The 113466-nt window shown below is 60.7% G+C and carries 101 protein-coding genes, 1 tRNA gene, 1 other RNA gene, 2 pseudogenes and 1 riboswitch (2 of these 106 cut by a window edge); of the genes and pseudogenes, 48 read left to right on the top strand and 57 right to left on the bottom strand.

Annotated elements, in window-relative coordinates; translation table 11 throughout:
* Window positions 1-3457: the 5' portion of a glutamate synthase large subunit gene (gene gltB, locus EDY99_RS18370; protein ID WP_089195220.1), read on the bottom strand. Its footprint begins 1004 nt before the window's first position; the window shows 3457 of its 4461 coding nt (coding positions 1-3457); it begins with the start codon at window positions 3455-3457; the stop codon falls past the left edge of the window.
* Between the two features lie 691 nt (window positions 3458-4148).
* Here gltB and EDY99_RS18365 point away from each other — a divergent pair.
* From EDY99_RS18365 to mtgA, 4 genes are all read left to right on the top strand, one after another.
* On the top strand, window positions 4149-5087 hold the full coding sequence (locus EDY99_RS18365; RefSeq protein ID WP_123061987.1) for a TIGR01212 family radical SAM protein: 939 nt from the start codon (window positions 4149-4151) through the stop codon (window positions 5085-5087).
* 92 nt (window positions 5088-5179) lie between these two features.
* Complete coding sequence (arcB, locus tag EDY99_RS18360; RefSeq protein WP_033644509.1) at window positions 5180-7519, top strand: aerobic respiration two-component sensor histidine kinase ArcB; 2340 nt, start codon at window positions 5180-5182, stop codon at window positions 7517-7519.
* A gap of 237 nt (window positions 7520-7756) precedes the next feature.
* Complete coding sequence (elbB, locus tag EDY99_RS18355) at window positions 7757-8410, top strand: isoprenoid biosynthesis glyoxalase ElbB (protein WP_089197491.1); 654 nt, start codon at window positions 7757-7759, stop codon at window positions 8408-8410.
* On the top strand, window positions 8407-9138 hold the full coding sequence (gene mtgA / locus EDY99_RS18350) for a monofunctional biosynthetic peptidoglycan transglycosylase (RefSeq protein ID WP_123061986.1): 732 nt from the start codon (window positions 8407-8409) through the stop codon (window positions 9136-9138). Before elbB ends, mtgA begins: the two co-directional genes overlap by 4 nt.
* Before the next feature lie 57 nt (window positions 9139-9195).
* Here the strand turns inward: mtgA and EDY99_RS18345 are convergent, their stop codons facing one another.
* The 5 genes from EDY99_RS18345 to EDY99_RS18325 all read right to left on the bottom strand — a co-directional run bounded on the left by EDY99_RS18345 (window position 9196) and on the right by EDY99_RS18325 (window position 14491).
* Window positions 9196-10758: a S10 family peptidase gene (locus tag EDY99_RS18345; RefSeq protein WP_123061985.1), complete on the bottom strand. Its 1563-nt coding sequence runs from the start codon at window positions 10756-10758 to the stop codon at window positions 9196-9198.
* 116 nt (window positions 10759-10874) lie between these two features.
* Complete coding sequence (gene dolP / locus EDY99_RS18340; RefSeq protein ID WP_021505102.1) at window positions 10875-11450, bottom strand: division/outer membrane stress-associated lipid-binding lipoprotein; 576 nt, start codon at window positions 11448-11450, stop codon at window positions 10875-10877.
* Window positions 11451-11459: 9 nt separating this feature from the next.
* The gene (gene diaA / locus EDY99_RS18335; protein WP_004937103.1) at window positions 11460-12050 is read right to left on the bottom strand and encodes a DnaA initiator-associating protein DiaA; all 591 of its coding nucleotides are present in this window, start codon (window positions 12048-12050) and stop codon (window positions 11460-11462) included.
* Window positions 12051-12101: 51 nt separating this feature from the next.
* Complete coding sequence (locus tag EDY99_RS18330) at window positions 12102-12455, bottom strand: YraN family protein (RefSeq protein WP_089192279.1); 354 nt, start codon at window positions 12453-12455, stop codon at window positions 12102-12104.
* Window positions 12452-14491 carry a penicillin-binding protein activator gene (locus tag EDY99_RS18325; RefSeq protein ID WP_123061984.1) on the bottom strand — a complete coding sequence of 680 codons (2040 nt, stop codon included), beginning with the start codon at window positions 14489-14491 and terminating at the stop codon, window positions 12452-12454. The genes EDY99_RS18330 and EDY99_RS18325 overlap by 4 nt, the downstream gene beginning before the upstream one ends.
* A gap of 62 nt (window positions 14492-14553) precedes the next feature.
* Between EDY99_RS18325 and rsmI the strand changes: the two genes are divergently transcribed.
* Together rsmI and rnpB are read left to right on the top strand one after the other, a co-directional pair.
* Window positions 14554-15417 (top strand): 16S rRNA (cytidine(1402)-2'-O)-methyltransferase, encoded by an 864-nt coding sequence (gene rsmI / locus EDY99_RS18320; protein ID WP_004937108.1) that lies wholly within the window; start codon window positions 14554-14556, stop codon window positions 15415-15417.
* Between the two features lie 41 nt (window positions 15418-15458).
* Window positions 15459-15836: RNase P RNA component class A (gene rnpB / locus EDY99_RS18315), an RNA gene on the top strand.
* 57 nt (window positions 15837-15893) lie between these two features.
* Here the strand turns inward: rnpB and EDY99_RS18310 are convergent.
* Window positions 15894-16595: a pirin family protein gene (locus EDY99_RS18310; protein WP_033651261.1), complete on the bottom strand. Its 702-nt coding sequence runs from the start codon at window positions 16593-16595 to the stop codon at window positions 15894-15896.
* A 107-nt stretch (window positions 16596-16702) separates the two neighbouring features.
* Between EDY99_RS18310 and EDY99_RS18305 the strand changes: the two genes are divergently transcribed.
* A complete protein-coding gene (locus EDY99_RS18305) occupies window positions 16703-17599 on the top strand; it encodes a LysR family transcriptional regulator (RefSeq protein ID WP_025304355.1) in 897 nt (298 codons plus the stop codon).
* A 51-nt stretch (window positions 17600-17650) separates the two neighbouring features.
* Here the strand turns inward: EDY99_RS18305 and EDY99_RS18300 are convergent, their stop codons facing one another.
* The 11 genes from EDY99_RS18300 to EDY99_RS18250 form a co-directional block, all read right to left on the bottom strand.
* Window positions 17651-18637 (bottom strand): glutathione S-transferase family protein, encoded by a 987-nt coding sequence (locus EDY99_RS18300; RefSeq protein ID WP_122004379.1) that lies wholly within the window; start codon window positions 18635-18637, stop codon window positions 17651-17653.
* 71 nt (window positions 18638-18708) lie between these two features.
* On the bottom strand, window positions 18709-19104 hold the full coding sequence (locus EDY99_RS18295) for a DoxX family protein (RefSeq protein ID WP_033644519.1): 396 nt from the start codon (window positions 19102-19104) through the stop codon (window positions 18709-18711).
* 295 nt (window positions 19105-19399) lie between these two features.
* Entirely contained in the window at window positions 19400-19687 is a 288-nt protein-coding gene (locus EDY99_RS18290) for a YqjK-like family protein (protein WP_004937121.1), read from the bottom strand.
* Window positions 19684-20085: a phage holin family protein gene (locus tag EDY99_RS18285; protein WP_015379160.1), complete on the bottom strand. Its 402-nt coding sequence runs from the start codon at window positions 20083-20085 to the stop codon at window positions 19684-19686. Before EDY99_RS18285 ends, EDY99_RS18290 begins: the two co-directional genes overlap by 4 nt.
* 2 nt (window positions 20086-20087) lie before the next feature.
* Window positions 20088-20393, bottom strand: coding sequence for a YqjD family protein (locus EDY99_RS18280; RefSeq protein WP_004937125.1), 306 nt, complete (start codon window positions 20391-20393; stop codon window positions 20088-20090).
* 164 nt (window positions 20394-20557) lie between these two features.
* Window positions 20558-20929 (bottom strand): DUF1090 domain-containing protein, encoded by a 372-nt coding sequence (locus EDY99_RS18275; protein ID WP_033644521.1) that lies wholly within the window; start codon window positions 20927-20929, stop codon window positions 20558-20560.
* 240 nt (window positions 20930-21169) lie between these two features.
* Window positions 21170-21544, bottom strand: coding sequence for an EnvZ/OmpR regulon moderator MzrA (mzrA, locus tag EDY99_RS18270; RefSeq protein WP_071845111.1), 375 nt, complete (start codon window positions 21542-21544; stop codon window positions 21170-21172).
* Complete coding sequence (locus EDY99_RS18265) at window positions 21541-22221, bottom strand: DedA family protein (protein ID WP_033644523.1); 681 nt, start codon at window positions 22219-22221, stop codon at window positions 21541-21543. The genes mzrA and EDY99_RS18265 overlap by 4 nt, the downstream gene beginning before the upstream one ends.
* 136 nt (window positions 22222-22357) lie before the next feature.
* Complete coding sequence (locus EDY99_RS18260) at window positions 22358-22804, bottom strand: hypothetical protein (RefSeq protein WP_033644524.1); 447 nt, start codon at window positions 22802-22804, stop codon at window positions 22358-22360.
* 186 nt (window positions 22805-22990) lie between these two features.
* On the bottom strand, window positions 22991-23767 hold the full coding sequence (gene exuR, locus EDY99_RS18255; RefSeq protein ID WP_033636102.1) for a transcriptional regulator ExuR: 777 nt from the start codon (window positions 23765-23767) through the stop codon (window positions 22991-22993).
* Window positions 23768-23885: 118 nt separating this feature from the next.
* Entirely contained in the window at window positions 23886-25184 is a 1299-nt protein-coding gene (locus EDY99_RS18250) for an MFS transporter (RefSeq protein WP_033651266.1), read from the bottom strand.
* A 284-nt stretch (window positions 25185-25468) separates the two neighbouring features.
* On the opposite strand from EDY99_RS18250, the gene uxaC reads away from it, so the two are divergent.
* Both uxaC and EDY99_RS18240 read left to right on the top strand, forming a co-directional pair.
* Complete coding sequence (gene uxaC, locus EDY99_RS18245; RefSeq protein ID WP_033644528.1) at window positions 25469-26881, top strand: glucuronate isomerase; 1413 nt, start codon at window positions 25469-25471, stop codon at window positions 26879-26881.
* Window positions 26882-26901: 20 nt separating this feature from the next.
* Window positions 26902-28389 carry a UxaA family hydrolase gene (locus tag EDY99_RS18240; protein WP_060660214.1) on the top strand — a complete coding sequence of 496 codons (1488 nt, stop codon included), beginning with the start codon at window positions 26902-26904 and terminating at the stop codon, window positions 28387-28389.
* 52 nt (window positions 28390-28441) lie between these two features.
* On the opposite strand, the gene sstT is transcribed toward EDY99_RS18240, so the two are convergent.
* From sstT to EDY99_RS18205, 7 genes are all read right to left on the bottom strand, one after another.
* Window positions 28442-29677, bottom strand: a complete 1236-nt coding sequence (gene sstT / locus EDY99_RS18235) for a serine/threonine transporter SstT (RefSeq protein ID WP_028128305.1) — start codon at window positions 29675-29677, stop codon at window positions 28442-28444.
* A 263-nt stretch (window positions 29678-29940) separates the two neighbouring features.
* Window positions 29941-30909, bottom strand: a complete 969-nt coding sequence (locus tag EDY99_RS18230) for a TerC family protein (RefSeq protein WP_025304345.1) — start codon at window positions 30907-30909, stop codon at window positions 29941-29943.
* Between the two features lie 252 nt (window positions 30910-31161).
* A complete protein-coding gene (locus EDY99_RS18225) occupies window positions 31162-31893 on the bottom strand; it encodes a glutamine amidotransferase (RefSeq protein ID WP_096242615.1) in 732 nt (243 codons plus the stop codon).
* A 1-nt stretch (window position 31894) separates the two neighbouring features.
* Window positions 31895-32875, bottom strand: coding sequence for a Gfo/Idh/MocA family protein (locus EDY99_RS18220; protein ID WP_046897262.1), 981 nt, complete (start codon window positions 32873-32875; stop codon window positions 31895-31897).
* A gap of 50 nt (window positions 32876-32925) precedes the next feature.
* The gene (locus EDY99_RS18215; protein ID WP_042785417.1) at window positions 32926-33438 is read right to left on the bottom strand and encodes a M48 family metallopeptidase; all 513 of its coding nucleotides are present in this window, start codon (window positions 33436-33438) and stop codon (window positions 32926-32928) included.
* Window positions 33431-33754 carry a HigA family addiction module antitoxin gene (locus tag EDY99_RS18210; RefSeq protein ID WP_015379150.1) on the bottom strand — a complete coding sequence of 108 codons (324 nt, stop codon included), beginning with the start codon at window positions 33752-33754 and terminating at the stop codon, window positions 33431-33433. The genes EDY99_RS18215 and EDY99_RS18210 overlap by 8 nt, the downstream gene beginning before the upstream one ends.
* Window positions 33755-33768: 14 nt before the next feature.
* Window positions 33769-34059 (bottom strand): type II toxin-antitoxin system RelE/ParE family toxin, encoded by a 291-nt coding sequence (locus tag EDY99_RS18205; RefSeq protein ID WP_042785415.1) that lies wholly within the window; start codon window positions 34057-34059, stop codon window positions 33769-33771.
* A 231-nt stretch (window positions 34060-34290) separates the two neighbouring features.
* Here EDY99_RS18205 and rlmG point away from each other — a divergent pair, with 231 nt between their 5' ends.
* Complete coding sequence (rlmG, locus tag EDY99_RS18200; RefSeq protein WP_122016771.1) at window positions 34291-35430, top strand: 23S rRNA (guanine(1835)-N(2))-methyltransferase RlmG; 1140 nt, start codon at window positions 34291-34293, stop codon at window positions 35428-35430.
* 34 nt (window positions 35431-35464) lie between these two features.
* On the opposite strand, the gene EDY99_RS18195 is transcribed toward rlmG, so the two are convergent.
* Window positions 35465-37486, bottom strand: coding sequence for an NADPH-dependent 2,4-dienoyl-CoA reductase (locus tag EDY99_RS18195; RefSeq protein WP_122016772.1), 2022 nt, complete (start codon window positions 37484-37486; stop codon window positions 35465-35467).
* Between the two features lie 307 nt (window positions 37487-37793).
* Here EDY99_RS18195 and EDY99_RS18190 point away from each other — a divergent pair, with 307 nt between their 5' ends.
* A complete protein-coding gene (locus EDY99_RS18190; protein WP_123061983.1) occupies window positions 37794-39413 on the top strand; it encodes an ABC-F family ATP-binding cassette domain-containing protein in 1620 nt (539 codons plus the stop codon).
* A gap of 22 nt (window positions 39414-39435) precedes the next feature.
* On the opposite strand, the gene EDY99_RS18185 is transcribed toward EDY99_RS18190, so the two are convergent.
* The gene (locus EDY99_RS18185; protein ID WP_033644537.1) at window positions 39436-40908 is read right to left on the bottom strand and encodes a PLP-dependent aminotransferase family protein; all 1473 of its coding nucleotides are present in this window, start codon (window positions 40906-40908) and stop codon (window positions 39436-39438) included.
* A gap of 121 nt (window positions 40909-41029) precedes the next feature.
* Between EDY99_RS18185 and EDY99_RS18180 the strand changes: the two genes are divergently transcribed.
* Genes EDY99_RS18180 through EDY99_RS18170 form a run of 3 tightly spaced genes read left to right on the top strand, consistent with a single transcriptional unit; the run spans window position 41030 to window position 45062 of the window.
* Window positions 41030-42295: a 4-aminobutyrate--2-oxoglutarate transaminase gene (locus EDY99_RS18180; RefSeq protein ID WP_047026542.1), complete on the top strand. Its 1266-nt coding sequence runs from the start codon at window positions 41030-41032 to the stop codon at window positions 42293-42295.
* Between the two features lie 12 nt (window positions 42296-42307).
* Window positions 42308-43762, top strand: a complete 1455-nt coding sequence (locus EDY99_RS18175; protein ID WP_123061982.1) for an NAD-dependent succinate-semialdehyde dehydrogenase — start codon at window positions 42308-42310, stop codon at window positions 43760-43762.
* 58 nt (window positions 43763-43820) lie between these two features.
* On the top strand, window positions 43821-45062 hold the full coding sequence (locus tag EDY99_RS18170; protein ID WP_103101387.1) for an amino acid permease: 1242 nt from the start codon (window positions 43821-43823) through the stop codon (window positions 45060-45062).
* A gap of 73 nt (window positions 45063-45135) precedes the next feature.
* Here EDY99_RS18170 and yfcF read toward each other — a convergent pair whose 3' ends face one another.
* Window positions 45136-45771, bottom strand: coding sequence for a glutathione transferase (gene yfcF / locus EDY99_RS18165; RefSeq protein ID WP_004937171.1), 636 nt, complete (start codon window positions 45769-45771; stop codon window positions 45136-45138).
* A 162-nt stretch (window positions 45772-45933) separates the two neighbouring features.
* Here yfcF and EDY99_RS18160 point away from each other — a divergent pair, with 162 nt between their 5' ends.
* Window positions 45934-46650, top strand: coding sequence for an HPP family protein (locus EDY99_RS18160; RefSeq protein ID WP_123061981.1), 717 nt, complete (start codon window positions 45934-45936; stop codon window positions 46648-46650).
* On the opposite strand, the gene aac(6') is transcribed toward EDY99_RS18160, so the two are convergent.
* Together aac(6') and EDY99_RS18150 are read right to left on the bottom strand one after the other, a co-directional pair.
* Window positions 46651-47091 carry an aminoglycoside 6'-N-acetyltransferase gene (gene aac(6'), locus EDY99_RS18155; RefSeq protein ID WP_123061980.1) on the bottom strand — a complete coding sequence of 147 codons (441 nt, stop codon included), beginning with the start codon at window positions 47089-47091 and terminating at the stop codon, window positions 46651-46653. It lies immediately after the preceding gene.
* A gap of 211 nt (window positions 47092-47302) precedes the next feature.
* Window positions 47303-47683, bottom strand: coding sequence for a GNAT family N-acetyltransferase (locus EDY99_RS18150; protein WP_232094650.1), 381 nt, complete (start codon window positions 47681-47683; stop codon window positions 47303-47305).
* Between the two features lie 61 nt (window positions 47684-47744).
* Between EDY99_RS18150 and EDY99_RS24855 the strand changes: the two are divergent.
* Window positions 47745-48103: pseudogene (locus EDY99_RS24855) on the top strand (phage virion morphogenesis protein).
* 64 nt (window positions 48104-48167) lie between these two features.
* Here EDY99_RS24855 and EDY99_RS24680 read toward each other — a convergent pair.
* Window positions 48168-49031, bottom strand: coding sequence for a hypothetical protein (locus tag EDY99_RS24680; protein WP_164489283.1), 864 nt, complete (start codon window positions 49029-49031; stop codon window positions 48168-48170).
* Between the two features lie 190 nt (window positions 49032-49221).
* Window positions 49222-50340 (bottom strand): annotated as a pseudogene (locus EDY99_RS18140) (IS3 family transposase).
* A gap of 243 nt (window positions 50341-50583) precedes the next feature.
* On the opposite strand from EDY99_RS18140, the gene EDY99_RS18135 reads away from it, so the two are divergent.
* The gene (locus EDY99_RS18135) at window positions 50584-50802 is read left to right on the top strand and encodes a DNA-binding transcriptional regulator (protein WP_123062188.1); all 219 of its coding nucleotides are present in this window, start codon (window positions 50584-50586) and stop codon (window positions 50800-50802) included.
* Between the two features lie 22 nt (window positions 50803-50824).
* On the opposite strand, the gene EDY99_RS24675 is transcribed toward EDY99_RS18135, so the two are convergent.
* A complete protein-coding gene (locus tag EDY99_RS24675; RefSeq protein WP_164489282.1) occupies window positions 50825-51472 on the bottom strand; it encodes a hypothetical protein in 648 nt (215 codons plus the stop codon).
* A 79-nt stretch (window positions 51473-51551) separates the two neighbouring features.
* A tRNA-Ile gene (locus EDY99_RS18130) sits at window positions 51552-51627 on the bottom strand.
* A 146-nt stretch (window positions 51628-51773) separates the two neighbouring features.
* On the opposite strand from EDY99_RS18130, the gene mug reads away from it, so the two are divergent.
* Together mug and EDY99_RS18120 are read left to right on the top strand one after the other, a co-directional pair.
* Window positions 51774-52262 (top strand): G/U mismatch-specific DNA glycosylase, encoded by a 489-nt coding sequence (gene mug, locus EDY99_RS18125; protein ID WP_033644588.1) that lies wholly within the window; start codon window positions 51774-51776, stop codon window positions 52260-52262.
* 16 nt (window positions 52263-52278) lie between these two features.
* Complete coding sequence (locus tag EDY99_RS18120) at window positions 52279-52731, top strand: ester cyclase (RefSeq protein WP_033651285.1); 453 nt, start codon at window positions 52279-52281, stop codon at window positions 52729-52731.
* Window positions 52732-52786: 55 nt separating this feature from the next.
* Here EDY99_RS18120 and rpoD read toward each other — a convergent pair whose 3' ends face one another.
* The 3 genes from rpoD to rpsU all read right to left on the bottom strand — a co-directional run bounded on the left by rpoD (window position 52787) and on the right by rpsU (window position 56886).
* Complete coding sequence (gene rpoD, locus EDY99_RS18115) at window positions 52787-54628, bottom strand: RNA polymerase sigma factor RpoD (protein WP_025304326.1); 1842 nt, start codon at window positions 54626-54628, stop codon at window positions 52787-52789.
* A gap of 157 nt (window positions 54629-54785) precedes the next feature.
* On the bottom strand, window positions 54786-56534 hold the full coding sequence (gene dnaG, locus EDY99_RS18110; RefSeq protein WP_033651286.1) for a DNA primase: 1749 nt from the start codon (window positions 56532-56534) through the stop codon (window positions 54786-54788).
* A 136-nt stretch (window positions 56535-56670) separates the two neighbouring features.
* A complete protein-coding gene (gene rpsU / locus EDY99_RS18105; RefSeq protein WP_001144069.1) occupies window positions 56671-56886 on the bottom strand; it encodes a 30S ribosomal protein S21 in 216 nt (71 codons plus the stop codon).
* A 325-nt stretch (window positions 56887-57211) separates the two neighbouring features.
* On the opposite strand from rpsU, the gene tsaD reads away from it, so the two are divergent.
* Complete coding sequence (tsaD, locus tag EDY99_RS18100) at window positions 57212-58225, top strand: tRNA (adenosine(37)-N6)-threonylcarbamoyltransferase complex transferase subunit TsaD (protein ID WP_004937199.1); 1014 nt, start codon at window positions 57212-57214, stop codon at window positions 58223-58225.
* Between the two features lie 30 nt (window positions 58226-58255).
* Here the strand turns inward: tsaD and plsY are convergent, their stop codons facing one another.
* Window positions 58256-58900 carry a glycerol-3-phosphate 1-O-acyltransferase PlsY gene (plsY, locus tag EDY99_RS18095; protein WP_033644590.1) on the bottom strand — a complete coding sequence of 215 codons (645 nt, stop codon included), beginning with the start codon at window positions 58898-58900 and terminating at the stop codon, window positions 58256-58258.
* Between the two features lie 107 nt (window positions 58901-59007).
* Here plsY and folB point away from each other — a divergent pair, with 107 nt between their 5' ends.
* On the top strand, window positions 59008-59367 hold the full coding sequence (folB, locus tag EDY99_RS18090) for a bifunctional dihydroneopterin aldolase/7,8-dihydroneopterin epimerase (protein WP_015379095.1): 360 nt from the start codon (window positions 59008-59010) through the stop codon (window positions 59365-59367).
* A gap of 132 nt (window positions 59368-59499) precedes the next feature.
* Window positions 59500-60324, top strand: a complete 825-nt coding sequence (gene bacA, locus EDY99_RS18085) for an undecaprenyl-diphosphate phosphatase (RefSeq protein ID WP_033644592.1) — start codon at window positions 59500-59502, stop codon at window positions 60322-60324.
* Between the two features lie 40 nt (window positions 60325-60364).
* On the opposite strand, the gene EDY99_RS18080 is transcribed toward bacA, so the two are convergent.
* Window positions 60365-61609, bottom strand: a complete 1245-nt coding sequence (locus EDY99_RS18080) for a multifunctional CCA addition/repair protein (RefSeq protein WP_123061979.1) — start codon at window positions 61607-61609, stop codon at window positions 60365-60367.
* Window positions 61610-61731: 122 nt separating this feature from the next.
* Window positions 61732-62352: a TIGR04211 family SH3 domain-containing protein gene (locus EDY99_RS18075; protein WP_033644594.1), complete on the bottom strand. Its 621-nt coding sequence runs from the start codon at window positions 62350-62352 to the stop codon at window positions 61732-61734.
* A 277-nt stretch (window positions 62353-62629) separates the two neighbouring features.
* On the opposite strand from EDY99_RS18075, the gene EDY99_RS18070 reads away from it, so the two are divergent.
* The 3 genes from EDY99_RS18070 to hldE all read left to right on the top strand — a co-directional run bounded on the left by EDY99_RS18070 (window position 62630) and on the right by hldE (window position 68328).
* A complete protein-coding gene (locus EDY99_RS18070; RefSeq protein WP_033644595.1) occupies window positions 62630-63937 on the top strand; it encodes an inorganic triphosphatase in 1308 nt (435 codons plus the stop codon).
* 45 nt (window positions 63938-63982) lie between these two features.
* On the top strand, window positions 63983-66820 hold the full coding sequence (glnE, locus tag EDY99_RS18065) for a bifunctional [glutamate--ammonia ligase]-adenylyl-L-tyrosine phosphorylase/[glutamate--ammonia-ligase] adenylyltransferase (protein ID WP_123061978.1): 2838 nt from the start codon (window positions 63983-63985) through the stop codon (window positions 66818-66820).
* 77 nt (window positions 66821-66897) lie between these two features.
* Window positions 66898-68328 (top strand): bifunctional D-glycero-beta-D-manno-heptose-7-phosphate kinase/D-glycero-beta-D-manno-heptose 1-phosphate adenylyltransferase HldE, encoded by a 1431-nt coding sequence (hldE, locus tag EDY99_RS18060; RefSeq protein ID WP_033644597.1) that lies wholly within the window; start codon window positions 66898-66900, stop codon window positions 68326-68328.
* A 51-nt stretch (window positions 68329-68379) separates the two neighbouring features.
* Here the strand turns inward: hldE and EDY99_RS18055 are convergent, their stop codons facing one another.
* Window positions 68380-68655, bottom strand: coding sequence for an accessory factor UbiK family protein (locus EDY99_RS18055; RefSeq protein ID WP_004937216.1), 276 nt, complete (start codon window positions 68653-68655; stop codon window positions 68380-68382).
* Between the two features lie 147 nt (window positions 68656-68802).
* Window positions 68803-68963, top strand: a riboswitch (FMN riboswitch).
* A 109-nt stretch (window positions 68964-69072) separates the two neighbouring features.
* On the opposite strand from EDY99_RS18055, the gene ribB reads away from it, so the two are divergent.
* Window positions 69073-69726: a 3,4-dihydroxy-2-butanone-4-phosphate synthase gene (gene ribB / locus EDY99_RS18050; RefSeq protein WP_033636071.1), complete on the top strand. Its 654-nt coding sequence runs from the start codon at window positions 69073-69075 to the stop codon at window positions 69724-69726.
* A 52-nt stretch (window positions 69727-69778) separates the two neighbouring features.
* Here the strand turns inward: ribB and EDY99_RS18045 are convergent, their stop codons facing one another.
* Window positions 69779-71311, bottom strand: coding sequence for an alkaline phosphatase (locus EDY99_RS18045; protein WP_123061977.1), 1533 nt, complete (start codon window positions 71309-71311; stop codon window positions 69779-69781).
* 325 nt (window positions 71312-71636) lie between these two features.
* Between EDY99_RS18045 and ygiD the strand changes: the two genes are divergently transcribed.
* Window positions 71637-72419 carry a 4,5-DOPA dioxygenase extradiol gene (ygiD, locus tag EDY99_RS18040; protein ID WP_123061976.1) on the top strand — a complete coding sequence of 261 codons (783 nt, stop codon included), beginning with the start codon at window positions 71637-71639 and terminating at the stop codon, window positions 72417-72419.
* Between the two features lie 47 nt (window positions 72420-72466).
* On the opposite strand, the gene EDY99_RS18035 is transcribed toward ygiD, so the two are convergent.
* Together EDY99_RS18035 and EDY99_RS18030 are read right to left on the bottom strand one after the other, a co-directional pair.
* Window positions 72467-73627, bottom strand: coding sequence for a glutathionylspermidine synthase family protein (locus tag EDY99_RS18035; RefSeq protein WP_116286654.1), 1161 nt, complete (start codon window positions 73625-73627; stop codon window positions 72467-72469).
* 3 nt (window positions 73628-73630) lie between these two features.
* A complete protein-coding gene (locus EDY99_RS18030) occupies window positions 73631-74299 on the bottom strand; it encodes a DUF1190 family protein (RefSeq protein ID WP_033644601.1) in 669 nt (222 codons plus the stop codon).
* Between the two features lie 353 nt (window positions 74300-74652).
* Between EDY99_RS18030 and EDY99_RS18025 the strand changes: the two genes are divergently transcribed.
* Genes EDY99_RS18025 through dhaM form a run of 4 tightly spaced genes read left to right on the top strand, consistent with a single transcriptional unit; the run spans window position 74653 to window position 78958 of the window.
* Window positions 74653-75753, top strand: coding sequence for a glycerol dehydrogenase (locus tag EDY99_RS18025; RefSeq protein WP_046687824.1), 1101 nt, complete (start codon window positions 74653-74655; stop codon window positions 75751-75753).
* 50 nt (window positions 75754-75803) lie between these two features.
* Window positions 75804-76874, top strand: a complete 1071-nt coding sequence (dhaK, locus tag EDY99_RS18020) for a dihydroxyacetone kinase subunit DhaK (RefSeq protein WP_033644603.1) — start codon at window positions 75804-75806, stop codon at window positions 76872-76874.
* Between the two features lie 9 nt (window positions 76875-76883).
* Window positions 76884-77516, top strand: a complete 633-nt coding sequence (dhaL, locus tag EDY99_RS18015) for a dihydroxyacetone kinase subunit DhaL (protein WP_033644604.1) — start codon at window positions 76884-76886, stop codon at window positions 77514-77516.
* An 11-nt stretch (window positions 77517-77527) separates the two neighbouring features.
* Window positions 77528-78958 carry a dihydroxyacetone kinase phosphoryl donor subunit DhaM gene (gene dhaM / locus EDY99_RS18010; protein WP_033644605.1) on the top strand — a complete coding sequence of 477 codons (1431 nt, stop codon included), beginning with the start codon at window positions 77528-77530 and terminating at the stop codon, window positions 78956-78958.
* Here dhaM and dhaR read toward each other — a convergent pair.
* Together dhaR and hasF are read right to left on the bottom strand one after the other, a co-directional pair.
* Complete coding sequence (gene dhaR, locus EDY99_RS18005; RefSeq protein WP_123061975.1) at window positions 78955-80904, bottom strand: dihydroxyacetone kinase operon transcriptional regulator DhaR; 1950 nt, start codon at window positions 80902-80904, stop codon at window positions 78955-78957. The two genes, dhaM and dhaR, sit on opposite strands and share 4 nt — an antisense overlap.
* Before the next feature lie 149 nt (window positions 80905-81053).
* A complete protein-coding gene (hasF, locus tag EDY99_RS18000; protein ID WP_033644608.1) occupies window positions 81054-82571 on the bottom strand; it encodes a multidrug efflux transporter outer membrane subunit HasF in 1518 nt (505 codons plus the stop codon).
* A gap of 347 nt (window positions 82572-82918) precedes the next feature.
* On the opposite strand from hasF, the gene nudF reads away from it, so the two are divergent.
* From nudF to EDY99_RS17970, 6 genes are all read left to right on the top strand, one after another.
* Window positions 82919-83551 (top strand): ADP-ribose diphosphatase, encoded by a 633-nt coding sequence (gene nudF / locus EDY99_RS17995; RefSeq protein ID WP_004937242.1) that lies wholly within the window; start codon window positions 82919-82921, stop codon window positions 83549-83551.
* Complete coding sequence (locus EDY99_RS17990; RefSeq protein WP_033651295.1) at window positions 83551-83976, top strand: DUF1249 family protein; 426 nt, start codon at window positions 83551-83553, stop codon at window positions 83974-83976. Before nudF ends, EDY99_RS17990 begins: the two co-directional genes overlap by 1 nt.
* A 27-nt stretch (window positions 83977-84003) precedes the next feature.
* Window positions 84004-84831 carry a 3',5'-cyclic-AMP phosphodiesterase gene (cpdA, locus tag EDY99_RS17985; protein WP_004937250.1) on the top strand — a complete coding sequence of 276 codons (828 nt, stop codon included), beginning with the start codon at window positions 84004-84006 and terminating at the stop codon, window positions 84829-84831.
* Complete coding sequence (gene yqiA / locus EDY99_RS17980; RefSeq protein WP_004937252.1) at window positions 84831-85415, top strand: esterase YqiA; 585 nt, start codon at window positions 84831-84833, stop codon at window positions 85413-85415. Before cpdA ends, yqiA begins: the two co-directional genes overlap by 1 nt.
* A 46-nt stretch (window positions 85416-85461) precedes the next feature.
* Window positions 85462-87357: a DNA topoisomerase IV subunit B gene (parE, locus tag EDY99_RS17975; RefSeq protein WP_025304305.1), complete on the top strand. Its 1896-nt coding sequence runs from the start codon at window positions 85462-85464 to the stop codon at window positions 87355-87357.
* 82 nt (window positions 87358-87439) lie between these two features.
* Window positions 87440-88336, top strand: a complete 897-nt coding sequence (locus EDY99_RS17970; protein WP_123061974.1) for a LysR substrate-binding domain-containing protein — start codon at window positions 87440-87442, stop codon at window positions 88334-88336.
* 8 nt (window positions 88337-88344) lie between these two features.
* Here the strand turns inward: EDY99_RS17970 and EDY99_RS17965 are convergent, their stop codons facing one another.
* Both EDY99_RS17965 and EDY99_RS17960 read right to left on the bottom strand, forming a co-directional pair.
* Window positions 88345-88653 carry a putative quinol monooxygenase gene (locus EDY99_RS17965; RefSeq protein ID WP_033644613.1) on the bottom strand — a complete coding sequence of 103 codons (309 nt, stop codon included), beginning with the start codon at window positions 88651-88653 and terminating at the stop codon, window positions 88345-88347.
* Between the two features lie 33 nt (window positions 88654-88686).
* Complete coding sequence (locus EDY99_RS17960) at window positions 88687-89268, bottom strand: NAD(P)H-dependent oxidoreductase (RefSeq protein ID WP_123061973.1); 582 nt, start codon at window positions 89266-89268, stop codon at window positions 88687-88689.
* A 325-nt stretch (window positions 89269-89593) separates the two neighbouring features.
* Here EDY99_RS17960 and parC point away from each other — a divergent pair, with 325 nt between their 5' ends.
* From parC to ftsP, 3 genes are all read left to right on the top strand, one after another.
* Complete coding sequence (gene parC / locus EDY99_RS17955; RefSeq protein ID WP_004937261.1) at window positions 89594-91867, top strand: DNA topoisomerase IV subunit A; 2274 nt, start codon at window positions 89594-89596, stop codon at window positions 91865-91867.
* Window positions 91868-92113: 246 nt separating this feature from the next.
* Window positions 92114-92848, top strand: a complete 735-nt coding sequence (locus EDY99_RS17950; RefSeq protein WP_004937266.1) for a 1-acylglycerol-3-phosphate O-acyltransferase — start codon at window positions 92114-92116, stop codon at window positions 92846-92848.
* A 132-nt stretch (window positions 92849-92980) separates the two neighbouring features.
* Window positions 92981-94396, top strand: coding sequence for a cell division protein FtsP (gene ftsP / locus EDY99_RS17945; protein ID WP_033644615.1), 1416 nt, complete (start codon window positions 92981-92983; stop codon window positions 94394-94396).
* A gap of 17 nt (window positions 94397-94413) precedes the next feature.
* Here the strand turns inward: ftsP and EDY99_RS17940 are convergent, their stop codons facing one another.
* Window positions 94414-95325 (bottom strand): LysR family transcriptional regulator, encoded by a 912-nt coding sequence (locus EDY99_RS17940; protein WP_122016829.1) that lies wholly within the window; start codon window positions 95323-95325, stop codon window positions 94414-94416.
* 136 nt (window positions 95326-95461) lie between these two features.
* Here EDY99_RS17940 and xapA point away from each other — a divergent pair, with 136 nt between their 5' ends.
* Together xapA and EDY99_RS17930 are read left to right on the top strand one after the other, a co-directional pair.
* Window positions 95462-96283: a xanthosine phosphorylase gene (gene xapA, locus EDY99_RS17935; protein ID WP_042785389.1), complete on the top strand. Its 822-nt coding sequence runs from the start codon at window positions 95462-95464 to the stop codon at window positions 96281-96283.
* Window positions 96284-96364: 81 nt separating this feature from the next.
* A complete protein-coding gene (locus EDY99_RS17930) occupies window positions 96365-97615 on the top strand; it encodes a nucleoside permease (protein ID WP_089192639.1) in 1251 nt (416 codons plus the stop codon).
* 34 nt (window positions 97616-97649) lie between these two features.
* Here the strand turns inward: EDY99_RS17930 and EDY99_RS17925 are convergent, their stop codons facing one another.
* A complete protein-coding gene (locus EDY99_RS17925; protein WP_033644619.1) occupies window positions 97650-98582 on the bottom strand; it encodes a PfkB family carbohydrate kinase in 933 nt (310 codons plus the stop codon).
* On the bottom strand, window positions 98579-99976 hold the full coding sequence (locus EDY99_RS17920; protein WP_060660237.1) for a cytosine permease: 1398 nt from the start codon (window positions 99974-99976) through the stop codon (window positions 98579-98581). The genes EDY99_RS17925 and EDY99_RS17920 overlap by 4 nt, the downstream gene beginning before the upstream one ends.
* 659 nt (window positions 99977-100635) lie before the next feature.
* Here EDY99_RS17920 and EDY99_RS17915 point away from each other — a divergent pair.
* Window positions 100636-101370: a GntR family transcriptional regulator gene (locus tag EDY99_RS17915; RefSeq protein WP_033644622.1), complete on the top strand. Its 735-nt coding sequence runs from the start codon at window positions 100636-100638 to the stop codon at window positions 101368-101370.
* An 80-nt stretch (window positions 101371-101450) separates the two neighbouring features.
* The gene (locus EDY99_RS17910) at window positions 101451-103619 is read left to right on the top strand and encodes a YgiQ family radical SAM protein (RefSeq protein WP_033651302.1); all 2169 of its coding nucleotides are present in this window, start codon (window positions 101451-101453) and stop codon (window positions 103617-103619) included.
* 62 nt (window positions 103620-103681) lie between these two features.
* Here EDY99_RS17910 and EDY99_RS17905 read toward each other — a convergent pair whose 3' ends face one another.
* The 3 genes from EDY99_RS17905 to yqhD form a co-directional block, all read right to left on the bottom strand.
* Window positions 103682-104287, bottom strand: a complete 606-nt coding sequence (locus tag EDY99_RS17905; protein WP_033644624.1) for a transglycosylase SLT domain-containing protein — start codon at window positions 104285-104287, stop codon at window positions 103682-103684.
* Window positions 104288-104428: 141 nt separating this feature from the next.
* Window positions 104429-105253 carry a 2,5-didehydrogluconate reductase DkgA gene (gene dkgA / locus EDY99_RS17900; protein WP_046687817.1) on the bottom strand — a complete coding sequence of 275 codons (825 nt, stop codon included), beginning with the start codon at window positions 105251-105253 and terminating at the stop codon, window positions 104429-104431.
* Window positions 105254-105540: 287 nt separating this feature from the next.
* Window positions 105541-106704 carry an alcohol dehydrogenase gene (gene yqhD / locus EDY99_RS17895; protein WP_099784121.1) on the bottom strand — a complete coding sequence of 388 codons (1164 nt, stop codon included), beginning with the start codon at window positions 106702-106704 and terminating at the stop codon, window positions 105541-105543.
* A gap of 226 nt (window positions 106705-106930) precedes the next feature.
* Between yqhD and EDY99_RS17890 the strand changes: the two genes are divergently transcribed.
* A complete protein-coding gene (locus tag EDY99_RS17890) occupies window positions 106931-107818 on the top strand; it encodes an AraC family transcriptional regulator (RefSeq protein ID WP_202396379.1) in 888 nt (295 codons plus the stop codon).
* A gap of 19 nt (window positions 107819-107837) precedes the next feature.
* Here the strand turns inward: EDY99_RS17890 and EDY99_RS17885 are convergent, their stop codons facing one another.
* On the bottom strand, window positions 107838-108866 hold the full coding sequence (locus tag EDY99_RS17885) for an NAD(P)-dependent alcohol dehydrogenase (protein ID WP_122016826.1): 1029 nt from the start codon (window positions 108864-108866) through the stop codon (window positions 107838-107840).
* 107 nt (window positions 108867-108973) lie between these two features.
* On the opposite strand from EDY99_RS17885, the gene EDY99_RS17880 reads away from it, so the two are divergent.
* Window positions 108974-109894 carry a LysR family transcriptional regulator gene (locus EDY99_RS17880; protein WP_101453682.1) on the top strand — a complete coding sequence of 307 codons (921 nt, stop codon included), beginning with the start codon at window positions 108974-108976 and terminating at the stop codon, window positions 109892-109894.
* Between the two features lie 10 nt (window positions 109895-109904).
* Here the strand turns inward: EDY99_RS17880 and EDY99_RS17875 are convergent, their stop codons facing one another.
* A complete protein-coding gene (locus tag EDY99_RS17875) occupies window positions 109905-110567 on the bottom strand; it encodes a DedA family protein (RefSeq protein ID WP_033644630.1) in 663 nt (220 codons plus the stop codon).
* A 145-nt stretch (window positions 110568-110712) separates the two neighbouring features.
* Window positions 110713-111909: a cystathionine beta-lyase gene (metC, locus tag EDY99_RS17870; RefSeq protein ID WP_123061972.1), complete on the bottom strand. Its 1197-nt coding sequence runs from the start codon at window positions 111907-111909 to the stop codon at window positions 110713-110715.
* Window positions 111910-112339: 430 nt separating this feature from the next.
* Between metC and exbB the strand changes: the two genes are divergently transcribed.
* Entirely contained in the window at window positions 112340-113317 is a 978-nt protein-coding gene (gene exbB / locus EDY99_RS17865; protein WP_080273417.1) for a tol-pal system-associated acyl-CoA thioesterase, read from the top strand.
* 3 nt (window positions 113318-113320) lie between these two features.
* Window positions 113321-113466, top strand: the start of a protein-coding gene (gene exbD, locus EDY99_RS17860) for a TonB system transport protein ExbD (RefSeq protein ID WP_004937307.1). The gene runs 277 nt beyond the window's last position; only the first 146 of its 423 coding nucleotides appear in the window; the start codon lies at window positions 113321-113323; the stop codon falls past the right edge of the window.

The raw sequence follows: 113466 nt of genomic DNA, 5'->3' as shown, positions 1-113466 counted from the left end.
GTTGCGCCATGATCTCGCGGGTTTCACGCGCGATAAACTGGAAGTAATTCGTCACGCGTTCCGGCAGGCCGTGGTAGTGATCGCGGCGCAGCTTGTCGTCCTGAGTCGCGACGCCGGTCGCGCAGTTGTTGAGGTGGCAGATGCGCAGGTATTTGCAGCCCAGCGCCACCATCGGCCCGGTGCCGAAGCCGAAGCTTTCCGCGCCCAGGATCGCCGCTTTGACGATGTCCACGCCGGTTTTCAGGCCGCCGTCCACCTGCAGGCGGATCTTGTGGCGCAGACCGTTGGCCACCAGCGCCTGCTGGGTTTCCACCAGGCCCAGTTCCCATGGGCAGCCGGCATATTTCACCGAGGACAGCGGGCTGGCGCCGGTGCCGCCGTCGTAACCGGCGATGGTGATCAGATCGGCATAGGCTTTCGCCACGCCGGTGGCGATGGTGCCGACGCCCGGCTCGGACACCAGTTTCACCGAGATCACCGCCTTCGGGTTGACCTGCTTCAGATCGAAGATCAGCTGCGCCAGATCTTCGATCGAGTAGATGTCGTGGTGTGGCGGCGGGGAGATCAGCGTCACGCCCGGCACCGAGTAACGCAGTCTGGCGATGTACGGGGTGACTTTGTCGCCCGGCAGCTGGCCGCCTTCGCCCGGCTTGGCGCCTTGCGCCACCTTAATCTGGATCACGTCGGCGTTCACCAGGTAGGCCGGTGTTACGCCGAAGCGGCCGGAGGCCACCTGTTTGATGCGCGACACCTTGTTGGTGCGGTAGCGCGCCGGATCTTCGCCGCCTTCGCCGGAGTTGGAGAAGCCGCCGAGGCCGTTCATGGCGATCGCCAGTGATTCGTGCGCTTCCGGGCTCAGCGCGCCGATCGACATCGCCGCCGTGTCGAAGCGTTTGAACAGCGATTCCGCCGGTTCGACCTGATCGACCGGGATCGGTTCGCCTTTCGGCGTGATGGCCAGCAGATCGCGTAGCATGGCGACCGGCCGCTCGTTCACCAGCTTGGCGTAAGCCTGATAGTCGCTGTACTCGCCGCTGTGTACCGCTTTTTGCAGCGAGTTCACCACGTCCGGGTTGTAGGCGTGGTATTCGCCGCCGTGCACGAATTTCAGCAGGCCGCCTTGCTCCAGCGGTTTGCGTTTCAGCCAGGCGCGCTTGGAAAGGTTCTGCAGATCCTGCTGGAAATCGCTGAAGCTGGCGCCGCCAATGCGGCTGACCACGCCCTGGAAGCACAGATCCGCCAGATCGCGGTGCAGGCCGACCGCTTCGAACAGCTTGGAGCAGCGGTAAGAGGCGATGGTCGAAATGCCCATCTTGGACATGATCTTGTACAGGCCTTTGTTGATGCCGTTGCGGTAGTTCAGCATCACGTCGCGGTATTTCTTGTCGATCGCCTGGCTGTCCACCAGCTTGGCCAGGGTTTCATAGGCCAGATACGGATAGATGGCGGTCGCGCCGAAGCCGAGCAGTACGGCGAAGTGGTGCGGATCGCGGGCGCTGGCGGTTTCAACGATCAGGTTGGCGTCGCAGCGCAGGCTTTTTTCCACCAGGCGGGTTTGCACGGCGCCGACTGCCATCGGAGCAGGCACCGGCAGGCGGCCGGGCGCGATGGCGCGGTCGGACAGCACCAACAGCACCGCACCTTCACGCACCTTGCGTTCCGCTTCGTCGCACAGGGCGCGAATGGTCTGCTCCAGATCCTGCTGCTGCGGATCGAAGGTCAGATCGAGCGTCTCGGCGCGATAGTATTCGCCTTCCAGCGTGGTGAGCTGTTTGAAATCGGAGTACAGCAGGATCGGCGATTTGAAGCTCAGGCGGTGCGCCTGGCCTTCGGCTTCGCAGAACACGTTCATTTCGCGGCCGATGCTGGTGGCCAGCGACATGACGTGCGCTTCACGCAGCGGATCGATCGGCGGATTGGTGACCTGCGCGAACTGCTGGCGGAAATAGTCGTAAACGATGCGCGGCCGGCTGGAGAGCACGGCGAACGGGGTATCGTCGCCCATCGAACCGGTGGCCTCCTGGCCAATTTCGCCCAGCACGCGGATCACCTGATCCAGCTCTTCACTGCTGTAGCCGAACTGTTTCTGATAGGTTTCGAGCTGCGCGTCGTCGAGCTCGCGGCTGCCGACCTGATCGTCCGGCAGATCTTCGAACGGCACCAGGCGTTTGACGTTTTTCTCCATCCACTCTTTATACGGGTGGCGGCTTTTCAGATCGTTATCGGTTTCCGCCGAGTGCAGGATGCGGCCGCTGCGGGTGTCGATCACCATCAGCTCGCCGGGGCCGACGCGGCCTTTTTCCACCACTTCATCCGGCTGGTAATCCCAGATGCCGACTTCGGAGGCGCAGGTAATCAGCTTGTCTTTGGTGATCACGTAGCGCGCCGGGCGCAGGCCGTTGCGATCGAGGTTACAGGCGGCGTAGCGGCCGTCGGACATCACGATGCCGGCCGGGCCGTCCCACGGCTCCATGTGCATCGAGTTGAAGTCGAAGAAGGCGCGCAGATCGCCGTCCATGTCCGGGTTGTTCTGCCAGGCCGGCGGCACCAGCAGGCGCATGGCGCGGATGAGATCCATCCCGCCCGCCAGCAGCAGCTCCAGCATGTTGTCCAGCGAACTGGAGTCGGAGCCGGTTTCGTTGACGAACGGCGCGGCGGCCTGCAGATCCGGGATCAGCGGTGTTTGGAATTTATAGGTACGGGCGCGCGCCCACTGGCGGTTGCCGGTGATGGTGTTGATTTCGCCGTTGTGCGCCAGGTAGCGGAACGGCTGCGCCAGCGGCCAGCGCGGCACGGTGTTGGTGGAGAAGCGCTGGTGGAACAGGCAAATGGCCGACTCCAGGCGCAGGTCCGCCAGATCGAGATAGAAGCGCGGCAGATCCGCAGGCATGCACAGGCCTTTATAGATCGTCACCAGGTTAGAGAAGCTGCAGACGTAAAAACTGTCGTCCTCCACGCGTTTCTCGATGCGGCGACGCGCCACGAACAGGCGGCGCTCCATATCACGCGGGCGCCAGCCGGCCGGGGCGTTAACGAAGATTTGCTCGATGCGCGGCAGGGAGGAGAGGGCGATTTCACCCAGCACGTCCGGGTTGGTCGGCACTTCGCGCCAGCCGACGATCGACAGCGTTTCGTTTTGCAGCTCTTCTTCCACGATGCGGCGGCTGATGCGCGCTTCCTCTTCATTCTGGCTGAGGAACATCATGCCGACGGCGTAGTTCTTGGCCAAACGCCAGCCGCGCTCTTCCGCCACCATGCGGAAGAAACGATCGGGTTTTTGCAGCAACAGGCCGCAGCCGTCGCCGGTCTTGCCGTCGGCGAGGATCGCGCCGCGGTGCTGCATGCGGGCCAGCGCGTGAATGGCGGTGCGCACCACCTTGTGGCTAGGTTCGCCTTCTATATGGGCGATCAGGCCGAAACCACAGTTGTCCCTCTCTTGGGATTTATCGTACAACATATCGTGAACCTCCCCAGGCTCTGCGTGACTCTCACAACCTACTGCGAGGGGGCTTCCCAATTTCAGGCAGAAGTCCAATCAGCAAGTTAACCCCGCCAATCTGCTTTTCCGCCCTCCATCAATGGCCTCTCGTGACGGTCTCACAAGTGGTATAGGACTTGTTTTAAGAGGGAGTCTTCAATTACTGCATAAATATGACGAGACGTTTGCCCGTCCAGAAAGCTTCCAGCGGACTTCCAACTTAGCGAGAAAGAATTCGCAGGTCAAATGTGGGCTTAAGATAGATTCTTATCGAATTAATGATGTTTATTTATTTGATAAATAAGTAATTTAATGCATTTTTGCACTATCGTGGGGCAACGCCGATCCTTGCAGAAGTGTGAGCTGTCTCACTATAGTGCAACCCCTTAATCTCTGCACCATGCTAGTGCGGGGGGTAATGCCAGAATTTTATTCTATAAGATATTGCTTGGCTGATGTTTATGACTATTTTTCACCGTGTTGTCATATTGCCGTTAACGGTTGCGTGACGATTAGAATAATTCATCAGAATTAGAGTGAATTGATTTGCGTTTATGATGAATAGTTATGCCTGATGACGCCTTGCGGGGAAAGCGTTGATCTCTGTCATCGCGGGAAAAACCGTTTCTTATTAGCATCGCGGCTTTGAACACAGAGAACCACCAAGATTATGCAGTTGCCGCAATTAGTCAATATGTTTGGCGCGGATCTCCAGCGCCGCTATGGCGAAAAGATCCATAAACTCACGCTGCACGGCGGATTCAGCTGCCCTAACCGCGACGGCACGTTGGGGCGCGGCGGCTGTACGTTCTGCAATGTCGCCTCGTTCGCCGATGAAGCGATGCAACGCCAGAGCATTGCCGAACAGCTGGCGCAGCAGGCCGCGCGGGCCGATCGGGCGCGGCGCTATCTGGCCTATTTCCAGGCCTATACCAGCACCTATGCGGAGGTCGAGCGGCTGGCGTCGATGTATCGGCAGGCGTTGGCGCAGAGCGCCATGGTCGGCCTGTGCGTCGGCACCCGGCCGGACTGCGTGCCGCCCGCCGCGCTGGATCTGCTGACGGGATACCGCGAGCAAGGCTATGAAGTGTGGCTGGAGCTGGGGCTGCAGACGGCGCACGAGAAAACGCTGAAGCGCATCAACCGCGGCCATGATTTTCGCTGTTATCAGCAGACTGCGCGACTGGCCCGGCAGCGCGGGCTGAAGGTGTGCTGCCATCTGATCGTCGGGCTGCCGGGAGAAACTCAGCGCGATCATCTGCTCACGCTGCAGCGGGTGACGGAGACCGGCGTGGATGGCATCAAACTGCATCCGCTGCACGTCGTCACCGGCAGTACCCTGGCGCGGGCGTGGCATGCCGGGCGGTTGCCCGAACTGGCGCTGGAAGCTTACGCCGCCAGCGCCGGGGAGATGATCCGCCATACGCCGGGCGAGGTGGTGTACCACCGTCTTTCCGCCAGCGCCCGTCGGCCGACGCTGCTGGCGCCGCTGTGGTGCGAAAACCGCTGGAGCGGCATGCAGGCGGTCGGTGCTTATCTGCAGCAATACGGCGGGCAGGGCAGCGCGCTGGATGAAAAGCGGCGCTACCGCCCCGGAATGCCGCTCTGAAGTGCAATCTTTGCCACACTTCGGCGTTTGCCGCCTTATCTCATTGCGGTTTTACGGTATGATTCAAAAGATTGTGTCTGATGGGAGCCGCTATGAAGCAAATCCGGGTGTTGGCCCAGTACTACGTTGATTTAATGGTGAAACTGGGGTTGGTGCGCTTCTCGCTGCTGCTGGCCTCGGCGCTGGTGGTGCTGGCGATGGTGGTGCAGATGGCGGTGACCATGCTGCTGCGCGGCGAAGTGGAAAGCATCGACGTGGTGCGTTCAATCTTCTTCGGTCTGTTGATCACCCCGTGGGCGGTCTACTTTCTCTCGGTGGTGGTGGAACAGCTGGAAGAGTCGCGCCAACGGCTGGCGCGGCTGGTGGACAAGCTGGAAGAGATGCGCCACCGCGATCTGGAGCTTAATCAGCAGCTCAAAGACAATATCAGCCAGCTGAATCAGGAGATCGCCGACCGTATCAAAGCGGAAGAAGAGCGCCTGCAGGTGATGGAAAAGCTGACGGAAGAGATGGAGCAGCGCGAGCAGGCGCAGATTGAGCTGGGCCAGCAATCGGCGCTGCTGCGTTCCTTCCTCGATGCCTCGCCGGATTTGGTCTACTACCGCAACGAAGATAAAGAGTTTTCCGGCTGTAACCGCGCGATGGAACTGCTGACCGGCAAAAGCGAGAAACAGCTGATCGGCCTGACGCCGTTCGACGTCTACGGCCAGGAGATCGCCGAAAAGGTCATTGAGACCGACGAGAAGGTGTTCCGCCACAACGTTTCGCTGACCTACGAACAGTGGCTGGTGTATCCCGACGGCCGCAAGGCCTGTTTCGAGCTGCGCAAGGTCCCGTTTTACGACCGGGTGGGCAAACGCCACGGGCTGATGGGCTTCGGCCGCGATATTACCGAGCGTAAGCGCTACCAGGACGCGCTGGAGAACGCCAGCAGGGAGAAGACCACCTTTATCTCCACGATCAGCCACGAGCTGCGTACGCCGCTTAACGGCATCGTCGGCCTGAGCCGCATTTTGCTTGATACCGAGCTGAACGACGAGCAGCTGAAATACCTGAAGACCATTCACGTCAGCGCCATCACCCTCGGCAATATCTTCAACGACATTATCGAAATGGACAAGCTCGAGCGGCGCAAGGTGCAGCTCGACAACCAGCCGGTGGACTTCACCGGATTCCTGGCGGATCTGGAGAATCTCTCGGGCCTGCTGGCGCAGCCGAAAGGGCTGCAGTTCATCATGGAGCCGCAGACGCCGCTGCCGCAGCAGATCGTGACCGACGGCACGCGCCTGCGGCAGATCTTGTGGAACCTGATCGGCAACGCGGTGAAATTTACCCAGCAGGGGCAAATTGTGGTGCGCGTGCGGCGCGAGGCGCAGGAGAAGCTGGTGTTCGAAGTGGAAGACTCGGGCATGGGCATCCCGCAGGACGAGCAGGACAAGATCTTCGCCATGTATTATCAGGTGAAAGATCAGCGCGGCGGCCGTCCGGCCACCGGCACCGGCATCGGGCTGGCGGTCTCCAAACGGCTGGCGCAGAGCATGGGCGGCGACATTACCGTGCGCAGCGAACAAGGGCACGGTTCTTGCTTCACTTTGACCATCAAGGCGCCGGCGGTGCAGGAAGCCGTCAGCGCGGCGCCGGAGGAAGAGGAGCTGCCGTTGCCGGCGCTGCACATCCTGCTGGTGGAAGATATCGAACTGAACGTGATCGTGGCGCGCTCGGTGCTGGAGAAGCTGGGCAACAGCGTCGAGGTGGCGATGAACGGCCACGACGCGCTGGCGATGTTCGATCCGGACGAGTTCGATCTGGTGCTGCTGGACATCCAACTGCCGGACATGACCGGGCTGGATATCGCCCGGGCGCTGCGCGAGCGTTACGCCGGGCAGGCGCTGCCGCCGTTGGTGGCCCTGACCGCCAACGTGCTGAAAGACAAAAAAGAGTATCTCGAGGCGGGCATGGACGATGTGCTGAGCAAGCCGCTGTCGGTGCCGGCGCTGACCAAGGTCATCAAACACTATTGGGATCATCAACCTTCTCACACTTCTAAGAAAACGGAGCACAAGGCGATGCAGATTAATGAGTCGTTACTCGATACCGCGATGCTGGAGCAGTACATGGACCTGGTTGGTCCGCAGTTGATCCATCAAAGTCTGGAGATGTTCGAACAGATGATGCCGGGTTATCTGGCGGTGCTGGATTCCAACATGACGGCGCGCGATCAGAAAGGCATCACCGAGGAAGGGCACAAGATCAAGGGCGCCGCCGGTTCGGTCGGCCTGCGTCACCTGCAGCAGTTGGCGCAACAGATTCAAACGCCGACGCTGCCGGCCTGGTGGGATAACGTGCAGGACTGGGTAGATGAGCTGAAGCAAGAGTGGCGTAACGACGTGCAGGTACTGCGGGCTTGGGTAGAGAACGCTGAAAAAAAATGACCCCGACGTGAGCCGGGGTGCGCGAATATTGCGCCAACACCAGGGAAATTGTGAACCTGCGTATTGGTTTCAGTGTTCTGGTCGAGCAGGTTGTAGCGAATTCCTAAACATCATACAGCCAACAACATAGCAAATGTAAGCGCTCTTGTTAGAAGATTCATTAAAATGTGTGATGTAGATTAGTGTTTGTCAACTCCGAGCACGAACCAGTTGACAGCAGCGACAGGAGGAAGAGTGATGAAAAAGGTGGGTGTAGTCCTCAGCGGCAGCGGCGTTTATGACGGTACGGAGATCCACGAAGCGGTGCTGACGCTGCTGGCGCTGGACCGTGCCGGCGCGCAGGCGGTGTGTTTTGCGCCTGATAAACCGCAACGCCATGTTATTAATCACTTATCTGGTGAGGAGATGGCGGAATCGCGCAACGTCCTGATTGAATCGGCGCGCATTGCCCGCGGCGCAGTGCAGCCGTTGGCGCTGGCCGAGGCCGCGCAGCTGGATGCGCTGATTGTGCCCGGCGGCTTTGGCGCCGCCAAGAATCTCAGCAATTTCGCCGAGGCCGGCGCGGAATGTTGGGTCGATGAAACGTTGGCGCGTCTGACGCGCGAGATGCATAAGGCCAACAAACCAATTGGCCTGATGTGCATCGCACCGGCGCTGTTGCCGAAGCTGCTCGATCAACAAGCGCGGCTGACCATTGGCAACGATCCCGACCTGGGAGAAGTGATTGACGCCATGGGCGGCGAGCCGGTGATTTGCCCGGTGGACGACATCGTGGTGGACAGCGAGCACAAGATCGTGACCACGCCAGCCTATATGCTGGCGCCGTCGATCGCGCAGGCGGCCGTCGGCATCGATAAACTGGTGGCGCGGGTGCTGGAACTGGCTGAATGAGCAAATCGGTCGGCGGATGGCGGCGGCTGCGTCCGTGGTATTGGCTGAAACGCGGCGTCATCGCGATTATCGGCCTGTGGGTGTTGGGCATTGTGGTCTTCGCCTTCCTGCCGGTGCCGTTTTCCGCCGTGATGGTGGAGCGGCAGATCAGCGCCTGGCTGAGCGGCGACTTCGGCTACGTCGCTCATTCGGACTGGGTGTCGATGGACGACATTTCGCCGCAGATGGCGCTGGCGGTGATGGCGGCGGAAGATCAGAAGTTTCCAGACCATTGGGGCTTCGATGTGGCGGCCATTGAAAAGGCGCTCAGCCACAACGAGAAGCGCCCGACGCGCATCCGCGGCGCGTCCACGCTGTCGCAGCAGACCGCCAAGAACCTGTTTCTGTGGGATGGCCGCAGCTGGCTGCGCAAAGGGTTGGAGGCTGGGCTGACGTCGGGCATCGAGCTGGTGTGGACCAAGCGACGCATTCTGACGGTGTATCTGAACATCGTGGAGTTCGGCGACGGGGTGTTCGGCGTGGAAGAGGCTTCACAGCGCTTTTTCCATAAGCCGGCCAAGCGCCTGACCGCGGCCGAAGCGGCGCTGCTGGCGGCGGTATTGCCGAATCCGCACCGCTTCAGGGCCGATGCGCCGTCCGGTTATGTGGCGCAGCGACAGCAGTGGATTATGCGCCAGATGCGCCAGTTGGGTGGGGAAGGTTTCCTGAAAGAGAACAAGCTGGATTAACCAAGCGATACCCTGCTTTCGGGCAAGGTATCCCTCTCTTCGGTGGCTAATGCCGCATCAGGGCTTTTCGCTGATAAATGCAGTTAAATCCGCGTGCATCTTTTTAAGCGATAGTTCATCCACGTACGGCATATGCCCGGTGTCATACCAATAGAAACGGATATTGTCGCGTAATTTGGGCGACACGGGCAGATGGCTCATCTCATATTTGGCGACGAAGTAAGGGGTGGCCAGGTCGTAAACCCCGCCAATCACCATCACTCTCATTGTCGGAGTCATTTTCATCACTCGCGACAGGTTCGGCAACACGTTAAATGATCTGTCCCGGCTGTTGCTGGACATGTTCCAGTCATAGACCTCATTGGAAAATGCGCGATAGTTTTGGTCGGCGCTAAAATGCAGCGTTTTGCCAAGATAATCGTGGAATTGCGCGACGTAGGCGGAAGTAATTGCACTGACGTTGGGATCGTAGTTGGACGTTTCAGCGATATTATCCAGCGACGGCCCACGATAGCGGGTATCGATTCTGCCAATGGTCTCGTCTTGGCTGCGCAACAGTTGCTTGGCGAAGACCGGTCCACTCAGGCGCAAATTGGCATTGAGCCAATAATCGGCCGGAATGCCGGTAAATTGGTAAAGCTGCTCGGCGAGCGTTTGGCGATCTTTTTCAGGCAGATTGGCACCTTGCAGCAAGGCTGGGGCATAAGTCTCCAGCGCAAACTGCTCGGCCTGGTCTAACAGGGTTTTCAGGCTCTGGTGTTTGCCCGGCAGCCGCTGGTGGTACCATGCGCTGGCTGCGTAGGTTGGGAGCGCCAGATAGTAAGGTTGATCGACGCCGGGGTTTTGATTGGGATCGTCGACGTTATTGTCGTAGTTCAGAAACTGCGACATCAGGATAATACCGTTAAGATCGATATTCTGATTTTTTAGCGTCTCGGCCAATACCACCGAGCGGGTAGTGCCGTAGCTTTCACCCAATAAATATTTAGGTGAGTTCCAGCGTTGGTAATGCGTTAAAAACTGAACGATAAATTGAGAAAAAGCCTGAGCATCACCGTTGACGCCATAGACGTTGCTGGCACTCTGTGCTTTTTGCTGCGCTCTCTCCGGCTGGCTGGCGGCACTGCTGGAAAAGCGGCTGTAACCCGTTCCGGGGGCATCGATAAACACCAGATCGCTGACGTTGAGCAGACTGTATTGGTTATCGGTGAGTTGGTAAGGCGCCAGCTGTGTTTTCTCTGGCTGAGTAGCGATAACCCGTTTAGGCCCCAGCGCCCCCATATGCAGCCACAGCGAGGCGGAGCCCGGCCCGCCGTTGTAGATAAAGGTAATCGGCCTGCTTTCGTTCTTATTCTCATTCTTTTTGAAATACGCAACATAGAACATGCCGGTCACGGGATCTTCCGGATCCTCTTTACTCAATTCCAGCACCCCGGTTTGCGCCTGATAATTGATTTTTACCTGGTCGACCGTGATCGCGCCTTGAGTAGCAACGGTTTGACCGGTCATCGGGGGCGGGGCATGTTCGGCGCGGGGCGTATCCTGAGTGGGATTGGCGGCGGAAACTCCGGCGGTGAATAAAGAAACGGCAGTGAGAAAACCGATTAAAATTCTGTCCATTTGAATTTTATCCGTAATGAAGTGAGAGATTACTTTAAACGCGGCTCATTAAACCAGGGTAAAACAGCGGGAAGCGTACAGAAAATCGGCAAGGGGAAGCCCCCTTGCCTGAAGGATCATTTCACATAGGTAAAGGCGGTGGTGACGTGCTTCACGCCGCTGACCTGGCTGGCGATCTGCGCCGCCGACTGTCCTTCCTGCTGAGTGACCAGGCCCAGCAAGAACACTTCGCCGTTTTCGGTGGTGACTTTCACGTTGGACGATTTCACCGTATCGCTGGTCAACAGCTGCGAACGCACTTTGGTGGTGATCCAGGTGTCGGAGGACGCGGTGCTCAGGCTGACAGGCGTGCCCTGGCGAATTTCGTTATACACTTCGGTCGTGCCTTCCACGCCCATGGCGATCTGCTTGGCGCGCGCGGTGAGATCGGCGTTAGGCGACTGGCCGGTCAACAGCACCTTGCCCTGATAGGCGGTGGCGACCACCCGGGCCTCTTTCTTCAACTGCTGGTCTTTGCTCAGGGCGCTTTCTACCCTGGCTTCCAGCGTGCCGTCATCCACCTGGGTCCCTACGCTGCGCGGGTCGGTGGCGGTTTTGGTGGCGACGGCCGCACTGCCGACGACGACGCCGGCGATACAGCCTTGCAACAGCAGGGCGCTGGACAGCACTGCAAATGTGGCTTTTAGCTTCATCTCAGTTCCTTAATCGTCCTGGTGGGGGAATAACGTATTGTCTATCAGGTCGCACAGGCAGTTTACGGTCAGCATATGCATTTCCTGAATGCGCGAGCTGCGGTGCGACGGGATGCGGATCTCGACATCCTGCTGGCCGAGCAATCCGGCCAGCTCGCCGCCGTCGTAGCCGGTGAGCGCGACGATGGTCATATCGCGCGTGACGGCCGCCTCGACCGCTTTCACAATATCACGGCTGTTGCCGCGGGTGGAAATCGCCAGCAGCACGTCGCCGGTGTGCCCGAGCGCGCGCACCTGCTTGGCGTACACTTCGTCGTGCAGGCGATCGTTGCTGATCGCGGTCAGCACCACGTTGTCGGCGTTGAGCGCGATGGCAGGCAGGCTGGGGCGCTCGGTTTCAAAACGGTTGATCATGCTGGCGGCGAAGTGCTGTGCGTTGGCGGCCGAAGTGCCGTTGCCGCAGCACAGGATTTTGTTGCCGTTGAGTAAGGATTGAACCAGCGTCATCGCAGCGCGGGAAATGGCGTCAGGTAACGCTTCCGCCGCCGCGATCTGGGTTTGGATGCTTTCGGTAAAACAGACTTTAATTCTATCCAGCACGTTGTATTAATCCACTAAGTCAAAGGGCCGGTCTGCGCCGCAAAACCCCAATTAATCCGCATTGAAGGCGTTGGGTATCCATTCTAACTGGCTACCGGTAATGGCCAAAACATCAAAACGGCAAGATGATGTGTCAAAACTGGCGCCGCGCCCCGCCAGCCAGACGGCGGCGGCGTGCAGCAACCGCTGTTGTTTGCGAGAGGTAACGCTGGCGGCCGCGCCGCCGAAGGCGTCGTTGCGGCGGTAGCGCACTTCGACGAACACCCAGGTGGCGCCGTCGCGCATGATGAGGTCGAGCTCGCCGCCGCGCACCGCAACGTTGGCGGCGCAGAAGGTGAGCCCGGCGCGTTCCAGATGACGGCGGGCCAGTAACTCATAGCCCGCCCCGGCGGCGCGTGGGTTCAAGAGACCGGCACGACCGTACCCTGACGATATTGCAGCCAAGGCAGCTTGCGGTTGATCACGCAGTTCGGCGACGCGCTCAGCGTGCCGGTGGTGCCGGAAACCTGGAAGCCCGGCAGCTGGCGCATTTCAGCAAAGTGGTTGGCCAATGTCCAGGCATCCATCCCCATCGCATAAAGGCGCACCAGCGAGTAATCGTTGCGGAAACGTGCGCTGGCCTGCTGCAACAGCTGAGGGTTTGAGCCCGCCAGCAGAGGAATATCGCTGAACTGCAGACCTTCCATTTCCAGACGGAAGTCCGGGCCGGCGCCGGCCTGGTAGCTGCGCGAGCTGGCGTACATCGCCGGTTTGCCGCGCGAGCTGGTGGCCATGTCGATCATCGGTTTGATCAGCGTCAGTTGGGACTGGGTAGCGACGATATACACCGCGTCGACGCTGCCGCCGGTAGCGGCGGGCACGTCGCTCGGCGGCGCCGGAATGGTCAGCCCGGCGATGGTCACGCTCTGCGGCGCCGGGGCGCTCGACATCGGCGTGCCGGTCATGCGGATGCCGCCGCTGTTCACCATCTGGCGCAGTTCACCGGCGGAGCCGATGTCCTGACGCAGCACGGTTTGTCCACCTTGCTTCTGCCATTCCTGGTTAAAGGCCTTGGCGACGCGATCGCCGAAGGCGCCGCGCGGCACCAGCAGCAGCGGTTGACGCTTCTGTTGTTCCCAGATGTGGCGGGCGGCGTCGCGCGCTTCATCTTCCGGCGACAGGGCGAAGTAACAGATGTTCAGATTGTCCTTCGGCGTTTCGGGCTGGTTGAGCGCCAGCACGTTCAGCGTGGTGGTGCTGGCGGACAGCTGATCGACGTTCTCTTTCAGCAGCGGCCCGACCACCAGAGTGGCGCCATCCTGCTGCGCCTGGCTCAGCAAGGCGGCCAGCGGCTGGCTGGTGGTGTCGTACACTTTGACCTGCGCATTAGCGGCCTGCAGCGGCGTTATCGGCGCGCTGGACGGCGTAGCGGGTTGCGCGGCGGTCACGGCCGGCTGGCTCTCTTGCGCCGAAGGGCTGACCGCGCCGTTGGCGTTGATGTCACCGGCAGCGGCCTGATCGGCCGGCGCCATTTGGGCCGGCGCGCCGACCGGTTGCGCGGCTTGAGGCTGCGGCGCCGGCAGGGAACCGCCGTTTTTCGCCGCTTCGAACCCTTGCTGGATGGCGTCGGCGAACACTTTCGCCTGGCCGTTCAACGGCAGCAGCAGGGCGATTTTCGAGGTGGAGGCCTGGGTGAAGTTCAGCACCTGATTCAGGCGAGCCGGCAGCGTTTTGGCCGCCGGGTTCTTCGGATAACGGTTCTGCCAGTCTTTGATGCCGGCCTTCAGCAGATCGGGATCCTGCTTGTTGTCCTGATAGACGCGCAGCAGATCCAGCCAGCCTTGCAGCACGTTCTCGTCGGCGTTGATCACCAGGCTGTTCATCTCCTGCGGCGTCAGCTGCAGCAGGGCCTGCCAGGTTTGATCCAGATTGTCCTGGTGCGCCTTGCCGGTCAGCAACGGCTCCTGAGCGATATAGGCGCGGATCAGCGGCAGCGATGCTTTGCCCTGGTTGGCGGCGATCTGCGCCTGGTAGTAACGCACCTTCTGATTCGGCGACAGCGTACCGCTGTCCAGGTGGCCCAGCGTACTGCGGGCGCTGACGTAGCTCTTGTTGGCGATCTGCAGTTCGGCGGTCAGCAACTGGCGTTCGGTCTGCTGTGCGCCGCTGAGGTTTTTCGGCAGCTGATTCAACTGGTCGCCGGCCTGCGGCAGTTTTCCTTCACGCAGCAAGGCGCGAATAGCAAGTAATTGCCAGTCAGCCTTGTTATCATCGCTGCTTTGCTGCAACTGCTGCAGGTAGTAATCGGAGCTGGCGCTCGCTTCGTCCTGTATATTGGCGGGCGGCGTTTGCGGGGCCCGACTCGGACAGCCTGCCAGGAAAAGGGCGGCCGCGATGACTGCGGTAAGTCGGACAGGCTTGGAACGCCCTGCTTTGGTACGAACGAATGTTGAGGAAAGCATACTGTATCCAGTGATGTTTTTTTCAAGATGCTCAATATTAAATCGGCAACCCGGATGAAACAATGAATCAACACCAACAATCAGTCATTTCTGCATCAACGCTGTATGTGGTGCCCACCCCAATCGGCAATCTGGGCGATATTACCCACCGCGCGTTAGAGGTACTGAAAAGCGTTGATCTGATCGCGGCGGAAGACACGCGCCATACCGGATTGCTGCTGCAACACTTCGCGATCAACGCGCGTCTGTTCGCGCTGCACGATCACAACGAACAGCAAAAGGCCGATCAGCTGCTGGCGAAACTGCAGGAAGGCCAGAGCATCGCGCTGGTTTCCGACGCCGGCACGCCGCTGATCAACGATCCCGGCTATCACCTGGTGCGCCGCTGCCGCGAGGCCGGCATTCGCGTGGTGCCGCTGCCGGGCGCCTGCGCCGCCACTACCGCGCTGTGCGCCGCGGGCGTCGCTTCCGACCGTTTCTGCTACGAAGGTTTTCTGCCGGCGAAAACCAAGGGGCGCAAGGATACGCTGATGGCGCTGGCGGAGGAACCGCGCACGCTGATTTTCTACGAATCCACTCACCGCCTGTTGGAAAGTCTGCAGGACATGGTCACCGTTTGGGGCCCGCAGCGTTATGTCGTGCTGGCGCGTGAGCTGACCAAAACCTGGGAATCCATCCACGGCGCGCCGGTGGGTGAGCTGCTGGCGTGGGTGCAGGAAGATGAAGTGCGCCGCCGCGGCGAAATGGTGCTGATCGTCGAAGGCCACAAGGCGCAGGAGGATGCGCTGCCGCTTGAGGCGCTGCGCACGCTGGCGCTGCTGCAAAAAGAGTTGCCGTTGAAAAAGGCGGCGGCGCTGGCGGCGGAAATCCACGGCGTGAAGAAAAATGCGCTGTATAAGCACGCGCTGGAGCAACAACAGCCGTAAAGCGGTTGACCTGCCGCCGCCGCGACGCTACTATCCGCGCCGGAGTTGACCAGACAGTCGCCGCTTCATTGCCGTCCTCTTCGGGGAGACAGATGGAGGGGAGGAAAGTCCGGGCTCCATAGGGCAGGGTGCCAGGTAACGCCTGGGAGGCGCAAGCCTACGACTAGTGCAACAGAGAGCAAACCGCCGATGGCCCGCGCAAGCGGGATCAGGTAAGGGTGAAAGGGTGCGGTAAGAGCGCACCGCGCGGCTGGCAACAGTTCGTGGCACGGTAAACTCCACCCGGAGCAAGGCCAAATAGGGGTTCACATGGTACGGCCCGTACTGAACCCGGGTAGGCTGCTTGAGCCAGTGAGCGATTGCTGGCCTAGAGGAATGACTGTCCACGACAGAACCCGGCTTACCGGTCAACTCCCTCGACAAAAGAAAACCCCGCGCAACGTCAGTTGCGCGGGGTTTTTCGTTTTCCGGCCGGCTTACACCGGCAGATCAATCAGCAGCGCGCGCAGCGGCGTCTCGGCGCGGATCGTCAGGCGATTCTCCTCGCGCACGAAGGCGCCGTCGCCGCAGGTCAGGCGTTGTTCCTCGTGGCGCTCGCCGGTGGCGGCGATGGTGCCGTGTATCGACTGCAGATAAGCGCGCGGCCCGTTAATCGTCAGCGTTTGTTCTTCGCCCGGCTGCAGATCGAGATGATGGATCCAGACCTGTTGACGCAGCTGCAGGCTGCCCTGCGCGCCGTCCGGCGAAGCCAACAGCAGGCTGCCCGCCGCCGGCAGCGCCAGGCGCTGCACCCGTTCGTTGCTGCGTTCCGGGCAGGCGTCCAGCCACAGCTGCAGGCGGGTGAGCGGCGTATCACTGCTGACGTTCTGCTCGCTGTAGCTCAGGCCCGGGTGGGTGGCCAACAGCAACGCTTCGCCGGCTTTAACCCGCGTGGTGTTGCCGTCGCTGTCGCGGTATTCCGCCTCGCCCTGCAGGATCAGGTTCAGGATATCCACGTTGGGATAGGTGCGCGGCTGGAACGACGCGCCCGGCGCCAGCACCTCCTGATTCAGCACCCGCAGCGACGCGTAGCCCATCAGTTTGGGATCGAAGTAGTGACCAAAGGAAAAGGTGTAGCGAGCCTGCAGCCAACCAAAGTCAGCTTGCCCGCATTGTTGTGCTGTTCTGCATGTAATCATGGCAATCGGCTCTCTAAATTCATTATCCAAATGGTAAGCATCTGGACGTCGGATTGTTAGCCAGTTAATCTGGTCGGCATATTCAAATTTCCTGACAGAGGGATGCGATGGCCAGAGATCGGGCGCTCACGCTTGAGGCACTAAGGGTGATGGATGCAATCGACCGGCGCGGCAGCTTCGCCGCGGCCGCCGACGAATTGGGCCGGGTGCCGTCGGCACTCAGCTACACCATGCAAAAATTGGAAGAAGAATTGGACGTGGTGCTGTTCGACCGTTCGGGCCACCGCACCAAGTTCACCAACGTGGGGCGCATGTTGCTGGAACGTGGTCGGGTGCTGCTGGAGGCGGCCGATAAGCTGACTACCGACGCCGAAGCGTTGGCGCGCGGTTGGGAAACTCACCTGACTATCGTCAGTGAAGCGCTGTCGCCACCGAGCCTGCTGTTTCCGCTGGTCGACAAGCTGGCGCTGAAAGCCAACACCCAGGTGTCCATTTTCACCGAGGTGCTGGCGGGCGCCTGGGAGCGGCTGGAGCAGGGGCGAGCCGACATCGTGATCGCGCCGGACATGCATTTCCGCGCGTCGTCGGAGATCAACACCCGCAAACTGTATAAGGTGATGAGCGTTTATGTCGCCGCGCCGGATCACCCGATCCACCTGGAGCCGGAGCCGCTTTCCGAAGTGACCCGCGTGAAGTACCGCGGCATTGCGGTGGCCGACACCGCCCGTGAACGCCCGGTATTGACCGTACAGCTGCTGGACAAGCAACAGCGCCTGACGGTGAGCACCATTGAAGACAAACGCCTGGCACTGCTGGCCGGGTTGGGGGTGGCGACCATGCCGTACCCGATGGTGGAGAAAGATATCGAAGCCGGGCGGCTGCGCGTGGTCGGGCCGGAATACAGCCGCGAAGCCGACATCATCATGGCCTGGCGGCGCGACAGCATGGGGGAGGCGAAAGCCTGGTTCCTGCGTGAGATTCCGCGCCTGTTCGCGCAGCGTTAACGTCGGTTGGATGAGATCCCCTTGCCGGGCGGCAAGGGGATTTTTTTCGCCTTAACCGAAGCGCTGGTCGCGGCCGTGTGGCTCGTCCAGATCCTGCGCCGGCCCGATGGAAATGATGCCGTGCGGGTTGATGGTGGCGTGGCTGCGGTAGTAGTGGTTGCGAATGTGCGGCAGGCTGACCGTCTCGGCGATGCCCGGCATCTGGTAGATGTCGCGCAGGAAGCCGTACAGATTGAGGTAGTCGCTGATGCGGTGTTTGTCGCACTTGAAGTGGGTGACGTACACCGGATCGAAACGCACCAGCGTGGTCCACAGACGCAGGTCGGCTTCGGTCAGCCGATCGCCGGTCAGGTAACGATGCTGCCCCAGGATCTGCTCCAGGCGTTCCAGCGCGTTGAATACCCCGTTGACCGCTTCGTCATAGGCTTCCTGGCTGGTGGCAAAACCGGCCTTGTACACGCCGTTGTTCACTTGATCGTAAATCCAACCGTTAAGCTCATCGATCTTGCCGCGCAGCGCGGTCGGGTAGTAGTCGCCTGCCCGAGCGCCGACGCCGTCAAACGCGCTGTTGAACATGCGGATGATGTCGGCGGACTCGTTGCTGACGATGGTTTGCCGCTGTTTATCCCACAGCACCGGTACGGTCACGCGCCCGCTGTAGTGCGGATCGGCCCGCAGGTAGATCTGGTACAGGAAGTCGGCGTGATACAGCGGATCGCCGGTGGTTTCAGGAAAATCCTGGCCGAAGGTCCAGCCGTTTTCCAGCATCAGCGGGTGCACCACCGAGACCGGAATGATCTGCTCCAGCCCTTTCAGTTTGCGCATCAGCAGCGTGCGATGCGCCCAGGGGCAGGCGAGAGAAACATAAAGGTGATAACGGCCCGCTTCGGCCTGGAAGCCGCCCATGCCGTGTTCGCCCGGCTGACCGTCGGCGGTCACCCAATTGCGAAACTGAGCGGTTGAACGTTTGAAACGGCCGCCGGTAGATTTGGTGTCATACCAGATGTCTTGCCAAACGCCATCGACGAGTTGTCCCATGGGAATCTCCTTGGTGTCCGAGTTAAAAAACGACAGGGCCCGGCATGCCGGGCCCTGAATGACAGTTTAGATTACCATTTCTTGTTCAGAAGACGGTCGATGCTGAAGCCGCCCGGGCCTGCGACCGCCAACACGATGAAGCCGCCGGCGATGGTCAGGTTTTTCATGAACATCAGCTGGTTTACTTCGTTCGCAAAATCAGTGTGGAACAGCAGCGCGGTCAGGATGGTGAAACCGGCGGTGAACAGCGCCACGGTGCGGGTCAGGAAACCGAACAGGATCGCCAGACCGCCGCCAAATTCCAGCAGGATGGTCAGCGGCAGCAAGAAGCCAGGCACGCCCATCGATTGCATGTACTGTTGGGTACCGGCGTAGGCGTCACCCATTTTGCCGTAGCCTGCCACGATAAACAGGATTGGCATCAGAATACGAGCAACCAACAAACCTGTATCTTCTAATTTTTTCATCATCTACTCCAAAGTGTTTTTGTATGCCTGTTCGGCGGAAGCCATGTCAACGAGCGGTATATCAGGACATTCGCCCTGTCCGGCTCGTATCGTATTGATGGAGTGAATGTTAAGCGGGAAGTGCTCAGGTTGTTAGCAAGTAAAACTGTCGTAATTTTTCAAAAAATCTGAATCTTTAGCGTGCTAATAAAATGCCGCCGATCAGCAGGTTGCCCGGCCCCGGGGTTGGACGCGTTGTATCATGGGAAAAAATGCGGGCAGAGCAACAGGAGGTTTGAAGGAAAGGCTAAGTGGCTTACTTGGCGGAAAACGTCTTTTTAAACAGTCGAATAGCGCTCCAGGCGCCGAAAGCACGACGCGACCAGCGGATCATCTTGCTGGGGTGGCGGATGCCGTACAGCGCCATGACGCTGGAACCGAGCACCAGATAGCGGCGCAGGCCAAACACCGTTTGCCAGCCGCGGTCGATGCGTTCGGTCTTTTCCAGCCACAGAGACTTGTGTTCGGCCAGATCCAGACGCTGTTGCTGGATCTGCCGAATCAGCCTCTCTTTTTTCCATTCCAGATAGCGGCGGCGGCTCATGGCTCTCGCTCCAGTTCGGCGCGATCGAGCTCCAGTTGCTTGCGCGTGGCGCCCAGCAGCGTGGTGCGACGGGCCTTGACCAGCGTCCAGATGGTGCCGACTACGGCGAGGAACAGCAGCACGCCGGTTGTCGCGCCCAGCGCCACCAGCCGATAGACCGGATCGATGGCCCAGAAGATCAGGATCAGCAGGCTCATCAAACCGAAGGCGGTGAACAGCAGCGTCATGCCGGCCATGATCAGCAGCTGAATGAGGTTGGCTTTCTCCTCTTCCAGCTCGACTACCGCCAGCCGGACACGGGTTTCCACCATGCCGACCAGGATCGTGATGATGCGCTGACCGATATCCAGGACCCCTTTAGCGGGGCCCTGCGCGCGCACTTGCGGTTGTTCAGCCATGATTAACGACGCGCGAGCAGCACGCCCAACACCACGCCGACCGCCGCGCCGATACCGATACCGGTCCACGGGTTGTCGCGCACATAGTCGTCGGCCTGGCCGGCGATCTGTTTGGTTTGCGAAGCCAGCTTGTCACCGGCGTCGCTCAGGCGAGCGCGAGTCTCTTTCAGCGCGCCTTCCGCCTTCGATCGCAGCTTCTCCAGCTCGGCTTTCGGCTTGTCGGTGGAGGAGTTCAGCACTTCCTCCAGCGTATCGGCTAAGGACTTCAGTTCAGCGCGTAAGTTTTCTGCATTTGAATCATGTGCCATGTGATTATTCCTTAACGTTTATTTCGACAGACTTTTAACATAGCGGATTTTTTCGCCGGAGCAAAGGGGTGATGACCAGCAGATAACACCAGACATCAATTCCATATGCTTAAGAAATCCCGTGTGATGGGGCTCTCATCGATAAATCCGCTGGTGTAAAAAAATTATTCCGCCTGGGCGCGTTTCAATTCAGCCTGCGCTTCGGCCAGCTTTTGCTGCTTCTTGGCGACCTTGTCCAGCTTGCCGGTTTGTTGCGCTTCTTTCAGCTCTTCCCGGCGCTCGTCCACCTTGCGCTGTTTCTCTGCGATATTTTTCTGGCGTTCGGCCTGCAGGCCGGCTTCGGTGCAGTGGGTCTGCACTTCGCTCAGCGCTTTTTTCAGCCCATCCACGCGGTGGGTGTTGCCGTGCTGAGTCGCGTAGTCGATTTGCTGCTGGATATTTTGCGCTTTGGCGGCGCAGCCGCCCTCAGCGGCCGAGGACAGCGTCGGCAGCGCGCAGAGTGGCAGCAGCAGTAACAGTGAGTGGCGAAATTTCATTTCTCAGTTCCTTTTCATGGGATGCCTGAACAGGCATCCGCTTTCCTGACTGCCGGAGGCGGCAGCGCGAGAGGAGGGCGTTCATCGCCGGCTGAAGTTATCCTTCAGCATAGCCATGAAACCGGCGCGCCCCCAAAGAATCAGCCGAAATTCGGCGCGACTGATTGTTTTTTGAGCTAAATGATGCGAATGAAAATGAAGATAACGGCAATGAAAGGAATCCCCTTCATGTGAAGGGGATTATCCCAGATTGAGGGGGGAGCGCGCAAATTCGCGCACCCAGTGCGTTGGCACGGGAGATTCGCTCAGCGCGATGTGGTAACCGGGAGGCAGGATGGTTTGCAGCGCTTCGCGCGCCAGCAACTGCTGCTCCGGCGAATCCAGACGGATAACCAAGCCATCGCCTTCCGGCGTGATGCTTTTGATGCGGATACCGCGCTCATCCAGGCGCTGGTAGACATAAAAACCGTCGGGCAGCGACAGCCCTTGCTGGCTGGCGCGAATGCGCAGCTCGCTCTCGGTGCGCACCATGCAGGGCACCAACAGCGTCGCCAGCGCCAGCAGGGCGAGCGCGATCATCAGGACGTATTGCCAGCGCGGGCGCTTTGCTGTCACGCCCCTTTCCCCGGGTTCTGGCCGCTGGCGCGTTTCTTGCGCCACAGCACGATCAGCGAGCCGACCAAGCCGACCACCAGTAACACCAGCGGCAACATCATCAGGCAGAACATCAGCTGATCTTCATACTTGCGGAACACTGGGGTTTTTCCGAGGGCGAAGCCCAGCGTCGTCAGGATCAAGACCCACAGCAGGCCGCTCATCCAGTTGAAGAACTGGAAGCGTGCGTTGCTCAGGCCGGACAGGCCGGCGATGGTTGGCAGCAGGGTGCGCACGAAGGCCAGGAAGCGGCCGACCAACAGGGCGGAAAGGCCGTGGCGGTGGAACAGGTTATGCGCACGCTGATGGTAGTGGGCCGGCAGATGCGAAAGCCAGCCTTGCACCGTTCGCGTATTGCCGAGCCATCGGCCCTGTATGTAACTGACCCAGCACCCCAGGCTGGCGGCGACGGTCAGGATAACGATGGTCAATGGGAAGCCCATGGTGCCTTTGGCGATCAGCACGCCGACCAAGATCAGCAGGCTGTCGCCCGGCAGAAAAGCGGCCGGCAGCAGGCCGTTTTCCAAAAACAGGATCATGAACAGCAGGATGTAGAGGGTCCACACCAACGAAGGGTTCGCCAGCGTCTCAAAATCCTGCTGCCATAAGGCATGTATCAGTTCTTTAATGATGTCCATCCGGTGTTCCTAAAACGTCATTGTTTATTTTTATCTCAGCGGCGGAGCGGGCGTGGGCTGAAAGCGCGCGGCGATCCTGAATGCTGATAACGATGAAACGGCGTTGCTTTAAGGTTTCTAAGCGGTGCGACACCGGTCATAGGTGGTAAGTCAGCGTGCCACGGTACTGCATGTTGCTTTCTTTCCAGCCGGCCTGCCGACTTTGTTGCCTGGAGGCGTCCAGCATCCAGTCGACCTGGGCAAGCCGGTTGGGGGCCGGGGTGTCCTGGCGGGGGAAACGAATTCGGTAGCCCGGCTCTGCGGCCAGGGTATAGACCGGCGCCGGCAGGGAGGACGCGAGCAGCGAACCGGGGAAAGAGTACGCTCTGGGCAGCAGCAGCGGCAACTTGCCGGGCGCTTTGCGGCGCGCTTCGGCCGGTGCCCGATACACATGATCATAGGGGGAAAGCGCCGGCTCCGCCAGCAGCGGCAGGCTGCTCAGCGCGCTGGGGGTGGGCTTGGATGACGCCACGCATAGCTGTTGGCCGGAGACCGAACCGGTCCAGCAGAAAAGAGCAATCAGCATGGCAAACAACCAGCGCATTTATTCGCGTCCCGCCCCCGCAGCAATGGGTAAAAAAGTGGGCTAACTCTACCAAAATAGCACGATTGGCAACAGGGAAATCTACGTTGCCGACGGTGAAATAGTACACGGCAAACGGCGGTTCCGGCATCGATTCAGCGGATTTTACATTACCTGACATAAGCCGACGGTTTTTGACCGCCGTGGCTATTTCGGCTCGTGGCTCACGCCGTCCAGATGCACCACCGGGTTCTCGGCGAACAGATAGCGGTCGGCGTTGTATTCGAAGTCGTCGCTGGTGGCGTTGAACAGCATCTGCTTGGTGTTCTCCAGGTGCTGCCACATGGCCAGTTTGGCGGCGTAAGGATCTTTGCGCATCAGCGCCTTGAGGATCTGATCGTGATCGTCGCACCAGCTGGCGATCGAGCGTTCGTCGATATGCTCGTGCAGTTTCTTCCAGTAAGGGTTGTTGACCCGCTGCACCCACATTTTTTCCACGATGGTGGCCATGGCGGTGTTCTGGGTGGCCAGCGCCACCTGCACGTGGAACTTCAGATCCCACTGCGAGTCGCGGAAACGGTCTTCTTTGCGGGCGTGCTCCTGGATCTCCATCAGTTGCACGATATCCTGCTTGGTCACCTGGGTGGCGGCGAATTCGGCGATGTTGCTTTCTATCAGCTGGCGCGCCTGCAGCAGCTCAAACGGGCCGGCGGTGGCGAACTCGATGCTGTCGCCCGGCACCACCAGGTGCTTTTGCTGGTTGGACACCACGTGGATCCCGGATCCCTTGCGCACGTCCACATAGCCTTCCACTTCCAGCATGATGATCGCCTCGCGCACCACGGTGCGGCTGACATTCATCTCTTCGGCGATGTATCGCTCGGCCGGCAGCTTGTCGCCTACCGGGTAACGGCCGCTTTCGATGCGTTGCTTCAGCTCGGCGGCCAGTTGCTGATACAGGCGTCTGGTTTCAGTGAATTCCATAGTGAATGCTCTATACGGTGCGGTGGGAAGGGGCGCGTGGCCATCGGATTTGTTATACCACTTATTCGGCACCGCTGCCAGAGGAGCAAGGGGCCCGGCGCAGCGGCCGGGCGGGGGATCAGCTGCGCGCCGGGGCAGGCTGCAGCGCGGCCGGCTGCGGTTCGGCGGCCGGGCGGTTTTGCAGCACCGTCCAGATGACGATGGCGCCGAGAATGTCGAAGACCGACAGCGCGGCGAACAGCGGGCTGAAGCCGAGGGTGTCTGCCAGGGCGCCGACCACCAGGGCGAACAGCGTGCTGGCGGTCCAGGCCGCCATGCCGGTCAGCCCGTTGGCGGTCGCCACCTCATTGCGGCCGAACACGTCGGAAGAGAGGGTGATCAACGCGCCGGACAGCGCCTGATGGGCGAAGCCGCCGACGCACAGCAGCGCGATAGCCGCGTAAGGGCTGGTGAACAGGCCGATCATGCCGGGGCCGATCATCAACACCGCTCCCATCGTCACCACCAGCTTGCGCGAGACGATCAGGTTGACCTTGAAATACTTCTGGAACAGCGGCGGCAGATAACCGCCGACGATGCAGCCGAGATCGGCGAACAGCATCGGCATCCAGGCGAACATGGCGATCTCTTTCAGGTTAAAACCGTAGGCCTTGAACATGAACAGCGGGATCCAGGCGTTGAAGGTGCCCCACGCCGGCTCCGCCAGAAAGCGCGGCAGCGCGATGCCCCAGAACTGGCGGTTGCGCACGATCTGCCAGGCGGACATCTTTTTGGCGTTAGAGGTCTGGTGCTGCGCTTCCTGGCCTTCGAGGATGTAACGGCGTTCTTCCTGGCTCAGTTTCTTCTGATCTTTCGGGTGTTTGTAGAACAGCAGCCAGCAGATGGCCCAGATCAGGCTCAGCACGCCGGTGATGATGAACGCCATCTCCCAGCTGTGCGCGACGATGGCCCATACCACCAGCGGCGGGGCGATCATGCCGCCGATCGACGAGCCCACGTTGAAATAGCCGACGGCGATCGAACGCTCTTTGGCCGGAAACCATTCGCTGCTGGCCTTCAGCCCGGCGGGGATCATCGCCGCTTCCGCCATGCCGACCGCGCCGCGCGCCAACGCCAGCCCGCCCCAACTGTTGGCCAACGCGGTGCCCATGCAGAACAGTGCCCACAGAATGGCGAACATGGCGTAGCCGACCTTGGTGCCCAGCACGTCCAGCACGTAGCCCGCCACCGGTTGCATCACGGTGTAGCACGCGGAGTAGGCGGCGACGATATAGGAATACTGTTGGGTGGTGATGTGCAGCGTATCTTCCAGCGTCGGCGCCGCCACGGCGATGGCGTTGCGGGTCAGGTAACCCAGCACGGTGCCGATGGTCACCAGTCCGATCATGTACCAGCGTAACCCTTTAATTTTACGCATCCGAAGTGTCTCCCCGTTTGAAGGTGTGGCCGTCGATGCGGCTGGCGAGACAATAACCTGTCATACAGGTTTAAAAGTTGAGTGATATCACAAAAGGAATTATTCGCCTGAGCAATACTGTGGCCGGTGAAATAGGGCATTTTTGCCGGTAAATTGAGCGAAAAAGGGCGTAGAGAGAGGATGAACGGCAGACCTCGGGAAAAATTTGCTGGACGCTAGCAAAAATTGGTGTGATAACTTTTGTGATTCGAACCCCGTGCCTCACGGCAAGTAAGGAGCCCGAGATGGCGACGTTTTTAAGCGAAGATTTCCTGCTGGACAGTGAATTTGCCCGGCGCTTGTATCACGACTACGCGGCGCAGCAGCCGATTTTCGATTACCACTGCCATTTGCCGCCGCAGCAGATCGCGGAGAATACCCGCTTCAGCAACCTGTACGATATCTGGCTGCGGGGCGATCACTACAAATGGCGGGCGATGCGCACCAACGGCGTGGCGGAGCGGTTATGCACCGGCGATGCGGGCGATCGCGAGAAATTCGACGCCTGGGCCGCCACGGTGCCGCACACCATCGGCAACCCGCTCTATCACTGGACGCATCTGGAGCTGCGCCGCCCGTTCGGCATCACGGATATGCTGTTGTCGCCGGCCACGGCGGATGAAATCTGGCAGCGCGGCAATGCGCTGTTGGCGCAGGATGCGTTTCGCGCGCGCGGCATCATGCAGCAAATGAACGTGAAAATGGTCGGCACCACCGACGATCCGATCGACGATCTGCGTCATCATCGGGCGATCGCCGACGATCGCAGTTTCGCTATCAAAGTGCTGCCGAGCTGGCGGCCGGACAAGGCTTTCACCATCGATGCGCCCGGCTTCAACGACTATCTGCGGCAGTTGGAGGCGGCGGCGGACACCGCTATCGGCCGCTTTAGCGCGCTGTGCGACGCCCTGTACAAGCGCATGGATCACTTTGCCGCCCACGGCTGCAAGGTGGCCGATCATGCGCTGGACGTGGTGGTGTTCGGCGAGGCCGATGAAGCGGCGCTGGATGCGATCCTGCTGCGCCGCCTGAACGGCGAGCTGCCGACGCCGGAACAGAGCGCCCAGTTCAAAAGCGCGGTGCTGCTGTTTTTGGCCGGCGAATACCGGCGTCGCGGCTGGGTGCAGCAGTATCACATCGGCGCGCTGCGCAATAACAACAGCCGCATGTTGGCCGCCGTCGGGCCGGATATCGGCTTCGACTCGATCAACGACCGGCCGCTGGCGGAACCGCTGTCGCGGCTGCTGGATGCTCAGGCGCGGCAGGGCGGTCTGCCGAAAACCATTCTCTATTGCCTCAATCCGCGCGATAACGAAGTGATCGGCACCATGATCGGCAATTTTCAGGGGGAAGGCACGCCGGGCAAGATGCAGTTCGGCTCCGGCTGGTGGTTCAACGATCAGAAGGACGGCATGCAGCGCCAAATGACGCAGCTGGCCCAGCTCGGGCTGCTGAGCCGCTTCGTCGGCATGCTGACCGACAGCCGCAGCTTCTTGTCTTATACGCGCCATGAATACTTCCGCCGCATCCTTTGCCAGATGATCGGCCGCTGGGTGGCGGACGGCGAAGCGCCGGCGGATATCGCGCTGCTGGGCGAGATGGTGAAAAACATCTGTTTCGACAACGCCAAAAACTATTTCGCCATTGAACTGGCGTAGCCGTTATCCGGGACCGGTTTATGCAAAGTACGATAAAGATTCACGAGCAGGATAACGTGGCGGTGGCGCTGCGCGATCTGGCTGCCGGAGAGCGCGTTGAGCTGGAAGGCGCGGTCGTCAAACTGGCGCAGCCGGTGGCGCGCGGGCACAAGTTTGCGCTCGGCCCGATCGCCGAGGGTGAAGACATCATCAAATATGGCCAGCCGATCGGCCATGCGCTCGCGGCCATTGCGCCTGGGGAGCATATTCATTCGCAAAACGTCAAAACCAACCTGAGCGATCTGGACAGCTACCGTTACCAGCCGCAGTTCCCGACGCTGCCGCCGCAGGCGGCGGATCGCGAGGTGCGGCTGTACCGACGGGCCAACGGCGAAGTGGGGATCCGCAACGAGCTGTGGATCGTGCCGACCGTCGGCTGCGTCAACGGTATCGCTCGCCAGATCCAGCAGCGCTTTTTGCAGCAAACACAGGCGGACGGGATCGACGGCGTGCATCTGTTCAGCCACCCGTTCGGCTGCTCGCAGCTGGGGCAGGATCATGCCAACACCCGCATCATGCTGCAAAACCTGGCGCGCCATCCCAACGCCGGCGCAGTGCTGGTGATCGGGCTGGGTTGCGAGAACAATCAGGTGGATGCTTTTCGCGCCACGCTGGGGATAGGGGACGAGCGGCGGTTGCGCTTTATGGTGTGCCAACAGCAGGACGATGAAGTGGAGGCCGGGCTGGCGCTGTTGCACGAGCTGTATCGGGAGATGCGCCACGATCGCCGCGAGCCGGGCCGCCTGAGCGAGCTGAAGTTCGGCCTGGAATGCGGCGGTTCGGACGGGCTGTCGGGCATTACCGCCAACCCGCTGCTGGGGCGCTTTTCCGACTATGCGATCGCCAACGGCGGCACCACGGTGCTGACCGAAGTGCCGGAGATGTTCGGCGCCGAGTGCATTCTGATGAGCCGCTGCCGCGATGGAGAAACCTTCGACAAAACCGTCGACATGATCAACGATTTCAAACGCTATTTCATCGCCCATCAGCAGCCGATTTATGAGAATCCGTCGCCGGGCAACAAGGCCGGCGGCATCACCACGCTGGAGGAGAAGTCGCTTGGCTGCACCCAAAAGGCGGGGCTAAGCCAGGTGGTGGACGTGCTGAAATACGGCGAGCGGCTGCGCGTGCCGGGGCTGAATCTGCTCAGCGCGCCGGGCAACGACGCGGTGGCGACCAGCGCGCTGGCCGGCGCCGGCTGTCATATGGTGCTGTTCAGCACCGGGCGCGGTACGCCGTACGGCGGCTTTGTGCCGACGGTGAAGCTGGCGACCAACAGCGAGCTGGCGGCGAAGAAACCGCACTGGATCGATTTTGACGCCGGCAGCCTGGTTCACGGCGTGGCGATGGAGACGCTGCTCAGCCGCTTCATCGATCTGATTGTCGAGATTGCCAACGGGCGTCCGGCGCGTAATGAAACCAACGACTTTCGCGAGCTGGCGATCTTTAAAAGCGGGGTGACGCTGTAAAGCTGACAAAAAAGGCGCTCGAGGGAGCGCCTTTTTATGAAGCAACGCGCGATTAACGCACCTTCAGCGGGTCTTCGTTCGCCAGCCGCTGGTCTTCCGCCTGGCAGGCGGCGGCGGTGAACAGCACGTCGGTGGAGGAGTTGAGGGCGGTTTCCGCCGAATCCTGCAGTACGCCGATGATAAAGCCGACCGCCACCACCTGCATCGCCACGTCATTCGGAATGCCGAACATGTTGCACGCCAGCGGGATCAGCAGCAGCGAGCCGCCGGCCACGCCGGAGGCGCCGCAGGCGCACAGGGCGGCCACCACGCTCAGCAGCAGGGCGGTCGGGACGTCCACCGCGATGCCCAGCGTGTTTACCGCCGCCAGCGTCAGCACGGTGATGGTGATCGCCGCGCCGGCCATGTTGATGGTGGCGCCCAGCGGGATGGAAACCGAGTAGGTGTCCTCATTCAGGTTCAGCTTTTTGCACAGCTCCATGTTCACCGGGATGTTGGCGGCGGAGCTGCGGGTGAAGAAGGCGGTCACGCCGCTCTCGCGCAGGCAGGCGAACACCAGCGGATACGGGTTGCGGCGGATCTTCCAGTACACGATCAGCGGGTTGAGCACCAGCGCTACCAGCAGCATGCAGCCGATTAACACCATCAGCAGTTGCGCATAGCCCCACAGCGCGCCGAAGCCGGTTTCCGCCAGCGTGGAGGCCACCAGGCCGAAGATGCCGAGCGGCGCACAGCGGATCACCGCGCGCACCACCAGCGTGACCGCATGGGACATGTCGTTGATCAGCCCCTTGGTGGTTTCGGAAGCGTGGCGCAGCGCCAGCCCCAGCCCGACGGCCCACGCCAGAATGCCGATGTAGTTGGCGTTAATCAGCGCATGGAACGGGTTGGCCACCACGCTCATCAACAGGCCCTTCATCACGTCCACGATGCCGCCTGGCGGGGTGATGTCGGTTGCGCCGGTGGTCAGCGCCAGCGTGGAAGGGAAGATAAAGCTGACGACGACCGCCACCAGCGCCGCAGCGAAGGTGCCCAGCAGGTAGAGGAACAGGATGGGGCGAATGTTGGTTTTCTGCCCCTGTTTATGGTTGGCGATCGAGGCCATCACCAGTATCAGCACCAGCAGTGGCGCTACCGCCTTCAGCGCGCCGACGAACAGGGTGCCGAGCAGGCCGACGGCCGCCGCGGCCGCCGGCGAAACCAGCGCCACCAGAATGCCGGCCACCAGGCCGACCATGATTTGTTTAACCAGGCTGCCCTGAGTCATCCTTTGTAGTAGTTTTTGCATAGTGCTTCTCTTCCTGATGTTATCTGGCCGCCGCGGCGGGAACGACGCCGGGCAGCTTTATATGATTCTGTAACTAAGTGTGTTTGCCGAATCAGTATTCAGTAATCGAATGATGTTGGAAAGAGGCGAGGGTGAAATTCTGAGCGCGGATCAACACTTGATAACATACTGGTTACATTTGTGTGATCGTAATAACGTTTGGCGTTTTGGGGGAATTGCCAAACAATCGCGGGGCGACTAGCGCCCCGGATAACAGATTATGGTTATTTCTTCGCCAGGCGATCGTTGCGGCGATTGACCCAGGCGTTGATCAGCAAGGTGAGCGTCAGGATGCCCGCCACCACGCCGAGCGAGATACCGATCGGGATGTGGAAGAAGTCGATTATCAGCATCTTGATACCGATAAACACCAGGATCACCGACAGGCCGTATTTCAGCATCGAGAAACGTTCCGCCACGTTGGCCAGCAGGAAGTACATGGCGCGCAGGCCCATGATGGCGAACAGGTTAGAGGTCAGCACGATGAACGGGTCGGTGGTCACGGCGAAAATCGCCGGGATGCTGTCCACCGCGAAAATCACGTCGCTCAGTTCCACCAGGATCAGCACCAGCACCAGCGGGGTGGCGAACAGGATGCCGTTGCGGCGCACGAAGAAACGCTCGCCTTCCAGGCTGTCGGTCATGCGCAGGCGGCTGCGCAGCCATTTCACCAGCGGCTTGTCGCCGATTGCCGAGTCGTCTTCCTTCGCCAGCGCCATCTTGATACCGGTGAACAGCAGGAAAGCGCCGAACAGATACAGCAGCCACTGGAACTGGCTGACCAGCCAACTGCCGGCGAAGATCATGATGGTACGCAGCACGATCGCCCCCAACACGCCGTAGATCAGCACCCGCCGCTGCAGGTTGGCCGGCACGGCGAAGTAGCTGAACAGCATCAGCCAGACGAACACGTTATCCACCGCCAGCGCTTTTTCGATCAGGTAGCCGGTCAGGAAGGCCAGCGCCTGGGTATCGGCGACGGCGCGCCCGGCGGTTTCATTCAGGTAGTACCAGAAACCGAAATTGAACAGCAGAGAGAGGCTGACCCACACCAGCGACCAACTGGCGGCCTGCTTCAGGGTCATGGTGTGCGCGCCTTTACGGCCCTGCAACAGGAGGTCGATTGCGAGCATCACGACTATGACGGCGGCGAAGCTGCCCCATAACCACGGTGTGCCAACGGAATTCATCATCAGAGGTATCCTTCAAAAACAAAAACGGCCAACGTCGGAAGACGCCAGCCGCTCTGTGAACGCTGCAAGCAAACCTCGCCTTCCGGCAAGGTCTCACTTACAACGTTGATGAAGGTGGTTATACCTTTGACATCAGGTTGCCCGGTAACCGGATGCTTGCGCATCGTAATGACGATTGACCGGCAATGAAGTTACTCCCCTTTGCAGAGCAGAAAGTAATGCAAAATGTGTCGGCGGTCAACGTGAATCGCGTTAGCCGGCCAACGCTTTTTGCGCGCCCAGGCTGACGACGAATCCCTGCAGCAGCAGGCGGCTGAACGGCGTGTCGCTAACCTGTTGTTGTTGCTGCTGATAGCGGGCCTGCTGCTCGGGATGCAGCTCGCCGAGCCACTGCAGATACTGGCCCATCACCGCGCCGTTGAATTCCGGGTGGAACTGGGTGGTCAGGGCATGATCGCCATAGCGCAGGATCTGGTGCGCGTCCTGCTGCGAACGCGCCAGCGTCTGCGCGCCGGCGGGCGGCGTCAGCACGCTCTGCGAGTGGATCAGGTTGGCTTTGAAGCGCGGCGGCAGCAGGGTGAGCCGCCGGTCTTCGGCCGCGGCGGGCAGCAGTTCGATCTCCAGCGTGCCCACCTCCATGCCCTGCGGGTGGTAGCCCACTTCGCCGCCGAGCGCGTAGGCCAACAGCTGGTGGCCGTAGCAGACGCCGAACAGCGGCAGTTTGATCGCCATAGCCTGGCGCAGCCACTCGGCCGCAGCCTCGCTCCACGGCAGCTGTTCGGTCACCATCGCCGGCGAGCCGGTGATGACCACGCCGCAATAGGCGGCCGGCGGCAACGGCTGCTCGCCGGCGGGCAAGTGTACGATGTGCGCGCGTTCGGCGTCGATATTGCCCTGTTGCAGGAACATGCCATCAAAGTTGGCCAATTCCTGACGAATGGCCTGCGGCGCGTCGCCGGTTTGCATCACGAGCAGCGGTTTCATCTCATTCTCCGTCGGCGGGGAAGACGACGCCGGTCTGGCGGCGGATATCGGTCAGCAGGCGGGCGACGATCAGCGAATTCTCCAGCCCCGGATGTTCCACTCGGTGATTTTCCACCAGCTCGGCGAAGGCCAGCGCTTCATACAGCATGGTGTTGATGTGCTGCGGCTGGCTCAGATCCTGGCGGTTGCCGCCGCGCGGCGTCAGCGCCACGCCCTGACACTCGGAAATCTTGTCGATAATCAGCGTGCCTTCCTCTCCCTGGATCTCGCTGGGGATCGCCGAGTCGCTGACCTTGGAATGGGAAAGCGTGACGTCGAAATCGCCGTAGTTCAGGCAGACGGTGCCGTGGGCGTCCACGCCGGTCTCCAACAGCGTGGCGCTGGCGAGCACCGACTGCGGCGCGCCGAACAGCGCCACCGCGCTGGCCAGGCAGTAGTAGCCGATATCCATGATGGAGCCGTTGGAGAACTGCGGGTTAAACGTGTTGGGGTTCTCGCCGGCCAGGTAGCGCGGGTAGCGCGAAGAGTATTGGCAGTAGTTGATGAAGGCTTTGCGCAGCCGGCCGACTTTCGGCAATGCCTGCTGCAGCGCCAGAAAATTCGGCAGATAGGCGCTTTTGAACGCTTCGAACAGCACCACCTGATTTTCCCGCGCGCAGGCCGCCAGCTGTTCCGCTTCGCGCTGGTTGGAGGCCAGCGGTTTTTCGCAGATCACGTGCTTTTTATGGCGCAGGAACAGCAGCGATTGCGGGCAGTGCAGGGAGTTGGGGCTGGCGATATACACCGCGTCTATGGCATCGGACTGGGCCATTGCCTCGAGCGAGTCGAAAAACTGCGTGACCTGATAGTTGGCGCCAAACGCCTGCGCCTGTTCCAGGGAGCGTGAATACACGGCGCTCAGCTTGAGTTTGCCGCTTTCATGGGCGGCATCGATAAAACGTTCCGTAATCCAGTTGGTGCCGACGACGGCAAAGCGAATCATGGCGAACTCCGGTCCAGGCTTAAAACCGCAGATTATCACGCCCTCATTCGCTATGCATACAGCTCGCCGAACAGCGAAAGGTGCGTCAGATACAGCCGGGTATCGAACTCCAACTGGTGGTAATCAGGTTCCATATGGCAACACAGGCTGTAGAACGCCTTGTTGTGATCTTTCTCTTTCAGGTGCGCCAGCTCATGCACCACGATCATGCGCAGGAACGGTTCGGGCGCGACCTTGAACACCGTCGCCACGCGAATTTCCGCCTTGGCTTTCAGCTTGCCGCCCTGCACGCGGGAGATGGCGGTGTGCAGGCCCAGCGCGTGCTTCATGACGTGGATCTTGCTGTCGTAGGCCACCTTGCTCAGCGGCTGGGCGTTGCGCAGATACTGGTTTTTCAGATCGACGGTAAACTGATACAGCGATTTGTCGGTGGTGCAGTCGTGCACCTGCGGATAGCGCTGCAGCAGCACGTCTCCCAGCCGGTTCTGGTGGATCAATTGCTGCACCTGACTTTGCAGATGCGCCGGGTAGCCTTGCAGGTAGGCGAGTTCGATGTCATGCATGAGTGATATTGCGTCCCAGTATTTCTTTAATTGGCCGCAGCCGCACACGCTGCGCATCGGCCTGTCTGGCTTCCCAGCGATCGTGTGCCGCCTGCAGGTTTAGCCAAAAGTCGGCGGTCGTTTCGAACAGATCGGCAAACAGATTGGCCTCGGCAACGCTCATGCGTCGATGCCCGTTGCACAGGCGATTGACGGTGGCGCGGGTGACGCCCAATACCTTTGCCAGTTCTTCTTGGCCGATGCCTAACGGCGTTAAATATTCTTCCTGCAGCACTTCTCCCACCGTGGTGGGTTCGCGAGTCGTGGTTTCCAACATAGGTTCCCCCTCGTTCAGGTATCTTGGTGAGGATCGAGGTAAATTTTTTCGGCGGCATCATGCCGCCACTGGAACATCAGCCGCCAGTGCATATTGACGCGCAGACTCGACCATCCCTGAAATGGCCCGGATAGCCGCTTGTAATAGTTACCCTTGGGGTGATGCAAATCACGCTCTTGCTGCGCGGCGGCTAACATATCGAGCTTTCTGGCCAACTGCCGCTCGAGCGCGCCGGGGATAAGACGGCTGCGCCTGCCTTCCAGATAGAACTGCTCCAGATAGCGATCGCGGAAAGATTTAATCATGCTTTCCCCCTTCCATAGGGACTGGCAGTGTAACATTTAAAGTTACACCCCGTCAGGTTAAAAAAAACATCGGCATGGGTGCTCGGGAGGGAAAGGTTAATGTTGTTGAAGGAGAAAAGGGGCGCAGGTTTTCAGATACGCGGCGCAATACGCAATTTATCCGAAAAAACATTTTACTGACGGGCGTTTTTAGGGGATAAACAGCCCAAATTTTATCAGTCAGGAGGGGCAATGAGCCAACTCGATCTGGGAACACAGCAACTTGAGCTGGAGCGTTATCCCCAACAGGAAGAATCCACCCAGCTGCAGGCGTGGGAAGCGGCGGACGAATACCTGCTGCAACAGCTTGAAAACGTAGATATCGGCGGCCACCCGGTGCTGATTTTCAACGATAACTTCGGCACCCTGGCCTGTGCGCTGCACGCGCATCGCCCTTACAGCGTCAGCGACTCGTACATGAGCCAGCTGGCGACGCGTCACAACCTGAAGCTCAACGGATTGGATCCTGAACAGGTCACCCTGTTGGACAGCCTGGCCGAGCTGCCGGCGGCGCCGGCGGTGGTGCTGATTCGCGTGCCGAAGGCGCTGGCGCTGCTGGAGCAGCAGCTGCGCGCGCTGCGCCACGTTGTGACCGAAGACACGCTGATCGTCGCCGGCGCCAAGGCGCGCGACGTGCATACCTCGACGATGCAGCTGTTTGAAAAGGTGCTGGGCCCGACGCGCACCAGCCTGGCGTGGAAGAAGGCGCGCCTGATTTTCTGCCAGGCGGCGGACATCGTCCCGCCGGCGGCGGCGGAAACCACCAACTGGACGCTGGACGGCAACGATTGGCTGATCCACAACCACGCCAACGTCTTCTCGCGCGGCAGCCTGGATATCGGCGCGCGCCTGTTCCTGGATCATCTGCCGCGCGGCCTGAACGGCCATATCGTCGATCTGGGCTGCGGCAACGGCGTGATTGGCCTGACGGCGCTGGCGCAGAATCCGGACGCGCAGGTGACTTTCGTCGATGAATCCTACATGGCGGTGGCCTCCAGCGAGCTGAACGTGGAGCACAACCTGCCGCAAGAGCTGGACCGCTGCCAGTTTGAGGTGAACAACGCGCTGGCGGGCATCGAGCGCGAAAGCGTGCAGGCGGTGCTGTGCAACCCGCCGTTCCACCAGCAACACGCCATTACCGATCACACCGCCTGGCAGATGTTCTGCGACGCCAAGCGCTGCCTGCAAGTGGGCGGCGAACTGCGCATCGTCGGCAACCGTCACCTCGACTACCATCAGAAACTCAAGCGTCTGTTCGGCAACTGCACGCTGGTGGCCTCGAACAAGAAGTTCGTGATCCTTCGAGCGGTGAAATCCGGCGCGCGTCGCTGAGAATCAATAACAAGGGGCGCGGTGCGCCCCTTTTTTACAGCGCCATCGCCAGCCGCGTGCCCTGATCGATCGCGCGGCGGGCGTCCAGCTCGGCGGCCACGTCGGCGCCGCCGATCAGATGCACGGTTTTCCCCATCGCCAGCAGCGGCTGCTGCAGTTCGCGGCGCGGTTCCTGCCCGGCGCAAATGACCACCGTGTCCACCGGCAGGCAGCTGTCTTGCTCGGCGCGGGTGATGTGCAGCCCTTCGTCGTCGATCAGCCGATAGCTGACGCTATTGAGCATCTTCACGCCGCGCATCGCCAGGCTGGCGCGGTGGATCCAACCGGTGGTTTTCCCCAGGCCTTCGCCCACCTTGCTGGTTTTGCGCTGCAACAGGTAGATCTGCCGGGCGGCGCGTGGTGCCTGCGGGCCTTGCGCCGCCAGCCCGCCGCGCTGTTCAAGGCGGCCGTCGATGCCCCATTCGCGGTTGAATTCCGCCTGATCCAGGCTGCTGGAGACGCCGTGCTGGCTAAGGTACTCGGCGGTGTCGAAGCCGATGCCGCCGGCGCCGATGATCGCCACCCGCTGGCCGACCGGTTTTTTATCGCGCAGCACATCCAGATAGCTCAGCACCTTGGCGTGCCCGATGCCGGGAATATCCGGGGTGCGCGGCACGATGCCGCAGGCGAGGATCACCTCATCGAATTCGCTTAAATCCGCCGCCTCGACTTTGGTGCCCAGTTTGACCGTCACTTCACGCAGCGCCAGCTGGCGGCGGAAGTAACGCAGGGTTTCATGGAACTCTTCCTTGCCGGGGATCTGCTTGGCGATGTTGAACTGGCCGCCGATCTGCTCGGCGGCGTCGAACAGCGTTACCTGATGACCACGGCTGGCGGCGGTGGTGGCAAACGCCAGCCCGGCGGGGCCGGCGCCGACCACCGCCAGTTTTTTCGGCTTTTCCGCCATCGTCAGCGGCATTTCGGTTTCACGGCAGGCGCGCGGGTTGACCAGACAGGAAGTCAGCTTGCCTTCAAAGATCTGGTCGAGGCAGGCCTGGTTGCAACCGATGCAGGTATTGATCTCGTCGGCGCGCCCCTCGGCGGCTTTTTGCACAAAGGCGGCGTCGGCGAGGAACGGACGCGCCATCGACACCATGTCGGCGCAGCCGTCCGCCAGCACCTGCTCGGCCACCGCCGGATCGTTGATACGGTTGGTGGTGATCAGCGGGATGCTGACCTTGCCCATCAGCTTGCGGGTCACCCAGCTGAATCCGGCGCGCGGTACCATGGTGGCGATGGTCGGGATGCGCGCTTCGTGCCAGCCGATGCCGGTATTGATGATCGTGGCGCCTGCCTGTTCGACCGCCAGCGCCAGCTGCTCGATCTCCTGCCAGCTGGAGCCGTCTTCCACCAGATCGAGCATCGACAGCCGGTAGATAAGAATGAATTCCGGGCCCACCGCCTGGCGTACCGCCCTGACGGTTTCGACGGCGAAGCGCATGCGGTTGGTGAAGCTGCCGCCCCATTGGTCGTCGCGCTGATTGGTGCGCGTCGTCAAGAATTGGTTGATCAGATAACCCTCGGATCCCATCACCTCAACGCCGTCATAGCCGGCCTGCTGCGCCAGCGCCGCGCAGCGGGCGAAGTCGGCGATAGTCTGCTCGATCTCCGCTGCGCTGAGCGCGCTCGGCGTAAACGGGTTGATCGGCGCCTGCAGCGCGGAAGGGGCCACCAGCTTGGGTTGATAGCTGTAGCGGCCGGTGTGCAGGATCTGCAGCGCAATTTTGCCGCCCGCCCGGTGGACGGCTTCAGTCACCGGGCGGTGGTGAGGCAATTGCTCCTCGCTGTTGAGGATCGAACCGCCGCGAAACACCACGCCCTGTTCGTTCGGGGCAATGCCGCCGGTGACGATCAGCGCCACGCCGGCGGCGGCGCGCTCGGCATAGAACGCGGCCAGGCGCTGCGGGCCGTCGGGCAGCTCTTCCAGGCCGGTATGCATCGATCCCATCAGCACCCGGTTTTTCAGGGTGGTGAAGCCGAGATCCAGCGGCGCCAGCAGGTGAGGGTAATTGCTCATTGCACTCTCCATCGGGTGAAATCGGGGCCCGTTGTTATAATTATGTGAACACAAGTGGTCGGATGAGATAAATCTAGCCGTTGTCGCGCCGCTTGGGAATCTGCGTTGCGCCGAATGTGATAGATGTCATGAATCTCAGACTCTGTTTGCATAACGAACAAAAGATCGGTTAGCCTTTACGCGTTGTAAATTCCTTCTCTCTGCGGAGCCATTACCGAAAATGAACACCCACACCTGTTGATATCGTGTCCCACGCTGTGCGCTCTCGCGCCCTGTGGGGATGTTTTGATCTCATTCAGGAGTGCTTATGGCTCATTCAGCGCAGTCCCCTTATTTCGTTTTACATCAACTGACCTGCCAATTTGCTGACGGCGAAACGCTGTTCGGCCCGCTGGATCTTGCTTTCGACCGGCAGCGCTGCGGCCTGGTAGGGCGCAATGGCGTCGGCAAAACCCAGCTGCTGCGCCTGATCGCCGGGCTGGATCAACCGGGCAACGGGCACGTCGAATCTCATGCCGCAGTAGCTTACGTTGCACAGCAACCGGAGATCGCCGCGGACACCACGCTGGCCCAGCTGTTGGGCTATGGCGAGGCGTTCGCCGCGCTGGCGCGTCTCGAGCAGGGGCGGCCGCTGGCGGACGATATCGATCGTCTGGAAGGGCGATGGGATCTCCACGATCGCCTGCAAAACGCCTTCGCCGCCGCCGGGCTGCCGGCCTTCGATCCGTTGCGATCCGCCAGTTCGCTGAGCGGCGGCGAGCGGATGCGCGCGGCGCTGTGCGGTGCCTTGCTCGGCGAGGCGGATTTTCTGCTGCTGGACGAACCGACCAACCACCTCGACAGCGTCGGGCGCGCCTGGCTGTATCAGCAGCTGGATCAGTGGCGGGGCGGGTTGCTGATCGCCAGCCATGACCGGCAGTTGCTGGCGCGCATGGAGCGCATCGTCGAACTGACGCCCAGCGCGCTGCGCAGCTACGGCGGCAACTATGATGACTACCGGCGCCAGCGCGATACGGAGCAGCAGGCGGCGCGCGCCGATCTGGAGCATGCGCGCGAGGAGCGCCGCCGCACCCGCGCCCGCCAACAGAAAGAGCACGACATGAGCCAGCGGCGCTCGGCGCAAACGCTGCGCGTCGTCGATACGCTGAATATCGCCTCTTTCGAGCGGGTGGCCTACAAGTCGGCGGCGAAAGAGAGCCTCGGCACGCTGCGCAAACAGCATCAGGATCGGCGCGACAGCCTCGATGCGGCGGTGCGCGAAGCCTACCAGCGGGTGGAAGAGGAACCGCCGGTGTTGCTGGCGCTGCCGGGCAGCGAAGTGAACGCGAACAAGCAGGTGCTGGTGCTCGAGCGGCTGCAGCTGCCGTTCGTCAGCGCGCCGCCGCTCGATCTGCGTATCGACGGCCCGATGCGCGTGGCGTTGACCGGCCCCAACGGCTGCGGCAAATCCACTTTGCTGAAGACTATTCTCGGCCGGCTGGCGGCGCTTTCCGGCCATTGTCATTGTCCGCTGTCGACCGCCTACCTCGATCAAACCCTGTCGCAGCTCGACCCGGGCCTGTCGGTGATGGAGCATCTGGGGCTACAGGATTCGCCGTTGGCGGAAGGCGCGTTGCGCACCCGGTTGGCGAAGTTGCAGCTTGGCGCGGATCGCATCGCGCTGCCGCTGGGCTCGCTGAGCGGCGGCGAACGGCTCAAGGCGGCGTTGGCCTGCGCGCTGTGGCGACAGAAACCGGCGCAGCTGCTGTTGCTCGACGAGCCGACCAACCACCTGGATCTGGCGTCGTCGCTAGCGATCGAAACCGCCCTGGCGGATTTCCCTGGCGCGATGCTGGTGGTGTCGCACGACGAAGACTTCCTGCAGGCGCTGCGGCCAACGCACCGCCTGCACCGGCAGGCGGACGGCTGGTGGCTTCAGGCCTGGTGAGGCAGGTGGGCGGCGCTCTGACTTAGTGCGGGGCGTTGATGCACGCCAGCAGTTGGGTAAAGGCGGCGGCCATCTGCTCTTCCGGCACGCAGGCAAAACCCATCAGCAGGCCGCGCCGCCGATTGGGCAGCATGTAGTAGCGCGACAGCGGCCGCACCAGCACCCCTTGCGCGCCGGCGGCGGCGGCGATCGCCACGTCGTCGGCCTCGTCCGGCAGGTTGAGGATCAGGTGCAATCCGGCGTTGCTGTTGAACTCGCTGAGCGCCTGTTTGCCGAGGTGCCGTTCGATCAATCCGGTCAGGAAGGCGCGCCGCCGGGCGTACAGCAACCGCATGCGGCGGATGTGCGCGGTGTAGTGCCCCGCCTGAATAAACTCCGCCAGCGCGCTCTGGATCAGCAGGTGCCCGCCGCGATAGAGCTCGGCGTGGGCGGTTTTCAGCGCCTGCACCAGCGGCGGCGGTAACACCACATAGCCGAGGCGCAGCGCCGGGTAGAGTGTTTTGCTGAAGGTGCCGATGTAGATCACCGGCGCGTCGGCTTCCAGCCCTTGCAGCGCCGGGATCGGTTGGCCGGAAAAGCGGAATTCGCTGTCGTAGTCGTCCTCGACGATCCAACCGCCGGCGTTGCGCGCCAGCGCCAGCAGTCGTTGGCGGCGCGCCAGGCTCATCACCGAGCCGAGCGGATACTGGTGCGACGGGGTGACGAAGATCAGCCGCGGTGGGTTGGTCGGCTGCTCCGGCGGCACCAGCCCGGCTTCGTCCACCGCCAGCGGGCAGATGTTTAGCGCATTGATGCGCAGGATATTGCGGATCCCCCAATAGCCCGGCTCTTCGATCCAGGCGTCATCCCCCGGATTGCACAACATGCGCGTCACCAGATCGATCGCCTGATGGATGCCCTCAGTGATCAGGATCTGTTCCGGCGAACAGCGCACCGAGCGCGCCACCCGTAAATACTCCACCAACGCATGCTGCAGCTCCGGGCTGCCGCCCTGATTGCTGTAGGTCAGCCGCTGCGGCGTCGGGCGGCGGCTGAGGCGCGCCTGGATCTTGCTGAACAGCTGATGGGGAAAGGCGTTGACGTCAGGGACGCCGGGAATGAACGCCCCCCACTGTTTGGGGCTGGCGCTGGCGTGGTGCAGCAGCGTGGCGCCGCGCTCCGACAGTTCGACGCGCCGCGGTTGCCCGCTGCCGTCCGCCGGAGCGCCGCCGGTGGAGAGGCAGCTGTCCGGCACCGTGTCGGCGACGAAGGTGCCGCTGCCGGCGCGCGCCGACACGTAGCCTTCCGCCAGCAGTTGTTCATAAACGGTTAACACGGTGTTGCGGGACAGGCTGAGCTCCTGCGCCAGATCGCGTGAGGCGGGCAGGCGGCTGGAGGGCGGCAGGCTGCCGTCGAGAATGCTGGTGCGGATCGCGTTGTAAAGCCGCTTGTGCAGCTTGTCATCGGGCTGTTCGCCGAGGCGCTGCAGCAACAGATCACCACTCAATGAGCGCAATTGGATCCCTCAATTATTCGTAACTGGCACTCGATTATAGGGCCACATCCTGTGTAAATAAACGGCATTGTTTCACGAATGTGAACGAAACGTGTAACTGGCACCGACCGGAGAGAACAGCATGAAAAACGCAGAATTGAACCAACGCCGTCAGGACGCCACCCCGCGCGGAGTGGGCGTGATGTGTGGTTTTTACGCCGAGCGCGCAGAGAACGCCACGCTGTGGGATGTGGAAGGCAAAGAAGTGATCGACTTTGCTTCGGGGATCGCCGTGCTGAACACCGGGCACCGTCACCCGAAGGTGATCGCCGCAATTGAAAAGCAGCTGCAGGCCTTCACCCACACCGCCTATCAGATCGTTCCTTACGAAAGCTATGTTTCTTTGGCGGAGCGCATCAACCAGCGCGCGCCGATCGCCGGTCCGTGTAAAACCGCTTTCTTCACCACCGGCGCGGAAGCGGTGGAAAACGCGGTGAAGATCGCCCGCGCTTACACCGGCCGTCCGGGCTTGATCACCTTCGGCGGCGGCTTCCACGGCCGCACCTATATGACCATGGCGCTGACCGGCAAAGTGGCGCCTTACAAACTGGGCTTTGGCCCATTCCCCGGCTCGGTGTTCCACGGCCAGTACCCGAACGCGCTGTACGGCGTGACCACCGAAGACGCGATGAACAGCCTGGATCGCCTGTTTAAAGCGGATATCGATCCCAAGCAGGTGGCGGCCATTGTGCTGGAGCCGGTGCAGGGCGAGGGCGGTTTCAACGTGGCGCCGGCCGATTTCATGCAGGCGCTGCGCACGCTGTGCGACCAGCACGGCATCCTGCTGATCGCCGACGAAGTGCAGACCGGCTTCGCCCGTACCGGCAAGCTGTTCGCCATGGAGCACTACAGCGTTAAGCCCGATTTGATCACTATGGCGAAAAGCCTGGCGGGCGGCATGCCGCTGTCGGCGGTGGCGGGCCGCGCCGAGGTGATGGACGCGCCGGCGCCGGGCGGGCTGGGCGGCACCTATGCCGGTAACCCGCTGGCGGTGGCCGCCGCGCACGCGGTGCTGGACGTGATCGACGAAGAGCAGCTGTGCCAGCGCGCTCAGCGCTTGGGTCAGCACCTGGTGGAAGTGTTGCAGCAGGCGCGCAAAACCAGCCCGGCGATCGCCGATGTGCGCGCGCAGGGATCGATGGTGGCGGTGGAGTTCAACGATCCGGTTACCGGCAAGCCTTCGGCGGAGATCACCCGTCAGGTGCAGCAGAAGGCGATGGAGGAAGGGCTGCTGCTGTTGAGCTGCGGCGTGAACGGCAACGTGATCCGCTTCCTCTACCCGCTGACCATCCCGGACGATCAGTTCACCAAGGCGATGGGCATTCTGTCCCGCGCGCTGGCCCACTAAGGAGCGATCGGCATGAAATTGAATAATCCCGAGCTGTTGCGCAGCCAGTGTCTGATCAACGGCGAGTGGTGCGATGCCCTGAGCGGCAAACGTGAAGCGGTGATCAACCCGGCCACCGGCGTCGAACTGGCCAGCATTCCGCTGGTCAGCGAAGAGGAAACCCAGCAGGCGATCGCGGCGGCGCAGCGGGCGCAAAACGACTGGAAACAGCTGACCGCCAAGCAGCGTTCCGCGCTGCTGTTGGCCTGGGCCGACAAGGTGCTGGCCGCACAGGAAGATCTGGCGCAGCTGATGACTGCCGAGCAGGGCAAATCGCTGGCGGAAGCGCGCGGCGAAGTGGCGTACGCCGCGTCGTTCATCACCTGGTTCGCCGAAGAGGCCAAGCGGGTGGACGGCGCGGTATTGCAGGCGCCGCAGGCTTCGCAGCGTCTGGTGGTGGTGAAGCAGCCGATCGGCGTGTGCGCGGCCATCACCCCGTGGAATTTCCCGGCGGCGATGATCACCCGCAAGGTGGCGCCGGCGCTGGCGGCCGGTTGCGCCATCATCGTCAAACCGGCCGAGCAAACGCCGCTGACCGCGCTGGCGCTGGCCAAGCTGGCACAGGACGCCGGCATTCCCGCCGGCGTGTTGCAGGTGGTGACCGGCGAAGCGGCGCAGGTGGGCAGAGTGCTGTGCGACAGCCCGGTGGTGCGCAAGCTGAGCTTTACCGGTTCGACCGAGGTCGGCCGCATCCTGATGGCGCAGTGCGCGCCGAGCATCAAGAAACTGTCGCTGGAGCTGGGCGGCAATGCGCCGGTCATCGTGTTTGACGACGCCAATCTGGACGCGGCGGTGGCGGGCATCATGGCCTCCAAATTCCGCAACAGCGGCCAGACCTGCGTGTGCGCCAACCGTATCTACGTGCAGGACGGCATCTACGAGCGGCTGGCGGAGAAACTGGTGGCGGCGGTCGAGCAGTTGAAAGTGGGAGACGGCAGCCAGGAAGGCACCACCCAGGGGCCGCTGATCGACAGCGATGCGGTGGCGAAGGTGCAGAGCCATATCGACGACGCGCTGATCAAAGGGGCGCAGATCGCCACCGGTGGCCAGCCGCACGCGCTGGGCGGCACCTTCTTCCAGCCAACGGTGGTGACCGGCGTAACGCAGAAGATGCGCTTCGCCAAAGAAGAGACCTTCGGGCCGGTGGCGCCGCTGTTCCGCTTCCATGACGAGGCAGAAGCCATCGCCATGGCCAACGACACCGAATTCGGCCTGGCCGCCTACCTGTTCACGCAGAACGCCGCGCGCCAGTGGCGCGTGCCGGAGGCGCTGGAGTACGGCATGGTCGGCATCAACACCGGGCTGATTTCCAACGAAGTGGCGCCGTTCGGCGGCGTGAAACAGTCAGGGCTCGGGCGTGAAGGATCGCGCTACGGGATAGAAGAATATCTGGAGCTGAAATACCTGTGTATCGATGTGAGCTGTTGAGCGTCAGGACGTTAACCCATCCCGGCGGCCAGCGTCGCCGGGCGATAAAGGATGATGCATGTCTGATAATATCTCTGTTTCTCCGGCGCTTGCCGCCGGGGTGCGAGCACCTGCACCCGCCAAATCGTTAAGTTTCCTCGAAGGGGTGGCGATGATCGTCGGCACCAACATCGGCGCCGGGGTGCTCTCCATCGCCTACGCCTCCAGCAAGGCCGGCTTTCTGCCGCTGCTGTTCTGGCTGGTGCTGGTGGGAAGCCTGACCACCATCACCATGCTGTACGTTGCCGAATCCACGCTGCGCACCCGCGCGCATCTGCAGCTGAGCGGGCTGGCGAAGCGCTACGTCGGCGGCCTGGGCGCCTGGCTGATGTTCGCTTCGGTATGCGTCAACAGCGTTGGGGCGCTCACCGCCTACATGACCGGCAGCGGCAAGCTGCTGCAATCGCTGTTCGGCATCTCGCCGGCGCTGGGCAGCCTGCTGTTCTTCGTGCCCGCCGCCGGCGTGCTGTACCTCGGTTTGAAAGCGATTGGCCGCGGCGAGAAGTTCATCAGCATCGGCATGGTGGTGATGTTGACCGCCCTGGTGGCGGCGACGCTGCTGAAAGACACCACCCAGATGCGCAACCTGTTGGACGGCGACTGGCGCTATATGGTGCCGGTGTTCAACGTGGTGGTGTTCTGCTTCTCGGCGCAGTACATCGTGCCGGAAATGGCGCGCGGCTTTGCCGACAAACCGGAGCAACTGCCGAAGGCGATCATTGTCGGCATGGTGGTGACGTTCATTTTGCTGGCGGCGGTGCCGATGTCGGTGATTGCGCTCAGCGGGCTGAATGACATCTCCGACGTGGCCACCATTTCCTGGGGCCAGGCGCTGGGGCAGTGGGCGTTCTTCTCCGCCAACATCTTTGCGCTGTGCGCGATGCTGACCTCGTACTGGGGATTGGGCGGCAGCTTCCTGACCAATATTTTCGACAAGTTCCGGCTGGGCAACGACGAGCTGCCGCTGCGCCGCTTCGGCGTGCTGCTGCTGGTGGTGGTGCCGCCGTTCGCGCTGGCCTACAGCGGGCTGGTGTCGTTCGTCAACGCGCTCTACTTCGCCGGGGTGTTCAGCGGGGTGATCCTGTCGATCATGCCGATGCTGATCCTGCGTGGCGCGCGCAAACACGGCGACCAAACCCCACGCTGGCAGTGTAACTGGATCACGCATCCGCTGCTGCAGATCAGCATTGTGTTGCTGTACCTGGCCAGCGCGGTGTACGCCATCGCTTCATTGTTAGGCTATCTGCCCTCTGGATGGTGATTTGCCTTCCCTCAAGCAGTGATGTTGTTTCTCGGCATTGAGAACGGCGGCGTCGTGGCCGCCGATTTTTTTCTCACGCGCGCCGCTTTTCCGACAACGCCAGCCAGGCCTGCACCGACGGGCGCTGCCACTGCTTGTGCGCATAGTGGCGCACGCGCTCCGGCACCGGATCGCCGTGCATCACCAGCCGGTTGAGCATCAGCGCCAGATCGGTGTCGGCGATGCACCACTCCCTGAACAGATTGTCCTGCCCGTGGCTCAGCAGCTTTTCCACGGCGGCGATCAGCTTGCGCGCGGCCTCCTGCGCGGCTTCGGACAGCGGCGGGAACTTGCCGTTGTTGAACACCACTTCGGTCGAACGCTCGGCGCGGATCGGCAGCAGATCGCTGCGCAGCCAGGCCTGGATCTCGCGCGCCTTGGCGCGCAGCTTCACGTCGCGCGGGTATACGGCGTGGGCCGGGTGGATGTCTTCCAGGTATTCGGCGATCGCCGAAGACTCCGAGAGCTGGAACTCGCCGATCGCCAGCGTCGGCACCCGGCGGGTGAGCGACAGCGCCGCGTAGGCCGCCTCTTTGTTCTCTTCTTTCGCCAGGTCCACCGGCTTCACGGTGAACGGAATGCCTTTTTCCGTCAGCACGACAAAGGCGGACATGGCGTACGGGCTGAAAAATTCACTGTCGGTGTAAAGCTCGGTGATCGGTTGAGACATCGGCGGTTCCTCGGGGTTAAGGGGGGAACATTCATCATTGTTGAGGGGAGGCTAAAAATCAATCTGTTAGCCTAAAAGTTCTTTTATGACGCGGCGGACGGCGGCGCTGGCGCGACGTGATATATTTGTTGCCAACACGTGAATTGGGCCGTATCGGGTAACATGAAAACGCAGTGGATAGAACGGGTAAGAGTGGGAGTTGCGCGCCTGTGGCCGCACCCGCTGGCGGTGGGCAAGCGAGAGATGCTGATTTCCAGCGTCGGCGCCGGTTTGGGGCTGATGCTCGCCGGCTGGATCAGCCACTTTATTTTGGGTGAGGTGAACCTGTGGTTTATCGCGCCGATGGGCGCTTCGGCGGTGCTGCTGTTCGGCGTGCCCAACAGCCCGCTGGCGCAGCCCTGGTCGATCGTCGGCGGCAATGCGCTGGCGGCGACGGTGGGCGTCAGCGCCGGTCTGCTGATCCCCGATCCGGGCCTGGCCTGCGGCGTGGCGGCGGCGGTGGCCATCGGCCTGATGTTCAAGCTGCGCTGCCTGCATCCGCCGGGCGGCGCGGTGGCGCTGACCGCCATCCTCGGCGGCCCCGGCATTCACCAGATGGGCTATCACTTTGTGCTGTACCCGGTGCTGCTGAACTCGGTGCTGCTGGCGGCGCTGGCCATTCTGTTCAATAACCTGGCCGGGCGACGCTACCCGCACGCGCTGGCGCCGGCGGAGGCCAAGCCGGCCAATCTGCCGATCGATGCTGTTGCCATCACCCGCGCCGATCTGCACGAGGCGCTGATGGAGGGAGATCTGTTCGATATCGACGAGGACGATCTGCAGGAGATCCTGCTGCGCGCCGAGCAGTTGGCGCATCAGCGGCAAAGCAAGATCGCCTGATCAGCCCAGCGTTTTGCGGTAAAACACCACCCGTTCCGTTTCGGCAAAGCCCAGCGCCGCATGCAGGCGTTGGGAGTCCAGATTAGCGATGTCGGTATCCGATGCCAGTTCGCTGCACCCCTGTTGCTTCGCCCACTCCTGCACCTGTGCGATCAGGCGCGCGGCCCAGCCCTGGCGGCGAGCGCGCTCGACGGTATAAATCCCTTCCAAAAACGCCACCGGCGACGATTCGCAGCCGTTGACGTAATCGTAGCGCAGCGCGATCTCGGCAAAGCCCACGAAATCGCCGCCCAGTCCCCGCGCCATAAACGCGGTGTGGTGCGGCGAAGCCAATATTTCGCGCATCTCCGCGCGGTGTTCTTCCAACGGGCAGGTGGGCCACAGCGCCGAGCGCAGCGCCAGCCAGGCGTCGAGGTTGTCGTGGTCGCAGTTGACGATCATGCGGGGTCCTTATGAGTCGGAATAAATCAGGTATGCCGAGAGGGAAGTGTGGCACGGCGGCGGGAAACAAAAAAGCCATCCCGGACAGGATGGCTTGCGACAAAGATGGCGGCTTCACCGTGACCGTGGCGCGTACAGGCGATAGCTATTAAATCGGATGCAGTCATAGTCGATATCGCCATCGGATTGGAAACCTAGGCGGAATATCGCTTTAATTCTTTACCCAAGTGGGAGGGAGCAGGATGGTAATGGATTCGAAGCCCATCGGGTTAAAAGCGCGGTCCACAATTTCGTTATAAATATGCTTTCCCAACCCCCAATAATCGGGATGGAGCACTAAGGCTAAGTCAGCGTCCCCATTTTCATCTTGCAGGCCACCCCAGCCGACGAACTTGCCGTCTAGCATAAATGCCCAGGGGCCGTAGCCGTGTTCATCCCATTGAGATTCTTTACCTTTTACCCATTCCAGACATGCAGCGTCATCGAAGCTTGTGTCCCCCAGCGGCATTTGTCGCAAAACTAATGGGTGAGTATTTAGGGCAACGATCTCACTGCGATCGATGGCGCTGAGGCGGATAAATTCAAGTTTCATGACCTAATTCGCTCGTTGTTATGGGGTTTTGCATGATTCAGCCAAGCGTGGATTTGTAAGCATGTCACTGGCGGTGCGGCGGCAAACGGCGGCTGACATTGCGAAAAAACTGCACGCCAGTCAGCAACAGCGCATTAAGTGACAGCAGGCACCAGACGGCCCCCGTATGTCGCACGAAAGCACCAGTCGGTGTGAAGCAAGAAAGATCGTATTAAGCGTGAAATGTTCGCCAAACTGCGCACTAACCGCTTTAGACAGTGTGGCGATGGTGGAGTCATAGTGTGGGTACATCACTGTGCCCTCAAAGACCGGCCAAATCGTCACAGTCGGGATGTGCAGTACGACTATCGCTCTCTGCTGAGATTCAGTCACGAGGAAGTGATGCTGATGGAGGGAGTAATCTTACAGTATTTTTACTAAGATCATTTATTAATTATCTGCTGCCGATTAAACATTAGCAGCAGATAAAAATATATTCACATGCTCAAATGTGCGCCTTGTGGATGTTAAAGGTCACTCTATTTTTTTTATCAAAAAGAACAAGATCCAAACCCTGAATGCCCCATTCAAATTTATATCTTTCTGGAGGGGAATATGGACTTTGAGCATAAAGCTCATTTGCAAAATTTCTTTCTTCCGCCTTCTGATCATATTCTCGGATGATTGCAGCATAACGATCGGCAAGCATGATAATATTTACAGGGTGCCCGGATGATGTTATCGGGTTATTCATGTACACTGTGCCCGGTTTCATTCCGAATGTGGTATGCTTTTCATGTAGGGCCCACATTCTTTCACGCTCCTCAGACATGCCATTCAAAATATCGGGTTTATCAAATACGCTATGATCAAATATCCCAACTGCATGAAACTGGTCGCGAGAAACGAAGGCGAAAAGAACACTATTTGTCCTTACTCCCAAGCCTGTACTTTGGATATTCATGCTTAAATGAAAATGATGAAAACCTTTCGTATTTAATAAATGGTCTTTGTCTTCCCATGAATCAACTTCTCCATTACGAATTCTTTCAACAGGAGTGTAACCATACTTATGCGCGCGCAATGAAAGATGAGGGTACAAGTCTTCACCTTTTCTCACCTTATCCAATAACCCATGAATACCAGACTTTAGTTCCTTCCATCTTTTATCACTCGTTACCTCTGGAGATATATTAACTTTCCTTCTGCGCGGAGGCACGATTCTTGTTTTCCAGTGAAGGTAAGCGATTAAAACTCCATTTAAACTTAGATTTTCTAGTTCAGTGCGTATTGATTTTTCATTTGGAAAAAAAGGTAGTTCATTTATAAGTTTTTCTTTTAATTGACGTATTTTTCTAGATTCTTCCATTTTTCAATCCTGAATTATAAGCTAATCATTTAGAATTCAATCTCTGTCGAGATTTAATCAAGTGTAATTGGACGGGAGACCTAGAACAAGCCTGTTTTTTAAGGACAAGACCCTGATGGTTTTTGTCCCATTGCTGAACAATTTTCCCTCGATAGCTACATTGACCTGCCCCTAGGATTATATACAACTTTCAGTTAGTAATGTCGGATCCTTCACTTTCAGAATGTCCCTTTCTCCAGGCCGCCGCAAATTCAGACGGTGTCTGATAATTTAGCGTGGAGTGCGGGCGGCACTCGTTATAATCCTGACGCCATTCACGTATGATCTCCCTGGAGTGGCTGACGTCTCTGAACCAGTGTTCATTCAGGCATTCATCGCGAAAACGTCTGTTAAAGCTCTCAATAAATCCGTTCTGTGTCGGCTTGCCAGACTGGATAAATCGCAGCTCCACTCCATGCTCAAAGGCCCATTGACCCAGCGCGCAGCAGGTAAATTCCGGGTCCTGATCAGTGCCTATCGTAATCGGATAGCCGCGAAACAGCGCAATGCTGTCCAGAATACGAGTAACCTGCACACCTAAATCCCAAAGGCAACGGTTACCGTCAGGCACTCCTTCGTGAAGTCATCCACGCAGGTCAGGCACTTAATCCTGTGACCGTTGGCCAGCGCGTCCATAACGAAATCCATCGACCAAGTAAGATTGGGTGCCGCCGGGCGGAGCAGCGGCAGACGTTCTGATGCAAGCCCTTTACGACGTTGTTTGCGTTTTACTCTCAGACCACAAAGATGATAAAGCCGGTACACGCGCTTGTGATTAACATGAAGCCCTCGCGGCGCAGCAGCTGCCAGATGCGACGGTAGCCAAAACGCCTGCGCTCCAGTGCCAGTTCGATGATGCGTCCAGATAAATGCACATCCAACGCCGGACGGCGCGCTTCGTAGCGGTGGGTTGACAGGGTCAAACCTGTCAGCCTGCAGGCACGACGTTGCGACAGACCGGTCGTATCATACATCAACACCACTGCTTCCCGCTTCTGGTCTGCCGTCTGTACTTTCGCCCAAGAGCCACCTGAAGCGCTTCCTTATCCAGCATGGCTTCGGCCAGCAGCTTCTTGAGTCTGGCGTTCTCTTCCTCATGTGACTTCAGGCGCTTAACTTCGGGCACCTCCATACCGCCATACTTCTTACGCCAGGTGTAAAATGTGGCATCGGAAATGGCATGCTTGCGGCAGAGTTCACGAGCGGATATCCCGGTTTCAGCCTCGCGGAAAATACTGATGATCTGTTCGTCGGAAAAACGCTTCTTCATGGGGATGTCCTCATGTGGCTTATGAAGATATTACTAACATCGGGGTGTACTAATCAACGGAGAGCAGGTCAAGTAAGGTAACTCACAATCTGAATAATAGTGATTTCACGACGGGCTTAGAGCCTGAGGTTAACCTGTATGATGTGGAATACAGCGCCGAATCGGATGATGAATAAAATGTATTCACAAAAAGTGAATTTTTTAGTTATTAGTGATTCACTAATTGAGAGTGAGAGGTTGGTTATACTTCATTGTCCGAAGTGCCATCATGCCGCACATGCGCGAACAAGTCGCCATCTAACCGAGAATACGAAAGAGCGCTACCACCAATGTCAGAACATCAACTGTAGTTGTACGTTTATGACAATGGAAAAAATAGAGCACTTTATTGTTGCTCTGGGAGCTATCGACCCGGCACCACCACACCCGACTGTCGGTGGGCAGCGGCCACTGTGGCCTTGATAAAAAACTCTTTGGCGGATTTTTATCGTAAAAGACCTACAGTCAGTTCTTCACCAGTACAGTATTGATAAAGAGCTTTAAGTTCCCGTTCAATCCATATTATCTCTTTGAGTGCGTAGCCTGAAAAACCATACATCACGTTGTCTAGTCCAATTAGATGTGATGTGTCTTTGTTATCCACTAACGATTCGTAGAAATGTTTCAGCTCAATCACGGCGGTATAAGCTAAGTTAATATTTTCATAAAATACAGAATCAATTTTAGATACATCATATAAATGCTTTGTGAAGGTTGCGACTGATGGTTGGCTTAGAGTGCCGCCCCAGCGTGGAACGTCATTTTCTGTGACGGTATAACGAGTTTTACCAGCTGTCGTTTTTGTAATGCTTAAGTCAAGGGGGCACTCGTGCATAGGCTTTGCTTCGTAAGGTGCGAATTTTTCACATAGTGTTTTAATTTGTTCTTTTATGTTCCAGGCTAACTGACACTCCCGTGCAAAGAGCTTCTTTAATGCGCGAACCTCATTTTTTCTGGCCTTGGATTTACGACGCCAATCTAACAACTCTCTTAGGATAAAAAGACAAATCGCAACAAAGGCAGATGCTGGTATGAGCGTTCCGCTCGTTAAAAGGCCAAGCCAATCACATTGCGCTACCGTTTCCATTGCCATTTGATCGCCACTCATAAATTGATAAACAAAAAAGCCACTCTTTAGAGTGGCTTAATTATATGATTTTAAAGCTAAAATTTGGTGGCCCCTGTTGGGTTTGAACCAACGACCAAGCGATTATGAGTCGCCTGCTCTAACCACTGAGCTAAGGGGCCAAGCCGCGAGATTATAGGGAATCCTTAAGCATCGGTCTACTGTTACCCGCCCGTATGTTGCTTTTCTGCGCAGTTCTAGCCTGTTGTAATTGCTGGCGGATTTTGCGATAACCGCAGTAAATCCCTGCAATGGACTCACAATACTCATGGAACTTCTGGCGCCTGGCCTGCGGGTGGTGTTTTGCGGTATCAACCCCGGCCTTTCTTCCGCCCATCAGGGCTACCCTTTCGCCAACGGCAGCAACCGCTTCTGGAAGGTGATCCATCAGGCCGGCTTTACCGAGAGCCAGCTGGCGCCGGAGCAGTGGCAGCAGCTGAAGGATAACGGCTGCGGCATTACCGCGCTGGTGGCGCGCCCGACGGTGGCGGCCAGCGAGCTGTCGCGCGACGAGTTGCGCAGCGGCGGTGAGGCGCTGCAAGAGAAGATCCTGCGCTACCAGCCGCGCGCGCTGGCGATTTTAGGCAAGCAGGCGTTCACCACCGCCTTCGGGGTGAAAAACGCGCCCTGGGGCAAGCAGGCGATGATGCTGGGGCAAACCGAGGTGTGGGTATTGCCCAACCCCAGCGGATTGAACCGCGCCACGTTGGAGCAGCTTACCGCCAGCTATCGCGAGTTGTTCCTGGCGCTGCAATGACATAAGGGAGTATGCGATGACATCGATAATGAAAGGCTGTGTGATGGCGCTGTTATTGGTGACCGGCGCTGCACAGGCGGGGCATTCACCACAGGAAGCGCGCAACAAGCAGAACGTGCTGGAGTTTTATCGGCAGGGGCTGAACAACAAGGATTTTGCGGCGGCGCGGCCGTTTTTGGGGGAACAGTACAAGCAGCATAACCCCAACGCCAAAGACGGCGTGGCGGGTTTTCGTCAATTTGTCGAGCTGCTGAAAACGCGTTACCCCAACTCGCACAGTGAGGTAAAACAGGCGTTCGTCGACGGTGACTATGTGATTTTGCATGTGGAAGTCAGCGGGCGCGAGGCCGGTAAAACTGCGGCGATCATCGATATCTTCCGTCTCGACAGCGCCGGAAAAATCGTTGAGCACTGGGACGTGACGCAGCCGGTGCCGGAGAAGACCGCCAGCGGCAACAGCATGTTCTGAGGCATAAAAAAACCCCGGCAGGCCGGGGTTTTTGTTTTTGATGCGGCAGCCGGACTTAGTCGTCCAGGAAGCTGCGCAGCACTTCGGAGCGGCTTGGGTGACGCAGCTTGCGCAGCGCCTTGGCTTCGATCTGACGAATACGCTCACGGGTAACGTCAAACTGCTTGCCAACCTCTTCCAGCGTGTGGTCGGTGTTCATGTCGATGCCGAAACGCATGCGCAGCACTTTCGCTTCGCGCGCGGTCAGGCCGGCCAATACGTCGTGGGTGGCGGAACGCAGGCTTTCCGAAGTCGCGGAATCCAGCGGCAGCTCGAGGGTGGTATCCTCGATGAAGTCGCCCAGATGCGAATCTTCGTCGTCGCCGATCGGCGTTTCCATCGAGATTGGCTCTTTGGCGATCTTCAGCACTTTGCGGATCTTGTCTTCCGGCATCAGCATGCGCTCGGCCAGCTCTTCCGGCGTCGGCTCGCGGCCCATCTCTTGCAGCATCTGGCGCGAAATACGGTTGAGCTTGTTGATGGTCTCAATCATATGCACCGGGATACGGATGGTGCGCGCCTGGTCGGCGATGGAGCGGGTGATAGCCTGACGGATCCACCAGGTGGCGTACGTCGAGAACTTGTAGCCGCGGCGGTATTCGAACTTGTCTACCGCTTTCATCAGGCCGATGTTGCCTTCCTGGATCAGATCCAGGAACTGCAGGCCGCGGTTGGTGTATTTCTTGGCGATGGAAATAACCAGACGCAGGTTGGCCTCAACCATCTCTTTCTTCGCGCGGCGAGCTTTCGCTTCCCCGATCGACATGCGACGGTTGATGTCTTTGACCTGCTCGATGGTCAGGCCGGTTTCTTCTTCGATCTGACGCAGTTTCTGCAGGCTGCGCTGCACGTCTTCAGCAACGTCTTTCAGCTTTTCCGACCATGGCTTGGCCATCGCCAGTGCGGCTTCGAACCAGGAGTCGCTGGTTTCGTTGCCGGCGAACAGGGTGACGAAGTTTTTCTTCGGCATTTTGCACTGTTCAACGCACAGCTTCATGATGATGCGTTCCTGGGTGCGAACGCGATCCATCATGGTGCGCATGCTGTTGACCAGGAAGTCGAACTGTTTCGGCACCAGGCGGAACTGCTTGAACACTTCAGACAGCTTCAGGATCTCGTCCGCGGCGCTGGCATGGCTGCGGCCGTTCTTTTTGATCACCAGACGCGTCGCTTCATACTGATCGCGCAGTTCGGCGAACTTCTGACGCGCCAGCTCAGGATCGATGCTGTTGTCGTCTTCGGTGTCGTCGTCTTCGGCATCCTCATCTTCTTCGTCGTCGTCTTGCTCTTCGCTCGACAGTTCGGAACCGATGTGGGTCGCGGTTGGGGCGATGTCCTCTTCCGCGTTAGGATCGACGAAGCCGGTGATCAGATCGGACAGGCGCGCTTCGCCCGCTTCGACGCGATCGTACTGCTCAAGCAGATAGGTAATGGCTTCCGGGTATTCGGCAACCGAGCACTGCACCTGGTTGATGCCGTCTTCGATGCGCTTGGCGATGTCGATTTCGCCTTCGCGCGTCAGCAGTTCGACGGTACCCATTTCGCGCATGTACATGCGCACCGGGTCGGTGGTGCGGCCGATTTCGGATTCCACGCTGGACAGAACCTGTGCGGCGGCTTCTTCCGCATCTTCGTCCGTGCTGTTCGAGTTTTCGGCGAGCAGCAGGTCATCGGCGTCCGGTGCTTCTTCCATCACCTGGATGCCCATGTCGTTAATCATCTGGATGATGTCTTCGATCTGATCGGAGTCGACGATATCTTCCGGCAGATGGTCATTGACCTCAGCATAGGTCAGATAGCCTTGCTCCTTACCACGGGTGACAAGTAGCTTCAGCTGTGACTGCGGGTTTTGCTCCATAAGACGGTATCCACACTTCAGAGTATTTAGGTTGGTGTCGGTCGGCGAAACCGCCAACAATAGCATTTGGGGCGTTTTCGTTATCGCCGCGGCCCACTATGGCGGCACTGTGCAGGGCTCTGCCCTCGCAATTATCGGCACTTAAGCCGTTTGGTATTCAGTTTTTCTTCGCTAAAACCTGGTTGAGGGAACGGACTTCTTCACGTTCCTCCGGACTCAGGCCGCGCGTTCTGGCCTGCGCGATCAGCGTTTCCAGCCGTTGCTCGAGCACCGAGTCGTACAGGCTGGCCAACGTATCCAAAAAGGTCTGTTCGACCATGTCCTCAACGATCATATGGTTCCAGGTCGCCAAGGTTTCAAGCTGCTGGCTGAATTTGTTGTCGCGATACAGCTCCAGCAATTGCCCGGTTGTCAGGCCCGGCTGCGCCAAACAGGTCTGCACCAGTTCGACGAACAGCGGCAATCCCGCCTGTTTGGTCTGCTCCAACCCTTCCAGCGAAGGGATAAGTGTAGCCAACTGCGGATTTTGCACCAGTAACCCTATCAGTATACGCATGGTTGTGCGTTTTAGCTGGGGCGCCTGATAAGGATTCGCATTTTCAGCCTGCTTGGGCATCAGCTTGTCGAGCTGACTGTCGTCCAGCAGCCCCAGCTTGTTGCCGAGCTCCTGACGCAGGTACAAGCGCAACGTTTCGCCCGGCACCTGAGTAATCAGCGGCAGCGCCAGCGTGCTCAGCTTGGCGCGCCCGTCCGGGCTGCTCAAATCCACCTGCGGCAGCAGGCTTTCGAACAGGAAAGTGGACAGCGGCTGCGCCTGCTCCATTCGCTGTTCGAAGGCTTCTTTGCCTTCCTTGCGCACCAGGGTGTCCGGGTCTTCGCCGTCGGGCAAAAACATGAACCGCAGCTGGCGCCCGTCGTTCAGGTACGGCAGCGCGGTTTCCAGCGCCCGCCAGGCCGCTTCGCGGCCGGCGCGGTCGCCGTCGTAACAGCAGACGACGTTGTCGGTGGCGCGGAACAGCAGCTGAATGTGTTCAGCCGTCGTCGAGGTTCCGAGCGAGGCGACGGCATAATCGATGCCGAATTGCGCCAACGCCACCACGTCCATATACCCTTCCACCACCAGCAGCCGCTGCAGGGTAGGGTGATTCTGCTGTGCTTCATACAGGCCATACAGCTGGCGGCCCTTATGGAAAACTTCGGTTTCCGGCGAGTTCAGGTACTTGGGCATGCCGTCGCCCAGCACGCGGCCGCCGAAGGCGATGACGCGCCCGCGCTTGTCGCGGATGGGGAACATCACCCGTTCGCGGAAACGGTCGTACGAACGCCCCTGATCGTTAGTCACCAGCATGCCGGCATCGTTCAATGCGCGGCGCGAGTCGGTGTCGCGGCCGAAACGCTTCAGGGCGTTGTCCCATCCCGCCGGCGCGAAGCCGATGGCGAAATGGCGAATAACGTCGTCACTTAATCCGCGCTGCTGCAAATAGCTGCGCGCCGGTGCCCCGGAGGACTGCTGCAGTGACTGTTGATAGAACGCGCTGAGCTGTTCCATCAGTTGGTATAGGCTCTGGCGCTGATGGCGTTCGATCTGGGTCGGCCCGGTGCCCGCTTCGTAAGGCACTTCCAACCCGTGCATGGTCGCCAGCTCTTCGATGGTTTCGACAAACTCGAGTCGGTCGTAATTCATCAAAAAGTCGACGGCGTTGCCGTGCGCACCACATCCAAAACAGTGATAAAACTGCTTTTCGCCATTAACGGTAAATGAAGGCGTCTTTTCGTGGTGGAACGGACAGCACGCGTGGTAGTTCTTGCCTTGCTTCTTGAGCTTCACGCGGGCGTCGATCAAATCGACGATGTCGGTGCGAGCCAGCAAGTCATTGATAAATACGCGCGGAATTCGTCCAGCCATAAGCCCTTACTTCATTAGCCTATAAACGAGAACAAGCCGCGCATTCCTTTCGGAAAGCACGGCCTTCGTATGCAACTACTCGGTCTGCGCGATTTTGAAAATCAGAAATTCACGCGGTGGGGTTGCCCCCGAAGAATTAATACAGACGAGTGCGGCGTGCGTTTTCGCGAGCCAGTTTCTTCGCGTGACGTTTCACAGCAGAAGCTTTAGCGCGTTTACGTTCGGTAGTTGGTTTTTCATAAAACTCACGACGACGAACTTCAGCTAAAACACCTGCTTTTTCGCAAGAGCGTTTGAAACGACGCAGAGCAACGTCAAATGGCTCGTTTTCACGTACTTTAATTACCGGCATGTGCCTCTCACCTCAATAAAATTCGGTTTGTTGCTGGCCAAGCGCCAGCCTTTTCAAAATGGTGCGGAATTTTACTCCAATGGATGCTGCTTTGTAAAGCATCACAGCAAATTGAAACCCGCGTCGCTCTGCCGCAACGTGCGCAATTTTGCACCGGGCGCTGATTATAGACTAATCAGAAAAAAATGCTCGTGTTTAATCGCTCGGGCATTTTCTGGATGAATCATCGACATAGGCGCAAGCCGGTGACAAGATGCGCCGCATCGGCGGTAAATGCGGCGGAATGTGGTAGACTGGCGGCCGCACGTGAATGATGGGAAATGTAATGCGAGTACTGGGTATAGAAACGTCCTGCGATGAAACCGGAATTGCAGTGTATGACGATCAAACCGGTTTGTTGGCCAACCAATTATACAGCCAGGTGAAGCTGCACGCCGACTACGGCGGCGTGGTGCCGGAACTGGCCTCCCGCGATCACGTGCGCAAAACCGTGCCGCTGATTCAGGCGGCGCTGAAAGAGGCCAACCTGACCCCGGCCGATATCGACGGCGTGGCTTATACCGCCGGGCCGGGCCTGGTAGGCGCGCTGCTGGTCGGCGCTACCGTCGGGCGCGCGCTGGCGTTCGCCTGGAACGTGCCGGCGGTGCCGGTGCACCACATGGAAGGCCACCTGCTGGCGCCGATGCTGGAAGATAACCCGCCGGCGTTCCCGTTCGTCGCGCTGCTGGTCTCCGGCGGCCACACTCAGCTGATCAGCGTCACCGGCATCGGTGAATATGAACTGCTGGGCGAGTCGATCGACGATGCCGCCGGCGAAGCGTTCGACAAAACCGCCAAGCTGCTCGGCCTGGATTATCCCGGCGGGCCGATGCTGTCGAAGATGGCGCAGCAGGGTACGGCGGGGCGTTTCACCTTCCCGCGGCCGATGACCGATCGTCCGGGGCTGGACTTTAGCTTCTCCGGCCTGAAAACCTTCGCCGCCAACACCATCCGCTCCAACGGCAACGACGATCAGACGCGTGCCGACATCGCCCGCGCCTTCGAGGATGCGGTGGTGGATACGCTGGCGATCAAATGCAAACGCGCGCTGGAGCAAACCGGCTTCAAACGCCTGGTGATGGCCGGCGGCGTGAGCGCTAACCGTACGCTGCGCGCCAAACTGGCGGAGATGATGCAGAAACGCGGCGGGGAAGTGTTCTATGCCCGCCCGGAATTTTGCACCGACAACGGCGCGATGATCGCCTATGCCGGCATGGTGCGGCTGAAGAGCGGCGCCAACCCGGAGCTGAGCGTGTCGGTGCGGCCGCGCTGGCCGCTGGCGGAACTGCCTGCGGTATAAAACAAAGGGCCGGATTATCCGGCCCTTACGTTATTCGTCTTTCGGCTGGTCGCCGTTATCCTCATCCGCGTCGTTTTTCTTCTTGCGGAACTTGCCCCAAATCTTGCCTTCCTGGCCGCGCCACAGGCGCTGAATATTGTCGTGATGCCGCATCAGGATCAGGCAGGAGAGCATCGCCACCGGGAAGGTGAACTGCGGTTTGAACCACCAGACGTAGAACGGGGCGATCAGCGCGCTGACGATGGCGCCGAGCGAAGAGTAGCCGCTGAGCAACACCGTCAGCAGCCAGGTGCCGGTCATCAGGCCGGTCAGATCCCAGCCGATAGGCGCGATGGCGCCAAACGCCGTCGCCACGCCTTTACCGCCGCGGAAGTGGAAGAACACCGGATAGATGTGCCCAAGACAGGCGGCGATCGCCGTCAGGCCCAGATACAGCGGCGGCACATTGAGTTTGTAGGCCAGCCAGACCGGCAACATCCCTTTCAGAATATCGAACACCAGCACCGCCGCCGCCGCCAGCCGGCCGCCGATGCGCAGGACGTTGGTCGCTCCGGGGTTTCCTGAGCCATGTTCACGCGGGTCCGGCAGCCTGGCGATCCGGCAAACCAGGATCGCGCTCGAAATCGAGCCGCACAGATACGCGAAGATAATCATGCCAAGCGCGGTAGCACTCATAACGCGGTTCCGTTTAATAATGGTCGTTTTACTCGCAACATCTATGGATAATACGCACATTCCGCTGGAAGTGGTATCCGGCAAGGCCAAAAACAGAGAATGACGTGATGGATATCGTATTTATTGAAGAGCTTACCGTAATTACCACCATTGGCGTTTATGAGTGGGAACAGGGCATTCGTCAGAAGCTGGTGTTCGATATCGAAATGGGCTGGGATAACCGGCCGGCCGCCGCCAGCGACGACGTAAATGACTGTCTGAGCTATGCCGACGTCAGCGATGCCGTGATCCAACACGTGGAGTCGAACCGGTTCGCGCTGGTGGAGCGCGTGGCGGAGGAAATATCTGAAATTTTGCTCCAGCGCTTCAATTCCCCCTGGGTCCGTATTAAGGTCAGCAAACCGGGCGCTGTAGCACATGCCAATCGGGTCGGCGTGATCATTGAGCGCGGCACCCGTCCCGCATGATTTTATGTCATCTGCTTGCAACGAAAGACCGTTAACCTGGTCTTAATCCTGAGAATTGTTTTAGCGGCATTGTCTTTAAGCATTGCCGCTTTTTTATGTGATAGCCGTTATTTTATGGGGTGAGCGAAGCACATGGCAGACATGCATTCACTGTTTATTGCGTTTGTTCTTGGGGTTGTCGAGGGATTAACCGAATTTTTGCCGGTGTCTTCCACCGGGCATATGATCATCGTCGGCGAGTGGCTGGGCTTTACCGGCGACAAAGCCAAAACCTTTGAAGTCATTATCCAGCTGGGGTCGATCCTGGCCGTCGTCGTGATGTTCTGGCGCCGGTTGTTCGGTCTGATCGGCATCCATTTCGGCGGCAAGCCGGTGGAGCACGAAGGCAAAACCAGCGGCCAGCTGAAGCTGGGGCACATCCTGCTGGCGATGATCCCGGCGGTGGTGCTGGGGCTGGCCTTCCATGATTTCATCAAGTCGCTGTTTGCGCCGAAAAACGTGATGTACGCGTTGGTGGTCGGCGGCCTGCTGCTGCTGGCGGCGGAATGGCTGAAGCCGAAGAAGCCTAGCGCGGAAGGGTTGGATGACATCACTTACCGTCAGGCGTTCATGATCGGTTGCTTCCAGTGTCTGGCGCTGTGGCCGGGCTTCTCCCGTTCGGGTTCCACTATCGCCGGCGGCATGCTGGTGGGCGTGAACCGCTATGCGGCGTCCGAGTTCTCCTTCATTCTGGCTGTGCCGATGATGATTGGCGCCAGCGGCCTGGATCTGTATAAGAGCCTGCACTTCCTGACCTGGGGCGACCTGCCGATGTTCGCCGTCGGTTTCGTCACCGCCTTCGTGGTGGCGCTGGTTGCGATCAAGACCTTCCTGTCGCTGATCAAACGCATCTCGTTCGTGCCGTTCGCTATCTACCGCTTTATCGTGGCGGCCGTGGTTTACATGGTGTTCCTGTAAGCCTTCACGCCAAGAAAAAACCCCGCTCCGCGGGGTTTTTTTATGCCTGATCGTTGATGATGGTTTGGGTGAGCTTCCACTCGGCCAGCGCCTGCTGGCGGCGGCGTTTGAGCTCGTCGCGGATCGCGGTGCCCTGCAGCCCGCTGGCCACCACCTCTTTAATCGATACCGCGTTCGCCACCTGATACGCCTGGCGCAGATAGTCGCCCTGTGGATAGGGATTCTCCTCAAAGCCGGTACGGCCGCGCGCGTCCGCCTCGCTGGTCAGGATCATCTGCTCCAGCCGGTGCGGCTTGCGCCAGACGTCGATGGCGTCGAACAGCTTCAATAGGGTCTCCGGCCGCAGCTTGTTCACGGTGTGGATCAGATCATGGTACTCGGCCACCAGCTTGCTCAGATCGCGCACCGGGTTAGGCACCCGCAGCCGCTGGCACAGCGCCTCAACCAGCCGCACGCCGGCCGGGCCGTGGCCGTGGTGATGCGGCCAGAACTCTTTTGGCGTCAATCCCTTGCCGAGGTCATGGCACAGGGTGGCGAAGCGCACGTCCACCTCCGGCGTGAGGCGGGCGGCGATCGCCAACGCCATCAGCGTGTGCACGCCGGTGTCGATCTCCGGGTGCCACTTGGCGGGAGCCGGCACGCCGAACAGCGCGTCGATTTCCGGGAACAGCACCGCCAGCGCATCGCAGTCGCGCAGCACCTGAAAATAGACCTGCGGGCTCTGGCTTTGCAGCGCCTTTTCCGTTTCTTTCCAGACGCGTTCGGCGGTCAGCGCGGCCAGTTCACCGCTGTGCGCCATCCGGCGCATCAGGGCGAGCGTTTCGTCGGCGATGTGAAAACCCAGGTGGGCGAAGCGGGCGGTGAAGCGCGCCACGCGCAGTACGCGCAGCGGATCTTCGCCGAAGGCGTCGGAAACGTGGCGCAGCACGCGCGCCTGCAGATCGGCCACGCCGCCGTAAGGATCAATCAGCTCTCCCTCGGCGGAACGGGCGATGGCGTTGATGGTCAGATCGCGCCGCAGCAGATCCTCCTCCAGCGTGACGTCTGGCGCGGCATAGCAGGTAAAACCGGTGTATCCCTGGCCGGATTTGCGCTCGGTGCGCGCCAGCGCGTATTCCTCGTGGGTGTCGGGATTGAGGAATACCGGAAAGTCTTTGCCGACCTGCTGGTAGCCCAATGCCAGCAGCTCGGCCGGCGTGGCGCCCACCACCACCCAATCATGATCGACCACCGGAATGTCGAGCAGGCTGTCGCGAACGGCGCCGCCGACCAGATAAATCTGCACTGTTGACTCCTGAATATCGTGTAAGGCTCTGTCTATCAGATTACATGAATTGGCCGCGGGATGTCGGCGCCAATGAAAAGGGCGCCCGCAGGCGCCCATACTCAAACTGAACGATACTGAGATCAGTTCATCCAGCGATTGTTGTTCTTGCGGCGCGGGATCAGGTGCGGCAACAGCAGGCCCAGCAGCAAGCCGACGCCGGCGACGCCGCCGCCGTACATGAACCACTGCAGAATAATGGTGCGCTGTTTGTCGTCGAGCTGCAGGTTAACGGCGTTAACCTTCTTCTGCGCGACCACCAGCTGGTTTTTCAGATCCTGGTTTTCCTTCTGCAGGCTGCTGATGGTGCTGTCGCTGCCCGCGACTTTTTCCTGCATTTCCGCCGTGCGCTGGTTCCAGGTGTTATCGATGTTGGCCAGCTTGTCGGTCAGGGTTTTCACCTGCTGTTCCAGCTCGGGCACGCGGGTGCGCAGGCTCGGCGTCTGGCTGAGCTGATCGAGTGGGATCCAGGTGGTGCGGCCTTTCGGATCGCGGATTTGGCCGTAGTTGGTGCTGTCGTTGACGCTCAGCAGGGTGACTTCTTCACCGGCGTTCAGAGTGCCGACAATACGGTACTGATTACCTGGGCCGCTATGGACGTAAGTGCTTAACTCATCGGAGATATAGCGTTTATCTTCGGCATGTGCGCCCCAAGTGATGCTGAAGCTCAGCGCGGCAAGGCAAATCAGGCGTAATTTCTGCATTAGTTCATCGTTTCTTGGTGAATTTATGGAACGATAGTAGAGCGTTCAGTCTGACGACGCAACGCCAAAACCGGAATGAGAACTATCTTACTGTGGCTGATTCTGTGAGTTGCGCGGCGTTTTATAACGTAACAGGTTTTTTCTACAGTTAGCAGGGTTAAGGCGCCAGGAATCGCGGTAAGATAACGGCAACTGTGCGTCATTGGGCAGTATGCGGCGGCCGAACGCGCCGCGCTGAAACAGACGTGAATGCATAACTTATTGGTGTTAAAGAATTATGACCGTTGAAATTGAACTGAAATTCATCGCCGCGCCGCAAGCGGTGGCCGCTCTGCCGCAATGGCTTGCCGCCTGGCCGCATCAGCATTCCGCGCCGCAAAAACTGACCAACATTTACTTCGAAACGGCCGATAACTTCCTGCGCAATCACGACATGGGGCTGCGCATTCGCGGTTTCGACGATCGTTATGAGATGACCATCAAAACCGCCGGTAAAGTGGTGGCCGGCCTGCACCAACGTCCGGAATACAACGTCGCTATCGCCGAGCCGCAGCTGGCGCTGGCGCAGTTTCCTGCCGACATCTGGCCACAGGATTGTGATATCGCGGCGCTGCAGCAGGCGTTGCAGCCGCTGTTCCGTACCGACTTTGCGCGTGAAAAGTGGGTGGTCACTTACGGCCAAAGCGAAATCGAGATTGGTTTGGATCAGGGAGAGGTGCGCGCCGGTGACCTCAGCGAAGCCCTCAGTGAGATCGAACTGGAGCTGCTGAAAGGCAACACCGCCGATCTGCTGGCGTTGGCCGGCGAGCTGGCGGCCCATGGCGGGCTGCGTCAGGGCAGCCTGAGCAAGGCGGCGCGCGGCTACCACCTGGCGCAGGGCAATCCGCCGCGCGAGGTGCGCCCGCTGCGGGTGCTGAAGCCGGCGGCGAAGGCGACCGTGGAGCAGGGGATGATCGCCGCCTTCGAGCTGGCGCTCAACCATTGGCAGTACCATGAGGAGCTGTGGCTGCGCGGCGATGCGCAGGCGCGCGGGGCGGTCCTCGAAGCGGTCGGCACCATCCGCCAGGCGCTGGTGATCTTCGGCGGCCTGGTGCCGCGCAAGGCCAGCGCCGATCTGCGCGCCCGCCTGACCGAGCTCGAACCGCTGTTGGCGGACAAAGCCGCGCAACCGGAAAGCCTGTGCTACAGCGCGGCCTATCTGCAATGTAAGTTGGCGCTCACATCATGGCTGGTGCGCGGCGCCTGGCGGCCGTTTATCGACGCCAAAGGGCAGGCCAAACTGGACGGTTCTTTCAAACGCTTCAGCGACATCATGCTGGGGCGCAGCGGCGCGGAGCTGAAAGAAGCCTTCAGCCGTACGCTGAACGAAGATGAATATCAGGAACAATTGCCGCGCCTGACGCGTCAGATTTCGGCGCTGGTCCTGCTGTCGGGTGCTTACCCCGACGAGCAGACCGAGCCTTATATCGACGCCTGGCGCGAGCTGCAGGCGGCGCTGAGCGAGCGCCGCCAGGGCTGGTATGAAGCCAGCCGCAAACAGGCCTTATCGCATGCGCCATTCTGGTTAAACGGCGCGCTTCGTTAATCCAGCCGGCCCGCCAGCCGTGGGCCGCAGAACGGGTCATACACTATGTCGCCACTTTCAGCCGCGTTACAGGCTCAGGCACAGCAGGTTGTGCAGCGTTTTCAGGAAGTTCACGGCGCGGACTGCGCCTTTAGCGAGCAAGAGCAGTGGGTGCTGGCGTCGAGCGACTTCGTCAGCGACGCGCTGCTCGCCCAGCCGGCCTGGCTGGCGACGCTGCGCGAACAGCCGCCGGCGCCTGGCGAGTGGCAACACTACGCCGCCTGGTTGCAGGACGAGCTGGAAGAGGTGCGCGACGAAGCGCAACTGATGCGCACGCTGCGTCTGTTTCGCCGCGAAACGCTGGTGCGCATCGCCTGGGCGCAGGCGCAGGGGCTGTGTTCGACCGAAGAAACGTTGCTGCAGCTGAGCGGGCTGGCGGAGACGCTGATCGTCAGCGCGCGCGACTGGCTGTACCAAACCTGTTGCCGCGAGTGGGGCACGCCGTGCAATGCCGACGGCGAACCGCAGCCGCTGCTGGTCCTCGGCATGGGCAAGCTGGGCGGCGGCGAACTGAACTTCTCGTCGGACATCGATCTGATCTTCGCTTACCCGGAAAATGGTCAAACCCAGGGCGGGCGGCGCGAGCTGGATAACGCCCAGTTCTTCACCCGTCTCGGCCAGCGGCTGATCAAGGCGCTGGATCAACAGACCATCGATGGCTTCGTCTATCGCGTGGACATGCGGCTGCGGCCGTTCGGCGACAGCGGCCCGTTGGTGATGAGCTTTGCGGCGCTGGAGGATTACTACCAGGAACAGGGGCGCGACTGGGAACGCTATGCGATGGTGAAGGCGCGCCTGATGGGCGGGGCGGAAGACGCCTACAGCCAGGAGCTGCGTAAAACGCTGCGGCCGTTCGTGTTCCGTCGTTACATTGATTTCAGCGTCATTCAGTCTCTGCGCAACATGAAGGGCATGATCGCCCGTGAAGTGCGGCGGCGCGGCCTGAAGGACAACATCAAGCTGGGCGCCGGCGGCATTCGCGAAATCGAATTCATCACCCAGGTATTCCAGCTGATCCGCGGCGGCCGTGAACCGGCGCTGCAGGGGCGTTCGCTGCTGCCGACGCTGCAGGCGGTGGGCGAGCTGGGGCTGCTGGAAAGCAAGCAGGTGCGGGCGCTGAGCGCCGCCTACCTGTTCCTGCGGCGGCTGGAGAACCTGCTGCAGGCGATCGGCGATCAGCAAACCCAGACGCTGCCGCAGGAGGCGCTCGATCAGGCCCGGTTGGCCTACGGCATGGGGTTGGCGGATTGGCCGGCGCTGATGGCGGCGCTGGACGTGCACATGCAGGCGGTGCGCGCGGTGTTCGACGACCTGATCGGCGACGATAGCCCGGATGTCGGCGAAGATCCCGATTACCAGCACTATCACAGCCTGTGGCAAGACGCACTGGAGGAGAACGAGCTGGCGCCGCTGACGCCGCACCTTGACGAAGAGGCACGTCGACAGATGCTGCGCACCATCGCCGATTTTCGTCACGACGTCGACAAGCGCACCATCGGCCCGCGCGGCCGCGACGTGCTCGATCAGCTGATGCCGCGCCTGCTGGCGGAGGTATGCCCGCGGCAAGACGCGCCGACCGCGCTGGTGCGGCTGGCGCAGCTGCTGCTGAGCATCGTCACCCGCACTACCTATCTCGAGTTGCTGGTGGAGTACCATGCGGCGCTCAGCCATCTGATCCGCCTGTGCGCCGCGTCGCCGATGGTCGCCAACCAGCTGTCGCGTTACCCGCTGCTGCTGGACGAGCTGCTGGATCCGGCCACGCTGTATCAGCCGGTGGCGCTGGACGCCTACCGCAGCGAGCTGCGGCAGTATCTGCTGCGGGTGCCGGAAGACGACGAAGAGCAAAAGCTGGAGGCGCTGCGTCAGTTCAAACAGGCTCAGCAGCTGCGCATCGCCGCTGCGGATATCGCCGGCGCGCTGCCGGTGATGAAAGTGAGCGATCACCTGACTTATCTGGCTGAGGCGATCATCGACGCGGTGGTGCAACAGGCCTGGAGCGACATGGTGGCGCGCTATGGCCAGCCCACCCATTTGCAGGAGCGGGAGGGGCGCGGCTTTGCGGTGATCGGCTATGGCAAACTGGGCGGCTGGGAGCTGGGGTACAGTTCCGATCTCGATCTGGTGTTCCTGTTGGATTGCCCGCCGGAGGTGATGACCGACGGCGATCGCTGCATCGACGGCCGCCAGTTCTACCTGCGGCTGGCGCAGCGGGTGATGCATCTGTTCAGCACCCGCACGTCCTCGGGCATTCTGTATGAGGTGGACGCGCGCCTGCGGCCTTCCGGCGCCGCGGGGATGCTGGTCAGCACCGTCGAGGCGTTCGCCGACTACCAGCAAAACGAAGCCTGGACCTGGGAGCATCAGGCTCTGGTGCGCGCGCGCATCGTGCACGGCGATCCGGCGCTGCATCAGCAGTTCGACGCGATCCGGCGCGAGATCCTGTGCAAAACGCGCGATGCGCAGACCCTGAAGCGCGAAGTGCGCGAGATGCGCGAAAAGATGCGCAACCATCTCGGCAACAAGCAGCGCGATCTGTTTGATATCAAGGCCGATGAGGGCGGCATTACCGACATCGAATTTATCGCCCAATATCTGGTCTTACGCTATGCGCCGGGTGAACCGCGTCTGACGCGTTGGTCGGACAACGTGCGCATCTTCGAGCTGATGGCCAATTACGACATTATGCCGGAAGAGGAGGCGCGCGCGCTGACCCAGGCCTATGTCACCATGCGCGACGAGATCCACCACCTGGCGCTGCAGGAACATTCCGGCAAGGTCGGCAGCGGGCTGTTTGCCGCCGAGCGCGAGCAGGTGCGCGCCAGCTGGGTCAAATGGCTGGATTAATACCTTTTTGCGGGTATTCCGGCGGTCTGTGGTAATATCTGCGCCACTAAAATTTTGTTCTTTTTTGGAGTTATCGGATGAAAGTTACGCTGCCTGATTTTCGCCGCGCCGGTGTGCTGGTGGTCGGTGACGTCATGTTGGATCGCTATTGGTATGGGCCGACCAGCCGCATTTCACCGGAAGCCCCGGTGCCGGTGGTCAAGGTCGATACCATCGAAGAGCGTCCCGGCGGCGCGGCTAACGTGGCGATGAACATCGCTTCGCTGGGCGCCACTTCCCGTCTGGTGGGCCTGACCGGCATCGACGATGCGGCGCGGGCGCTGAGCGCCAAGCTGAATGAAGTCAACGTGCGCTGCGACTTCGTCTCGGTGCCGACCCATCCGACCATTACCAAGCTGCGCGTGCTGTCGCGCAACCAGCAACTGATCCGTCTCGACTTCGAAGAAGGCTTCTCCAACGTTGATCCGCAGCCGATGCTGGAGCGCATTCAGCAGGCGCTGCCGCAGATCGGCGCGCTGGTGCTGTCCGATTACGCCAAGGGCGCGCTCAGCCAGGTGCAGGGCATGATCCAACTGGCGCGCGCCGCCAAGGTGCCGGTGCTGATCGATCCGAAAGGATCCGATTTCGAGCGCTATCGCGGCGCGACGCTGCTGACGCCGAACCTGTCCGAGTTCGAAGCGGTGGTGGGCCACTGTAAGGATGAAGCGGAACTGGTGGAACGCGGCATGAAGCTGGTGGCGGATTTCGAGCTGTCGGCGCTGCTGGTTACCCGTTCCGAACACGGCATGACGCTGCTACAGCCGGGCGTTGAGCCGCTGCACTTGCCGACCCAGGCGCAGGAAGTGTTCGATGTGACCGGCGCCGGCGACACCGTGATCGGCGTGCTGGCCGCCTCGCTGGCCGCCGGCAACTCGCTGGAAGAGTCCTGTTTCCTGGCCAATGCCGCCGCCGGCGTGGTGGTGGGCAAGCTCGGTACCTCCACCGTGTCGCCGATCGAACTGGAGAACGCGGTGCGCGGCCGCGCCGAGACCGGTTTTGGCGTGATGACCGAAGCGCAGTTGAAACAGGCCGTCGCGCAGGCGCGTCAGCGCGGCGAAAAAGTGGTGATGACCAACGGCATCTTCGACATTCTGCATGCCGGCCACGTCTCTTATCTGGCCAATGCTCGCAAGCTGGGCGATCGCCTGATCGTGGCGGTGAACAGCGATGCGTCGACCAAACGCCTGAAAGGGGAAAAACGCCCGGTCAACGCGCTGGAGAACCGCATGATTGTGCTGGGCGCGCTGGAAGCGGTGGATTGGGTGGTGCCGTTCGAGGAGGACACGCCGCAGCGCTTGATCGCCGACATCTTGCCGGATCTGCTGGTGAAAGGCGGCGATTACAAGCCGGAAGAGATTGCCGGCAGTGCGGAAGTGTGGGCCAACGGCGGCGATGTCAAAGTGCTGAACTTTGAAGACGGCCTGTCGACCACCAACATCATCAAAGCGATCAAAGACGGGCGCGGCTAACGCCGGGCGACGTAAAGAACAAGGGCGCGCGGTGCGCGCCCTTGGCGGGAATTATTCGTCTTCCTGTTTGGCGGCCGGCGCCGCGCTCAGCTTGCTTTCCAGCTCGGCCATGCGCTGTTCCAACAGCGCCAGCTTTTCGCGGGTGCGCAACAGCACCTGAGTCTGCACGTCGAACTCTTCGCGGTTAACCAAATCCAGGCGGGTCAACTGCGACTGCAGCACCTGACGGATTTTTTTCTCAACGTCTTCCCCGAATTCACGAACGCCTTTAGGCATGGACTCATGAACCTGGCGTGCGATTTGTTCGATTTTTTTCGGGTCAATCATGGCGTATCCCTTTCAGAGTTTAATAGCTGCCGCTTAGTGTAATGCGAGTTGCCCGCCGGATAAACACCATTAAGCGCATTCGCCGCGCGTGGCCGAATTGTGCTTTTGCCAATTGCCCTGTCTATCCATTAGCGTTATAGTCATCTTGCTTATTCTCAGGGCGGGGTGAAAGTCCCCACCGGCGGTAAATCACCTTCTACGGTGAAAGCCCGCGAGCGCTCAGCCAGCCTGTAAAGGCCGGTTAGAGGTCAGCAGATCCGGTGTAATTCCGGGGCCGACGGTTATAGTCCGGATGGGAGAGAGTAACGGTATCTGCCGGGCATGCGCCCGCTTGCGTTATTTTTTTAGCTATTGCTAGCTACTCCTCAAGATCGCCCTGGTTCTGGTAATCCATAATTTTTAATGAGGTTTTTTACCATGAATCAGACGCTACTTTCAGACTTCGGCACGCCGACAGAACGCGTTGAACGCGCGATCGACGCACTGCGCAACGGGCGCGGCGTGATGGTGCTCGATGATGAAAACCGTGAAAACGAAGGTGACATGATCTTCGCCGCGGAAACCATGACCGTTGAGCAGATGGCGCTGACCATTCGCCACGGTAGCGGCATCGTGTGCCTGTGCATCACCGAAGAACGTCGTCAGCAGCTTGAGCTGCCGATGATGGTGACCAACAACTCCAGCCAGTTCCAGACCGCCTTCACCGTGACCATCGAAGCGGCGCAGGGCGTGACCACCGGGGTTTCCGCTTCCGATCGCCTGACCACCATCCGTGCGGCGGTGGCAGACAGCGCCAAGCCGAGCGACCTGAACCGTCCGGGCCACGTGTTCCCGCTGCGCGCGCAGCCGGGCGGCGTGCTGAGCCGTCGCGGCCACACCGAAGCGACCATCGATCTGGTCTCCATGGCCGGTTTCAAACCTGCCGGCGTGCTGTGTGAACTGACCAACGACGATGGCAGCATGGCGCATGCGCCGGAAGTGATCGCCTTCGCCAAACAGCACGACATGGTGGTGCTGACCATCGAAGATCTGGTGGCCTACCGCCAGGCGCACGAGAAAAAAGCCAGCTGATAGCCGGCCGCTTTCAACGATAAAAAAGCCGCGTAATGCGGCTTTTTTGTATCTACCGTTCTGACAGGCGTTCGCCGATGCGGCTGGCGTAATTCATCACGTGGAAGGTGTAGTTCTCCTCAACCGTACCCTGGAACAGATGTGCCCAGGGGCCGATGGCGTAGATGCCGAGATCTTCCCCGCCGTGCGTCTCGCTTTTCAGCGGCACCAGCGCCGGCTGAATAAAGTCGGGCGCGGTGGTTTGCTCCATGGTCAATGCCGGGCGCTCGGTCAGCGGGATCGCGCCGCCGGGGCCGTTGGCGAAACCGAGGGTGGTGTAGGGCTTGCCGTCGCTGCCCAGCCGAGGTTTACCGTCGACGCCGACGGAAATGCCGAGGATAGGATTGCCGCGCTTGGCATAGCCGGCGATGGTCAGCGTGTGGCTGTGATCGCCGGTCACGATCACCAGCGTTTCGTCCAGGTTGACCTTGCCGACAATGGTTTTCACCGCCTCGTTCAGGGCGACCGCGTCGCTTAGCGTGCGGTAGGCGTTGCCGTTATGGCTGCCGTGATCGACGCGCCCGCCTTCCACCAGCAACAGATAGCCTTCGGGATTCCTGGCCAAAATATCGATGGCCTTGCCGGTCATTTCCGCCAGCGAAGGCTCTCCCGCCGCGTCTTGCCGCCGGTCATGCTCGAAGTTCATGTGCGACGGCTCGAACAGGGCCAGCAAATGGTCGACGTTGCCCGGTTCGATTTTGTCGAACTGGGCCTGATTCCAGACGTATTGTCCGCGCTCGCCGTAGCGTTGCAGCCAGGCCTGCGTCAGGTCACGGCCGTCCCTTCTGGCGCCTTTCTTGCCGGGATATTCCGGATCGCTCATGCTGTCGGGCAGGAAGTTGGCGCGCCCGCCGCCCATCGCCACGTTCAGGCCGTTGCCGTATTTCATTTCCACCAGCTGGCGCGCGATGTCGCGGCAGCCTGCGGCCAGGGCATCCGCCGGCATTTTGGCGTCAGACTCCCAGTCGCGGTTGGCGATATGGGCATAGGTGGCGCCCGGCGTGGCGTGGGTAATGGTCGCGGTCGTCACGGCGCCGGTGGACATGCCGAGCGTTGCGGCCATCTCCCACAGCGTGGTGACGGCCTTGGTTTGCTGATCCTCGCAGTTGTTGAGGGCGGCCGTATGGTTGAGACCCATCAGATCGTTGATGGTTTTGACGCCGGTGGTCATCGCCACCGCGCTGGGCGCGGAGTCGGTGATTTGGGCGTCGGCGGAATAGGTTTTGGCTGCCGCCAGATAGGGGAAGGCTTCCCAGGCCAGCACGTTGGATTCGCCGTCCACGCCGCGCTGCTGTCCTTCAAAAATACGGGCGGCGGTCACGGTGGAAAACCCCATGCCGTCACCGACCACCAGAATGACGTTTTTAGCGCGGTTGGTGTTTGGGGTCTGTTTCAGTCGCTGTTGCAGCTGAGCTTGCGCCTGAAGGAAGTAAGGGTCTTCGCGCTGCGTCAGCGGCGCGTTGTCCGTCGCTTTGGCGGCTGCCGCCCCGGTGGCTAACAAGGACATGGAAAGCGCCAGGCGGGTTGCCAGTGTGAGTCTGAACATGAATTCCTCCTTGGTGAGACGTGATTCCCGTAGCGCCGACGGGCTGCCAACACCCTGTCGACGGCAGGAGGAGTGTATCGATTGTGTTAACAAAAAATACATAAATTGTTCACAATTTAGATCTGTGTGGCAGTAATGCCATGGTATTCATGATTTTTATTAATCATTTGAAAATCATTCATTTTTTAACTTTTTGTTTGCCGGTGCATTTTTGCGATTTTTAATTCAAATTTATTGAATATCTTCATCACGGTTATCCGGCTGTGTTGCTGCGGCAAAGCGCGTAATGTAACGCCATAGCACAATTTGAACTAAGGATCGCTCTATGAACACCTCTCGTATGCCGGCACTGTTTCTTGGCCACGGTAGCCCGATGAACGTGCTGGAAGACAACCGCTACACCCAGGCATGGCGTGCGTTGGGTGAGTCATTGCCGCGTCCGAAGGCGATCGTGGCGGTTTCTGCGCATTGGTATACCCGCGGCACTGCGGTCACCGCGATGGAAAAACCCAAAACCATTCACGACTTCGGCGGGTTCCCGCAGGCGCTGTTTGATACCCTCTACCCTGCGCCGGGTTCCCCCGCGCTGGCTGCGCAGCTGCAGCACATTCTGGCGCCGGTGCCGGTAACGGCGGATCTCGGCGAGTGGGGGTTGGATCACGGCACCTGGGGCGTATTGATCAAGATGTATCCCAATGCCGATATCCCGGTGGTGCAGCTCAGCGTCGACGGCACTCAGCCGGCGGCTTACCACTATGAGCTGGGCCGCAAACTCGCGGCGCTGCGGGATGAGGGCGTGATGATCGTCGCCAGCGGCAACGTGGTACACAACCTGCGCATGGTGAAATGGCAGGGCGATACCAGCGCCTATCCGTGGGCGGAGTCTTTCAATAACTTTGTCCGGGATAACCTGCGTTATCGGGGCGATAACCACCCGCTGGTGGATTTCATGCGCCATGAGGGCGCGGCGCTGTCGAACCCGACGCCGGAACACTATCTGCCATTGCTGTATGTGCTCGGCGGCTGGGATGGAAAAGAGGCCATCAGCGTGCCGATCGACGGTATCGAAATGGGAGCGCTGAGCATGCTGTCGGTGCAGGTGGGCTAAAGAAAAACGCCAGTCAGAGACTGGCGTTTTTGCCTTCAGCGGGGCGATCAGCCGAGGATTGTGTGCGGATAGAAGCGCGACAGATCCTGCGTGATCAGTTCGCGATCTTCGCGCAGGCCGATGCCGCAGGGTTGATCGTTCACCAGCCAGCTGCCGATCAGCGTGTAGCTGTCTTCGAACTTCGGCAGCGGATGGAACTGCTGCACGATCATGCCTTCTTCACCGTACGGCCCATCGACGCGCGCCACTTCCTGACCGTTTTCGACGATCTGGATATTGGCGCCTTCGCGTGAGAACAGCGGTTTGGTGACGTAATGATCCATCGGCGGATGATCGTCTTGCGCGAAATAAGCCGGCAGCAGGTTAGGGTGATTCGGGAACATTTCCCACAGCAGCGGCAGCAGCGCCTTGTTGGAGATGATGCTTTTCCAGGCCGGCTCCAGCCAGCGCACGCCGGCGTCTTCCAGCTTGGTGGAGAACATCTCGCGCAGCATGAATTCCCACGGATAGAGCTTGAACAGGTTGCCGATCACCTGATCCTGCAGATCGGTGAACTGGCCTTTCTCGCCGAGGCCGATCTCTTCCATGAACAGGAACTCGGTCGGCAGACCGGCTTCCTGCGCGCAGTCCTGCAGGTATTGCACCGTGCCGCGATCTTCTTCGCTGTCCTGGCAGCAGGCCAGGTGCAACAGGCCGAAGCCGTGATGCGCTTTCAGCTCGGCGAAACGCTCGATCAGTTTCTCCTGCAGGCTGTTGTACTGATCCGATTCCGGATCCAGCTTGCCGGCGCTGATCTGGTCTTCCAGCCACAGCCATTGGAAGAAGGCCGCTTCATACAGTGAGGTGGGCGTATCGGCGTTGTTCTCCAGCAGCTTCGGCGGATTGACGCCGTCGTAGGCCAGATCGAGACGCGAATACAGCGATGGCTGGTTGGTGCGCCAGGAGCTGCGCACGAATTCCCAGGTGTGTTTCGGGATGCAGAACTTGGCCATCAGCTCATCGCTGGCGACCACTTTCTCCACCACCTGCAGGCACATCTGATGCAGCTCGGCGGTGGCATTTTCGATCTCTTCAATCTGCGCCAGCGTGAACTGGTAATAGGCGTCTTCACACCAGTACGGCTCGCCGTACATGGTGTGGAAACGGAAGCCGAACTCGGTCGCTTTTTCGCGCCAGTCCGGGCGCTCGGTAATGGCAATACGTTTCATGCATCAACCGCCCATGCTGCGAGAGCCGGAGTTGGAGGTGGCGCTGCTGCGCTGCATGCTGGTCTGCTTGGCCACGGTCTCGCCGAAACCGCCGCGGGTCACGGTGTTGGTGACCGCAGGCTTCGGCGCCATGGCGGTTTTCGGCACCGTCATGGTGCGGCCGCCGGCGGTGGCCGGGCCGTAGCTCTTGCCGCTGGCGTCGACAAACTTGCCGTTCGCCGGGCTGGCGGCGTTCTTGGAGGTGAACAGCGGCTGCTGCGCGAAGCCGGAACCGCCCATCAGGCGGCCCATCATGTAGCCCGCCATCAGCGGCATCCAGAAGCTGCCGCTGCTTTGCGATTCCGCCGCCATGCCGGCCTGCGCCGGAGCCGGCGCCTGGGTGCACTGCGCTTCGCCGAACTCGGCGACGCAGTCTTCGCGGGTGGCGTATTTCGGCGCGGTTTTCGCCGCTTCTTTCAGGGCGTTGTTGTAGGCGGTGGTGCACTGCTCGCTCATCGAAGGGTTGGCGCGCGAACAGTCATCGGCATTCTGATACAGGGAGACCGTTTCATCGCTCTTCTCGCAGCCGGCCAGCATAAAGACGGCGCTGATCGCCAAAGCCACGGGCGCGACACGGTAGCTGCGCCAGGATTTGCGGAACGTCTCTTGGTTGATGTTTTTTGTCCGTTTCATCGTTATCAATCCCATCATGCGGGCTGTTTTCGCCCTTTCCCAGTAGTGGCGCTAAGGATAGGGGAAACATGGTCAAAATTAAAGCTGAAACGCCCGCAGAATCCACTCTTTACGCAGTTATACGTTGGGGTGTGCGCCAGTTCGCTTTCGCGGCGAAAAAACGCGCATTGGCGTTTCATCATGAAACGTTATCGCTATGATGATGTTCCATAATGGAACAAAAATCGCGTGGCTCGCCAGGCGGGCGGCAGGCGCTCATAGTCGAAGCACAACAACAAGCCGGCGGCGAAGTCGGCGCGTCATCACCTGATATCTGAACGTTACCATCGCCAACTCCCTACAAGGATCCGGTTATGTTGAGAATCATCCAGTCACCAGGCAAATACATTCAGGGCGCCAATGCGCTGGCCGCCGTCGGCGAATACGCCAAATCCCTCGCCGACCATTATTTCGTGATCGCCGACGACTTCGTGATGCAGTTGGCGGGAGACACCCTGATGGGCAGCCTGCAGCAGCACGGCGTGAAACATCATGCGGCCCGCTTCAACGGCGAGTGCTGCCGTAAAGAGATAGACCGGCTTGGCCGCGAGCTGCAGACCCACGGCTGCCGCGGGGTGATCGGCGTCGGCGGCGGCAAGACGCTCGACACCGCCAAGGCCGTCGCCCACTACCAACGGCTGCCGGTGGTGCTCATTCCCACCATCGCCTCCACCGATGCGCCGACCAGCGCGCTGTCGGTTATCTACACCGAACAGGGCGAATTCGCCGAATACCTGATCTACCCGCGCAACCCGGACATGGTAGTGATGGACAGCGCCATCATCGCCAAAGCGCCGGTGCGCCTGCTGGTAGCCGGCATGGGCGACGCGCTCTCCACCTATTTCGAAGCGCAGGCCTGCTTCGACGCTCAGGCCACCAGCATGGCCGGCGGCAAATCGACGCTGGCGGCGCTCAGTCTGGCGCGGCTGTGCTACGACACGCTGCTGGCCGAAGGGGTGAAGGCCAAGCTGGCGGTCGAGGCCGGCGTGGTGACGGAAGCGGTGGAACGCATCATTGAGGCCAATACGTATCTGAGCGGCATCGGCTTCGAGAGCAGCGGGCTGGCGGCGGCGCACGCCATTCACAACGGTTTCACCGTGCTGGAGGAGTGTCACCACCTCTATCACGGCGAAAAAGTGGCGTTCGGCACCCTGGTGCAGCTGGTGCTGCAGAACAGCCCTATGGCGCAGATTGAAACCGTGCTGGCGTTTTGTCATGGCATCGGCTTGCCGATCACGCTGGCGCAGATGGGCGTTACCGGCGACGCGGCGACGAAGACGATGGCGGTGGCCGAGGCCAGCTGCGCCGCCGGCGAAACCATTCACAACATGCCGTTCAAGGTCACCCCTGCCGGCGTGCAGGCGGCGATCCTGACGGCGGATCGGCTCGGCGCCGCCTGGCTGCTGCGTCATTGATACCGTTGGGGCGCGGTGCGCCGCGCCCCTGGCTTACAGAGGAAACCATCGTGAAAAAACTGATTAATCAGGTCGAGTCGGTGTTGGAAGAGCAGTTGCAGGGGCTGGCGGAGGCTCATCCCGAGTTGCTGGTGCATGCGGATCCGGCGTTCGTCACCCGCGCCGACGCGCCGGTAGCGGGCAAAGTGGCAATTCTGTCCGGCGGCGGCAGCGGCCACGAGCCGATGCACTGCGGTTTCGTCGGTGAAGGGATGCTCGACGGCGCCTGTCCGGGCGAGATTTTCACCTCGCCGACGCCGGATAAAATGTACGAGTGCGGTCAGGCGATCGACGGCGGCGCCGGGGTACTGCTGCTGATCAAGAACTACACCGGCGACGTGCTCAACTTCGAAACCGCCACCGAGCTGCTGCACGACAGCGGCGTCGCGGTGGCGACGGTGCTGGTGGATGACGACGTGGCGGTCAAGGACAGCCTGTTTACCGCCGGGCGGCGCGGGGTGGCCAACACCGTGCTGATGGAGAAATTGCTGGGCGCCGCCGCGGCGCGCGGCGACGATCTGGACAGCGTGGTGACGCTGGGGCATCGCATCAACAACCACGGGCATTCGATCGGTATCGCGCTGGGCGCCTGTACCGTCCCCGCCGCCGGCAAACCGTCATTCACCCTGGCGGAGAACGAGATGGAGTTCGGCGTCGGCATTCACGGCGAGCCGGGCATTGCGCGCCGTCCGTTCACCACGCTCAACGCGGCGGTGGATGACATGTTCCATACGCTGATCGACCACGGCCACTATCAGCGCACGATCCGCGTCTGGGATCGCCAACAGGGTGAGTGGCGCGACGAGATGCAGACCAAGCAGCCGCTGACGCGCGGCGATCGGGTGATCGCGTTGGTCAACAACCTGGGCGCCACGCCGCTGTCCGAGCTGTACGGCGTGTACCATCGGCTGGCGGAGCGCTGCGCCGAGGCGGGCATCATCATCGAACGCAACCTGGTGGGCGCGTATTGCACTTCGCTCGATATGCAGGGCGTGTCCATCACGTTGTTGAACGTGGACGACGAACTGTTGTCCTTGTGGGATGCGCCGGTGAAAACGCCTGCGCTGCGTTGGGGTTGCTGAGGAGGAATTATGGCGTTGACCAAACCACAGGTCGTCGATTGGCTGATGCGTTGCGGCGAAGTGTTCAGCCGAGAGCGCGATTTTCTTACCCAACTGGACACCGAGATCGGCGATGCCGACCACGGCCTGAACATGAATCGCGGTTTCAATAAGGTGGTGGAAAAGCTGCCGTCGGTGGCGGACAAGGATATCGGCTTTATCCTGAAAAACACCGGCATGACGCTGCTGTCGAGCGTAGGCGGCGCCAGCGGTCCGCTGTTCGGCACCTTCTTCATCCGCGCGGCGCAGGCGGCGAACGCCAAGCAAAGCCTGGATCTGGCGGAGCTGCATCAAATGATGCAGGAAGGGGTGGAAGGCGTGGTGATGCGCGGCAAGGCGGAGCCGGGCGACAAGACCATGTGCGATGCCTGGTGGCCGGTGGTGGAAAGCCTCGGCCAGTCCGCGCAGCAGAACCTGAGCGTGGCGGAGGCGCTGCAGCGCGCCGCCGACAGCGCCGAGCGGGCGGTGGAGAGCACCATCACCATGCAGGCGCGCAAGGGGCGGGCCAGTTACCTGGGCGAGCGCAGCATCGGCCACCAGGATCCCGGCGCCACTTCGGTGATGCTGATGATGAAAACGCTGGCCGAGGTCGCCGGCAGTTAGCAGGAGGCGAGATGATTAATATCGTGGTGGTGTCGCACAGCGCGTTGCTGGCGCGCGGCGTTGAACAACTGGCGCGGCAGATGATGCGCGGCGACGGCTGCAAGTTGGCGCTGGCGGCGGGCGTGGATGACGAGGAGCACCCGATCGGTACCGACGCGGTCAACGTCATGGAGGCGATCGAAGCGGTCGCCGACGGCGATGGCATTCTGGTGCTGATGGATCTGGGCAGCGCGCTGCTCAGTGCCGAAACCGCGCTCGATCTGCTGGATCCGGAGTTGGCCGCCAAGGTGCGGCTGTGCGCCGCGCCGCTGATCGAAGGCACGCTGGCGGCGGTGGTGGCCGCCAACTCCGGCGCTTCGCTGGAGCAGGTGGTGGCGGAGGCGCAGGGGGCGCTGCAGGCCAAGCAGGCGCAATTGGGCGAGGCTTCACCGGCCGCGAAGCGCGCGGCCTTGCCGCTGGCGCAGGGCAAAAGCGCAACCTGGACGGTGCAGAACCCGCACGGACTGCACGCGCGCCCGGCGGCGCGGCTGGTCGAAGCGCTGGCGCCGTTCAAGGCTGAGCTGGTGCTGGAAAAACAGGGGCAGTGCGTCGATCCGCGCAGCCTCAATCAGCTGGCGCTGCTGCAGGTGCGCCACGGCGACACCATCCGTTTGATCGCCGACGGCGCGCAGGCGGACGAGGCGCTGGCGGCGTTCAAAACGCTGGCGGAGCAGCATTTCGGCGAGACGGTCTCCGAGCGGCAGCAGCCTTCGCTGCACGGCATTCCGGTGGCGGAAAGCGTCACCAGCGGGCCGGTGTTCCAGGCCCGCAGTGTCTGGCCGTCAGCCGCCGAGCGCCGGATCGGCGCGGACGAGGTGTTGGGCGAACAGCAACGCCTGCGGGAGGCGCTGCAGCACACGTTGAGCGATCTCAACCGGCTGGCGGAGCGCACCGGCACGCTGATCGGCAAGCCGCAGGCGGCTATCTTCGGCGCCCACAGCATGCTGCTGGACGATCCGGATCTGCAGCAGGCGGCTTACACCCGCATTGCGCAGCAGTTGTGCAGCGCCGAGCAGGCCTGGCGGCAGGTGCTGGAGGCGATCGCCGAAGAGTACCGCGAGTTGGATGACGACTACATGCGGGCGCGCGAACTGGACGTGCGCGACATGCTGCGCCGCACGCTGTGCCACCTGCAGGGGCAGCCGCTGCCGACCATTGCGCTCGCAGAGCCGTCAATACTGGTGATGGATGAGCTGATGCCCTCAGAGGTAGTGATGCTGGATCGCCGACTGGTGCTCGGCATCTGCCTGAGCGGCGGCAATGCCCTCTCGCACAGCGCCATTCTGGCGAAGGCGATGGGCATTCCGATGGTGGTCGGCATGCAGGATTGCCTGAGCAAAACCCGCAGCGGCCAGAAGGCGATGCTGGACGCCGCGCGTGGGGTGTTGCAGCTCAGCCACTAGGCGCGCAGCTTGAACTGGCGGATGTCGATCCCGTGTTGTTTGATCTTCCGCCACAGCGTGGTGCGGCCGATGCCCAGCAACTGCGCCATTTCCGTCAGTTGGCCGCGGCTGACGGTCGCCGCCCGCAGGATCGCCTGGCGCTCCATGTCCGTCAGCGTCAACAGCGGCGCGCCGGGCTGCGGATCGCTTTCCAGCAGCGACGGTTGGCCGAGCAGGTGCGCCGGCAGGTCCGCCAGCTGGATGTGGTGGCCGTGGCAAATCATTGCCGCGCGCTCCACCACCCCTTTCAGTTCCAAATCGTTGCCCGGCCACAGATAGAGCGCCAGCTGAGCCATCACCTCGTCATCCACCCGGAAGCGACACTGAAAATGTTGCTCCAGCGTGCGCAGATGGTGTTTGACCAGCAGCGGAATATCGCTCAGCCGCTGACGCAGCGGCGGGATTTGGATCTCGAACGCCTGCAGGCTGTAAAACAGCTGGCGGCGGAAGCGGTTTTGCTGCACCAGCAGCGGCAGGTCGGCGGCGCTGCCGGCGATCACCCGCACATCGACCGGGATCACCCGGCTGGAATTGAGGCGGATCACCACGCCGGTTTTCAGCACCTGCAGCAGCGCCGACTGCATCTCCGCCGGCAGGTATTCGATCTGTTCCAGGTACAGCGTGCCGCCGTTAGCCAATTCGAATTTACTGAGCTGGCCCGCCTCTTCTTCGCTGGCGTCGCTGCCCAGCAGCTCACGCAGCCCCTGCGCCTGCGGCAGCAGTTGGCAGTTGAGGGCGATATACGGCCCGGCGGCGCGTTCGCCGGCGTTGTGGATAGCCTGGCTGAGCAGCTCTTTGCCAACGCCTTCTTCTCCGCACAACAGGATCGGATGCTGGCCTTTGGCCGCCTGCTGCCCGTAACGGATCAGTCGCCGCATTTCCAGCGAGGCGGAAGGCATCTGTTCGAAGCTGTGGCTGACGCGCCCCAGCTGGCTGCTGACATATTGGCGCAGCCGTTCGAGCGGGTGCAGCAGGGCGATGAAACTGCAGCGATCGCCGTCGAAAATCGGCTTGAGCGTCAGCAAGGCGGCGATAAACTGCCGCTGGCTTTCGAAGGTGACTTCGACGTGTTGCAGCGGTTGGCGATCGGCGATGGCGCGCTTGAGCAGCGCGGGCAGCGTCAACAGCTGCGCCAACGGTTTGCCCTGGCTCTGCTGTTCGTCCAGCTTCAGCAGGCCGGCGGCGCGTTGGTTGATGTATTGCAGGTAGCCGCGGTGATCCCAGGCCATAACGCCGTCGTCCACGCCGTCCAGCAGGCCGTAAAGCTGATTCAGATGGCGGTTGGATTCCGCCAGCAGGCCGTCGGCGTTCAGCGAGTTGCCGATTTCGCGGGCGATGGCCAGCGTCAGCGACAGATCGCCGGCGGCGCAGTCGGCCAGCAGGCAGCCCAGCGCGATCGAGCCGCGCTGGCGGCCGCTGTTGTCGTAGACCGGTGTGGCGCAGAACGACCAGCCGTGCAGCGCTCGGCGCACGTGTTCTTCACCGCTCACCCGCACCGGGTGGCCTTCCGCCGCCGCCAGCGCCGGGGCATTGGTGCCTATCTGTCCTTCGGCCCAGTAAGCGCCGGGGGCGAATCCCAGTTGCTGCAGATGCTCCCAGGTTTGGGCGTCGCCGCAGCGCCACAGCATGCAGCCGCTCTCATCGAGGATCATCAGCAGGCAACGCCGCGGCTCCATGTATTCACAGGCGTCTTCCAGCGCCGCCTGGCCGAGCGTCAGCAGATCGTTCTTGCGGCGGCAAATCGATTCGAAGGTGGCGCCCTGCGCACGGTGCGGCGCTTGCCAGACATCGGGCTGCATCAGGCTGCGGCAACGCAGCCAGGAGGCGTACACCGCCGGCGTCGGGCGCCGCGGCGGCGGCAGTTCGCCGTCGTTAATCAGTTGCTGCCAACGTGAATCGTTGTCCATCGAACCTCATCCAACTGCGAAAACGAGAGTGACGATGATATCACCTGGCGCAGCGGCGGCTGTGAGGCGGCGGGCAGAAGCGGGGAAAATCGGGACAAAAAAACGGGGCGCGGCGCAGGCCGGACCCCGTGTTTGTCAGCGTGCGGACATCAGTTGCGGAATGGATTGCCGCTGTGGCGAGCCGGTTGGCTGGTGGTAACGGCCGGCGCGGATGCGCGAGTGGCCGCCGGTGCCGGCGCCGCAGTCTGTTGCATCGGCGCATTGTCCTGATAACCGTCCGCATAGGCGTCCTGCGCGCGGTTTTGCGGTGCGACGGCGTCAGGCGCGGTCGATACCGGCTTGCCCAACGCGCCGTTCAGCAGCAGCAGATCGTTCTGGTTCAGCGTGCCGAGCGCCGACTTGATGTTCAGCTGGTTGATCAAATAGGTATAACGCGCGTCGGACAGCTGACGTTTGGCGTTATACAGCGTGGTGGTGGCGTCCAGCACATCGACGATGGTGCGGGTACCGACCTGATAACCGGCTTCCATCGCGTCCAGGGAGCTCTGCGCGGAGATCACCGCCTGTTTGTAGGCGTTGATGCTGCTGATCGAAGCGTTAACGTTGTTGAACGATGAACGCACGGTCTGCACCACGCTGCGGTGAGCGCTTTCCAGCTGTTCGCTGGCGCCGACGAAGCCGTACTGCGCTTGTTTAACCTGCGAGTTGGTCGCGCCGCCGCTGTACAGCGGCAGGTTGAAGCTGATGCCCACTTTATTTTGGCCCGCATCGGAGTCGCTGTAGCGTGCGGCATTCGCGCCGCCGGTGTTTGAGCCGTTATATTTGGTATTGCTGATGCCGGTTGACGCGCTGACGTCAATCGTCGGCATATAGCCGGTTTGGGCTGCGCGGATCTGTTCGCGCGCCAGATCCTGGCTCAGGCGGGCGGACAGCAGGCTCAGGTTGCGCGCTTCAGCTTCTTTCAGCAGGTTGTTCACCGCTTCCGGGCGCTGGGTGCTGAAGCGATCGGTATTCAGCGAGGCCAGCTCAGGGTAGAAGCTGCCGGTGACCTGACGCAGCGTTTCCAGCGCGTTGTCCAGATCGTTGCGGGCGGAGACTTCCGCCGCCAGCACGGTGTCATAGTTCGAGCGGGCGTTCTGCACGTCGGTGATCGCCACCAGGCCCACGTTGAAGCGCTGAGTGGTTTGATCCAGCGTGCGGTACACCGCGTCTTTCTGCGCCTGGGTGTACGACAGCGTGTCGATCGCCTTCAGCACGTTAAAGTAGGCGGTGGCGGTGTTGAGAATCAGCGACTGCTCTGCGGTCTGGAAGGTGACGTCGGAGATGCCGGCGCTCTTTTCCTGCAGCGTCAGCTGGCGCCATTTCGACATGTCGAAGAGGGTCTGCGTCAATGCCAGCGAACCGCTGGTGACGTTGCTGTTAACGCCATTGCTGTCACGATAACCGTTGGTGTAATCGTAACCTGCGGTTAAACCGAGCTGCGGCAGCAGCGGGCTGCGCGCTTCATTGATCTTTTCGAATGCGGCGTCGCGGTCAGCAGCACTTTTGCGCAGATCCGGGTTACTTTCCCTGGCCTGTTTGTAGACCTGCAGCAGGTTCTCTGCCTGGCTCATTGCACTGAAGCCGCCCAGGCTCAGTCCGATAAGAAGGGGGAGCAGTTTCTTCATTTGCATTCCTTGTTGTGCAGCAATATTGCTATGTTAGCGCTGACGATAGACGAAATAGTTGCCGATTCTAGCAGAGTCTGCGGTACGCATCAGGTGGCTGAATGTGCCATCTCACGTAACTTTTACCTTTCAGACCGCCCATTTACCTTGGCGTACTGCCCGGGCCGACTGCAGCTGATATTATGGCTGACAATCAGGATTGTTTCCCGCTATTACCCGCGAGCGCACAAACGCGCCGCGTCCGGCGGCGAAAAACAGCCTAACATAAAGCGGCGGCGGTGAGACCCGCTGTTTCTGTCATCAAAACCGTTTATTTTATCGGCATACTCACGCAGGAGAATTCGCGCATGAACCGTTCGCAGCCGTCACCCGTCACCTTCGATAAAAAAGATGTAGAAATTATTGCACGCGAGACGCTGTACCGTGGTTTTTTTTCACTCAATTTATACCGGTTTCGCCATCGCTTGTTCAATGGCGAAATGAGTCCTGAAATCACGCGTGAAATTTTCGAGCGCGGCCATGCGGCGGTGCTGCTGCCCTACGACCCGGTGCGCGATGAAGTGGTGCTGATTGAACAACTGCGCATCGCCGCGGTCGATACCAGTAATTCGCCCTGGCTGCTGGAAATGGTGGCGGGTATGATCGAAACCGGCGAAAGCGTCGAAGACGTGTGCCGCCGCGAAGCGCAGGAAGAAGCCGGCGTGGTGGTCGGGCGCTGCAAGCCGGTGCTGAGCTATCTGGCCAGCCCCGGCGGCACCAGCGAACGCTTGTCGATCATGGTCGGCGAGGTGGATGCCGGCACCGCCGAAGGCATCCACGGCCTGGCGGAAGAGCATGAAGATATTCGCGTCCATGTGGTCAGCCGTGAGCAGGCTTACCGCTGGGTGGAAGAAGGCGCGATCGATAACGCCGCATCAGTGATTGCATTGCAATGGCTGGCGTTGCACCATGAATCGTTGAGAAAAGAGTGGGCCAACTAATGAAACAGCGCTATACCCCTGATTTCCCCGAAATGATGAGATTGTGCGAAACCAACTTCGCGCAATTGCGCCGCTTGCTGCCGCGCAACGACGAAGCGGGCGAAACGGTGACTTATCAGGTGAACGGCGCTAGCTATCGTTTGACCATTGTTGAGTCCACGCGTTACACGTCGCTGGTGGAGATCGAGCAGATCTTTCCGGCGGTCAGCTACTGGAGCCTGCCCGCGATGACGGTGCGGTTATACCATGACGCCATGGTTGCGGAAGTGTGTTCCAGTCAGCAGATCTACCGCTTTAAAGCGCGTTATGATTATCCTAATAAAAAGTTGCATCAACGCGACGAAAAGCATCAAATTAACCAGTTTCTTGCTGATTGGCTGCGCTACTGTTTGGCGCATGGAGCGATGGCGGTTCCGGTTTGTTAGACAGACTGAAATAACAAAGGACACCATTTGGAAAGCCTGTTTAAACTGCCCGTGGCGAGTGGGGCCGCGGTCAGGATTCTACAAATAACAGATACCCACCTTTTTGCCGGCGAACACGAGACGTTGCTCGGCATCAATACCTATCGCAGCTATCACGCGGTGCTGGACGCCATTCAGGCGCAGCGCCGCGATGTCGATTTGATCGTCGCCACGGGAGATTTGGCGCAGGATCATTCGCAGGAGGCGTACCGCCACTTCGCCGCCGGCATCGCGCAACTGCCGGCCCCGTGCGTGTGGCTGCCGGGCAACCACGATTTCCAACCGGCGATGGTCGACGCGTTGGCCGCCGCCGGCATCGCCCCTTCCAAGCAGGTGCTGCTGGGCGATAACTGGCAGGTGCTGATGTTGGACAGTCAGGTGTTCGGCGTACCGCACGGCGAGCTGAGCGAATACCAGCTCGAGTGGATGGAGCGCTGCCTGCAGGCGCACCCCGAGCGTTACACGCTGTTGCTGCTGCACCACCATCCGCTGCCTTCCGGCTGCACCTGGCTCGATCAGCACAGCCTGCGCAACCCGCATATGCTAGGCGCGATTCTGTTGCGCTACCCGAAGGTGAATACCGTGGTGTGCGGTCATATTCACCAGGATCTGGATCTGGAATGGCAGGGCCGCCGTCTGTTGGCGACGCCGTCCACCTGCGTGCAATTCAAGCCGCACTGCACTAACTTTACCATCGACGACGTCTCCCCCGGCTGGCGTTACCTCGATCTGCTGCCGGACGGCCGCGTCGAGACGCAGGTGTTCCGCCTGGAAAACGACGATTTCCGCCCCGATATGGACTCGGATGGATACTGATGCCTTCGACACTGCTCTACCTGCACGGTTTCAACAGCTCGCCGCAGTCGGCCAAGGCGGTGGCCTTCAAGGCCTGGCTGGCCGAACACCATCCCGCTATCGAGATGCTGGTGCCGCAGTTGCCGGCCTTTCCGGCGGAGGCCGCCGAGATGCTGGAAAATCTGGTGCTGGAACGCGCCGGACAAACGCTCGGATTGGTGGGGTCCTCGCTGGGCGGCTATTACGCCACCTGGCTGTCGCAGTGTTTTTCGCTGCCGGCGGTGGTGGTCAACCCGGCGGTCAAGCCGTTTGAGCTGCTGGTCGACTATCTCGGCGCCAACGAGAACCCCTACACCGGCCAGCAATATGTGTTAGAGTCTCGTCACGTTTACGATCTGAAAGTGATGCAGATCGATCCTTTGGAGTCGCCGGATTTAATCTGGCTGCTGCAGCAAACGGGCGATGAAATTCTCGATTACGGCCAGGCAGTGGCGTATTACACCGCGTGTCGGCAAACGGTGGAGTCGGGTGGAAACCACGCCTTCGTCGGTTTCGAGCACTACTTCCCCCAGATTGTGGATTTTTTAGGGCTAAACGCGGTCTGACGGACCGTTCCGGCACCTCCCTTTAACCACGAAAAAATAATCAACGATGACTCAATCCAGCTATAACGCTGATGCCATTGAAGTACTCAGCGGTCTAGAACCAGTGCGCCGTCGTCCCGGCATGTATACCGACACGACGCGCCCAAACCACCTCGGCCAAGAGGTGATCGATAACAGCGTCGACGAAGCGTTGGCCGGACACGCCAAGCGTATCGACGTGATCCTGCACGCCGATCAGTCGCTGGAAGTGATCGACGACGGCCGCGGCATGCCGGTGGACATCCACCCGGAAGAGGGCGTGCCGGCGGTTGAGTTGATCCTGTGCCGACTGCACGCCGGCGGTAAATTCTCGAATAAAAACTACCAGTTCTCCGGCGGCCTGCACGGCGTTGGGATCTCGGTGGTCAACGCCCTGTCGAAGCGGGTGGAAGTCAACGTGCGCCGCGACGGCAACGTTTACGGCATCGCCTTCGAAAACGGCGACAAAGTGCAAGACCTGACGGTGACCGGCACCTGCGGCAAACGCAACACCGGCACCAGCGTGCACTTCTGGCCGGACGAACAGTTCTTCGACAGCCCGCGTTTCTCGGTATCGCGCCTCACTCACCTGCTGAAAGCCAAAGCGGTGCTGTGCCCCGGCGTTGAGATCTATTTCATCGACAAGGTGAACAACACCGAGCAGCGCTGGTGCTACCAGGACGGCCTGACCGACTACCTGATGGAAGCGGTTAACGGCCTGATCACCCTGCCGGAAGCGCCGTTCGTCGGCAATTTCGCCGGTGATACCGAAGCGGTGGACTGGGCGCTGTTGTGGCTGCCGGAAGGCGGCGAGCTGCTGACCGAAAGCTACGTCAACCTGATCCCGACCATGCAGGGCGGCACCCACGTCAACGGTCTGCGTCAGGGGCTGCTGGACGCGATGCGCGAGTTTTGCGAATTCCGCAACATCCTGCCGCGCGGCGTGAAGCTGTCGGCGGAGGATATTTGGGATCGCTGCGCTTACGTGCTGTCGGTGAAGATGCAGGATCCGCAGTTCGCCGGGCAGACCAAAGAGCGTCTCTCTTCGCGTCAGTGCGCGGCCTTCGTTTCCGGCGTGGTGAAAGATGCCTTCAGCCTGTGGCTGAACCAGAACGTTCAGGCGGCGGAACAGCTGGCCGAGCTGGCGATTTCCAGCGCCCAACGCCGTCTGCGCGCCGCCAAGAAAGTGGTGCGCAAGAAGCTGACCAGCGGGCCGGCGCTGCCGGGCAAGCTGGCGGACTGCACCTCGCAGGATCTGGCCATGACCGAACTGTTCCTGGTGGAAGGGGACTCCGCGGGCGGATCGGCCAAGCAGGCGCGCGATCGCGAATATCAGGCGATCATGCCGCTGAAGGGCAAGATCCTGAATACCTGGGAAGTCTCCTCGGACGAAGTGCTGGCCTCGCAGGAAGTGCATGACATTTCCGTGGCGATCGGCATCGATCCGGACAGCGAAGATCTCAGCCAGTTGCGCTACGGCAAAATCTGCATCCTGGCGGATGCGGACTCCGACGGCCTGCACATCGCTACGCTGCTGTGCGCGCTGTTCGTGCGCCACTTCCGTTCGCTGGTGAAAGGCGGGCACGTTTATGTGGCCATGCCGCCGCTGTACCGCATCGATCTCGGTAAAGAGGTGTTCTACGCGCTGGATGAAGAAGAGAAAGCCGGCGTGCTGGAACAGCTGAAGCGCAAGAAAGGCAAGCCGAACGTCCAGCGCTTTAAAGGGCTGGGCGAGATGAACCCGCTGCAGCTGCGCGAAACCACCCTCGATCCGAACACCCGCCGTCTGGTGCAATTGACGGTCGCGGAAGATGATGTCGATCAGACGCTGGCGGTGATGGACATGCTGTTGGCCAAGAAGCGTTCGGAAGATCGCCGCAACTGGCTGCAAGACAAGGGCGACATGGCCGAATTGGCGGTCTGAGCCTGACCCTGGCCCGGTGAAACGCCGGGCCGGCTTTCCCGCAGGGCGTTCATGCGGCGCCCGATAACCTGGGCCGGAATGCATGAAGATCACGCTCGAAGAATTGCTGGCGTTCACTTCGGTGGTCGACAGCGGTTCCATCACCGCCGCCGCCGATCGGCTCGGCCAGACGACTTCCGGCATCAGCCGCGCGCTCAGCCGCCTGGAGAATAAGCTCGATACCACCCTGATGCGCCGCACTACGCGTCGCCTGGAGCTGACCGAAGAGGGGCAAAGCTTCCTGAGCCATGCGCGTACGATCATCAACTCGGTGGAAAATGCCGAAGAACAAATGGCGGTGCGCCGGCAGATGCCGGCCGGGCGACTGCGGATCAATGCGGCTGCGCCTTTTATGGAGCACGTCATCGTGCCGTTGGTGGCGGGGTTCAGGGAACGTTATCCGCAAATTTCGCTCGAGCTGAACACCGACAATCTGATCATCGACCTGCTGGAAAAACGCACGGATATCGCCATTCGCATCGGCGCGTTGCGCGATTCGACCATTCATGCGCGCGCGCTGGGCGCCAGCCGGTTGCGCATCCTCGCCAGCCCGGCTTATCTGCAGCAGCACGGCACGCCGCAGAGCGTGGAGGCGTTGCACCGGCATTGTCTGCTCGGTTTTACCCAGCCGGAATCGCTGAACCAGTGGCCGTTGCGCTATCGCCAGGCGCCGCATTTCACCATCACGCCGACGATCTCGGCGTCCAGCGGTGAAACGCTGCGGCAATTGGCGCTGCGGGGCGAGGGGATCGTACAGCTGGCAGACTTTATGACCCGACGCGATCGGGAAGCGGGCAAGTTGGTGCCGTTGCTGGAGCAGGAGACGCTGGACGTGCGCCAGCCGATTAATGCGGTGTATTACCGCAATACGCAATTGGCGGCGCGCATCACCTGTTTTCTTGACTACGTCAGCGCGCACATCGACGCGCAGACGTTATAAGGCGGAGCTTACAGGGCGTTTTCCAGGATGTAGATCTCGGTGTCCAGCACGCTGTCTTTGAGGGTGTCGCGGTGTTTGAGCATATGCTCAATGGCCAGATGTTTTTCCAGATGCGCCATGCTTTCCCATTTCTCCAGCATGAACACCGAATCCGGCGACCGCTTCTGCCACGGCGCCTGGGTATTGCTGTCGACCATCGGCGTGTATTCGCCGCAACCCTCTTCCGCCAGCACCAGCGGCACCAGCTTTTCAATGGCTTGCAGTACGGTGGCGCGGTGGCCGGGTTTCACTTTGATTTCTGCGATTACGGTGATCATGCTTACCTCGTTGATGAGTATGTTCTGCGTCAGTTAAGCAAAAATTTTCGCCAGATGCTCGCGATAACGTGCGATGTCCGCTTCGATATCCGGTTGTTTTATCACGTCATTGCAGATAAAGGTCGGCAGCGCTTCCATTCCCAGGAACTGGTTGGCCTTGTGGAAGTGCAGGTAAACGCCGTCGACGCCGACGCCGTGGAAGAACTGATCGGGATCGGTGAAGGCCTCCTGCGGGGCGTTCCAGGTCAGGCTCAGCAGGTATTTTTTGCCCTGGATCAGGCCGCCGGAGCCATATTTTTTGCTTTCGTCAGAACGAGAGCGGCCGTCGCTGGCATACAGGCTGCCGTGACCGGCGGTGAACACTTCATCGATGTATTTTTTCAGGATCCAGGGTTCGCCCATCCACCAGCCCGGCATCTGGTAGATGACCGCGTCGGCCCACAGGTATTTCTTTACCTCTGCTTCGATGTCATAACCGTCGTCGACCACGGTGACCTGCACATCGTGCTGCAGATCGCGCAGGAAGCTTTCCGCCACGTCGCTCAGGGTTTGGTTGAGTTCGCCGTTGGAATGGCCGAATTGTTTTTTAGCGTTGATAATCAGGATATTGCTCATCTTTCGCGGCTCCCGTCAGAGTTAAGATATGGCATGCTTCCCGCCGAAAAGGCGGAAACCAGCTCGCTGGCGACGAGTGTAATCGTTAGGCGGGCAAGTAAAAATGCGATCCAGCGCACAACAGTGTTGACTGCCAGTCAATAAACGGGCCGCCAGACAGCGAAATTTTGCATAAACCGCAGCGCGCAACCGGCCGCCGCCGGCGATCCTTGCGCCAACTGTGACAGCCACCCTGCAGATGGGTTACTATCGCGGGCAGAATCGACAAGCGATGCCTTTTGTCGTCCAAGGGATTGCCAAGCCACGGTCTGAGGATAATTGAGTAATGAGTGATCTGACTCATGACGGTGTAGAGCGTTTACCGCTGCACACATTCACTGAAAACGCCTATCTGAACTATTCCATGTACGTCATCATGGATCGGGCGTTGCCGTACATTGGCGACGGTTTGAAGCCGGTACAACGCCGCATCATCTACGCCATGTCTGAACTGGGGCTGACCAACAGCGCCAAATTCAAGAAGTCCGCCCGCACCGTGGGCGACGTGCTGGGTAAATATCACCCGCACGGCGACAGCGCGTGTTATGAAGCCATGGTGCTGATGGCGCAGCCGTTCTCGTATCGCTATCCGCTGGTGGACGGCCAGGGGAACTGGGGGGCGCCGGACGATCCCAAGTCGTTCGCGGCGATGCGTTATACCGAATCGCGCCTGTCCAAATACGCCGAGGTCTTGCTGGCCGAACTGGGACAGGGCACGGTCGACTGGATCCCGAACTTTGACGGTACGCTGCAAGAGCCGAAGATGCTGCCGGCGCGCCTGCCGAACATCCTGCTGAACGGCACCACCGGCATCGCGGTCGGCATGGCGACCGACATTCCGCCGCACAACGTGCGCGAAGTCGCCGCCGCCGCGGTGGCGCTGCTCGACAAGCCGGGCGCCTCGCTCGATGACCTGCTCGAGTTCGTACAGGGGCCGGACTTCCCGACCGAAGCCGAGATCATCACCCCGCGCGATGAAATTCGCAAAATTTACCAGAGCGGCCGCGGCTCGGTGCGCATGCGCGCCGTGTGGAAGAAAGAGGATGGCAGCGCGGTGATCACCGCCTTGCCGCATCAGGTTTCCGGCGCCAAGGTGCTGGAGCAGATAGCCAGCCAGATGCGCGCCAAGAAGCTGCCGATGGTCGAAGACCTGCGCGACGAATCCGATCACGAGAACCCGACGCGTCTGGTGATCGTGCCACGTTCCAACCGCATCGATCTGGAGCAGGTGATGAATCACCTGTTCGCCACCACCGATCTGGAGCGCAGCTACCGCATCAACATGAACATGATCGGTCTGGACAACCGCCCGCAGGTGAAAGGGCTGGTGGAGATCCTCACTGAATGGCTGGCCTACCGTCGCGATACGGTGCGTCGCCGCCTGAACTACCGCCTCGAGAAGGTGCTCAAGCGCCTGCATATCCTCGAAGGTTTGCTGGTGGCGTTCCTCAACATCGACGAGGTGATCCACATTATCCGCAGCGAGGATGAGCCGAAGCCGGTGCTGATGCAGCGCTTCGGCATCTCCGATACCCAGGCGGAAGCGATCCTCGAGCTGAAACTGCGTCACCTGGCCAAGCTGGAAGAGGTCAAGATCCGCGGCGAGCAGGACGAACTGGCGAAAGAGCGCGATCAGCTGCAGGCGCTGCTGGCGTCCGAACGCAAGCTGAATACGCTGATTAAGAAAGAGATCCAGGCCGATGCGCAGACCTACGGCGACGATCGCCGTTCGCCGCTGACCGAGCGCGCGGAAGCCAAGGCGATGAGCGAGCACGACTTCGTGCCGTCCGAGCCGGTGACCATCGTGCTGTCGGAAATGGGCTGGGTGCGCAGCGCCAAGGGCCATGACATCGATCCGACCGGGTTGAGCTACAAGGCCGGCGACAGCTTCCGCGGCGCGGCGCGCGGCAAGAGCAATCAGCCGGTGGTGTTTATCGACTCTACCGGGCGCAGCTATGCGCTCGATCCGATGACGCTGCCTTCGGCGCGCGGGCAGGGCGAGCCGCTGACCGGCAAGCTGACGCCGCCGCCGGGCGCCACCATCGAGCAGGTGCTGATGGCGGCCGACGATCAGAAGCTGCTGATGGCGTCTGACGCCGGTTACGGTTTCGTCTGCACCTTTAACGATCTGGTGGCGCGCAACCGCGCCGGCAAGGTGATGATCACGCTGCCGGACAACGCCAGAGCGCTGCCGCCGATGGAAATTCACGGCGCAGACGATATGCTGCTGTCGATCACCGCCGCCGGGCGCATGCTGATGTTCCCGGTCGCCGATCTGCCGCAGCTGTCGAAGGGCAAGGGCAACAAGATCGTCTCCATTCCGGCGGCGCAGGCCGCCGCCGGTGAAGACAAGCTGGCCTGGCTGTTCGTGCTGCCGCCGCAGGCGTCCGTCACGCTGCACGTCGGCAAACGCAAGCTGACGCTGCGCCCGGAAGATCTGCAGAAGTTCCGTGCGGAACGCGGCCGCAAGGGCACCCAACTGCCGCGCGGCCTGCAGCGCATCGATCGCGTCGAAGTGGATGCGCCGGTGCGGGCGTCGGGTGGCGACAGCGAAGAGTAAGCGTTGGCACCAGCGTTAACGGGCGGTCGCAGCATGCTGTGGCCGCCTTATTTATTTTTGCTGGCGTTTATTTTCCAAATAGTTAACATTTCTGCGCATAAAATTATTGTGCGTACTGCCGCCTGGCGGGAAAATAGCGAGAAATGCAGGCGACATAGGCGTGCTTTCCGCCTGGTCGGCAAATAATGAGTAAAGGAATCTGCGCAGCGAAGTAAACTGCGTTGGCAGTGTGCTAATGAGGTTGTTATGTTATTGATTTTGCGTGCCGTTCTCGCCACTCTTTTCTGTATTCTGGTGTGTATTTTCGGTTCGGTTTATTGCTTGTTCAGTCCGCGTAATCCTCGCCATGTGGCGACCTTCGGCCATCTTTTCGGCCGTCTGTCGACGCTGTTCGGCATCAAGGTTGAAACCCGCGTGCCGGCCGATGCGGCCAACAACGGCAACTGCATCTATATCGCCAACCACCAAAATAACTACGACATGGTGACGGCCTCTAATATCGTGCAGCCGCGCACCGTGACGGTCGGTAAAAAAAGTCTGGTGTGGATCCCGTTTTTCGGCCCGCTGTATTGGCTGACCGGTAATCTGCTGATAGATCGTGATAATCGCGCCAAGGCGCACGGTACCATCGCCCAAGTGGCGGAGCAGTTCAAGAAGAAAGACATTTCGATCTGGATGTTCCCGGAAGGGACCCGCAGCCGCGGCCGTGGGCTGATGCCGTTTAAAACCGGCGCGTTCCACGCGGCCATCGCCGCCGGCGTGCCGATTGTGCCTATCTGCGTATCCACCACCAGCGGTAATATAAATCTTAATCGCTGGAATAACGGCCATGTGATCGTCGAGATGTTGGCGCCGGTGGATACCAGCAAATACGGCAAAGAAAACGTGCGCGAGCTGGCGGCCCATTGCCGCGAGCTGATGGAGGCGAAAATCGCCGAATTGGACGCCGAAGTCGCCCAGCGCAACGCCGCCAAAAAATAAGAGTCTACCGGCTTCAAAGAAGAGTTCTTTAATTGGCGTTCAGCGCCGTTAACGCCTGAGCGCCTGCTAATCTTGATTGGCGGGCGTTTGGGTTTTGCACACGGTTTAGTTATTGCTTTTCATGGAGAAAATATGTCACTCAGTCGACGTCAGTTTTTACAGGCATCGGGCCTGGCGCTGTGCGCGGGCGCCGTGCCGCTGAGGGCTGAGGCGAGCGGAACGCAGACCCCATTACCCATTCCCCCGCTGCTGGAGTCTCGCCGCGGTCAGCCGCTGTTCCTGACCTTGCAGCGCGCCCACTGGGCGTTTATGGATAACCGCAAAGCGGCGGTGTGGGGCATCAACGGCATGTACCTGGGGCCGACGGTGCGGGTTTACAGCGGCGACGACGTCAAACTGATCTACAGCAACCGCCTGCAGGAGCCGGTGGCGATGACCATCAGCGGTCTGCAGGTGCCGGGCACGCTGATGGGCGGCGCGCCGCGCATGATGTCGCCCAACGTCGACTGGTCGCCGGTGCTGCCCATTCGTCAGGCGGCGGCTACCTGCTGGTACCACGCCAACACGCCAAACCGCATGGCGCCGCATGTGTATAACGGGCTGGCCGGATTGTGGCTGGTGGAGGATGCCGTCAGCAAAGCGCTGCCGCTGCCCAACCACTACGGCGTCGACGATTTCCCGCTGATCATTCAGGACAAACGCTTCGATAACTTCGGCACGCCGCAATACGATGCGCCGTCGCAGGGCGGCTTCGTCGGCGATACGCTGTTGGTCAACGGCGTGCAAAACCCGTATGTCGACGTGTCGCGCGGCTGGGTGCGTTTGCGTTTGCTCAACGCCTCCAACGCGCGGCGTTATACCCTGCAGCTCAGCGACGGGCGGCCGTTCAACGTGATCGCCAGCGATCAGGGCTTCCTGCCTGCGCCGGTTGCGGTGCAGCAGCTGTCGTTGGCGCCGGGCGAGCGCCGGGAAGTGCTGATCGACATGTCGAAGGGCGACGAGGTGACCATCACCGCCGGTGAAGCGGCGGGCATCATGGATCGCCTGCGCGGCCTGTTCGAGCCGTCGAGCATTCTGGTGTCCACCCAGGTGCTGACGCTGCGCCCGACCGGCCTGCTGCCGCTGGTGACCGACAACCTGCCGATGCGCCTGCTGGCGGATCAGCTGTTGGACGGCAGCGCCAGCCGCACCCGCGATTTCCGCCTGGGCGACGGCGGCGTCGGCATCAACGGCGCAATTTGGGACATGAACCGCATCGACGTACAGGCGCAGCAAGGCACCTGGGAACGCTGGAACATTCATGCGGATACGCCGCAGTCGTTCCATATTCAGGGCGTGCAGTTCCTGATTAAACGCGTCAACGGCGCGCAGCCGATGGCGGAAGATCGCGGCTGGAAGGATACCGTCTGGGTCGATGGCGACGTCGAGCTGCTGGTGTATTTCAACCAATCCACCTCCGAACACTTCCCGTTCCTGTATTACAGCCAGACGCTGGAGATGGCCGATCGCGGCACCGCCGGCCAGCTGATGGTGCAGCCGACGATGTAACCCGCTCTGCGGGCCGCTTAGGGCGCCCGCAGCATCGCCAAAAAAGCCTGCACCACCGGCGTGACGCTGTCGGTACGGTATACCGCATACAGATCCGCCGGGGGCGCCTGCTGCAGCGAGCAAAACCGCACGCCGGGCCACGGGATGCGGCCGTAGCTGTCCGGCAGCAGCGTAATGCCGCAGCCTTCCGCCACCAGCGCCAGCAGGGTTTGCGGTTCATTGACCTGATAAGCGACGTCCGGCAAAAATCCCTGCTGCAGACACAGATTGTGCAGATACAGCCCCAGGCTGGCCTCATGCGGCGGCAGCACGATGAAGCTGTTGTTTTGCAGCGCCGCCAGCGGGATATTCTCCTGCTGCGCCAGCGGATGATCGAGCGGCAGCACCACGGCGATGCTTTCGCGCGCCAACCGTTGGCAGGTCAACCCCGGCAGCGTCTGTTGCTGCGCCTCTCGCCAGACCCCGATATCGATATGCCGCTTTTGCAGCGCGGTGATTTGCTGGCTGGGCGTCAGCTCATTCAACGACCAGGTAGCGCCGACGCTCTGCTCGCTGAATCGCCGCAGCGCCGCGATCAGCCCGCCCCAGGCCGAGGTGCCGACCATGCCGACCACCATGTGGCCGCCTTCGCCGCGCCCCATTTGTTGCACCTGATGCAGCGCGCTGTCGGCCTGATCCAGCAGCCGCTCGACGTTGCGCAGCAGCGTGCGGCCAGCCGGCGTCAGCGTCATGGAGCGAGTGGTGCGTTTGAACAGTACCACGCCGAGCTGGCTCTCCAGTTCCTTGATGTGCTTGCTGAGCGGCGGCTGTGACATATTCAACCGCCGCGCCGCCTGAGTGAAATTCATCTCTTCCGCCACCACGCGGAAATAGTGCAGTAGGCGGAAGTTAATCCGACCGGGATCGGGCAGGGCATGGGGCGGGTTCATCCGGGGTATCGCCTCCTGTGACGCAGCTCAACTTATAGATAAATGGAATAAATCGGCCGCCAAGAATGTATTGGTCTCGGCCGCGCCTCGCTCTCTACTATGGGGCTTATTGTCCCCCGCTTAAAGAGAGAATACGATGTTTAATCAAGAAGATGCTTTTATCTGCGCCGATGTTGTCCGCGCACGTCTGCCGGGTTTTCAGCCGAAAGCGGCCTTGATTCTCGGCTCTGGGCTCGGCGCTCTGGCGGAGGTGATGACTGAAACCGTCACCCTCGATTACGCGGCGCTGCCGGGCTTCCCGGTGAGCGGCGTCGCCGGCCACGCCGGGCAACTGGTCGCCGGCAAGCTGGAGGGCGTGCCGGTCGTGTGCATGAAAGGGCGCGGCCACTTCTATGAAGGGCGCGGCATGCAGGTGATGACCACCGCAGTGCGCACCTTCAAACTGCTGGGCTGCGAATTCCTGTTGGCGACCAACGCCGCCGGTTCGCTGCGCCGCTCGGTAGCGCCGGGCAGCCTGGTGGCCATTACCGATCATATCAATTTCATGCCGGAATCGCCGCTGGTCGGTGCCAACGACGAGCGCTTCGGGCCGCGCTTCTTCAGCCTGGCGAACGCCTACGATCGCGATCTGCGCGCCCAACTGGCGGCGGTGGCCGAAAGCGCGGGCATCCCGCTGGCGGAAGGGGTGTTCGCCGCTTACACCGGGCCGAACTTCGAAACGCCGGCGGAGATCCGCATGATGCAGACCCTTGGCTGCGACGTCGTGGGCATGTCGATCGTGCCGGAAGTCCTGACGGCGCGCCACTGCGGCCTCAAGGTGCTGGTGGTGTCCGCGATGACCAACTACGCCGAAGGGCTGTCGGATACGCCTCTTTCTCACGAACAAACGCTCAGCTGCGCGGCGCTGGCGGCGGACGATTTCATGCGTCTGATCCGCGAGCTGTTCAAAACGCTGTGACACCGTAAGCAAACCGGCGGCGGGCTGCTGGGGGCCCGCCGCACCAATCATCGTTGAAAGCATAATAACAAGGTGATGGCGATGGCGATAAAAACACGATTGAAGGTGATGATTTTCCTGCAGTTCTTTATCTGGGGTGCCTGGCTGGTGACGCTGGGCTCCTATATGATCAACACGCTGCATTTCAGCGGCATGCAGGTGGGAATGGTTTACAGCGCCAAGGGGATCGCGGCGCTGATCATGCCGGGCCTGGCGGGCATCATCGCCGACCGTTGGATGAGGGCCAACTACCTGTATGCGCTTTGCCACCTGCTCGGGGCGTTGGCGCTGTACTGTGCGGCGCAGGTTGAGCAACCGATGCTGATGTTCTGGGTGATGCTGTTCAACGCCATGGTCTATATGCCGACCATCGCGCTCTCCAACGCCATTTCCTATTTTTGCCTGGAGAAGCACGGCTTTGACACGGTAAAGGACTTTCCGCCGGTGCGGGTGTACGGCACCGTGGGATTCATTCTGGCAATGTGGCTGGTCGGTTTCAGCCAAATCGAGCTCAGTAATCTGCAGCTGTATCTGGCTTCTGCGGCGTCGCTGCTGCTGTCCGCCTATTCGCTGACGCTGCCGCGCTGCCCGACCAACCGCGCGGCCGAGTCGAAGCGCTGGGTGAGCGTGCTGGGGCTGGATGCGCTGGTGCTGTTTCGCCAGCGGCGCATGGCGCTGTTTTTCCTGTTCGCCATGTTGCTCGGCGCGGCGCTGCAGATAACCAACACCTTCGGCAACCCGTTCCTGCACGATCTGTCGCTCAATCCGCTATATCAGGACAGCCTCAGCGTCCGGTATCCGGCGGTGCTGCTGTCGCTTTCGCAGATCTCTGAAGTGTTCTTTATCCTCACCATTCCCTTTTTCCTGCGCCGTTACGGCATCAAGCAGGTGATGCTGATCAGCATGGCGGCCTGGACGCTGCGTTTTCTGTTCCTGGCCTACGGCACGCCGGTCGGTTTTGGTTTCGTGCTGCTGCTGTTGTCGATGATCGTTTACGGTTGCGCGTTCGACTTCTTTAATATTTCCGGCGCCATTTTCGTCGAGAAGGAGGCCGATCACCGCATCCGCGCCAGCGCGCAGGGGCTGTTCATGACCATGGTCAACGGTCTGGGCGCCTATGTGGGGGCACTCGCCAGCGGCGAAGTGGTGGATTTCTTCAGCCGTGACGGCGTGAAAGACTGGCAGAGCATCTGGCTGGTGTTTGCGCTGTATACGCTGGTGCTGGGGATTGTGTTCGCGTTGAGCTTCAACTATCGCCACTCGCCGCAGGAGAGTGCGGCGGCGGCGCAGTAAGGCTGAGGGCGCTGGATGGCGGCGCCCTGAAACGTCAGGCCTGCGGGAAGCGTTGTTGCAGTTGATGCCGGTCCGGCGGATTGGCGGCGCCGAGGCTGGCCACCACGCAGGCGGCGACCCGGTTGGCCAGATCGACCGCCCGCGGCAGCGGCCAGCCGGCGGACAGCCCCGCCAGCAAACCGGCGCAGTGGGCATCGCCCGCGCCGATGGTATCGATGACGTCCACCGGATAGGCGGGAACGTGCAGCGGCGGCGTGCGGCCGTCACAGATCCAGGCGCCGTCGCGATCCAGGCGGCAGATCAGCGTCAGGTTACGGGCGGCGGCATAGCGCTGCGCGGCATCCACGGCGTCGCCGGCGCCGCACAGCGCGGCCACTTCGTCGCGGTTGAGCGTCAGCAGGGTGTGGCTGTCGCTGAGCATGGCGAAGAAATCTTCGCTGAGCTGGGCGATGCGCGGGCCGGGATCGATCAGACGCGGTTGGTCGAACGGCATGCGCGTCAGCCACTCGCGCAGCGCTTCGCCGTTTTCGCCCGCCAGCTCGTAGCCGCTGGCGTAGATCAGGGTGTGTTCCGTCAGCGGCAGCGTGGCCAGCTGCGCTTTATTCCATTGGCTTTCGCAACCGGAAACCGTGATGAAGGTGCGTTCGCCGTTCGGCTCCACCAGCGCCAGGCACCAGCCATTGTCCATCTGGCCGTGGCGCAACAGCACCTCCAGCCCCAGTTCGCCCATGGCGGCTTCGATCGCCGCGCCCCATTCGCCGTTGCCGACCGGCATACCGTTGATCACCGGCACTTCAAGGCGCGTCAGCGCGCGCGCCACGTTGAACGCGCAACCGCCGATTTGCCGCGCCTGCGGCTGGGCTTCGATATCTTCGCCGCTGGTCGGCAGGCGCGGCAGCGTCATCACCAGATCGCCGACCGCGCCCCCTATCACCAGGACAGGCGTTACAGCTTCCCATTCATTCATTGATGTTCTCTGCGTTGGGTCAGGTACAGACCGTAAGCGATCAGACTAACCGCAAACGACACAAACAGCCCCAGACTGGAGTCGGCAAACAAGCCTTTAGCCAGCGGGCCGTCGATAAAACCGGTTTTGGTGACCAGCAGGCCGCACAGGGCGCCGAGGAACCAGCAGAACAGCGGGGCTTTGCGCACGCCGCGGTTCTGGCCATGCAGGCCGTACAAAGCGTTGCCATCATACCCGTGGTGGCGGCGCAGGCACAGGTAATCGAGCAGGAAAATCGCCTCCCAGGCCGCCAGGAACACCCCGCAGAACACCAGGAAGGAGATGAACGGCCCCATAAAATCGCCGGAGATGAACAGCACATACAGGGCGATACCCAGCACCACCACGGCGTCGATCGATACCGCCAACCACTGTTTGACCTGCACGCCGATGGTCAGCAGGTTAAGGCTGGCGGAATACAGGCTGAGCACCGCGATGGTGACGATGCCGGCGGTGGCGGCCAGCAGATAAGGGATCGCCATCCAGGCGGGCAGCACTGAGCCTATCAGCGCGATGGGATTGGCGGCGTTGGCCAGATCGGGCAGCTGCACGGAAAGCAGAATGCCGGCCAGCATCAGCAGCATCAGCGGCAAACAGGCGCCGCCCATCACCGCGGCGAAAATGCTTTTGCTCGACGAATTCGGGCTTTGATAGCGGCTGTAATCGGCGCCGGCGATCGCCCAACTGATGCCGGTACCGGCGGCGATCACCGAGACCGCCGGCAGGAAGCCGGTCAGCCAGCTGCCGGAAGGCAGCGCCAGCACCTGGCTCCACTCGGTGTTGAACAGGATATAGAGCACCACGATCAGCGTCATGGTGCCGAAGATGCGGCTGAACCAGCTTTGCATCCAGACTACGGTATTCTGCCCCAGCAGGCTGACGACGATAGTGAGCCCGGCGAACAGCAACAGGCTGAGCGCGGTCAGCAGATGGCTGGCCCCCAGCCCGAAGGCCTCGAACAGCGCCGCCAGCGTCAGGGTGCCGGTGATCACGTTGACCGCTTCCCAGCCCATCAGATTGATCCAACTGAACAGGGTAGGCGCCACGTTGCCCTTCAGCCCGAAAATCACTCGCGACAGCGTCAGCGTAGAGGTGCGCCCGCGCTTGCCGGCGAAGCTGGTGAGGCCAACCAGCACGAAGCTGGCGACGCCGAACAAGGCGGCGAGCACCGATTGCAGGAAGGATAAGCCGAAGCCGACGATGATGGCGCCATACACCACGCCGAGAATGCCGATATTGGCTGCCGACCAGATCCAAAACAGCTCGATGGGCCGCCCGGTCTGTTCCGCATCCGGCACCCGGTCGATACCGGTGCTCTCTACCTTCCATGCTTCATTGCGATTGATATCGGTCATAGCAATTGTTCCCTGTTGCGCAGGGCCTTGAGGGCCGCCGCAGTTAACTGAAAAGCGATTTTGTTGGCGCTGCGGCCGCCGCCTCGGATGAGGCTTGCCGACCGCACGGCGCCAATGAGTGTAGACAAAGAGTGGGTCTGCAGCGGAGTTTGGAAGAGAGAGAACGTTTTTATTTGCAGGCATCAGTCCGTTTCACCCGGCGCAAGGGGGATCGCGCGAGGGGATGATGAGCCGTGAGCAAGCTATCCATTAGCACCGTTGCTTATTATTTGTCATTTGTAGTGGCGTCTTGGGCAACGTGACCCATCGGGTACGGCGAGAAGCAGGCAATTCATCCCAAAGGGTCGCCCATCCGCTTCAGCGAACGGGATGCGGACAGTGTATGCCCGCTGCCTGACCATCAGGTGCGTCCTGTCTGGTCGGCAGCGGATTTTTAGTTGTTTTAAAGGTGGATCCCTAGTGTTGGTGCTATTGATGTTTCAACATCAATAAGCACAGATTACGCGCGATCTAGATCCAATGAAAGTCCATTGAATAAAAATTGTGATGTCCCTCTGAAAACATTAGCAATATTTTAGTTATGGTGAGAGGCTTTATCGCCGGATCGGCGATAGGAGAAAGCGAAGTTTGGGCATAGGGCGGAACAAGAGGGCGGGCGAATGACGGATTTTATGGCCTGGCTGCGTGAACATCTGGCGCAGGGGGCGGCGGCGCCGCGCTATATTCAGCTGGCGACGGCGATAGAAACCGCGATCAGGCAGCAGGTGCTGGCGGCGGAGGCATTTCTGCCGCCGGAGCGACACATGGCGGAAGGTTTGGCGCTGTCGCGCGTCACCGTCAGCAAGGCGATGAAACTGCTGGAGGAGAAGGGGCTGATTTCGCGGCAGCAGGGCGTTGGCACCCGCGTGGCGATGCGTATCGGCTATTCCCTCGATAAGGACAGCGGTTTTACCGCTCAGGCGCTGCGTCACGGCAGCAGCGTCAGCAACCGATGGCTGCTGCGCGCACGGGTCGGCGCGCCGGCCAAGGCCGCGGCGGCGCTGGGGATCGCGGAAGGGGATGAGGTGGTCAAACTGCGGCGTTTACGCTTGCTGAACGGCAGCCCGGTCTCGCTGGAAACCACCTATATTCCGCTGCGCTTCCTGCCTGAACCGGCGCAGCTGGAGCATTCGCTGTATGCGTTATGGCAATCGCGCGGCATCGTGCCTGAAGATAAACACTTTTTGTTGAAGGCGGTGTCCTGCAGCGGCGAGGTCGCCGAGCTGCTCAACGTACCGTGCGGCGCGCCGTTGTTGCACATCATCCAAACCAGCCGCAACGCCCGGGGCGAGGCGCTGGAGTTCAGCGATATCTTGTGCCGCAGCGACGTTTATGAATTCGAGGTGAATGGTTAGCGAAATAACCATGCTCTTTTTGCCACTAGTGCGTATAATCGCCGCCCGGCGATTAATTAACCTGTAAAAAGAGCAGCAGAATGAGCACCACCAGCCTGATCCAACCCGATCGTGAACTGTTTTCTTATAAGCCTTATTGGGCGGAATGTTATGGCACCGCGCCGTTTTTACCGATGTCGCGAGCAGAGATGGATCAACTGGGCTGGGACAGCTGCGACGTGATCATCATCAGCGGCGACGCCTATGTCGATCACCCGAGCTTCGGCATGGCGATCATCGGCCGCATGCTGGAAGCGCAGGGCTTCCGCGTCGGCATCATCGCGCAGCCGGATTGGAGCAACAAAGAAGACTTCATGCGGTTGGGGAAACCGAATCTGTTCTTCGGCATCACCGCCGGCAACATGGATTCGATGATCAACCGCTATACCGCCGATCGCAAACTGCGCCACGACGACGCCTACACCGCCGGCAACGTCGGTGGCAAGCGCCCGGATCGCGCCACCCTGGTTTACAGCCAGCGCTGCAAAGAAGCCTATAAAGACGTGCCGATCGTGCTGGGCGGCATTGAAGCCAGCCTGCGTCGCATCGCCCACTACGACTATTGGTCGGATACCGTGCGCCGCTCGGTGCTGGTGGACTCCAAAGCCGACATGCTGATCTACGGCAACGGCGAACGCCCGCTGGTGGAAGTGGCGCACCGTCTGGCCGCCGGCGAGAAGATCGGCGATATCCACGATATTCGCAATACCGCGGTGATGCGTAAAGAAGCGCTGCCGGGCTGGAGCGGCGTGGATTCCACCCGCCTCGACAAGCCGGGCCGCATCGAACCTATCCCGAACCCGTACGGCGAGGATCTGCCGTGCGCCGACGGCGCCAAACCGAAGGAGCCGGAAGCCAAGCCTGTCACGGTGCGCGCCGCCAAACCGAAGCCGTGGGAGAAGACCTACGTGCTGCTGCCGTCCTTCGAGAAAGTGAAGGGCGACAAGGTGCTGTATGCGCACACCTCGCGCATTTTGCACCATGAAACCAACCCCGGCTGCGCCCGCGCGCTGATGCAAAAACACGGCGATCGCTACGTGTGGATCAACCCGCCGGCGATCCCGCTGACCACGCCGGAGATGGACAGCGTCTTCGCCCTGCCTTACCAGCGCGTGCCGCACCCGTCCTACGGTCAGGAACGCATTCCTGCCTACGACATGATCCGCTTCTCGGTGAACATCATGCGCGGTTGCTACGGCGGCTGTTCGTTCTGTTCGATCACCGAGCACGAAGGGCGCATCATCCAGAGCCGTTCGGAAGATTCGATCGTTCGCGAAATCGAAGAGATCCGCGACAAAGTGCCGGGCTTTACCGGCGTGATCTCCGATCTGGGTGGCCCGACCGCCAACATGTACATGCTGCGCTGCACCAACCCGCGCGCCGAGCAGACCTGCCGCCGCGCCTCGTGCGTGTATCCGGAGATCTGCACTTATATGGATACCAACCACGAGCCGACCATCAAGCTTTACCGCCGCGCGCGTTCGCTGGAGGGCATCAAGAAGATCCTGATCGCCTCCGGGGTACGTTACGATCTGGCGGTGGAAGATCCGCGCTATATCAAGGAACTGGCGACCCACCACGTCGGCGGCTACCTGAAGATCGCGCCGGAGCACACCGAAGAAGGCCCGCTGTCGAAAATGATGAAACCGGGCATGGGCAGCTACGATCGCTTCAAACAGCTGTTTGATCACTATTCGAAGCAGGCGGGCAAAGAGCAGTACCTGATCCCGTACTTCATCTCTTCGCACCCGGGCACCCGCGATGAAGATATGGTGAACCTGGCGCTGTGGCTGAAGAAGAACCGTTTCCGCCTCGATCAGGTGCAGAACTTCTATCCTTCGCCGATGGCCAACTCCACCACCATGTATTACAGCGGCAAAAACCCGCTGAGCAAGGTGGGGTACAAGAGTGAAGACGTGGTGGTGCCGCGCGGCGAGCGCCAGCGTCGCCTGCATAAGGCGCTGCTGCGTTACCACGATCCGGCCAACTGGGCGCTGATCCGCACCGCGCTGGAAGAGATGGGGCTGAAGCACCTGATCGGCAGCCGCCGCGAGTGTCTGGTACCGGCGCCGAGCATCGACGAGCAGCGCGAAGCGAAACGGCTGCAGCGCCACACCCGACCGGCGTTGACCAAGCATACCGACATCAATCGGCAGCGCACGCCGTCCAACCGGCCGCCGCGCAAACCGATTCGCAAGGCCAAGCCGTAACGACGAGGCCCGCGCGCAAACAAAAAGGAGAACCCTCGGGTTCTCCTTTTTACTTTGGCTAATTACAACCGTTCGTAAGCGGCTTCCACTTTCATCAAATGGCGCGGCGCCTGCGGGGCGGGATGGTATTTGCGCACGTGCCAGTTAAAGGCTTCCGGCGACAGGTTGTTAATCATCGCGATCGCCTGCTGGCGGTTGCTGGAGAAGGTGCGCAGCAGCGCCCCGGTACCGTTGACGTAGGCGATGATGGTGGCGTAGCGCAGCGTGACGGGATTGGCGATCCCTTTAAGCTGTTGTTTTTGCAAGGTGGCCAGATAGGCGGCGCCGAGATCGATATTGGTGTCGGGATCCCGCAGGTCATCGTCGTCCGGGCAGCCGCGTTTGCCTTTGTAGCGGTAGGCGTCGCAGCCGGCGGTATCGGCTTTCAGCTGCATCAGACCGATCGCATTGGATCTGCTCACTGCGGAAGGGTTGAAGCCGGACTCCACCTGGATCATGGCGGTGATCAGCTTGGCGTCCACGCCGTATTCGCTGGCGGCGTCTTGAATGGCGCTATCGAAGGCGTGGCGATCGTAGCTGACGCGCTGTTTCTTGCCGGCGCAACCCGCCAGCACCAGCATGATGCAAAGCATGCCCAGCCGTGACCCGTGTGAGAAAGAGAATTTCATGGTGCTCCGTGCTTGTCTGTTTTTTTAACGGCGTTAACCGGTGGCCGGAGCCTCCGGCGTCGTCATCATAACGTCAGGCGGCGCAAAGGAGCAATGTGCGGGAAGGAAAAGCCCCCTCCGGCGGGAGAGGGCTTGAGGGGGTTACAGGGTATCCGGATCCGGCCCCAGGCGGTTGCCGACGTCCAGCTTGGCGATCTCGCCCAGTTCGTCCTTATCGAGTTTGAAATCAAACACCTCGAAGTTTTCGCGGATGCGCGACGGCGTGACCGATTTCGGGATCACGATAAGGCCGCTGTCCAGGTGCCAGCGCACCACGATCTGCGCCGGAGTCTTCTCGTATTTCTCGGCCAGCGCCTTGATCAGCGGCTGGTCGAATACCCCTTCACCACCCTGCGCCAGCGGGCTCCAGGATTCGGTGGCGATATGGTGCGTGGCGTTCCAGGCGCGCAGCTGGCGCTGTTGCAGCAACGGGTGCAGCTCGATCTGGTTGACGACCGGCGCCACGTTGGTTTCATCCAACAGACGCTGCAGGTGCGGCGTATGGAAGTTGCACACGCCGATGCTTTTCACCAGACCTTGTTCGCGCAGTTTGATCAGTTCGCGCCAGGCGGAGACGTATTGATCCTGCTGCGGGCGCGGCCAGTGGATCAGATACAGATCCACGTAGTCCAGCTTGAGCTTTTCCAGACTGGTTTCCAGCGCCGCCAGCGGATCGCCCTGATCGTCGTTCCACAGTTTGGTGGTGATGAACAGGTCGCTGCGCGGCAGCGCGCTGGACTGCAGCGCGGCGCCGACGCCTTCCTCGTTCTTGTAGATCGCGGCGGTGTCGATGGAGCGGTAACCGATCTCCAGCGCTTTGCTGACCGCGTGGGTGGTCTCTTCAATACTCGCCTGCCAAACGCCGAGACCCAACTGCGGCATCAGATTACCATCGTGGAGTTTGATGATGGGTTGTTGCGTTGTCATGCGCATCTCCTTGTGTACGGATTGCGGCGCCTGCGGCACCGAAACGGCTATAGATAAATTCTAGTTGGCAAAATGGGCGGTTGCCGGGTTTGCCAGCCTAATTTCAGCGGTGGCGGGAGGGCGATTTTCTCCCCGCTCTCCCTGCGAATGAGCGGTAAGACGAAGGGTACGAAACGAGCGGCGGCGCGCTGAGGCGCCCGACTGCGCCCGGCGATCGGCCGGGCGCAGGATGCGGCGAAAAATGGCTGGCGGAGACTAAAGCCTAGCAAAAAATCGCCGTTTTGCGATTAACGCGCCGCTTCATAAATGCGGCGGCTGACGTCCAGGGTGATGTCCTGATGCTCGCCCAGGGCGGTCATGCCGTGCTGCTGCAGCTTGTCGAGCAGCGCGGGAATGCTGCTGCCGTCGAGCTGATAATCCGCCATGCGGGTCGGCACGCCCATCTGCTCGAAGAAGGCGCGGGTGGCGGCGATCGCGTCGTCGATTCGGCTGTCTTCGCTGCCTTCGCGCAGGCCCCAGACGCGTTCAGCGTACTGCAGCAGCTTTTCGCGTTTCTGCGCTTTCTTCTCGTGCAGCAGCGCCGGCAGCACGATGGCCAGCGTTTGCGCGTGGTCGAGGTCGTGCATGGCGGTCAGCTCATGACCCAGCATGTGGGTCGCCCAGTCCTGCGGCACGCCGGCGCCGATCAGGCCGTTCAGCGCCATGGTGGCGCTCCACATCACGTTGGCGCGCACCGCATAGTTCTCCGGCTCGGCCAGCGCGCGCGGGCCGTCTTCCAGCAGGGTCAACAGCAGGCCTTCGGCGAAGCGATCCTGCACCTTGGCGTCGACCGGGTAGGTCAGATACTGTTCCAGGGTGTGTACGAAGGCGTCGACCACGCCGTTGGCTACCTGGCGCGGCGGCAGCGAGTAGGTCACCACCGGATCCAGCACGGCGAAGCGCGGCTGCACCAGCGGTGAGAAGAAGTGCTGCTTGTCGCCGCTGCTCTTCCGGGTGATCACCGCGCCGCTGTTGGATTCTGAACCGGTGGCCGGCAGCGTCAGCACGCAGCCCATCGGCACCGCGTCAGTGATGTGGCTGCCGACGGTCTGCAGAATATGCCAGGCATCGCTGTCGGCCGTATAACGGGCCGCGGCGGCGATGAACTTGGTGCCGTCAACCACCGAACCGCCGCCGACCGCCAGCAGGAAATCGATGTTTTCCGCTTTCACCACCTCGACCGCTTTTATCAGGGTTTCGTAGGTCGGGTTAGGTTCGATGCCGGAGAATTCCCGCACGTCGCGGCCGGCCAGCGCGCTATACACCTGGTCGAGCACGCCGTTTTTCTTCACGCTGCCGCCACCGTAGGTGATCAGAATGCGCGCGTCCGCCGGGATCTGGCCGGCCATTTCGGCGATTTGCTGCTTGCCGAACAGGATTTTGGTTGGGGTATGCAGAATGAAGTTTTGCATGGTTGATTTCTCTCTTTCTGTCAGGCGGGCGCCAAAGCGGCGCAAAGGTTTCTGGCCCGTATTGTCAGCAACCTGGCGGTAACGCACAATGCACATTCCTGTTTGGTTCTTGCCTATTTCTACAGCTGACTGTAGAAATAGAGAGTTTTAAATTATGATTTATGCCGAATCGTTCTGACTGTAAGAGGGTGTTTCCGTGATTGAAATCGATGCGCTGCGCAGCCGCATGGCGCGCCAGGCGATGGCTATCGCCACCGGCAACGGCTATACGCCGTCACCGGTGCCGCGGGTGAAGATCCTGTATGTCGATCGCCACTGCCCGCGCCAGCCGGTGATGTACGAACCGGGGATCGTCATCATCTTTCAGGGGCACAAGGTCGGCTATTGCGGCAACAAGGTGTTCCAGTACGATCCGCGCAACTACCTGCTGATGACGGTGCCGCTGCCGTTCGAGTGCGAAACCTTCGCCAGCCCGGAGCTGCCGCTGGTTGGATTGGCGGTCAATATCGATACCCAAATGCTGCAGGACTTGCTGATCGACATCGGCGACGACGACTACCTGATGCAGCCGCGCGCGGAGAGCAACGGCGTAAACCTGGCCGAGCTGACGGAAGAGCTGTTGTGCGCCACCGAACGCCTGCTGGACGTGATGGCCAAGCCGCTCGACGCTCGGGTGTTGGGGCCGCAGATTGTGCGCGAGATCCTCTACTACGTGCTGCGCGGCGCCTGCGGCGCGTCGCTGCAGGAGCTGGTCAACCGTCATACCCATTTCAGTCAGATCGCCAAGGCGCTGCGGCGCATAGAAAATCAGTATGCCGAGAGTCTCAACGTCGAGCAGTTGGCCGGTGAGGTCAACATGAGCGTGTCGGCGTTTCACCATAACTTCAAGGCGGTGACCAACACCTCGCCGCTGCAGTACGTGAAGTCGTACCGGCTGCACAAGGCGCGTTTGCTGATGGTGCATGACGGCCTGAAGGCCAGTACCGCGGCGATCCGCGTTGGCTACGAGAGCGCGTCGCAGTTCAGCCGTGAATTCAAACGCCTGTTTGGCGTCACGCCGGGGGATGAAGTCGCCCGGCTGCGCGACGCCAATCCGCTGATGCTGGAGGGGTGAGCCGCCGCCGGGCGGCGGGCTATGGGGTTAGCACGATCTTGCCGAACGGGCCGCGATCGAGGTGATCCAACGCCTGCGGCAGTTGATCGAGCCGGTATACCTGGTCGATCACCGGCTGCAGATTGACGGCGTCCACGGCGCGCACCAGATCTTCCAGCGCGCGGCGGTGGCCGACGCCGATGCCCTGGATCTCCGCCGATTTCAGCAGCAGCAGGCCGGCGGGGGCGGAGATCTCGGCGCCCGCCAGCACGCCGATCACTGAGATGCGGCCGCCCACCGCCACAGCGTGCACCGAGTTGCCCAAATTCGGGCCGCCGACGGTATCGATCACATGGTCGATGCCGCGATCCTGCGTCAGCGCATAAATCGCCTCCACCCAATCGCCGTCCAGCCGGTTGATGCCATGATTGGCGCCCAATGCCAGGGCTCGCGCCAGCTTTTCATCGCTGCCGGAGGTGACATAGACCTCCGCGCCGTGGGCTTTGGCGATCTGCAGCGCGAACAGCGCCACGCCGCCGGTGCCTTGCACCAGCACCGTCTCGCCGGCATGCAGTTTGCCCTGTTCCACCAGCGCGAACCAGGCGGTCAGCCCGGCGCAAGGCAGGGTGCTGGCCTGCACGTCGTCCAGCGACGCCGGCGCCGCCACCAACCAGTCTTCATGCAAAATCACGTATTCCGCCAGCACGCCCTGATAGAAGCCGCCAAGGGTGTGGTAAGGCACCTGGCGCGCATTGCCGTACGGTTTTTGCCGGCCGTCGATCCAGCCGGGGCTGAAGGTAGAAATGACCCGGGCGCCGGGTTGGAAACGGCTGACGCCGGGCCCGACGGCGTCGACCTCGCCGGCCATGTCCGAGGCGGGGGTGAACGACTGCGGCAGCGTCAGCCCCATGCCGCTTTCAATCATCATTTTGTCGCGGTAGTTGAGCGCTACCGCCTTCACTTTCACTCTGATCTCGCGCGGCCCCGGCTGCGGGATCGCGTCGGTGGTCAGCTGCAGGTGTTCACGCCCCAGGGCGTCCATCGTCCAGCGTTGCATCGTGTCGGTCATGATGTTCTCCAAAGTCTGCGATTAACGACCTGTCGATAATATCGTTGATGAAGGTTCGCCAGTGGCGATAAGATTTCCGCAGATTGTTTCTTTTAGAGCGACAAACCATGAGCGATCGATTGAGCGGTATTTCGGTATTCGTCACCGCCGTGGAGGCGGGCAGTTTTGCGTTGGCGGCCAGTCGGCTGCACCTGTCGCGCTCGGCGGTGGGGAAAACGATCGCCCGGCTGGAACAGCGGCTGGGCGTGCGGCTGTTTCATCGCACCACCCGCAGCCAGAGCCTGACCGACGACGGCGCGTTGTTCTATGAGCGTTGCCTGCGGGCGCTGGAGGAGATCCGCGGCGCGGAAACGCTGCTGGAGTCGGGCAAGCGGCAGGTCAGTGGCCGGCTGCGGGTATCGATGCCGGTGTTGTTTGGCCGCATGTGCATCGCGCCGCTGCTGACCGGGCTGACGCGTGAGCATCCCGGCCTGGAGCTGGAGCTGTCGTTCAGCGATCGGGTGGTGGATCTGATTGAGGACGGTTTCGATATGGCGATCCGCAACGGCACGCTGGCCAACAGCAATGGGCTGGTGGCGCGGCGCATCGGCGATCACCGCATGACGCTGTGCGCCTCGCCGGCCTATCTGCAGCGGTGCGGCGAACCGCACAGCATTGAGCAACTGGCTCAGCACGAGGCGGTGACCTATATGCGCGCCGGCGCGCGGCGCAGCTGGCGGGTGCTGGACGAGAACGGCGAGCCGCAGGAAGTGATGCCGAATAACCGATTGCAGATGGACGATTTGCAGGCGATTGCGGATGCGGCGACGGCCGGGTTCGGCATCGCCTGGCTGCCGTGTTGGCTGGTGCGTGAGCAGCTGTTGAGCGGGGCGCTGGTGCGCCTGCTGCGCGATCGGCCCGGCGCCGCCTTTGAAGCGCATGCGGTGTGGCCGCACACGCCTCACCTGCCGCTGAAGGTGCGGCTGGCGGTGGATACGCTGGTGAGCAAGTTGCCGCCTCGCCTGGCGTTGGTCGAGAAAGCGCTGTAGCGCGCCGGGATCAGGAAGAGGAGGCGCGTTTTTTACGCCAGACCACCAGCATGGCGCCGAGCAGGCCGACGAACAGCAGCAGCAGCGGCAGCAGCATCAGGCCGGTCATCACCTGGCTTTCGTGGCGTTTCACCAGCGGAATTTGGCTGAAAGCGTAGCCGAGGCCGACCAGCGCGCAGACCCAGATCGCTGCGCTCAGCCAGTTGAAAACCTGGAAGCGCGAGCTGTTGAGCCCGGAAATGCCGGCCATGGTCGGCAGCAGCGTGCGCACGAAGCCGAGGAAGCGGCCGATCAGCAGCGCCGTCAGCCCGTGGCGGTTGAACAGGTTATGCGCGCGCTGATGGTATTGCGCCGGCAGTTGCAGCAGCCAGCCTTTCACCAGGCTGGTGTGGCCCAGCCAGCGGCCCTGGATATAGCTCAGCCAGCAGCCGAGACCGGCGGCGGCGGTCAGAATCAACAGGGTGGGGGCAAAGCCCATCACGCCTTTGGCGATCAGCGCGCCCGACAGCAACAGCAGGCTATCACCGGGGAGGAAGGAGGCGGGCAGCAGTCCGTTTTCCAAAAACAAGGTGGTGAAAAGTACGGCGTAAACCACCCAAATCACGCTGGGATCGGCGAGGGCGATGAAGTCCTGCTGCCAAAGCGCATGAATAATCTCTCGTAATACATCCATTTTATGTCCTGTTGCATGCCGGTTGCGCCCGGGGTCACGTTCTCCAGGATGCGGCGGTTACCGTATCTGACAGTTACCCGGTTAGTGTACCGCTAATAGCTTAAGCCGACATTAAACGAGACGAAGAAAATTACCGGAATCCGCCTTAGCGCACGCCGTTGAGGCGATCGAAGCCGGCCGCCAGATCGGCGATCAGGTCTTCGACGTTCTCCAGACCGATATGCAACCGCACCAGCGTGCCGGAAAAATCGACGCCGCCCGCCGGGCGGATCGCTTCCAGTTCTTCCGGCTGATTGGCCAGGATCAGCGACTCGAAGCCGCCCCAGGAGTAGGCCATGCTGAAGTGGCTGAAGTTGTCCAGGTAAGCGGCCAGCTGCGCCTCATCCAGCCGCTCTTTCAGCACGAAGGAGAACAGCCCGTTGCAGCCGCTGAAGTCGCGGCGATAGAACGCGTGGCCTTTGCAACTGGGCAGGGCCGGGTGATTGACCGTCGCCACCTCCGGCCGTTCGGCCAGCCAGTTGGCGACCTCAATGCTGCTGCGTTCGTGCTGCTTCAGGCGCACGCTCAGGGTACGCAGGCCGCGGCTCGCCATGTAGGCGGTGTCGGCATCCACCATCTGCCCCATCAGATAGGAGTACTCGCGCAGTTGATCCCAACAGCGCGCGTTGGCGACGGCGGTGCCGAGCATGTAATCGGAATGGCCGATCAGGTATTTGGTGCCGGCCTGAATGGAGATATCGATGTCGAAATCCAACGCCTTGAACAGCACGCCCGCCGCCCAGGTATTGTCGATCATGATCACCACCTCCGGCGCCACGGCGCGAATGGCCTGCACCATCGCCGGAATGTCCTGCACTTCCAGGGTGATGGAGCCGGGGGATTCCAGGAACACCACGCGGGTGTTGGGTTGGATCAACGTGGCGATATCGGCGCCGATCAGCGGATCGAAATAAGTGGTGCTGACGTTCATGCGGCCGAGGATATGGGTGCAGAAATCCTGGGTCGGTTCGTACGCCGAACCAGTGACAAGCAAGTGATCGCCGGCGCCGACGAACGACAGGATCGCATTGGCCACCGCCGCCGCGCCGCAGGGGTACAGCACGCAGCCGGCGCCGCCCTCCAGCTCCACCATCGCATCCTGCAGGGCGAAGTGGGTCAGGGTGCCGCGTCGGCCGTAAAACAGCTCGCCGTGGGCGCGTTGCGCGGTGGCGTGTTTTTTGGCAGCGACGGAGTCGAAGACCAGGGAAGAGGCGCGTTGAGTCACGGGGTTGACGGAGCCCTGGGTGTAGCGTTTGCCGCGGCCGGCGCCGATCAGCGTGGTTTCGATGTGTTTTGACGTCATGGTACCTGGCTCACCTCTGGTTGCTCTGCACTGCCCGTTTGCGATAGCCCTTACGTTAGCATGAGTTATTATAGCCATCCAGACGTTTTAACTTCTGGATATAGAAACGGCTATAATTGGCTGCCGCCCGCGCATTTTTCGCGTCATCCTTCTGCCGAGCGGCCAGAGAGAAGCCCATTCATCGGTCGAGACGCCGTTCGGCAGCGTGGCGTTGTTGCGCCGTTGTGGGAGAAAAGTAACGAAATCGCCCTATAAAAGGGGCTTTTAGCGGTGAACGGGCGTAGATTGGCGTTTGGTTGCGGAGGTGTCTAAAATTTTCTCGTTTATTTGGTAAATAATAATGAGAACTACTATCAATCCCCGGTTGGTTTGATATGATCGCACGCTGAATTATTCCTTAATTTTGATCGGTAATGGGTGGAGGCACAGCGTGAAAACGGCTGGCAAGAATTTAAATCAAGGATCGTTCGGCCAGGGCCGGGCGCAGTGGGGCAAGGCCTTTGGCCGCAGCCTGATGGCTTCTATGGTGCTGGTTGTGGGGCTGGCCGGCAGCGCGCAGGCAGCGCCGGCGGCCAATCCGGCCGTTACCGAAAGCGTTGCGCCGACCACCGCGCCTGCACCAGCAGCCGCTGCGCCGGAAAGCATCACGCCGGTGAACCCGGCACCGACGATCCAGCCACCGGAAACCCGCGGCATGGACCTGTCCATTTGGGGCATGTACCAGCACGCCGACGCGGTGGTGAAAGCGGTGATGATCGGCCTGGTGCTGGCGTCTATCGTGACCTGGACCATTTTGTTCGCTAAAGGCAGCGAACTGCTGCGCGCCAAGCGCCGTCTGCGCCGCGAGCAGCTGGCGCTGGCCGAAGCGCGCTCGCTGGATGAAGCTTCCGAGCTGGCGCAAAACTTCTCCGCGGAGAGTGTCAGTGCGGTGCTGCTGAACGATGCGCAAAATGAGCTGGAGCTGTCTGCGGAATCCAACGACAACAACGGCATCAAAGAACGCACCGGTTTCCGCCTCGAGCGCCGCGTGGCGGCCTACAGCCGCAACATGGGCCGCGGCAACGGCTTTCTGGCCACCATCGGCGCCATCTCGCCGTTCGTCGGCCTGTTCGGTACCGTATGGGGCATCATGAACAGCTTCATCGGCATCGCCCATTCGCAGACCACCAACCTGGCGGTCGTGGCGCCGGGCATCGCCGAGGCGCTGCTGGCAACCGCAATGGGCCTGGTGGCGGCGATCCCTGCGGTGGTGATCTACAACATCTTCGCCCGCGTCATCAGCGGCCATCGCGCCCAGGTAGGCGATGTGGCGGCGCAGGTCTTGCTGTTGCAGGGCCGCGATCTGGATCTGGCCGCAACGGCGGAAGCCAAGCGCTCACAGCACGCACATCAACTGCGGGCGGGGTGAGTCATGGCGATGCGCTTAAATGAAGATCTGGACGACAGCGGCGAACTGCATGAAATCAACGTGACGCCGTTTATCGACGTCATGTTGGTGCTGTTGATCATCTTTATGGTGGCCGCGCCGCTGGCAACGGTAGATATCCGCGTCGATCT

It is taken from the genome of Serratia sp. LS-1, from assembly GCF_003719595.1.
GTDB lineage: Bacteria > Pseudomonadota > Gammaproteobacteria > Enterobacterales > Enterobacteriaceae > Serratia > Serratia ureilytica.
This window is presented reverse-complemented; position numbering and strand designations above follow the sequence as displayed.

What these genes read in the sequence shown, in the direction of transcription:
- EDY99_RS18365 (WP_123061987.1), top strand. Translation starts at nt 4,149, where the DNA reads ATGCAGTTGCCGCAATTAGTCAATATGTTTGGCGCGGATCTCCAGCGC.
- arcB (WP_033644509.1), top strand. Translation starts at nt 5,180, where the DNA reads ATGAAGCAAATCCGGGTGTTGGCCCAGTACTACGTTGATTTAATGGTG.
- elbB (WP_089197491.1), top strand. Translation starts at nt 7,757, where the DNA reads ATGAAAAAGGTGGGTGTAGTCCTCAGCGGCAGCGGCGTTTATGACGGT.
- mtgA (WP_123061986.1), top strand. Translation starts at nt 8,407, where the DNA reads ATGAGCAAATCGGTCGGCGGATGGCGGCGGCTGCGTCCGTGGTATTGG.
- EDY99_RS18345 (WP_123061985.1), bottom strand. Translation starts at nt 10,758, where the DNA reads ATGGACAGAATTTTAATCGGTTTTCTCACTGCCGTTTCTTTATTCACC.
- dolP (WP_021505102.1), bottom strand. Translation starts at nt 11,450, where the DNA reads ATGAAGCTAAAAGCCACATTTGCAGTGCTGTCCAGCGCCCTGCTGTTG.
- EDY99_RS18325 (WP_123061984.1), bottom strand. Translation starts at nt 14,491, where the DNA reads ATGCTTTCCTCAACATTCGTTCGTACCAAAGCAGGGCGTTCCAAGCCT.
- rsmI (WP_004937108.1), top strand. Translation starts at nt 14,554, where the DNA reads ATGAATCAACACCAACAATCAGTCATTTCTGCATCAACGCTGTATGTG.
- EDY99_RS18310 (WP_033651261.1), bottom strand. Translation starts at nt 16,595, where the DNA reads ATGATTACATGCAGAACAGCACAACAATGCGGGCAAGCTGACTTTGGT.
- EDY99_RS18305 (WP_025304355.1), top strand. Translation starts at nt 16,703, where the DNA reads ATGGCCAGAGATCGGGCGCTCACGCTTGAGGCACTAAGGGTGATGGAT.
- EDY99_RS18300 (WP_122004379.1), bottom strand. Translation starts at nt 18,637, where the DNA reads ATGGGACAACTCGTCGATGGCGTTTGGCAAGACATCTGGTATGACACC.
- EDY99_RS18295 (WP_033644519.1), bottom strand. Translation starts at nt 19,104, where the DNA reads ATGAAAAAATTAGAAGATACAGGTTTGTTGGTTGCTCGTATTCTGATG.
- EDY99_RS18290 (WP_004937121.1), bottom strand. Translation starts at nt 19,687, where the DNA reads ATGAGCCGCCGCCGCTATCTGGAATGGAAAAAAGAGAGGCTGATTCGG.
- EDY99_RS18285 (WP_015379160.1), bottom strand. Translation starts at nt 20,085, where the DNA reads ATGGCTGAACAACCGCAAGTGCGCGCGCAGGGCCCCGCTAAAGGGGTC.
- EDY99_RS18280 (WP_004937125.1), bottom strand. Translation starts at nt 20,393, where the DNA reads ATGGCACATGATTCAAATGCAGAAAACTTACGCGCTGAACTGAAGTCC.
- EDY99_RS18275 (WP_033644521.1), bottom strand. Translation starts at nt 20,929, where the DNA reads ATGAAATTTCGCCACTCACTGTTACTGCTGCTGCCACTCTGCGCGCTG.
- EDY99_RS18265 (WP_033644523.1), bottom strand. Translation starts at nt 22,221, where the DNA reads ATGGACATCATTAAAGAACTGATACATGCCTTATGGCAGCAGGATTTT.
- EDY99_RS18260 (WP_033644524.1), bottom strand. Translation starts at nt 22,804, where the DNA reads ATGCGCTGGTTGTTTGCCATGCTGATTGCTCTTTTCTGCTGGACCGGT.
- exuR (WP_033636102.1), bottom strand. Translation starts at nt 23,767, where the DNA reads ATGGAATTCACTGAAACCAGACGCCTGTATCAGCAACTGGCCGCCGAG.
- EDY99_RS18250 (WP_033651266.1), bottom strand. Translation starts at nt 25,184, where the DNA reads ATGCGTAAAATTAAAGGGTTACGCTGGTACATGATCGGACTGGTGACC.
- uxaC (WP_033644528.1), top strand. Translation starts at nt 25,469, where the DNA reads ATGGCGACGTTTTTAAGCGAAGATTTCCTGCTGGACAGTGAATTTGCC.
- EDY99_RS18240 (WP_060660214.1), top strand. Translation starts at nt 26,902, where the DNA reads ATGCAAAGTACGATAAAGATTCACGAGCAGGATAACGTGGCGGTGGCG.
- sstT (WP_028128305.1), bottom strand. Translation starts at nt 29,677, where the DNA reads ATGCAAAAACTACTACAAAGGATGACTCAGGGCAGCCTGGTTAAACAA.
- EDY99_RS18230 (WP_025304345.1), bottom strand. Translation starts at nt 30,909, where the DNA reads ATGATGAATTCCGTTGGCACACCGTGGTTATGGGGCAGCTTCGCCGCC.
- EDY99_RS18225 (WP_096242615.1), bottom strand. Translation starts at nt 31,893, where the DNA reads ATGAAACCGCTGCTCGTGATGCAAACCGGCGACGCGCCGCAGGCCATT.
- EDY99_RS18220 (WP_046897262.1), bottom strand. Translation starts at nt 32,875, where the DNA reads ATGATTCGCTTTGCCGTCGTCGGCACCAACTGGATTACGGAACGTTTT.
- EDY99_RS18215 (WP_042785417.1), bottom strand. Translation starts at nt 33,438, where the DNA reads ATGCATGACATCGAACTCGCCTACCTGCAAGGCTACCCGGCGCATCTG.
- EDY99_RS18210 (WP_015379150.1), bottom strand. Translation starts at nt 33,754, where the DNA reads ATGTTGGAAACCACGACTCGCGAACCCACCACGGTGGGAGAAGTGCTG.
- EDY99_RS18205 (WP_042785415.1), bottom strand. Translation starts at nt 34,059, where the DNA reads ATGATTAAATCTTTCCGCGATCGCTATCTGGAGCAGTTCTATCTGGAA.
- rlmG (WP_122016771.1), top strand. Translation starts at nt 34,291, where the DNA reads ATGAGCCAACTCGATCTGGGAACACAGCAACTTGAGCTGGAGCGTTAT.
- EDY99_RS18195 (WP_122016772.1), bottom strand. Translation starts at nt 37,486, where the DNA reads ATGAGCAATTACCCTCACCTGCTGGCGCCGCTGGATCTCGGCTTCACC.
- EDY99_RS18190 (WP_123061983.1), top strand. Translation starts at nt 37,794, where the DNA reads ATGGCTCATTCAGCGCAGTCCCCTTATTTCGTTTTACATCAACTGACC.
- EDY99_RS18180 (WP_047026542.1), top strand. Translation starts at nt 41,030, where the DNA reads ATGAAAAACGCAGAATTGAACCAACGCCGTCAGGACGCCACCCCGCGC.
- EDY99_RS18175 (WP_123061982.1), top strand. Translation starts at nt 42,308, where the DNA reads ATGAAATTGAATAATCCCGAGCTGTTGCGCAGCCAGTGTCTGATCAAC.
- EDY99_RS18170 (WP_103101387.1), top strand. Translation starts at nt 43,821, where the DNA reads ATGTCTGATAATATCTCTGTTTCTCCGGCGCTTGCCGCCGGGGTGCGA.
- yfcF (WP_004937171.1), bottom strand. Translation starts at nt 45,771, where the DNA reads ATGTCTCAACCGATCACCGAGCTTTACACCGACAGTGAATTTTTCAGC.
- EDY99_RS18160 (WP_123061981.1), top strand. Translation starts at nt 45,934, where the DNA reads ATGAAAACGCAGTGGATAGAACGGGTAAGAGTGGGAGTTGCGCGCCTG.
- EDY99_RS18150 (WP_232094650.1), bottom strand. Translation starts at nt 47,683, where the DNA reads ATGAAACTTGAATTTATCCGCCTCAGCGCCATCGATCGCAGTGAGATC.
- EDY99_RS24680 (WP_164489283.1), bottom strand. Translation starts at nt 49,031, where the DNA reads ATGGAAGAATCTAGAAAAATACGTCAATTAAAAGAAAAACTTATAAAT.
- EDY99_RS24675 (WP_164489282.1), bottom strand. Translation starts at nt 51,472, where the DNA reads ATGGCAATGGAAACGGTAGCGCAATGTGATTGGCTTGGCCTTTTAACG.
- mug (WP_033644588.1), top strand. Translation starts at nt 51,774, where the DNA reads ATGGAACTTCTGGCGCCTGGCCTGCGGGTGGTGTTTTGCGGTATCAAC.
- EDY99_RS18120 (WP_033651285.1), top strand. Translation starts at nt 52,279, where the DNA reads ATGACATCGATAATGAAAGGCTGTGTGATGGCGCTGTTATTGGTGACC.
- rpoD (WP_025304326.1), bottom strand. Translation starts at nt 54,628, where the DNA reads ATGGAGCAAAACCCGCAGTCACAGCTGAAGCTACTTGTCACCCGTGGT.
- dnaG (WP_033651286.1), bottom strand. Translation starts at nt 56,534, where the DNA reads ATGGCTGGACGAATTCCGCGCGTATTTATCAATGACTTGCTGGCTCGC.
- rpsU (WP_001144069.1), bottom strand. Translation starts at nt 56,886, where the DNA reads ATGCCGGTAATTAAAGTACGTGAAAACGAGCCATTTGACGTTGCTCTG.
- tsaD (WP_004937199.1), top strand. Translation starts at nt 57,212, where the DNA reads ATGCGAGTACTGGGTATAGAAACGTCCTGCGATGAAACCGGAATTGCA.
- plsY (WP_033644590.1), bottom strand. Translation starts at nt 58,900, where the DNA reads ATGAGTGCTACCGCGCTTGGCATGATTATCTTCGCGTATCTGTGCGGC.
- folB (WP_015379095.1), top strand. Translation starts at nt 59,008, where the DNA reads ATGGATATCGTATTTATTGAAGAGCTTACCGTAATTACCACCATTGGC.
- bacA (WP_033644592.1), top strand. Translation starts at nt 59,500, where the DNA reads ATGGCAGACATGCATTCACTGTTTATTGCGTTTGTTCTTGGGGTTGTC.
- EDY99_RS18075 (WP_033644594.1), bottom strand. Translation starts at nt 62,352, where the DNA reads ATGCAGAAATTACGCCTGATTTGCCTTGCCGCGCTGAGCTTCAGCATC.
- EDY99_RS18070 (WP_033644595.1), top strand. Translation starts at nt 62,630, where the DNA reads ATGACCGTTGAAATTGAACTGAAATTCATCGCCGCGCCGCAAGCGGTG.
- glnE (WP_123061978.1), top strand. Translation starts at nt 63,983, where the DNA reads ATGTCGCCACTTTCAGCCGCGTTACAGGCTCAGGCACAGCAGGTTGTG.
- hldE (WP_033644597.1), top strand. Translation starts at nt 66,898, where the DNA reads ATGAAAGTTACGCTGCCTGATTTTCGCCGCGCCGGTGTGCTGGTGGTC.
- EDY99_RS18055 (WP_004937216.1), bottom strand. Translation starts at nt 68,655, where the DNA reads ATGATTGACCCGAAAAAAATCGAACAAATCGCACGCCAGGTTCATGAG.
- ribB (WP_033636071.1), top strand. Translation starts at nt 69,073, where the DNA reads ATGAATCAGACGCTACTTTCAGACTTCGGCACGCCGACAGAACGCGTT.
- EDY99_RS18045 (WP_123061977.1), bottom strand. Translation starts at nt 71,311, where the DNA reads ATGTTCAGACTCACACTGGCAACCCGCCTGGCGCTTTCCATGTCCTTG.
- ygiD (WP_123061976.1), top strand. Translation starts at nt 71,637, where the DNA reads ATGAACACCTCTCGTATGCCGGCACTGTTTCTTGGCCACGGTAGCCCG.
- EDY99_RS18035 (WP_116286654.1), bottom strand. Translation starts at nt 73,627, where the DNA reads ATGAAACGTATTGCCATTACCGAGCGCCCGGACTGGCGCGAAAAAGCG.
- EDY99_RS18030 (WP_033644601.1), bottom strand. Translation starts at nt 74,299, where the DNA reads ATGAAACGGACAAAAAACATCAACCAAGAGACGTTCCGCAAATCCTGG.
- EDY99_RS18025 (WP_046687824.1), top strand. Translation starts at nt 74,653, where the DNA reads ATGTTGAGAATCATCCAGTCACCAGGCAAATACATTCAGGGCGCCAAT.
- dhaL (WP_033644604.1), top strand. Translation starts at nt 76,884, where the DNA reads ATGGCGTTGACCAAACCACAGGTCGTCGATTGGCTGATGCGTTGCGGC.
- dhaM (WP_033644605.1), top strand. Translation starts at nt 77,528, where the DNA reads ATGATTAATATCGTGGTGGTGTCGCACAGCGCGTTGCTGGCGCGCGGC.
- dhaR (WP_123061975.1), bottom strand. Translation starts at nt 80,904, where the DNA reads ATGGACAACGATTCACGTTGGCAGCAACTGATTAACGACGGCGAACTG.
- hasF (WP_033644608.1), bottom strand. Translation starts at nt 82,571, where the DNA reads ATGAAGAAACTGCTCCCCCTTCTTATCGGACTGAGCCTGGGCGGCTTC.
- nudF (WP_004937242.1), top strand. Translation starts at nt 82,919, where the DNA reads ATGAACCGTTCGCAGCCGTCACCCGTCACCTTCGATAAAAAAGATGTA.
- EDY99_RS17990 (WP_033651295.1), top strand. Translation starts at nt 83,551, where the DNA reads ATGAAACAGCGCTATACCCCTGATTTCCCCGAAATGATGAGATTGTGC.
- yqiA (WP_004937252.1), top strand. Translation starts at nt 84,831, where the DNA reads ATGCCTTCGACACTGCTCTACCTGCACGGTTTCAACAGCTCGCCGCAG.
- parE (WP_025304305.1), top strand. Translation starts at nt 85,462, where the DNA reads ATGACTCAATCCAGCTATAACGCTGATGCCATTGAAGTACTCAGCGGT.
- EDY99_RS17970 (WP_123061974.1), top strand. Translation starts at nt 87,440, where the DNA reads ATGAAGATCACGCTCGAAGAATTGCTGGCGTTCACTTCGGTGGTCGAC.
- EDY99_RS17965 (WP_033644613.1), bottom strand. Translation starts at nt 88,653, where the DNA reads ATGATCACCGTAATCGCAGAAATCAAAGTGAAACCCGGCCACCGCGCC.
- EDY99_RS17960 (WP_123061973.1), bottom strand. Translation starts at nt 89,268, where the DNA reads ATGAGCAATATCCTGATTATCAACGCTAAAAAACAATTCGGCCATTCC.
- parC (WP_004937261.1), top strand. Translation starts at nt 89,594, where the DNA reads ATGAGTGATCTGACTCATGACGGTGTAGAGCGTTTACCGCTGCACACA.
- EDY99_RS17950 (WP_004937266.1), top strand. Translation starts at nt 92,114, where the DNA reads ATGTTATTGATTTTGCGTGCCGTTCTCGCCACTCTTTTCTGTATTCTG.
- ftsP (WP_033644615.1), top strand. Translation starts at nt 92,981, where the DNA reads ATGTCACTCAGTCGACGTCAGTTTTTACAGGCATCGGGCCTGGCGCTG.
- EDY99_RS17940 (WP_122016829.1), bottom strand. Translation starts at nt 95,325, where the DNA reads ATGAACCCGCCCCATGCCCTGCCCGATCCCGGTCGGATTAACTTCCGC.
- xapA (WP_042785389.1), top strand. Translation starts at nt 95,462, where the DNA reads ATGTTTAATCAAGAAGATGCTTTTATCTGCGCCGATGTTGTCCGCGCA.
- EDY99_RS17930 (WP_089192639.1), top strand. Translation starts at nt 96,365, where the DNA reads ATGGCGATAAAAACACGATTGAAGGTGATGATTTTCCTGCAGTTCTTT.
- EDY99_RS17925 (WP_033644619.1), bottom strand. Translation starts at nt 98,582, where the DNA reads ATGAATGAATGGGAAGCTGTAACGCCTGTCCTGGTGATAGGGGGCGCG.
- EDY99_RS17920 (WP_060660237.1), bottom strand. Translation starts at nt 99,976, where the DNA reads ATGACCGATATCAATCGCAATGAAGCATGGAAGGTAGAGAGCACCGGT.
- EDY99_RS17915 (WP_033644622.1), top strand. Translation starts at nt 100,636, where the DNA reads ATGACGGATTTTATGGCCTGGCTGCGTGAACATCTGGCGCAGGGGGCG.
- EDY99_RS17910 (WP_033651302.1), top strand. Translation starts at nt 101,451, where the DNA reads ATGAGCACCACCAGCCTGATCCAACCCGATCGTGAACTGTTTTCTTAT.
- EDY99_RS17905 (WP_033644624.1), bottom strand. Translation starts at nt 104,287, where the DNA reads ATGAAATTCTCTTTCTCACACGGGTCACGGCTGGGCATGCTTTGCATC.
- dkgA (WP_046687817.1), bottom strand. Translation starts at nt 105,253, where the DNA reads ATGACAACGCAACAACCCATCATCAAACTCCACGATGGTAATCTGATG.
- yqhD (WP_099784121.1), bottom strand. Translation starts at nt 106,704, where the DNA reads ATGCAAAACTTCATTCTGCATACCCCAACCAAAATCCTGTTCGGCAAG.
- EDY99_RS17890 (WP_202396379.1), top strand. Translation starts at nt 106,931, where the DNA reads ATGGCGCGCCAGGCGATGGCTATCGCCACCGGCAACGGCTATACGCCG.
- EDY99_RS17885 (WP_122016826.1), bottom strand. Translation starts at nt 108,866, where the DNA reads ATGACCGACACGATGCAACGCTGGACGATGGACGCCCTGGGGCGTGAA.
- EDY99_RS17880 (WP_101453682.1), top strand. Translation starts at nt 108,974, where the DNA reads ATGAGCGATCGATTGAGCGGTATTTCGGTATTCGTCACCGCCGTGGAG.
- EDY99_RS17875 (WP_033644630.1), bottom strand. Translation starts at nt 110,567, where the DNA reads ATGGATGTATTACGAGAGATTATTCATGCGCTTTGGCAGCAGGACTTC.
- metC (WP_123061972.1), bottom strand. Translation starts at nt 111,909, where the DNA reads ATGACGTCAAAACACATCGAAACCACGCTGATCGGCGCCGGCCGCGGC.